A 115,343-nucleotide genomic window follows, 5' to 3' on the forward strand; every position below is an offset into this window, starting at 1 on the left:
ATTAAAGAAATTAAAGAACGGTACATTTAAGGGTACTGTAGATTTAGAGAGTGATAACTCTTATGAGTTTAGATACGTTGTTGACGGTAAATACGTTAATGATGAGCAAGCAGACGCATATGCATGGAATGACTATGCAGGTGCCGAAAATGGTGTGTTGAATTTGTAATATTCCTTTATAAATTAATGTATTAAAAAGGTGTTTCTTTCTACAAGAAACTCCTTTTTATGATATTAATCAGGTACAGCAAAAACTATTGGAATTGAAAAGGGTACCACTACAGGCTCACCTCTTTGATAACCTGGTTTTGTTAATTTTGGTATTTTCCCAATAACTCTTATGGCTTCTTTTTCTATACCAGGATGTGGACCTCTGGCTTGTATATCTTTTACTCGTCCTTTTTTATCGATTTTAAAGACGACATAGATGCGTTGAATACCAGGATCTAACCTATACTTTTTTGCTAGTTTAACTTTAAAGTTTTTTGATATAACGGCTCTTACTTTATCGCTCATACATTTTTTTAAATCCTCATTGCTCAAGCTTTCATCACATCCCTTATAAATCGGAACTTTCTCTATGATATCAAAAGGCACCTCGTCTGGTGTGTAACCTAAAATAGGAACAATAGTGTCTTTAGCTTTGTCTAGATAAAAACCAAATAAATTTCTTGCGCTTTGGGCTACACCATTGTTATATCTGTCTAATACAGGTTTAACAACAGGGATACTGTCTAATAAATACCTTAAACCTTCAACTCTGTTGCTTGCTGGGTTCGAAATCCTAGAATAATGTTTAACAACCTTCCCTTGTTCGTCATATAGTATATTGGCGCTAACGGTTACGGTGTCCTTTTTAGCTTCTAGGAAGATGGAATCCTTTAATAATTTTCTGTTAATGTGTTTCGCTAAAAACTCATGAAAAGAAATCTCATAGCAATGCTCTAAATCTTTAGAGTCTTCACAGCCCTTGTAAGCAACAAATGATCTTTTAAAAAGATTTGGTTGAGGCTTTTGAGCGCTACAAAAATTTATTGAGATAAACAGAAAAATAAATAGCTTAATATACTTCATGTTAATATTTATACAGCAACAACACCTTTAATATGTGGGTGTGGGTTATAATCGACAAGCGTGAAATCTTCAAATTTAAAATCGAAAATATCATTTACCTCTGGATTGAGAATCATTTTCGGTAGAGGTCTTATGTCTCTAGAGAGCTGTAATTCTAATTGTTCTAAATGGTTGTTGTATATGTGTGCATCTCCAAAAGTATGGATAAATTCACCTGGCTGGTAACCACAAGCTTGTGCCATCATCAGAGTAAATAATGCATAAGAAGCAATGTTGAAAGGAACACCTAAAAAGATATCTGCGCTGCGTTGATAGAGCTGACATGATAATTTACCATCCGCAACATAAAATTGAAAAAATGCATGGCAAGGAGGTAAAGCGGCTTTACCATTAGCTACATTCTCTGAGAAAGACTTAGAAGTGTCTGGTAATACAGAAGGGTTCCAAGCAGAAACCAACATTCTTCTACTGTTAGGATTGTTCTTAAGCGTTTCTATGACTTCCTTAATTTGATCTATTTCTTCACTCGCCCAATTACGCCATTGGTGACCATAAACAGGGCCTAAATCTCCATTTTCGTCTGCCCATTCGTTCCAGATTCTAACACCATTTTCGGTTAAGTAGTTAATGTTAGTATCTCCTTTAAGAAACCAAAGTAACTCGTATATAATAGACTTAAGGTGTAGTTTTTTGGTAGTTACCATAGGAAAGCCTTCGTTCAGGTCAAAACGCATTTGGTAGCCAAATACACTTTTGGTACCTGTGCCTGTTCTATCTCCTTTTTCGTTTCCGTTTTCTAATACGTGCTTTACTAAGTCGTGATATTGTTTCATGCATACTTCCTGCGAAAGCAGGAATCTCATTTAATTAAACTTTATTTTTAAGCGAAATGCAAATAGCATAATGCAAAAACGAAAATAAAAAAAAGCTTCAAAACCATTGATTTGAAGCCTTGTATAATATAAAAAGTTATTAACTGTAAATAATCGATATTCCAGCTTTCACTTCGACAAGCTCAATGTAACACGCAAGAATTGGTTTTTTACCCTATAATCATTCCTGCAATAGTCGCAGAAATTAGTGAAGCAATTGTACCACCAATCAATGCTTTCATCCCGAATTTAGATAATTGTTTTCTTTGTCCTGGCGCAAGTGAACCAATTCCTCCGATTTGTATACCTATTGATGCGAAATTGGCAAATCCACAAAGCATATAAGTGGCCATTATAATAGACTTTTCGTAATTAAGATGTGTGGTGTTGGCGACATTTTTTAAATCAGCTAACTGTATATAGCCAACAAATTCGCTTGCGGCAAGTTTGATGCCTAAAAGTTGCCCCATCATCATCATATCCTCCTTTGCTACGCCTATCAACCACATGAGAGGTGCGAAGATGGTTCCTAAAATAAATTCTAATGATAAGCCATCGTAAGCAGTATTGGCAGCAATAACTTCATTTAATGAAGTAAAATGCCAATTTATATTTAAAGATTCAATTCTAATACCATCAAAACTTGCAACACCACCTAAAACACCATTTATCATAGCAATAAAGGCAACAAATACTAATAACATAGCGCCAACATTTACTGCCAACCGCAATCCTTCTGTAGTTCCGTTGGCAATGGCATCTAATAAATTTGCACCGATCTTTTCTTCTGATACTGAAACATCAGTGTTGATTGATTCTGTTTGAGGAAATAGTATTTTTGAAATAACAATAGCGCCAGGTGCGGCCATAACTGAGGCTGCTAATAGGTGCTTAGCATAAAAACGCTGCAATTCAATATCGTCACCACCTAAAAAACCAATATATGCTGCAAGTACAGCACCTGCAACAGTTGCCATACCACCAATCATTACCAATAAGATTTCAGACTTATTCATTTTTTCTAGGTAGGCTTTAATTAAAAGCGGAGCTTCAGTTTGTCCCAAAAAAATATTACCAGCAACACTCAGGCTCTCGGCGCCAGAAATATTTAGTAATTTAGTTAATAACCACCCAAAGGCTCTAACAATTTTTTGAATAACGCCCAAATAAAATAATACCGATGTTAGTGCTGAAAAGAAAAGGATGGTCGGTAATACTTGGAAAGCAAAAATGAACCCAAAAGAATTAACATCCATCATTCCGCCAAAAATAAACTCACTTCCTGCCTGGGTAAACGTTAACAGTTTAATAAAACCATCACCAACCCACTCAAAAGCAGTTTTTACAAACTCAACTTTAAGAACTCCTATAGCTATAACTAGCTGAAATGCTAAACCAATACCCACAGTTTTCCAGTTTATAGCTTTGCGGTTACTACTAAAGAGAAAAGCTATCGTAATAAGGGTAAACATACCCAAAATCCCTCTCCATAAACTATTAAAAGAAAAACCCAGACTTGGCTTTATAGTGTTTGTGGCACTTTTGTCTATTAAGGTAGAAGTAACAGCGATACCTTTAGTTTCTACGGATGTAAAACTATATATTGTTGATTTTTCTGAAAAAACAAGTGTTGAGTCTGTAAACTCACGAACTTTATACTTTCTAATGGTATCTTTAGGTGTGTTATAATAAAAAACTAAAAGATTATTCTGAAATGTATAATGACCAGAAGCTTTAAGACTGTCTCTACTTAGTAATTTATAATCAAAATCTCCTTCTTTAAGTTTTAATATATCAGCATCAGAAACGACCAAGGATTTTCCTGTTTTTAAATTTTCAATCGCTGTAAATTGCCATGTTTTTTCTAGCTCTTGTGCTGTAATTGCGGAAAATCCAATAAAAATAGCAAAAAGAGCTTTAAAAAAATGATTCATAAAAGAGGGTGTTAGTTAACGCTTAGAAATTTCGTCTCTTATTTTTGCTGCTTTTTCGTAGTCTTCGTTATTTACAGCTTCCTCTAAAAGACTATTTAATTCTTCTAAGGATTTATCCTTATAACCTTCTTGTTCGGCAACTGCACTTTCAATTTCTTCAGCAATGAGATCATCTACAAGTATACTATCCTGTTCTTCATCCTCTTTCTTAGGACTAACTTTAAGGTAGATGCCTGCTTTGTCTAAGATATTTTTGTATGTGAATATTGGCGCCTGAAATCGTAAAGCTAAGGCAATAGCATCGCTTGTTCTGGCATCTATGATTTCTTCAATTTTGTCGCGCTCACAAATAAGGCTAGAGTAAAAGACACCATCAACTAACTTGTGAATAATCACTTGCTTTACCACAATATCAAATCTGTCGGCAAAATTTTTGAATAAATCATGAGTTAATGGTCTTGGTGGACGAATCTCTTTTTCTAGTGCTATAGCAATAGATTGCGCTTCAAAAGCACCAATTACGATTGGAAGCTTTCGGTCTCCATCAACTTCATTAAGGATTAAGGCATATGCGCCATTTTGCGTTTGGCTGTAGGAAATACCTTTTATATTTAAACGAACTAAACTCATGAATTTTAAAACACAAAGAACTGTTTAAATTTGGACTTTACCAACTGCAAAATGCAGAATTGGATATTTTTCTCGATACTTTCGATAAAACGTAAAGCTATTAAGAAAATCGAAATTTAAACAGTCCTTTAATATTACAAGGTACTAAAATTATGCGTTTTGTGCTTTAAAAGCTTTTAGTTTTTCGATTAAAGCTGGTACAACTTCAAAAGCATCACCAACAACACCATAATCAGCAGCTTTAAAGAATGGAGCTTCAGGATCTGTGTTTACAACAACTTTAACTTTAGAAGCATTAATACCTGCTAAATGCTGAATTGCACCAGAGATCCCAATTGCGATGTATAAATTTGAAGCCACGGGTTTACCTGTTTGTCCTACGTGTTCACCGTGAGGCCTCCAACCAAGATCAGATACAGGTTTAGAGCATGCTGTAGCAGCACCTAAGACATCCGCTAACTCTTCTATCATTCCCCAATTTTCTGGGCCTTTTAATCCTCTACCACCAGACACAACAACCTCTGCATCAGCAATACTTACTTTATCTGTTGCTTTATCAACAGATTCTACTTTAACACCAGAGTCTGGTATAGATGGTGAGAAATCCTCAACAGAAGCGCTTCCGCTAGCTTCAACGATTCCAAAAGAATTGTTAGATAAACCAACAATTTTAACGTCTGTGTTTATTTCTGTATTAGCAAAAGCTTTATTAGTAAAAGCTGTGCGTTTCACTGTAAAAGGTGAAGTGCTCGATGGAGCCTCAACCACATTAGAAACATAGCCTGCATCTAAACCAACAGCTAGCAAAGGCGCTAAATATTTACTATCTGCACTAGAACTTAAAACAACAACTTTTGCACTTTCGTTTTTGGCAGCTTGCTCTATTACAGCAGCGTGTTTTTTTGCGTTAAAGTTATTTAAGCTATCGTCTTTTACAGATAATACTTTAGAAGCTCCGTAAGCTCCTAAACTCTCGTTATCATCTGCATTAATGGCAACAGCAGTCACTGTTGTGCCCATTTGGTCTGCAACAGCTTTTGCGTATGATACGACTTCTAAAGCTGCTTTTTTAAATTTTCCGTTTTCTGACTCTGTATATACTAAAACTGACATAATGTTTTAAATTTTAAAATTTCAAACAGCAAATTCCAATTTTAAGTTTTTCGGAATTTAGAGTTTGAGATTTGGATTTTGTTGTTAAATGACTTTAGCTTCGTTATGAAGTAAATTAACTAACTCATCAATATTATCTGCATCTACTAATTTAACTGCTCCCTTAGGTGCTGGTTTTTCAAAACTTGCTGTCGAAGTTTCTGAAGTAGCATCTACTGGTTCAACTACATTTAATGGCTTTTTACGAGCCATCATAATACCTCTCATATTAGGTATGCGAAGATCACTTTCTTCTACAATACCTTTCTGTCCTGCAACAACTAGCGGAAATGATGTACTCACAGTTTCTTTACCACCATCAATTTCTCTTACTGCCTTGGCGTTTGTGCCATCAATTTCTAATCCTATACAATTAGTAACAAAGTTAGCATCTGTCATTGCAGCAAGCATACCAGGAACCATTCCGCCATTATAATCAATAGATTCTCTTCCTGCTATTACTAAATCATAACCACCATCTTTAACAACTTTTGCTAATTGTTTTGCAACAGCAAATCCGTCTGTGGCTTCGGTGTTAACCCTAATAGCTGTATCTGCACCTATAGCTAAGGCCTTTCTTAATGTAGGCTCTGTTTCGGTACCACCTACATTAACAACGTCCACGCTAGCACCTTGTTTTTCTTTAAACCACATTGCTCTGGTTAAACCAAACTCATCATTAGGATTAATTACAAACTGAACACCATTAGTATCAAACTTTGTATCTCCATCTGTAAAATTAATTTTGGAAGTTGTATCAGGTACATGGCTAATACATACTAAAATCTTCATACTTATATATTATTTAAGATTACATTAATTTTTATAAAATTCTACTCAAACGATTTCGTTAACTGTTAATAAAACACCAAAAAAATCGTGGATACGAAGGTAAAAATTTTATTTCGAATATTTGCTATGCACGCATAATAAATTTTAAAGAAATTTGACTTATTTAGTTTTTCATTTATTCCTATTTTTGTTCTTCGTTAAAAACAGAAGAATGAAGACAATTCAATTTAGAGAAGCTATAGCTGAGGCCATGAGCGAAGAAATGCGCAGAGATGAGAGCATTTACCTTATGGGTGAAGAAGTTGCAGAATATAATGGTGCCTACAAAGCATCAAAAGGCATGTTAGATGAGTTTGGACCTAAGCGTGTTATAGATACACCAATTGCAGAGCTTGGTTTTGCAGGTATAGCCATAGGTTCTACAATGACTGGCAATCGTCCAATTGTAGAGTATATGACGTTTAACTTCTCTTTAGTTGGTATTGATCAAATTATAAATAACGCAGCAAAAATTAGACAAATGTCTGGTGGGCAGTTTAAATGTCCGATTGTGTTTAGAGGGCCAACGGCATCTGCAGGTCAGCTAGCAGCAACACACTCACAAGCCTTTGAAAGTTGGTTTGCTAACACACCAGGTCTTAAAGTAGTAGTGCCTTCGAACCCTTATGATGCTAAGGGACTTTTAAAATCTGCTATTAGAGATGACGATCCTGTAATCTTTATGGAAAGTGAGCAGATGTATGGCGATAAAGGAGAAGTACCAGAAGGTGAATACACTATTCCATTAGGAGTTGCGGATATTAAAAGAGAAGGTACGGATGTAACTATAGTATCTTTTGGTAAAATAATAAAAGAAGCCTATAAAGCCGCTGATGAGCTTGAGAAAGAAGGAATTTCTTGCGAGATTATCGACTTGCGTACAGTGCGTCCTATGGATAGAAAAGCTATTGTTGACTCGGTAAAGAAAACAAATCGTCTTGTAGTGTTAGAAGAAGCTTGGCCTTTTGGTAATGTAGCTACAGAAATTACATACTTAGTACAATCTGAAGCATTTGATTATCTAGATGCACCAGTTGTAAAAATTAATACCGCAGATACACCTGCACCATATTCACCAGTGCTTTTAGAGGAGTGGTTGCCTAATAGTGACGATGTAATAAAAGCCGTGAAAAAAGTAATGTATAAATAAATAAATCGTAGTTTTCTACGTTTTATAAACTTCATTAGCAACCAAAAAAGACAATTTTAGAACGGTTGTTGGTGAAGTTTGTTTTTTAAATATGAAGTTAAAACTATTTTTAGCCCTCTTTTCTTTTGCCTTAACCTCTGTTTTTTCACAAACAAAAGTAAGTGGTTATGTTTACGATATTAACAACGAGCCAATCCCTTTTGCAAATGTTGTTTTTAAAGGCTCTACAGAGGGAACAATAACAAACGAAGAAGGTAGGTTTTACCTAGAGTCAGACGAAACATGGGAAGCTTTACTGGTGTCGTTTGTTGGTTATGAAGTTTTAGAATTTCCACTTCCAAAAAAGATAAATTACAACCTGAAATTTGTGCTTAAGGAAGAGGCTGAGTCTTTAAAAGAAGTTGTTATAGTTAGTGGTAAGCAATCTAAGAAAGCTTCAGAAAATCCAGCGATACGTATTTTAAAAAAGATTTGGGAGCGTAAAAGGCAAAACGGACTCAGTCAATTTAAGCAATACGAATATAACCAATACGAGAAGGTTGAATTTGACCTAAATACCATAGATAGTGCACTTATAAAAAGTAAACTTTTTAAAGGTATGGAGTTTGTTTTTGAAGAGGTAGATACCTCCTCTGTAACTGGTAAAACGTATCTGCCCATATTTTTAAATGAATCAGTAAAGAAAGTATATGGAGATAACGTAATTAATGAAAAGCGAGAAGACTTAGTAGGAAACAAAAACTCTGGATTTAGTAACAATCAGGTGATTATAGATTTTATCGACGACTTATACTCAGATTATAATATCTACGATAATTATTTAAAATTCTTTGATAAGAGTTTTGTAAGTCCGTTGAGTCGCACAGGGATTCAAACTTATAATTACGTACTTTCAGATAGTGCTTACATAGACAACAAATGGTGTTACAACATAATTTATTACCCAAGACGAAAAAATGAATTGACTTTTAAAGGAGATTTTTGGGTTAATGATTCTACTTATGCCATAAAGGAAATTAATCTTCAAGCATCTAAAAGTGCAAACATTAACTGGGTAAAGGAAATTTATATAGAACAAGAATTTGAAGTTTTAAATGATTCGGTTTTTCTAATAAAACGCGATTATTTTCTTTCAGACTTTGCCCTAAATAAGAAAGAAAAATCACGAGGAGTTTACGGTAAACGTACTACGTTGTACGACAACTATAAGTTTAACCAACCTAAGGATGAAAAATTCTATGATAAGGTCGTTTATAATTATGACGAAGATGTCTATAACAGAGAAGATGATTTCTGGGAAAAGAATAGACTAGAAGCCTTAAACAAAGACGAAAAAGGTGTTTACAAAATGTTAGACACTTTAAAGACAGTGAAGAAGTTTAAAAGGCTCTATAATCTCGGAAGTATACTTGCCTCAGGCTATATAGAATTTCCAAGTATTAATTTCGATTATGGTCCAATTTTTTCAACATTCGGGTTTAATGAGGTTGAAGGTTTACGTCTCAGAACTGGTGGAAGAACTTATTTTGGTCCAAACGATTTGTGGAGGCTAGAAGGTTTTTTGGCTTATGGTTTTAGAGACGATAAATTTAAATACGGAATTTCAGGTAAATGGCTTTTAGATAAACGGAGTCGTCTCACTATTTTTGGAGGTAACAGAAGAGATGTTGAACAGATAGGAGCAAGTCTCACGAGTTCTACCGACGTTTTAGGTAGAAGTTTAGCTTCTAGTGCTGTTTTTACGGCTGGAGCTAATGACAAATTAACTAATATTAATTTAACCAATTTAGGATTTTCAATTGAGCCCTCGCGGAATTTTGAAGTTCGTTTAGATGGAAGCTTTAGAACCTTGAGTTCAGCATCGCCAACATTTAGTTTAGATTATAATGATCCTGGATCCTCAACAGGGATTTCATCAGAAATCAAACAGTTTGAAAGTAGATTAGCATTATCCTATTTCCCTAAGCGTGAAATGACAGGTTTTGGAGTAGAGCGAAAGGAGAAAAATGATGATTTCGCCAGACTTTTTGCACAAATTACACGTGGAGATCGAGATTGGTTTGACAGTGATTTTGATTATACCAAAGTGCAATTCTCTTACATACAGCCATGGCAAGTTGGCGGATTTGGTCGTTTGGTAACGTCAATTGAAGCTGGTAAAACTTTCGGAGAAGTGCCTTTAGGGTTGCTAAGTGTTGTGCCAGGTAATCAGACATATTTTTCAATTTATAATACATTCTCTCAACTCGACTTTTATGAGTTTGTAACAGATACGTATACTTCTGTTCATTTAGAACACAATTTTAATGGTCGTTTATTTTCACGTATACCATTCTTAAAAAAGTATAACCTTAGAGCTATTGTTGGGCTTCGAGGTGTTTGGGGAGAATTGTCTGATGAAAATATTGCATTAAGCACAACAGGGAATCCTGTGGAATTTCCACTTGTGGCACCAAATACGCGTATGTATTATGAATATAGTGTGGGTGTAGCCAACATTTTCAAAATTTTAAGGATAGACTTCAATTTTAGAGGTAATTATTTAGATAATCCAGATGCCAGACGCTTTGGTATTACCGGTAGTTTTGGTTTTTATTTTTAAATACAATTTAGTCATGTTGTTTTGTTAAACATAAGTCTTAGGCTATATTTGCCATCTTTAGTTTTGCATATGGATAAAAATAACCAATTAACCTTCGATGTTTTAATAGAGATTCCAAAAGGAAGCCGTAATAAATATGAATACGATTTCGAATTGAAGAAAATCCGTTTCGATAGAATGCTCTTTTCTTCTATGATGTATCCAGGCGACTACGGTTTTGTCCCAAAAACACTAGCTCTAGATGGCGACCCTTTAGATGTTCTGGTTTTAGGCCACGAGCCAACGTTTCCAATGTGTGTAATGGAGGTGAAGCCTATAGGTGTATTTCATATGGCAGACGAAAAAGGACCAGATGAAAAAGTAGTTTGTGTTCCTGTATCAGATCCTATATGGAGTTTAAAGGAAGATATAAGGGATCTTAACCCACACCGATTGGATGAAATTACTCACTTTTTTCAAGTTTATAAAGACTTAGAAAAGAAAAAAGTTGACGTAGGAGGTTGGGGAAATGCTGAAGAAGCTCGAGATATTGTAAAAAAAAGCATAGAGCGCTATAATGATAGCCATCACCAATCTAGTGGAGATTTTACGATATAGTTAAATCTTAGCTTTAAATGTGCAAGCCCTTTTACATTGACGCTAAAAGGGTTTTTCTATTAACATTAATTTACTACTTTTGCCCAGTTTAAAAGCAAATAACTAATCTCAATAAATATTTATGGAATCAAATATGATTTTTGTACCAATGGCATTAGCAATCTTAGGATTGCTATTTATGTTTATAAAAATGTCATGGGTAAAAAAGCAAAATGCAGGAAATGAAAAAATGCAAAACATATCTAAAGCAATTAAAGAAGGCGCTCTTGCCTTTTTAGGTGCTGAGTATCGTTTGTTGCTGGTGTTTGTAATCATAGCATCAGCTGCGCTATTTGGAATATCTCAAGTTGTAGATACAACAAGCGTAATGATTATTCCTGCTTTTATTATAGGTGCTGTTTTTTCTGCACTGGCTGGTAACGTAGGTATGCGTATTGCTACAGAAGCAAATGCACGTACAGCAGAGGCAGCAAAAACAAGTTTGCCACATGCTTTAAAAGTATCTTTTGGTGGTGGTACAGTAATGGGACTTGGTGTAGCTGGCCTAGCAGTTTTAGGTTTAAGTTTATTATTCTTTATCTTCTTAGGTCAATTTATGACTGAAGGTGGAAATTTCTATAACGAAATGACAGTTGTTTTAGAAACCTTAGCTGGTTTCTCATTAGGAGCTGAATCTATTGCATTATTTGCTAGAGTTGGTGGAGGTATTTATACCAAAGCCGCAGATGTTGGTGCTGACTTAGTAGGTAAAGTAGAGGCTGGTATCCCAGAAGATGATCCTCGTAACCCAGCTACTATTGCAGATAACGTTGGTGATAATGTTGGTGATGTTGCTGGTATGGGAGCTGATTTATTTGGTTCTTACGTTGCTACAGTATTAGCAGCTATGGTACTTGGTAATTATGTAATCAAAGACATGTCTGCTACAACACAGTTTACAGATGCATTCAACAATATGGGACCAATCTTACTACCATTGGTAATAGCTGGTGTTGGTGTGTTGGCGTCTATCATAGGAACTTTCTTAGTAAGAATTTCTTCTAACGATGCTAAAGAAGCTCAAGTGCAAAAAGCACTAGATATGGGTAACTGGGTGTCTATAATAATAACACTTGTGGCAAGTTGGTTCCTAATCCGTTGGATGTTACCAGAAACTATGACCATGAATTTCTTTGGTGAAGGAGCTAAAGCTATTCCATCGCGTCATGTATTTTATGCAGCCATGATTGGTTTAGCGGTTGGAGCTTTAATCTCTATGGTTACGGCATACTACACGTCATTAGGTAAAAAACCAGTTTTAGATATCGTAAAAAACAGTTCTACTGGTGCTGCAACAAATATCATTGCAGGTTTAGCCGTAGGTATGAAATCTACATTTTTATCAGTAATATTATTTGCTGCTGCAATTTATGGGTCTTATGCATTAGCAGGTTTTTATGGTGTTGCTCTAGCAGCTTCAGCAATGATGGCAACAACGGCAATGCAATTAGCTATTGATGCTTTCGGGCCTATTGCAGATAATGCAGGAGGTGTAGCAGAGATGAGCGAATTAGAACCTCACGTTCGTGAGCGTACAGATATTTTAGACTCTGTTGGTAATACAACTGCTGCTGTAGGTAAAGGTTTTGCTATCGCTTCTGCAGCGTTAACAGCTTTAGCATTGTTTGCTGCTTATGTTACGTTTACAGGTATTGATGGTATTAATATTTTCAAGGCTGATGTGTTGGCAATGTTATTTGTTGGTGGGATGATTCCGGTAATTTTCTCCGCTTTAGCAATGCAATCTGTAGGTAAAGCTGCAATGGAAATGGTGCAAGAGGTACGTCGTCAGTTTAAAGAAATTCCTGGTATTATGGAAGGAACTGGTACACCAGAATATGCGAAGTGTGTAGATATTTCTACAAAAGCTGCATTAAAAGAAATGTTATTACCAGGTCTTATCACTATAATAACTCCAGTAATCATTGGTTTAGTTTTCGGTGCAGAACCATTAGGCGGTTATATGGCAGGTGTTTGTGTAAGTGGTGTAATGTGGGCAATCTTTCAAAACAATGCAGGTGGTGCTTGGGATAATGCTAAAAAATCTTTTGAAGCAGGTGTAGAAATAAATGGTCAGATGACATACAAAGGATCTGATGCTCATAAGGCTGCTGTAACTGGTGATACTGTTGGTGATCCTTTTAAGGACACTTCCGGACCTTCAATGAACATTTTAATTAAATTAACGTGTTTAGTAGGTTTAGTAATTGCTCCAATTTTAGGAGGTCATACTTCTGAAGAAGGTTTAGCTAATAATGAAGATGAAGTCTCAATAGAAATGACGGTTGCGTCTAAAGACATGGCTAAAGCTACAGTAAACTATTCTACGATTAAAAATGGTGAAAAGGTTTCTGAAGTTATCACTTTTGAAGGCTCAGAAGCCGAAGTAAAAAAAGAACTAGATGCTTTTGAAGCAACAGTTAAAAATGAAGCTGGTGACATAGAAAAAGTAATTGAAAACATTAACATAACCAAAGAGTAAACTTTAGTTAAAATTAATTTTAAAAAGCACCTATTCAGGTGCTTTTTGTTTTACAATATAGTAACCTCTATCTAACAAGCTGAGATTAATTGAATAGTAATTTTACTTAAATTAAATTAATCCAGCTTTATGAAAAAAAATACCCTCTCAAAAATCAAGGGTTTCACCCTTATTTTGTTGCTAGTTTCTAGTGCAGTTTCGGTTGCACAGAATTTCGAATTACAGCTATTACATTATTCAGATGTTGACGGTAATGAGGAAAGTGCCCTTGATGCCGTAGATGAGTTCTCGGCACTTATCAACTACTTTCAAAACGATCCGAACTATGGCAGTAATACACTAACTGTTACCTCTGGAGACCTCATTATACCAGGACCGCGTTTTTATGCTGCAGAAAACACAGCTGTTCGCTCACTATCTGGTAGCAATGAGCCTGGTCATTTAGACATTGCTTTTGCCAATGCTTTTGGTGTAGATGCATCTGCCTTCGGAAATCACGAATTCGATCAAGGCCCTGGCGAACTTTTTGATGCTGCGTTTAGTAGCGAGTCCTCCAATGGAGTAACCTTTCCAGGATCTACTTTTCCTTGGTTGGCATCCAATATTGATTTTTTTGCAGATGGAGATTTTTCTGGTGTTATAGGTACCGATGGTGAAAATATTTCCAATCTTAGTAGTCAAGTGGCCAAATATGCCCTAGCAACTGTAAATGGAGAGACTATCGGTATTGTAGGTGCAGTCGCGCCTAGCTTTCCAGATATTACCTCGCTTGGTAGTTTAACTATATCACCCATGACAGGCTCAAGTGTAGCACAATTAGCTGCGGAGATTCAAATTAGTGTGGATGCCCTTGAAGCTCTCGGAGTAAACAAAATTATTCTTTTAGCACATATGCAGTCCATAAGTATTGAAAAGCAATTAGCTACACTTTTAGATGGAGTAGATGTTATTGTGGCTGGTGGCTCTAACACACGTATGGGTGATAGCAACGATACTTTATTTAGTAATACTTTAGTTACAGACAACGCATTTAGCGAGCCTTATCCGTTTCAAACCAGTGATGCATCAGGTAATCCTGTTTTGGTTGTCAATGTTGACGGAGATTATAAATATTTAGGACGACTCGTTGTTGAATTTGATATTAATGGAGTAATAGATATCACCGCACTAGATAACACACTAAATGGTGCTTACCCAGCTAACGAGTCTTTCATAAATGCAATAGGTGCAACCCCAAATCCTACGGTTGTTGCACTGAGAGATGCGGTACAAGGCGTCATCAGTGCGCAGTACAACAATATTGTTGGATATTCTAGCGTATATCTCGATGGCAGACGATCTCAAGTAAGAACGCAAGAAACTAATTTAGGTAATCTTACTGCAGATGCTAATTTGTGGTATGCCAACCTACTTAATCCCTTAACAGATGCTCCGGTAGATGTTTCACTCAAAAATGGTGGTGGCTTAAGAACCGAAATCGGTTCTGCTCTGCTTCCTGCAGGTTCTAATGATCCTAATGATATTGTTTTTTCACCTCCAGCTAACAATGGCGTTTCCGAAGGCCACCTGAGAGCGACACTTCGTTTTGATAATGGACTTGTAAGACTAACTTTAACAGCAGATGAACTTGTTGATATAATTGAGCATGGTCTAGCTCAAGTGGCTCCAGGTGCTACGCCAGGACGTTTTCCGCAAGTTGGTGGTATGAGCTTAGTTTACAATCCTAACCAGCCCGCTGGTAACAGGCTAGTGAGTTTGATGGTTGATAGAGGAGATACTAACCCAATGAACGATGTTGTTGTCGTCGAAAACGGAATAAACGTTGCACCAACAGGAACAACTTTTAATATGGTGACCTTAAACTTTTTGGCTAATGGCGGCGACAGCTATCCATTTGCTGCGTTGAGTGCGCCAAACAGAATCAACTACTACAGCGGTACGGGTTTTGGTGAAACGGTAGATTTTCCAGATGCAGACTTAGCCAACGATCCAGGTTTCAACGGTACGTTTAGTTATACGGGTGGCGAGCAAGATGCTGTCGCAGAGTTTATGTCCACCTTTCACCCAGATAATACTTCTGCATACGACCTCGCGGAGACAAGTGCGGATCTTGATACTAGGATTGTCATTGCACAGCCAAATTTAGAGGTTACAGAAATTTTTTCAGGACAATCAGGAACCGATTTAACCGAAGACTGGTTTGAGATTCACAACACAGGCAGTGCGGCTTGGGTATCTGGTACTGATCCTGATTTATTCTATGACGATGAGTCTGCCGATGTAACAACAGCTGATTTAATACAAGGCATTACGGATATCCAACCAGGCGAACGCGTTATTGTTTTAATAACCGATAACGCTACTGGCCAGGTAGCTAACTTTTCAACCGTTTGGTCAGAAGTTGTCGATCTTACAGGTATTGAAATAGGTTTCACTGATGGTTCTGGCCTAGGTGGTGGTGGAGATGCTGTTACACTTTGGCTTGGTGATCCGTTAACAACATCACCTGTTGCTATCGCGTCTTACCCAGATACTTCTGCAAACGATGGGCAATCATATGACTTAGAGCTGGCTGCTTTTAGTATAGTAGGAAATGCGAGCAACGCAACTGTTACACAGGCTTTAGGCGGAAGCGCTAATGATGTTCCAAATATTGCTTCTCCAGGAAATGTACTACCTGCCGATCCTGTCTTTACAATCACTGAAATATTTCCAGGTCAAGAAGGTGATGACCTCACAGCAGACTGGTTCGAAATTAGAAATGATGGTGCAGTAGCATGGACATCAGGCGTCAATGATGATTTATTTTATGATGACGAGTCGGCAGATGCTACGACAGCAGACCTTATTCAAGGGATTTCTAGTATTCCTGCTGGTGGTTACGCTATTGTATTAGTTACAGACAATGCAGGAGCTGAAGTCAGTACGTTTATAAACATTTGGAGTGAAGTCTTGGATTTATCTGGTGTTGCTATTGGTTTTACTGATGGTGCTGGCCTTGGCGGAGGAGGTGATGCTGTAAATATTTGGTCTGGTGATCCCACGCTTTCGGTACCGTTGGCTACAGCGTCTTATCCAGATACTGCTGCCAATGACGGACAATCTTATGATGTAGAATTGGCTGCTTTTAGTACCATTGGTAATGCCAATAACGCTGTAGCAACTAATGCGCTTGGCGGTGATTTAATGGATACACCTAATATTGGCTCTCCAGGTAATGCTTTAGCTACTGGCACACCAGTAGAATTAGAGTTTTCTGAAGTGTTTGCCTCAGTGGCAGAAAATGCTGGTAACATCGTTATTACCGTTTCTATTTCTGAAGCACCTACAACTGATGTTACTGTTGAAGTAGCTCTTATGGCTGGTGGGACTGCTACAGAAGGTACAGACTTTAATTTATCTGCACCACAAACCCTAACATTTCCGATGGGAATTACAGACGACCAAACCGTTACCATTCCTATAATAGATAATACAGATGATGGTAGCGATCTGTATTTTGTGCTTGGTCTTCAGAACCCTACAGATGCCTCTTTAGGAAGTGAATCGCTATTTTCGGTCTATATTCTAGACGATGATACTGCGGTACCTTTAGAAGATACAACCGCTTTGGATGCTAATTACTTAGCTAGTTATACTGTAGATCCGAGTGGAACAGCTGAAATTACAGCTTATGATCCTGCTTCTCAGCGTCTATTTGTTACTAACGACTCTAGTATAGAAATCTTGGATTTTTCAGACCCAAGCAATATAACGGCAATTAATTCAATTAGTCTTCCACCAAATACAGATGGGGTTCAGAGTGTTGCAGTAAGTAGTGGTATATTGGCTGCTGCTGTGGCTGCCGATCCTGCTACTGATCCTGGATTTGTAATATTTTCAGATATTGATGGTAACAACTCGGTTACTGTGACTGTTGGAAGTTTGCCTGATATGATCACCTTTACACCAGATGGTACTAAATTGCTATCAGCAAACGAAGGTGAGCCAAATGATGATTATTCGATAGATCCAGAAGGCAGTATTTCTGTTATAGACGTTACTGGTGGTTTGGCAGGTATTAATCAAATTGCAGTGACAAATATAAATTTCAATGCTTTCGATTCGCAATTAGCAACATTATTGGCAGATGGTGTTAGAATATTTGGACCTGGCGCCACTGTATCTCAGGATTTGGAACCAGAATACATCACAGTTTCAGATGATAACATGATGGCTTATGTAGCGCTACAAGAAAATAACGCGATGGCAACTGTAGATTTAACTACAAATACGGTAGTTAGCTTATCTTCTTTTGGTTTGAAAGACCATAGTCTATCAAGAAACTCCTTAGATACCAGTGATGAAACCGATTTTATTTTTGATGCCTCTTGGCCAATCTTCGGAATGTATATGCCAGATGCGATAGATTATTTCAATGTTGGAGGTACAGGCTATATCATAACGGCTAATGAAGGTGACGCTAGGGAGTATGCTACCTTTGAAGAAGAACGCAAACTTGACGATAGTGATTATATTTTAGATCCTGCGGTGTTTAGTGATGCAGCTATTTTGGCTTTGGAAACTAATCTTGGTGATATTAATATTTCAAATGCATCAGGTAATACAGATGGCGATGCTGAGTTTGAGGAAATTCATGTTTATGGTGGCCGTTCTTTCAGTATATTCAATGCAGCTACTGGTGATATTGTATCTGATAGTGGCAATGATTTTGAAGTTATAACAGCAGCACACCCAACTTATGGTGCTATTTTTAATGCTAGTAATAGTAATAATGGCTTTAAAAACCGAAGTGATAACAAAGGTCCTGAGCCTGAAGGTGTAATTGTTGAGGAAATCGATGGGAGTTTTTACGCTTTTGTGTTGTTAGAGCGTATAGGTGGTGTTATGATTTACGATGTCACAGTACCATCTGTACCTGTTTTTCTTCAGTATTTAAATAACAGAGATGCTGTAGCTGGTGGATCAGAAAGTGGTGATTTAGGCCCTGAAGGCATTGTGTTTATAAACGAAAATGATAGCCCAACAGAAACTGCACTTCTTGTAGTATCTAATGAGGTAAGTGCTACCTTATCAATTTACTCTTTGGATAACGTAACCTTAGGTTTAGAAACATATAATTATAACAATAACTTTAGTATGTTTCCTAATCCTGCAAGTACAATCGTAAATCTAAGTAAAGAGGATGATTACAAGCTTTATGATCTTTCAGGTCGTCTAGTGAGACAGGTAAAAAACACAAATATTATAAGTGTTGAGGGTTTAGCACCAGGAATGTATATGATGAATAACTCTAAAGGTTTATCTAAAAAGATTTTGGTAAAATAGATTGATAATTTATAAGCTTAAGCCTCATCAATTGATGAGGCTTTTTTATTTTTACATATTAAGATTATTTGATGTTTAAAAAAGATCCGCTTCAGATTATTGCTTTTCAAGGCTATGGTACAGACACCCATTTTTATGCTCGTGGAAGAGCATTAGAAGATGAGTCTATAGATCTTGAAAATCAGAATACTTGGCACCTTATTGTAAATACTTGGAAACGTTTTGAAACAGACGAAATTAAAAATGTGGGCATAAATATAAAATTGCCGAATGGAGATATTTTAAAAGCACAAACAGATAGGGATGGTTATTATAAAGTTGAAGCCAATTTAGCAGAACTATCAAAACTCACCAATGACGAAGGTTGGTTGCCTTTTGAATTATCTTATGATGATGCCAGGATTAACCGAACCATACAGAACGACAACAGGTTTCCTGGTGAAATATTAATCCCTTCAACCAAAGCTCAATTTGGTGTAGCTAGCGATATAGATGATACTATTTTACATACTGGTGTAGTTAGTGCTTTAAAATGGAAAGTTATTTATAACTCAGTATTTAAACACGCAAAAAATCGAATTCCCTTAGAAGGTGCTGCAGATTTTTATCATAGATTACATAGAGGTGCATCTGGTAAAAACACCAATCCAATATTTTATGTTAGCCATAGTCCATGGAATTTATATCGCTATTTAGACTTGTTTTTGAGACAGCACAACTTTCCAAAAGGGCCAATCCTATTAAGGAATTTTAGCAATCTACTACGAAAGCAACCTCAGAATCAAAAACCACAAAAGCAAAGAGAAATTCTGAATTTATTAAATACTTATCCTAGTTTACCTTTTATTTTAATAGGTGATAGTGGTGAACACGATCCTGATATTTATATGGAAATAGCAGAAGAATTTCCTGAAAGAATTTTGGCGATATATCTGCGAAGTGTAAAGCATAAAAAGAGAATGCTTAGAGTAAAAGCACTTTTTGAGAATTATAAAACCACAAAAGTTTTATTGGTAGAAAGTAGTGCTCAAGCCATTGAGCATGCCAAAGCATATGGCTTTATAGCTTAAAATAAACCGTTAATTTCTGCGTCTATTTTATTGATAATGCCACCTAAATCTTCAGGATTGGCAACAAAATCTAGATTGTCTACATCTATAATTAACAAGTTACCCTTATCGTATTTGGTAATCCAAGCTTCGTAGCGTTCATTTAAACGGCTCAAATAATCAATACTAATAGTGTTTTCATAATCACGACCACGTTTATGGATTTGTGCCACCAGATTAGGAATAGAACTTCTTAAATAGATCAATAAGTCTGGTCCTTTCACAAAAGATTCCATCAATTCAAATAGAGAAGAATAATTTTCAAAATCGCGATTGGTCATTAGGCCCATAGCGTGCAAGTTTGGTGCAAAAATATGAGCATCTTCATAGATAGTTCTATCTTGGATAATGTCCTTACCGCTATTGTGAATTTGGTTAATTTGACGAAATCTACTGTTTAGAAAATATACCTGTAGATTGAAGCTCCAACGTTCCATTTGATTGTAAAAATCGTCTAAGTATGGATTGTCTACAACATCTTCTAGTTGAGCCTCCCACTTGTAATGTTTAGCTAACAATTTAGTCAACGTCGTCTTCCCTGCTCCTATATTTCCAGCAATAGCAAAATGCATAATTTATTGTAATTTTAGTTGGTATTGACGTAGAGTTTCGTCGTGGTAAATATACAAGGTTTCGTTGGTTACCAAAAACTGACTTATTAACAAATTTGGATGCTTAATTGGCTTTATTTCATCACTATTTTTAGACAGTAAAAAGAGCTTATTTTCTTTTTTTAAAACTAAATGTGCCTTACTAAATGCCATACTCTTATAGCCAATATTTGGATATTTGGCAATGAGGCTTCCAAAATAATTGTAGATATAAAGATATTTTTCGGTGAGCATGTAACAGTTGTTATAGTCACTCTTTAAATCCAAAACTTCAGATTGTACAGGAACCGTTTTTTGTTTGATTTTGTCGGCTTTGTAATCGTACAATTCTAATTGTTGTAGATCTTGATTAAAAATCCAAAGTGTATTATCGTAGCCTGTAGAAACAAAGCTAACATTCTTGTAATTTTGAAGTGTATTAAAATCTATTTTAAAAACTTCTGCCAACCGATTATCTAAAATAACAACAGTATTAAAGTCTTTATAAAAAAGATTGATTTTTAGTGGATTAAAAGAATTTGCTGTTGTGATTTCACCTAGTTGAAAATTAGCATACGTTATGGTAGTATCCTTTGTTTTTTTGTTAAAGGTGTTGTCGTTAGAAGCGTAATATAAAGTACTGAAAGTGTCTATTCCAAAAATAGATTTCGCCTTGATTTTGGTTGAATCTTTAATCTGCATTTGTACATTATCTTGAGCGCAGAGCGGAAGACTGAGTAGAAATAGAAAATAAATTAAATGCTTCATATAAAATAGAAAAATACAAAAATTGCTCCAATGATTGTATTATTCTGAACTACTTTCAGAATCTTTTTAAAATATAAGCTTAAGAATTAGTCGAGATGCTGAAATCTATATAACAAAACTAAAAAGAGAAAAGACTTTAATCCGTAAGTTTATAACCAAATCCGCGAACATTTATAATTTGCAAGTTTTCGTCTTTTTTGAGTTTTTTTCGGAGCTTGGTGATGAAAACATCCATACTTCTGGCTGAGAAAAAATCATCTGTTCCCCAAAGCTTATTTAAAATAAGTGAACGGTCTAAAACTTTGTTTTTGTTTTTTATAAGATGAAACAATAAATGCGCTTCTCTGTGTGTAAGTTGTATAGCTTCATCGTTTTCAAAATAAAGTTGTTGTTTTGGGAAATCAAAGTTGTACTTACCAATGATTAAATTTTCGGAAGTTTTTTGGACTTTAGTGCGATTAAGAAGATTATGAATTCTTACTATGAGCTCTTCCATGCTAAAAGGTTTCTTTAGATAGTCATTTCCTCCAATAGAAAATCCTTCTACAACATCTGCTGTTTGCGATTTTGCAGTTAGGAAAATAATAGGAATGGCATCGTCAATGGCTCTGATGTCTTTAGCTAAAGTAAAACCGTCCTTTTTTGGCATCATAACATCGAGAATTAAAATTTCTGGATGCTCAGACTGGTATTTTTCAAAGGCTTTTTCACCATTATCGCAAAGCAGCACTTCAAAATCTCTGGTTTCTAGACTTTCCTTTATAATTTGCCCTAACGCGGCTTCATCTTCAGCAAGAAGTAGTTTTATTTTTTCAGCCATTTGGTACAGTAATTTTAAAGGTTGTTAAATCTTTACCTAAGTTTGTATCAATACTTCCACCATGTTTTTCAATGATAGATTTGGTGTAGTATAACCCAATGCCAAACCCCTTAACATCGTGCGTATTACCTTTAGGTACACGATAGAATTTTTCAAAAATACGTTCTTTATTAGCTTTAGATAAGGTGTTGCCATTATCTGAGATTAAAATTTCGAAACTTTTTTCCTTCGGAATTAAATCCACAGAAATAATATTACCTCCATATTTAACAGCATTATCTAGAATATTATTTAGAGCATTTTCAAAATGAAACACATCAATAGTTGCTTCTAGGTGTTCAACCTTAAGACTTGTGTTAAATTCTTTATCAGGAAACTGAATTTTATAACGTCTGGTTAAGTCGTTGAGAAGCGTTACAATATCTATCGATTCTTTGTTGAGTTCTAATTTGTCACTGTCTAATGTGGCAGTTTCTAATAATTTTTCAACCATAAGATTCAGCTTTTCTAGTTGCTGAGAAGACATGTTTACATAGTTTTTAGTTTTTTCTTTGTCTTCAATAGCATTAAAGTTGCTAATACTCTCCAAGGCTACACCTATAGTAGCAATAGGTGTTTTAAACTCGTGAGTAATATTGCTTATTAGGTCGTTCTTTACTTCAGCTAATTGTTTTTGGTGTTTTATAATTTTTAGAAGATAAAAAAGACTACTTATTACAACAGCAATTAATAATGCCGAAATAAGAATACCTACCAAACTTCTTTTTAAGACTAGTTTAGTTTCATTAGTAAAACTAATATCTAGTTGACTTCCTTTTGGTAAAAAAGTAGATTTTGATGAGGTGTGTAATTTGTTTTTTGAGTAGTGTAATGAGTCTTTGTTTTTCTCTTTTTTAAAATGTAAATCATAATCTATGTATAGCTTTTTTCTCAGAAATTCTCGGTTTACCAAGCTGTCTAACTCAAGAAGATCCAAGCTATCATTGTTTATAGATATAACGATTTTTTTGGTCAGAATTTCAAATTCTGAAATATCTTTAATGTTTTTATCCTTCTTAATACTGTCTAACTTCTTTTTAAAAACTTCTGCTTTAGATGGTTTTATCTGCTCATCTATAACTTTAGACATAGAGTCTGCCTTGGTGCCTGTTAGTACAGTTACGCCCTCAATCTCATTAATATCAATCTGGTCTAGTTGTTTAAATCCAAAAGAGTCTTTATCGATATTTTTTAAAAATGTTTCAATATCTCCTCCCTCTTTTAAAGGGTTTTTTTGTTTTTCGCCCTCTAGGAAAATTCCAACTGTAGAGCGTTCTGCAATAGCAGCATAATAATCGTCCACAGCCTTGTCTAAACTTATCTGAACTTCATTAATAAGTTGTTGTTTATTAGATTGGTAGTTTTTGTAATTCCAAAAAATCTGTATCCCAATTGTAACTGTTATTACCGCCACAATGGTGTACAAAATCAATTTATATCTTTTATCGTTCATATTTCAAAAGTAAATGTAAAAAACGAGTTAGTATTAATCGCTTAACACACGTTAACACTAGTTAACTCAATTAACAAGACTAAGTCTAGATATTTGTGGTGTATTAATCAATTAAAAACAACAGTTATGTTTAAAAATGTATTAACGTGCTTAGCATTAGTATTAGTAACATTGGGATTTAGTCAGAATCCACAAAACGAAAAGATTGCCAATTTATCACAAACAAAAATTACTAATCTAGAAGTAGTTGTTACTGTAGATTCTGCAAAAGACATTGAAAAAACTTTTAAAGTAGAAGACATAAAAGAAATTTTGAAGGAGTCTGATCCTAATGAAGAAATTTCATTTAGCCTGGTTTGTAATAGAACTAAAATATCCAACGGAAAAAAATCTACAATGACCTATAAAATTGAAGGTAATTCTAACGAACCGGAAGAATTTTTATCTTTAGTTTCAAAACTAAGATCATCAGCTATAAAATATTACAATAATTAAAATCAATTAAAAATGACCACAATTATTAGAGTTATAGTTTTGGCGTTAACAGCTGTTTTTACGGCTGTTAACGCACAAGACTTTCAAGGTGTTGCAACATACAAGACGCAGCGACAAGTAGATATTAAGCTAGACAGTACAAAGATGAATGATGACATGCATCAGAAAATGATAGCAATGATGAAGAAGCAATTTCAAAAAACGTTTACACTTAGCTTTAATAAAGAAGAATCGGTCTACAAGCAAGAAGAAGTGTTAGACAAACCAAATGTTGGTTCTGGGTTTAATATTCAAATCATGGGATCAGGAGGCTCAGATATTTTGTATAAGAATATTAAAACTCAGCGTTTTGTTGAGCAAAAAGACACTTTTGGAAAAATATTCTTAGTTAAAGACAGTATAAAGGGTGTTGAATGGAAGCTAGGTTCTGAAGCCAAATATATAGGTGAATACCAATGCTTCAAGGCAACATACACTAAGATGGTAGAAAAACCAAGAGTAGTTTTTAATAGTGAAAATGAAGAAGAGACAGAGAAAGAACCTGAAATGGAAGAACGAACAGTTACAGCGTGGTATACACCACAAATTCCTGTAAACCACGGCCCAGATAATTACCAAGGGTTGCCTGGTTTAATTTTAGAAGTACATGATGGTAAACTAATCATTGCATGCAGTAAAATTGTACTAAACCCTAAAGAAAAATTAACAATTATTGAGCCTGATAAAGGTAAAGAAGTTAGCCAAAAAAAGTATGACGAAATTATGGAGAAAAAAGCTAAGGAAATGATGGAACGTTTTAGGCCAAAAAAGGGGAGAGATAACGGAGAGCATATAGAAATTAGAATTGGTGGCTAAGCAGGTGTTGATGTTAATTTTATGGTAAAGAAATTCGTTTTGTTTTATTAAATTTTATATTCGTTAAACAAAAAACCAATTAAATCCTTTATCATGAGATCAATATTCTTTAAAACTAGTTTTCTTCTTTTGCTGTTTTTAACCGTATTAAAATTTACAGGAAATGAGCGTAAAATTGCATCAGATGTTTTGAATGATGATTTTCAAGGACAGGCATTTTATATCTCTAAATCTAAAATGGAACTTGGAAGATGGGGAGACCGACTTAGCGAAGCACAAAAAAAGCAGGTAGAGGCAAGGTTAAAAAACAGATTGGAAAAAGAATACATTTTAATTTTTAACAAAGAAGAAGCTTTGTTTTACGAAGATGAAAAGCTAGATGCAATGTCTGGTGCCACAGATTCTTGGGGTAAAAACTTTTCGCCAGGTAGACAATACAAAAATGTTAAAACCAACACTCAAATTCAGAGCCAAGAGTTTTACGGAAAAAAGTTTTTGGTAAACGATAAATTACAAAATATTAGCTGGAAATTAGGTAAGGAAACCAAACAAATAGGAAATTATGTATGTTTTAAGGCTACGGCATCTATCCCTACAAGCCAATTGGCTTGGTACGATTTTTCCTGGAGCAGACTGCGTAATGAAAATAGTCGTGCAGAAAAACAGAACGATTCTATACCTAAAGCAAATGATGAGCCTAACGCAGAAATGACTGATATAGAAGCATGGTACACACCTAAAATTCCAGTAAGTCATGGTCCATTAGAATATTGGGGTTTGCCAGGTTTAATATTAGAAGTAAGTGCTGGTAATACCACAATGTTGTGTACCAAAATAGTTTTAAATCCAAAAGAGAAATTAGAAATTATTGCACCAGATAAAGGTAAGGAAACCACAAAAGCAGAGTATCAAAAAATCATCGTTGATAAGATGAAAGAATTTCGTAACAATCGTATGGGCAGAAGACGAGGTTAGTTTATTAACATAAGTTTAACGCAATTAAATTCAACAAATGGCGTCTAAACAGGTCTAAGTATATATTTAGAACAATACATTTACAATTGTTAATCAAGATTAAATTATAATATGAAAAAATTACTTCAAAACCTTACATTCTTAGTCATAATAGGTATTTCAGCTATTTCATTTTCTCAACAAGATTTTCAAGGTAAAGCTTATTATATGTCCAAGACCACAATGGATTTAGACCAATGGGGTGGACGAGAAATGTCACCAGAACAGAAGAAACGTATAGAAGAGCGTATGAAAAGTTTTCTCGAAAAAGAATATATATTAACCTTTAATAAGGAAGAATCCATCTATAAAGAAGATGAAAAACTTGAGGCACCAGGCTCAGGTAGAGGATGGGGAGGTTTTGCTAGCAGTTTTACAGGCGGCCCAAAATATAAAAATGTAAAGTCTAAAGAGTTATTGCAAGACCAAGAGTTTTTTGGTAAGCAATTTTTAATTAAAGACGAATTAAAATCCCTAGAATGGAAAATGGGCACCGAAACTAAACAAATTGGTCAGTATACCTGTTTTAAGGCAACCGCAACTAAAACTGTAGATGAATTTGACTGGAGAAGTATGAGGCGCAGAAGCGACAATAACAGAAAAGAAGGTGAAAAGAAGAACGACTCTATTAAAAAAGACGATGACCCAATGAACGAGATTGAGGTGCCAAAAACCATTGAAGTGGTAGCATGGTACACACCACAAGTGCCAATTAACCAAGGCCCAGACGATTATTGGGGCTTACCAGGTCTAATCTTAGAAATCAATGCAGACAGAACTACAATACTATGCACTAAAATAATTATGAATCCTGAAGAAAAGGAAGCCATAGAAAAACCTGAAAAAGGTGATGAGGTGACCAAAGCTCAATACAACGATATCATCACCAAAAAAATGCAAGAAATGCGCGAAATGTATGGTGGACGACGAGGCGATAGAGGCAGAAGAAATTAAAAAAACTAATACAATCAATAAATGAAAAAAGTTATAATGCTACTATGTTTAGTAGCAATTAGCAGCACTTATGCTCAAATTAAAATGCAGGGTGTTGTAAAAGATAGTATTGGCGCACCATTAGAATTGGCTAATGTCATCGCAATCAATCAAGAAACTAATGGTTTAGAATCCTATGCTGTTACCAATGATAAAGGTAAGTATATCTTGTCATTAGGCAAAAACGGAAAATACAAATTACAAGTAAGTTATATAGGGTTGGCATCTTATGAAGAAATCATTACTACTACAGAAAGTGATATTACCAAAGATTTTATCTTAATGCCAGATAATGCACTAGATGCAGTAGAGCTAACCTATGAAATGCCCGTAACTGTAAAAGGAGATACGCTCATCTATAACGCAGATTCTTTTAAAAACGGAACGGAACGAAAATTAGAAGACGTATTGGCAAAGTTACCTGGTGTAGAGATAAATGATGACGGACAGATTGAAGTAGAGGGTAAAACGGTGTCTAAAATTATGGTTGAAGGCAAGGATTTTTTTGACGGCGACACAAAGTTAGCAACAAAAAATATACCGTCTAATGCAGTAGATAAAGTACAAGTATTGAGAAATTATGCCGAGGTTGGTCAATTAAGAAGCGTCACTAACAATCAAGATAACGTAGCTATAAATATTAAATTAAAAGAAGGCAAAAAGAACTTCTGGTTTGGTGATGTTACCGCTGGCGCTGGTGCAGCTCCTTCTCCAAATGATGAGTTATACCTCGTACAACCAAAACTATTTTATTACAGCCCAAAATATAGTGTTAATATTATTGGTGATATGAATAATATTGGCGAGGTGGCACTAACCAATAGAGATATTAGGGGTTTTGGTGGCGGTTTTAGGTTGCCGAGTAGAACTAGTGGTACAAACATTAACCTAGGTGACAATGGCCTAGCAGGCCTCACTAATATTGCAAACGCCCAAGAAGTAGTAACCAAATTGGCGTCAGCAAATTTTAGCTACTCACCAAATAAAGCATTAGATCTAAGCGGTTTTTTAATTTATAATAGTAGCCGTTTAAGAACACGAGAAGAAAACTTTGTTGAATATATTGAAGTAGAAGACGACCCTAACACACCGATAGATGAATCTCTTACACCACCTAATGAAGAAACTATATCTACTGGTAGAGAGGCAACCAACCAATTTGTTACCAAATTGAGCGCTTCATATAAGCCCAATGTAAACAATCAGTTAGATTATGATGTCTTAGCGCGGACATCAGACGATCAAGAACGTCAAAATTTATTTTCATCTGTGGTTGGTAATACTAATCAATTAGATCAAGTAAAGCCTTTCAGTATTAACCAGAATTTAAATTACTATTACACACTAAACGAAAATAACATCTTTGCGTTTGAAGCACAGCACCTAATAAAAGATGAAGACCCATTTTATAATGCTGTTTTAGATGATGACAATGATGCTTTTGATAATACCGCAACAGATTTAGGTTTAAATTTAAATCAGATAAATTATGATTTAAATCAAGAAAGACGCGTAAAGAGTAACCAATTAGACGCTAAATTAGACTATTATAACATACTAAATTCTAAGAGTAACATTAACCTTACCTTAGGAACTATCTTTAGCCAGCAAAACTTTAATTCTAATATTTTTCAGTTCTTAGATGATGGTACACGTTTAGAACCAACACCAACTGCCACAGATTTAGAAAATAATACCTTATCTGCTTTTAATGATGATGTTGAGTACCGTTTTAGCGATGTATATTTAGGTGTGCATTACAGATTTAAAACAGGAAAGTTTACCTTTACGCCAGGCGTATCTTTCCATGCGTATAGCAATCAAAACACACAAAACGGTAATACATTTAAAGATAACTTCTTTGATGTGTTGCCAGATTTTGAAGCGCGTATTCAGTTTAAAAAAAGCGAGGCACTACAGTTTAATTACAATATGACTAATACCTTTACGGATGTTACCAATATTGCTAAAGGATTAGTGCTCAATAACTTTAACAGTATACAATTTGGTAATCCCGAGCTGCAAAACGCACTATCTCATAATTTCACTTTGTTTTACAGTAGCTTTAATTTGTTTAATTATACCAATGTGTTTGCAAGAGCTTCATATAGTATTAACGAAGATCAAATAAGATCATTGACAAATTTTGAAAATGTAATCACCACAAATACGTTTTTTAACTCTCAGTTTGCAGATGAAAACGCCTCATTGTTTGGACGCGTAGAACGTACTTTTGGTAAAATTAGAGCACGCCTTGGAGCTAATTTTAATTATAGCAAGCTCAATCAATTTATTCAAGGAAGGCAATCCCTTAATCAAAGGTTTACACAAACTTATACTCCAGAACTACGAACTAATTTTAGAGAGGCACCAAACTTACGATTACGTTATAGATATACTGTAACCGATAATGATCAAGGTAATAATACTACCAAGTTCATAACTAGAGCACCTTCAATAGAGTTTGATGCGTACATTTGGGATGCACTTACATTTGTAACCGAGTTCACTTACAACGAGCAGGAAAATGCTGGACAAACAGAAGTATTTAAAACTTGGGACGCATCTTTACGTTACAGAAAAGACAGAGATGCAAAGTGGGAATATTCGCTTAGAGCTTCTAACATTTTAGATATCGATTCTAATATTAATAATGGAGCAGGTAATATCTCAGTTTTTAGTTCTGAAACGTTTATACAACCTCGATTTATTACCTTTAGGTTAACTTATACTTTGTAGAATATTGTAATATAAAAATTAAAAAAAGCCTTCTCTCCAGTCACTGAGCTTGTCGAAGTGGAGAAGGCTTTTATTTTAATAAATGCTAATGCATAGTACTCGTTATGTACTAAAGTAGAATTGTTAAAAAAAGACTTCTGATTTAAAATCAATAAAGGGTTGCGTAGAAACTTAGTTTATTTTGCTAATTCGAGGAGGTAGATAGATTGTGGTTATGCTCGCAAAACCAAAAGAGACAAGAGGTACCTTCTTTTTTAAGAGTTATATCTATATGCTTGTCTTTGCTTTTTGGATCTAGGTTTAGAATAACATTTTTATAGCCTTTTCGTTGCGCTGCTATTGGCAAAAAATTATCGTGAGCAGATGCATTTTTTATTTCAAAATGACCTTTAGCATCCGTTTGTACTGTTTGATTTCCAATAGTTACGGTGACACTGTCTAGAGGCTCATTATTGTCATTGACTACTGAGCCTTTAAAGTTTGCTTCAACTGGTTTTCCTAAATATTCAGTTAATGTATTTGTATTATTGGTTTGGTCTTTTAAATTACCGTCAGTGTTGTAAGATGAAATAAAAAAGATACAAATAAGAAATACAAATACTTTTAGAGTAGTTGATTTCATATGATGATTGATGATAAATTATGAGTGTAAAATTACAGAAACAGCCTGACTATAACGTTAAATTTCTCATAAAGAAAAATGCTCAAATCTTAAAGTTTAGATTTGAGCATTTTTATTCTAACCCTAAGTGGTTTGCAGTAATTAATTATCTCTTAAAACGTGAACTACGCCAGTTATGGTATGTGGGTTCCCATTCCAATCTTCATAGCTACCACTAAAGTTGATGTCGATGTATTCTCCAACATTGCCTAAAGCGGTTAAATTATAGGTAATATTATTGTTTTCATCAGAGACGCTTAAACATTCTCCGATGAAAAAGCCTGTATCGTCTTGTTCATTATAGTTTAAATAGTCGTATGTACCAAGATATTCTGGTTCATTTAATTTTCCATTTAAATAAAAACAATTTCCCTGACCATTGCTTTGCCCAACAATATCTATAACAGGACCACTTGGGCTATCAAGATTTTCATTAAATGCAACTGAGAAGTTTTCAAAAAATAAAAAGGATTCATCATTATCAATGGTATATTGAACGAATTCAGTTACGTCATTACAAGCACTTATGGTTCCTATATTGGTTAAAGGCGTTGTAAAGGTGTAACTTATACTATCAGTAACTTGTAAGTTAACGTAGTCACTAGCTTCAACAGCAAAAGTGTTATTGTCATCACATCGTAAAAGATTAATTATAAATTCTCCATTACTCACAGCATCTATAAAGGTTTGGTTTCCGTAACTTAATTGTACATAACCATCTGTTACAGCATTACCATCACAGGTATTGAAAGTTCCAACGACAGTTTCTTGAACAACATCTGGATTATCTGGAACTATGATTACGATATTAGCGTCTTCCGTAAAAGGTCCAACCGCTTCTGTGTGTAATGCAGTATCACCACAAACATCATAGCTGTACACGTTTAGTATTAAGCTTTCATTGCTAGGTACATAACCACAAACCTCACCGTTTTCATTAGTATAACCATAGGTAGTCCCAAATGTTGCACTTGTAATAGATACTTGCATGTTGGCTAAAGGAACATTGTCGTCATCTATTGTCGTAACACAGAGTGTAATAGCTTCCGCAGGAATATCACAATTCCAAAAGCTAAAATGAGAAACTGTACCAACATACATATTGCCCTGCAAAGTTGCTTGTCCTTCTTCTTTCCAGTACCCATTGACTTCATCAAAATACCAAAGCGGAATGGTGTTAGGCGCTATACTCATTAAACTGGCATCAACAGGAACTTTGATTTCAGAAGTTGAGCCTTCAGCTAAATTTAAATCTTCTCCACCAGAACCTCTGAGTTCCACAGCTAGCATACCCAAAGTTTGAAGCATACGCTCGGCACCATTTTCATTTTCAGCATAGAGCATACCTGGCATTTGTAAAGGCATATCGTCATCGGCAGGATCTAAATGATGTAAAATTACATCCACAGATCCATCATAAGTTGAGCCGTCTTCTTTGATAAAGTTTCCATCAAAACTTACAGAGCTTCCATCGGTTGCGGTAACAGTTCCAGAAGTACCACTTGTTACAGAGCCAGCAACTGTAGCTTCTAGCATCATAATAGTAACTTTATTTGTTCCGTTGGAAGGTACAACGCTACGTGAGGCGTGAATATATCCAGCTTTTTCGGCTTTTATATAACCAAAACGTTGCTTAACTGTAGCTCCGTTAATCATAAAAACACCATTGCTGTCGGTTGTTGCGGTTTCGCTACCGATAGTAATGGTTGCTCCTTCAATAGGATTATGGTTTTTGTCGATGACTGATCCTAGGAAGTCTCGAGAAATGTCATTTCCAAAATATTCTGAAAAGGTGTCTGGAATATTTTCTTGTGGATCGTTGTTGCCTATGCCATCATCATCGTTTTGACAGGATGTTATTGCAAGTAATGAGAATAAAAGGATTAAAATAAGATTTGGGAAGTTTTTAATACTTTTCATAATGAATTGATTTAGTTATAAGTAAGTCTCGGTGAGACGTTGTGTAAATATAACAATTATGATCCTAAAACTCCTACCTTTTCTCATAAACAAAAAACTCTGACTAAGTTAATAATCAGAGTTTTTTTAATATTATGAGTGACAATAATTACAAGCCAAAAGCTTCTTTTACTTTGTCTACATAGTCTAATTTTTCCCATGTAAATAGCTCTACTTCCAATGTTTTTGGTTCGCCATTTGGCTGTTGAAAGGTTTTAGTAACTACTTCGTTATGTCTTCCCATATGGCCATAAGCTGCGGTTTCGCTGTACATTGGTTGACGTAGTTTTAAACGCTTTTCAATAGCTGCTGGTCGCATATCAAAAATTTCAGAAACCTTTTGAGCGATTTCCCCATCTGTAAGATTAAATGGGCAAGTACCGTAAGTATCAATAAAAATCCCCATTGGTTCTACAACACCAATGGCATAAGACACTTGTACTAAAACCTCGTCGCAAACACCTGCGGCAACTAAATTTTTTGCAATATGTCTTGTTGCGTAAGCAGCACTACGATCTACTTTACTAGGGTCTTTTCCAGAAAATGCTCCACCACCATGTGCGCCTTTTCCACCGTAGGTATCTACGATTATTTTTCTGCCAGTTAAACCTGTATCTCCATGAGGTCCACCAATTACAAATTTTCCGGTTGGATTGATGTGATATTTAATATCATCAGTAAATAGTGGTTTAATATGGTCTGGTACTTTTGCTATAACACGTGGCATTAAAATCTCAACAATATCTTTTCTGATTTTTGCCAACATAGCTTCATCGGTATCAAAGTTATCGTGCTGTGTAGAGATAACAATGGCATCGATACGCTGTGGTGTATTATCGTCATTATATTCTATAGTAACCTGGCTTTTAGAATCTGGTCTTAAATAGGTGATGTCTTTATTTTCACGACGTAAAGCCGCTAATTCTTTTAAAATAAGGTGCGATACATCTAATGCCAAAGGCATATAATTTTCTGTTTCGTTTGTGGCATAGCCAAACATCATACCTTGGTCGCCAGCGCCTTGTTCTTCTTTACTTGCTCTATCTACACCTCTGTTAATGTCTTCAGATTGCTCGTGTATTGCAGAAATTACTCCACAAGAGTTACCGTCAAACATATATTCACCTTTGGTGTATCCGATTTTGTTTATGGTGTCTCTTGCTATTTGTTGTACATCGAGATAGGTGTTAGATTTTACTTCACCAGCAAGAACAACTTGTCCTGTTGTTACTAAAGTTTCACAAGCTACTTTAGACTCTGGGTCAAAAGCTAAAAAGTTATCAATTAATGCATCACTAATTTGATCTGCAATTTTATCTGGATGGCCTTCTGAGACACTTTCAGAAGTAAATAAATATGGCATAAATCCTATATTTTTTGGTTTGTTGTTTTAAAATTGTGAGATTGCTTGGTCGCTAGAGAAGTCTAAAACTAACTGCTTTAGCATTTTTTAATGAGGTTGCAATCAGACAAATTTTTCCTCTTAATAAATCTTGGCAAAAATAAAGATTTTAATTAAGATAGAAAGACTCCAAATGATAATGAATTCATAAATTCTTAACGGTTTAATTTTTTATTTACTGATTAGTGGTGTTTGTAAGTGTTTGTTTTTAAGATACTTATGCTGGGTGTTTGTGTTTTGGGTTTTGTTAAATATTTAAAAAATATCAGAAATAATTTTGAATTTAAATTTTTCTATCGCAATATTTGTGCTCACAAAGTTCAAAACACTTACTGAAATGTTATCAAGAAAGGTGGAGGGAATAGACCCTGTGAAGCCTTAGCAACCCTTAGACTTACTAAGAAGGTGCTAAATTCTACCTGAACGTGCAAATCATTTCTTGCCAATTCGGATAGATAACTCAAGACCAATTACCCATTTGTAATTGGCATTTTCTTTATAACATTTTTCTATTAAGTACGCTTCTAAAAAGAGGCTTATTTGGCTTTTGGTTTAATCGTGCTATTTGTTGAATGAGATTAATGATAGAGAAACAGATAGATTTTTTGATTAGACGAGAAATAAAAATTTAGCATAGCCTTGGCTACGGTCAATTTTTATTTTGAAGTATTAGCGAAAAAGATGCTTTTTACTCCATTAATCTTGTTCTGCAAATAGCACTCATTATTAACTCAAAAACTTAGAAAAATGAGTACACAAAAATTTGCAACACAAGCGTTGCACGTAGGACACGATGTAACAAACAATGGAGGAACCAGAGCAGTTCCTATTTATCAATCTACAGCTTATGTCTTTAATGACTCGGACCATGCTGCTAATTTATTCGCATTGGCAGAAACAGGCAACATTTATACCCGAATCAACAACCCTACGAACGACATTTTAGAACAGCGCTTAGCGGCTTTAGAAGGTGGTATTGCGGCTGTGGTAACAGCATCTGGCACATCAGCTATAGCAACATCATTACTGACATTACTTAAAGCAGGAGATCATATTGTAGCATCGAGCAGTCTGTATGGAGGAACCTATAATTTGCTGAGTGTAACCTTGCCAAGACATGGTATTACTACAACCTTTGTAGATCCATCAAATCCAGAAAACTTTAAAAATGCAGCTCAAGAAAATACGAGAACATTTTTTATAGAATCTCTCGGAAATCCTAAGTTAGATGTTTTAGACATTGAAGCAATTTCAAAAGAAGCAAAAGCATTTAAAGTACCATTAATTGTAGATAATACGGTAGCAACACCTTATTTGTTAAACCCAATAGAATATGGTGCTAATATCGTTATTCATTCGTTGACAAAGTACATAAATGGCAATGGTACGGCACTTGGAGGTGTCATTATAGATGCTGGTACTTTTGATTGGACAAATGGAAAATTCCCAGAATTTACAGAGCCTTCACCCGGTTACCATGGTTTGGTGTATAGCGAAGCTTTAGAAGCAGCGTCATTTATTGCAAAAGTTAGAATTGAAGGTTTAAGAGATTATGGTGGAGCATTAAGTCCGTTTAATGCATTTCAAATCATTCAAGGTTTAGAGACCTTAGAATTACGAATAAAAAAGCATAGCGAGAATGCACTTCAACTTGCCAAATGGCTAGAAGAGCAACCAGAAGTTTCATGGGTAAATTATCCTGGTTTAGAGGCTAGTAAATACAAAGTTCTAGCAGAAAAATACTTGCCAAAAGGACAAAGTGGAATTGTAACTTTTGGAGTTGATGGTGGCTATGACGCTGCAAAAATTATAGCCGATAAGACAAAATTATTTTCGCTATTAGCCAATATTGGCGATACAAAATCTTTAATCATTCATCCTGCAAGCACAACGCATCAGCAATTAAGTGATGAGGCGCAAGAAAGCACAGGAGTGACAAAAGACCTTATAAGATTGTCTGTTGGCATTGAGAATGTTGATGATCTAAAAGCTGATTTAAAAGAAGCATTTCAATTAATAAAAAAGCCTCAATTGGCTTAATCTCTTTTTGTATTAGTGTTGTTTAATTAAGCTGAGCGACGAGACTTTCGTTCAGCTTAATTTAAAAATTTTCAGAGAAGAAATAAAAAAATCCAATTATGAGTGTACTTAAATTTATTGAGATAGATCATTTTGAGTTGTGTAGTGGTAGAAACATTAGCCTTAGATTGTCGTATCAAGTATTCGGAAAGCCATTAGGAAACAACCCAATAGTATTAGTAAATCACGCCCTAACAGGAAATTCTCAGGTAACAGGAAAAAATGGCTGGTGGAACGATATTGTTGGTAAAGACAAAATTATAGATACAGATATTTATACGGTTTTAGCGTTCAATGTACCAGGTAATGGGTTTGGTGGATTAGAAGAATCTTTTTTAGAATATTATAAAGAATTTACAGCAAGAGATGTAGCTCGTATTTTTTCTGAAGGACTAAACCGTTTAAATATTAATGCTTTATACGCTATCGTTGGTGCATCTGTTGGTGGTGGTATTACTTGGGAGTTGGCAGCATTACGACCAAATTTGGCAGCATATGTAATTCCAATAGCTACAGACTGGAAATCTACAGACTGGGTAATTGGTAATTGCTTCATTCAAGATGAAATATTAAACCATTCGTCTCAACCACTTTTTGATGCCAGATTGCATGCCATGACGTTTTACAGAACGCCAGAATCTTTTGCTTCAAAATTTAAAAGAGAAAAACAACGAAAAGATGCTTTTAAAATTGAAACTTGGTTAGCGCACCATGGAGAAAAACTAGAAGGAAGATTTGATTTGTCAGCTTACAAAATGATGAATCAAATTTTAAAAACTATCGATATTATACAAGGCAGAGGCACGTTTACCGAAGTGGCAAAACACATTGCTTCTCACATTCATATTATAACAATTAATTCGGATTTACTATTTAAATCAGACGAAAACTGGAACACATTTGTAGAACTAAAGTCAGTAAAAGAAAATGTTACTATTGGCGAGCTAAAATCTAATGATGGCCACGATGCTTTTTTAATTGAGTATCAGCAACTCATTAAGCTATTAAAACCGGTTTTTAATTTAAAATTACAAGAACATGACAACTATACATCTAGCTATATTCGGAATTGGTAATGTAGGCTCTGCATTAATCAATCAGATTCAACAACAAAAAAGAAAGTTTCAAGAGCGGCAACAATTAGATATTCGGATTTCTGTAATTGCAAATTCAACATTGGCATTTTTTGCTAATGACACCAGGGACGAATGGGAGGTGGATTTTGAAAAATTTTCAGAACCTTATAACATTCAAGATATAATCCATCATTTTAAGACTTTAGGAGTAGAACATGCTATCGCAATTGATGCTACAGCAAGTACTGCATTTGTTGAAAACTACACCTTACTAATAGAGAACGGTTTTCATATCATTGCTGCAAACAAGGTTGCCAATACTTTAGATTATAATTTTTATAAAGAATTAAGGACGGTTTTAAAGCAGAACAACAAGAAGTTTTTATATGAGACTAATGTTGGTGCTGGATTGCCAATTGTAGAGACTATTAGAAATCTGCATCAATCAGGAGAAGAAATCCACAAAATAAAAGGTGTGTTTTCAGGATCACTAAGTTATATATTTAATACGTATTCAGAAGAAGAATTGCCTTTTCATAAGGTGTTAAACAATGCTGTTGTACTTGGTTTAACAGAGCCAGATCCAAGAGACGATTTGTCTGGTAAAGACGTGGCAAGAAAGCTCTTGATTTTAGCAAGAGAATTGGGCTTAAAAGCTGAGCTCAGTAGTGTAAATATAACCTCTTTGGTGCCCAAGCAGCTCAATGGATCTACAACAATATGTGAGTTTAAACAACGTGCTTTTGAGTTAGATGACAGTATTAAATTAAGCACGGCAAAACAAAATAAAGACACTGTTTTACGTTACATTGGCGAACTAGATGTGCTAAAAAACACCTTAGAAGTGAAGCTTGTTTCTGTGCCAAGGTCTTCAACTTTAGGACAGTTAAAAGGGACTGATAATCTTATTGAAATTTATACAGAATCGTATAATGAGCAACCATTAGTAATTCAAGGCGCAGGTGCAGGTAAGGCGGTAACCGCAAGAGGTGTGCTTTCGGATATTCTTAAACTTTGTGCGCATTTACAAAAGGTTAATGTACACAGTTTTAATTAATGTTTTAATAACCATTTATTGCGCTATTGCTAAGATTTAAAATATAGATATTACAGAAATTTGCAGCAAAACCAAATCGCATGAAAAAGTATAAATTAGAATTCGGTTTTGCACTAAAGTTAATGGTAATAACAGTATTATCTTTAGTAGCAACGCTATTTTTAAATTAAATATTCTGTTACTTTTGCCAGTAATCATTGATTTATGAAATACTGGCTAACAGCTATAGTTATAATGTTTAAATTCTTATTGTTTGCTCAAAATAATGAGAATTCAAATTCTTACCTAGATATAAACTATTTTGCTGGGAATATAGCTCTTCACAATAACGATATCCTTCATTTAATTCAAGGGCATCCAGAAGGTGTAATTCTCAGTTGGAACAAGAAAACTTTCGGTGAAGAAGCTTGGCAACAACGTTTTAACTATCCAGACTATGGTGCTTCCTTCATTTATCAAGATTTAAAGAATGATGTGCTTGGTGAAAATTATGGACTGTATGCGCACTATAATTTCTACTTTTTTAAGCGTAACCTAATGTTTAGAATTGGGCAAGGTATTGCCTATACCACTAATCCTTATGATAAGGTAGAAAATCATAAAAACATTGCTTTCGGGTCGCATTTACTGAGTTCTACTTACGTAATGCTCAATTATAAAAAAGAACGTTTGTTTAATAGGTTTGGTTTACAAACAGGCTTGTCTTTAATTCACTATTCTAATGCCAACGTAAAAGCGCCTAACACCAGCGTTAATTCTATGACTTTTAATTTAGGATTAACCTACAACTTAGATGAAGAAGATTCAGAATATATAGATAATTTAACGGATGAGAAGTTTACAGAACGCATAAAATACAATATAGCTTTTAGAAGTGGTATAAATCAGAGCGACGTTATAGGAAGTGGGCAATTTCCATTTTATATAGTTTCGGCTTATGCAGATAAACGTTTGAATCATGTTAGTGCTGTTCAGTTTGGTGCAGATGTGTTCTTTTCTAACTTTTTAAAAGAGTTGATTTATTATCAATCCGTTTCTTTTCCTGAGTTAGATGTTACTGGTGATGAAGATTATAAACGTGTAGGACTATTTGTAGGTCATGAGTTGTTTATCAATAAAATGTCCATAGAATCGCAGATAGGCTATTATGTCTATTATCCGTTTGATTTTGAAGGCAGAACCTATTTAAGAGTTGGACTAAAACGCTATTTTGGTAAGAAATTCTTTGGAGCTATAACCTTAAAATCTCATGGTGCTAAAGCAGAAGCCGTTGAATTTGGAATTGGAGTAAGATTATAAATTTGTCATTCCTGAGTTGGGCACTGAGCGATGGTCACTGAGCGAAGTCGAAGTGAGTCGAAGTGAGGCAAGGAATCTATTTTAGATATGAAGAAAATAATTTATTTATTGGTTTTTCTTGTTTTTGCTTGCAATAGCGAAGATGCTAACGATTGCTTTCAAACATCAGGAACTATAGTGCAACAAGAAATTGATGTTGTTGGCTTCGAAAGAATTTTAGTGAATAGAGATATAGAATTAATCATTACTGAAGCACCAGAATATAAAGTTACTATTGAAACAGGTGAGAACTTAATCAATGATGTAAAGGCAGAAGTTATTGGAGATAGATTAGTGCTCACAGATGATAATACCTGTAATTATGTGAGAGACTATGGTATTACAAAAATTTATGTTGAAGCACCAAATCTTAAAGAAATAAGAACGTCGTCGCAGTATGAGATTTCATCAAATGGAGTCTTAAGCTATCCTAGTTTAAAATTATTGTCTGAAGATTTTAATGAAGCTACAGATTTTACGGTTGGTGATTTTAGATTGTCTATAAATTCAGAGAGTTTACGTATTACTTCAAATAATATTTCATCATTTTATATCAATGGTGAAGTGGAAAACTTGTTCGTTGGTTTTTTCTCAGGCTCTGGGCGTTTTGAAGGTGAAAACTTAATCGCTCAAAATGTGGAAGTAAACCATAGAGGGAGTAATGACATGATTGTAAATCCTCAAGCATCACTAACAGGGATTTTAAGAGGAACAGGACATCTTATTTCTGTAAATGAACCACCACTAGTTGCTGTAGAACGTATTTACAGTGGTCAGTTGTTTTTTGATTAGTTAAGGTTTACGATTATTACTATTATTAAAACAATTACAAATAACCCAAGCCTTCTATTCCATTCTTCTTGTAAAATAGTTGTAAAAGGTTTCTTGCCTAAGTAAAAAAGCCATTTAAAAGAAGCTCCAAAGTATTTTAAAATATCCGGAATCGCTTCTTGAATTATACCTGCTAAAAATTCTAACAAACCCTCTAGCATACTAATCACTTTCTCAACCAGCCTAAAATTCTTGAATTGTCAATTTGCCACTTTTCATTTTTAAATAACAAATCATACCTTTCTCTAGAATTGCCATAAGGTCCTGAATTCTGTTGTGTAATTTCAATTTCATCTTCGTTTACTTCAGAAATTATTGAGACATGTCCATGTTTGTTTGAAAATGTTCCAGAATAAATCAATAAATCGTTCACCTTAGGTTTTGATTTACTAGGATTTGTATACTGAATTAAACCTCGCTGTTTATTTAGTTGTCCATCTTTTAAATTGTCAATAAAAAAATCTTTGGCGTGTCCATAACTTTCAGGCATTTTGTGATGTAACTGTTCATAGTAGTAGCGTTTAACAAACTCTACGCACTGAAATTTTAATCCTAAATTATAGCCGTCTTCTGATATTGCTCTGCCGTTTACATTATCAATTTTTCCATTGTAGTAAACAGATGTACCATTAAGGTTGTCTATTTCTTCTCCAATACTATACTTAGGGTTTGGGTTTGTACTCTCAATTAAAATATATCCACCTATAGCAAAAACAACAAAGACTAATAATAGTGTCTGTTTTTTTAATTTATTCATTAATAGTTTCTAATTTAAAGTATTAAATTCCTTCCCTCAGGGAAGGCTAGGATGGGCTTTTATCAACTCGTCAATTCCCTAAACAAACTCTCTAAACTTGCGTTTTTTTGATTGAGTTGAAGAATCTTCAATTCATTGTCATGGGCAAAATCAAAAACATGAGAGCGCATATCTTCTTTGGTTGAAAATGTGATTTCGTAAACAAAACCATAAGTATTCTTAACAGAAGCAACTTTAGGTAAGCGTAACAGAAATGTATCCTCAACACGGTAATCAAACTCTACAATAATTACTTGTTCTTGGCCTTCTCTGAGGTCTTTGAGGTATTTGTCAGCAACCACTTCTCCTTTGTTAATAATTATAACACGATCGCACATGGCTTCAACCTCTTGCATAATGTGCGTAGATAAAAACACGGTTTTTTCTTTACCAATATCCTTAATAAGGTTTCTTATGTCTACTAATTGATTTGGATCTAAGCCTGTAGTTGGTTCATCTAAAATTAAGACATCGGGATTGTGCAGTAGCGCGTTAGCCAGACCAACACGTTGTCTGTAACCTTTGGAGAGTTGGCCTATCTTTTTATGCGCTTCTGGTGTTAATCCAGTAAGTTCAATGACTTCATTAATTCTAGATTTTGGAGTGCCATACGCATTGGCATTAAAGTTTAAATATTCTTTTACATAAAGATCTGTGTAAAGCGGATTATGTTCTGGTAAGTAGCCTACACTTTTTTGAACGTTCTTCTTGTCCTTAGTAACATCAAATCCGTTGACGCTTGCATCGCCTTCTGAAGCTTCAATATAGGTTGTTAGAATCTTCATCATTGTGGATTTTCCGGCGCCATTTGGTCCTAAAAAACCAACAACTTCTGCGTCCTTTACTTTAAAAGAAACGTTATTTAATGCTTTTTGATCTTTATATAGTTTTGAAATATTATGGACTTCAATAGACATAATTCAGAATATTTGAATTTATTTTTTTCTGCTACAACAAACGTTGATAGGTACATTTTTTAGTAACAAACTAATCGATCTATCTATGGTGTATAGTCAACTTTTATGGGATTAAAGTTAATGATTTTCGGTTAGTCACAAATAATAAAAATTAAGGTGGATTCGAATACATCCAAATCCACCTTAATTGTAATTGTTTAATGCTAGCAAACGTTAATTTGTTTATGCTTTTATAAATTTTGATGTTTTACCGTTATCGAACATTAAAAAGTATATTCCGTTGTTTAAATTTTGAATATCTATGCTATGGTCACTAGATATAGTTGCACTCATAATTTTAACACCCAGATTATTATATATACTATAACTTTTAATATCTAATGCTTCTTGAATATAAATAAAGTCAGAAGATGGTATAGGATAAATGGTTGTATTTTCATCATTGAAATCATTAATACTTAATGTGGGTGTTGTAAAGACAATGTCATCTAGACCAAATGAATCGTCACCTATGCTACTGGTTATAGTAAAAGAACTAACATTGGTCCAATTTAGAGTTACGGTAGATCCCATGCCATATGTGAGGTCTTGGTTAACACTAGAGTTGCTGCCGCCTGATGGAGTAAAAGTATAGGTGCGAGTTCCAGAAAATGTATATGGAGCCAGTGCGTACACCGAAGTTATATCAACTGGAGAGCTAAAAGAAACTGTGGCTGATTCACCAGAATCGGTTTGGTAGGTATACACCACATTTCCAGATGAGCCTGCAAAGCCATTACCATTAATAAGTTTTGAGTCATCAGAAGAGTAGGATGAGGTAAATGTTGCAGTGATACCTGAGACAGTTTGGCTTATTCCGTTACCAGTATCAGTAGCGCTTTCCCAATCGAAAGTTTGAGAAAAAGATATAATGCTAAATAGTAAAAAATAATAAGTAGGGTAGATTTTTTTCATTTTTTAAATAATTTAATTGATAGTATTTGGGGCTTGCTAACATGCCTTTAAATTTTAAAAGGCAGGCAAAAATAATCAATATCTAATTCCACACATAGATTATTACAAAATCTTTAAAATTTTATTAATGGCTCAAAAAAGAGTTCTCAACAATTTTGATTTGTAAAAATATTATTTACTTTAGCCTTATCGAATTATGACAAATACATCTAGAGCATATTATAACTGGTTTTATTTCTTTTTTAACGAAAGAAACGAGGCTTAGTATGTTTTAATGAATAAAATATAAGTTTAAAAAGTCTCGAATTATTCGAGACTTTTTCTTTTTCAATCCTTTTGATTGAAAAAGTCCTGAACTGTTACACTGAGCGCTGGTCATTGAGCGAAGTCGAAGTGAGTCGAAGTGTGGTTTCAGGATCTCATTAAATAATTGTTAGATTGACAAAACCAATAGCCATACAAGGAATAAGAGGGTCGTTTCATCACGAGGTAGCTCAAAAGTACTTTAGCTCTACAGCAGAAGTCATTGAGTGCATGTCTTTTGATAGGGCTGTAGACAATTTATTACAACATGAGACAGATAGTATGGTTATGGCTTTAGAGAATTCTATAGTAGGTTCAATAATTCCAAATTATGCACTAATAGACAATCATAGTCTGAGTATTGTTGGTGAGTATTATTTGGATATTCAGCATAATTTATTAGCCTTGAAAGGTGAAACTTTAGCAGCTATAAAAGAAGTGCACTCGCATCCCATGGCATTGTTACAATGTAAAGTTTTCTTTAAAGACTATCCAAATATTAAGTTGGTAGAGGCTAAAGATACAGCAGAAGTTGCTAAGCAAATTTCAGAAAATAATAGTAAAGGAATCGCAGCTATAGCAAGCAAAAATGCAGCAAGTTTATATGATTTAGATATTTTGGCAGAGAGCATTCAAACTATTAAGCATAACGAAACACGCTTTGCTATTGTTAGGCGAGAAAATAGCCACCTTGAACGAAAAGGAATTAATAAGGCATCTCTAAAATTTGAATTAGACCATAAACGTGGTAGTTTAGCTACAATACTCAATGTAATGAGTGATTGTAACCTAAACCTAACTAAAATTCAATCTTTGCCAAAAATTGAGACACCTTGGAAGTATGCCTTCTTTGTAGATGTTACTTTTGATGCACTCGAAGATTACGAAAAAGCATATGCCATCATACAGATTATGGCTGAGAATTTTAAAGTGTTGGGTGAATATAAAAATGCAAAAACATGATTGAAGTAGCCAACCGTTTAAAACATGTCGAAGAATATTACTTTTCTAAAAAGTTAAGAGAAGTGGCCTTTTTACAGTCTCAAGGAAAGCCAATTATAAATTTGGGTATTGGTAGTCCGGATTTAGAGCCGCCTTTTAAAGCTACTATGCTTTTAAAAGATAGCTTGGATGAGGAAGGAGCTAACAAATATCAAAGTTACCAAGGTTTACCAGAGTTGAGAGAGGAGATTGCCAATTTTTACAAAAAACAATACAAAGTAAATCTAAGTGGGCAAACTGAGGTATTACCACTATTGGGAAGTAAAGAAGGTATTATGCATATCTCTATGGCTTTTTTAAATCCAGGCGATGAGGTGTTGATTCCAAATCCAGGATATCCAACGTATGCTGCCGTTACTAAATTATTAGAGGCAAAACCCGTTTTTTACGACTTAAAGGAAGCTAATTATTGGTTGCCAGATTTTATTGCTCTAGAACGCTTAGACTTAAGCAAGGTAAAAATCATGTGGATCAGTTATCCGCATATGCCAACAGGAGCTAATGCGCCAAATAAGTTTTATGACGAAGTTATAGCCTTTGGAAGGCGACACAATATTTTAATAGTAAACGATAATCCCTATAGTTTTATACTAAACAAAAAGCCAATTAGTATTATGCGCTATAACCATGCAAAAGAGGTTTGTTTGGAGTTAAATTCATTTAGCAAAACCTTTAATATGGCAGGTTGGCGCGTTGGTATGTTAGTGGGTAGTTACGAGCATCTTAGTGCAGTACTCAAAGTAAAAAGTAATATGGATTCAGGAATGTTTTATGCCATTCAAAAAGGAGCGATAGAAGCCTTAAAATGTTCAGATATGTGGTTTGTAAGTTTAAATAGTGTGTACGAACAAAGAAGAGTGCTGATTTGGAAACTGGCAGAAGCTTTAAACTGCACCTATGATGAGTATGCAACAGGTATGTTTGTTTGGGCTAAGCTACCACCACATTTAAAGTCTGAAGAATTTACCGATTTAGTATTAAAAGAACATTCCATATTTATAACACCAGGAACGGTTTTTGGAAGTAATGGCGAAGGTTATGTGCGTTTTTCATTATGCTCTCCAGAAGAACAAATAAAAGAAGCGATAGCGCGAGTTTAGAGAGATGAAACATGTATTTGTAATAGGAGTAGGATTGATAGGCGGAAGTTTTGCCTTAGATATAAAAAAGCAAAATCCGGAATGCATTGTTTATGGTGTAGACAAGAACGAAGCGCATTTAGATAAAGCAAAAACTCTAGGTATTATTGATAAAAAATCAAGCTTAGATGATATAGGTCAAGCCGACCTTGTTATTGTAGCCATTCCTGTAGATGCCACTTTAGAAGTATTGCCAAAAGTACTAGATCTCGTTTCGGACGAGGCTGTAGTGTTTGATGCTGGTTCAACAAAAGAAGGTATTTGTCTCAAGGTGAAAAATCATCCAAAGCGTAGAAATTTTTTAGCAGCACATCCTATTGCTGGTACAGAATTTTCAGGACCTGATGCAGCAATTCATGGTCTATATAACAATAAGACAAATATCATTTGCGAAGTAGAAGAAACGGCCTTCAAACTTCAAGAGAAAGCATTAAAACTGTTTACGGATTTAGGGATGCGTATAAGATATATGAATCCTAAAGCACACGATAAACACATAGCCTATGTATCGCATCTATCGCATATAAGCTCTTTTATGCTGGGCAAAACTGTGATAGAAAAAGAAAAAAACGAACGCGATATTTTTGATATGGCAGGTAGCGGTTTTGCAAGTACTGTGCGTTTAGCTAAAAGTTCGCCAGCCATGTGGACACCAATTTTTAAACAAAACAAAACTAATGTTATTGAAACGTTGGATGAATACATAAGTAATCTAGAGCATTTCAAAAGAATGATGTTAGAGGACGATTTTGAATCGGTTTTCAAAGAAATGGAAACTACCAACCATATAAAAGATATTTTAAACGGAATAGAATAAAAACTAAGAAAAAGAAGATTAATAGTAAGATGGAAAACAAGAAAGAATTGAGAAATTGGTTAGATGCTTTTAACTTAGAGCATCCGCTAGTGATTGCGGGACCTTGCAGTGCTGAAACAGAAGAGCAGGTTCTTAAAATTGCACATCAACTAAAAAATAGTGATGCTACTGTTCTAAGAGCCGGAATTTGGAAACCTAGAACACGTCCTGGCAATTTTGAAGGCGTAGGAGCCTTAGGTTTAAAATGGCTTCAAAAGGCCAAGCAAGAAACAGGTATGCAAATAACTACGGAGGTTGCAAATGCGCACCATGTAGAATTAGCCTTAAAACACGATGTGGATATCCTTTGGATTGGAGCACGTACCACAGTGAGTCCATTTATAGTGCAAGATATTGCAGATGCTTTAAAAGGAACGGACAAACCTGTGTTAATTAAGAATCCTGTAAATCCAGATTTATCATTATGGTTGGGTGCTGTAGAACGTTTCTACACTGCTGATGTTAAGAATTTAGGTGTCATCCACAGAGGATTTTCGACCTACGAAAAAACGCGCTACAGAAACAATCCAGAGTGGCAAATTGCGATAGACTTACAAAGCCGTTTTCCAGATTTACCTTTAATTTTAGATCCATCTCATATTGCTGGTCGTAGAGATATAATTTTCGATTTAAGTCAAACAGCATTAGATCTCAATTACGATGGTTTAATGATAGAAACACATCACGATCCAGACAATGCTTGGAGCGATGCAGCACAACAAATTACGCCAGAAACACTAATTAAGTACACAGAAGATTTACGTATTAGGAAGGAAATTGGTGAAGCTGCAGAGTTTAAAAATAAGATTAACACCTTAAGAACTAAAATAGATGTCATTGACCATCAATTAATTGAAATCTTAGGAAAGCGTATGCAAGTGGCTGATGAGATAGGAGCCTTAAAAAAGAAACACAATGTTGCGGTACTACAAAATAAGCGTTGGAACGAAATTTTAGGCAAAATGATATTAGAAGGTGAGGAGAAAAACTTAAGCGAGGAATTTATACTGCGACTATTTAAAGCGATTCACCAAGAGTCTATAAACCATCAAGAAGAGATTATTAATCATTAAAAGTCAAAAACAAAAAAGGCTCGCAATTGCGAGCCTTTTTTTAGATTGTATTTTATAAGTTTCTTTTAAAAGTGTATCTAGTAATAAAAATACCTTGTCCATCTCCTTTACCACCTTCACTTTCAACACCTGTATTAATAAATACCAGTTCCCAACCTTGAGCAACCATATCGTTAATTTTAGAAGTCATAACCGCATCATTCGCAGCAATATTCTGAAAACGAATACCTCCCAAATTATAGAAGTTTAATAATTTAGTTTCATCATATTCTTTTACCCTAATTTCGTTTCTCTTAGACTTGTTTTTTTCATCTTTGTCTTTATCATCAGAACGTGTTGATGTAAATTCTTTATAGTCTTTGGTTTCGTTCGCAGAAATCATTCGAGAACGTCCTAAACCATTAGGAACAATAGACTCAACACAAGTTACAACTTTGTACTCTACCTGTGCTTGTGGTTTTTCTTCACTGGTTTTTTCTTTGTTAATAAAAGAAAAAGAAACAAGTCCTACAGCAACTACTGCAGTAAAAAATAAATTTTTTTTCATGATTGTTAATTTTGTTTTATACCCTAAAGTAAAGACTTTTTTAACTAAAAGTTGTTACTTTGTTATTATTTTATTGTTGAATGATAGGAACAGTTTATAAATCTACCGGAAGTTGGTATACCGTTAAAACACTGAACGGTAAATTTTATGAATGTAGGATAAAAGGAAGGTTTAGACTTCAAGGTATAAAGAGCACCAACCCTGTTGCAGTAGGTGATAAAATAGCGTTTGAACTAGAAACTAAAAACAACACCGAAACAGGAGTTATTCATCGAATTGAAGAACGCCGCAACTACATTGTTAGAAAATCGGTGAACCTTTCTAAGCAAACCCACATTATTGCGGCCAATATAGATCAGGTATTTCTTTTGGTTACTCTAGATAATCCACCAACCTTTACAAGTTTTATAGATCGGTTTTTGGTCACTGCAGAGGCCTATTCAGTTAAGACAGTTCTATTATTTAACAAAATCGATACTTACGAAGAAGAACAACTGCAAGAGGTAAAATATTTGCAAAGTATTTATAAGAATATAGGGTACAAATGCATTGAGGTTTCTGCCACAACAGGTTACAATATAGCTAAAGTAAAGTCCTTAATGACAGGTAAGGTGAGTATGTTTTCTGGTCACTCAGGTGTAGGAAAATCTACTCTAGTTAACGCTATAGAACCAACTTTAAATCTTAAAACCAAAGCCATTTCAGAACAACACATGCAAGGACAACATACTACAACCTTTGCCGAAATGTTCGATTTAAGTTTTGATGCTAAAATCATAGATACACCAGGTATCAAAGGTTTTGGAGTGGTAGATATGGAAAAGGAAGAGATCGGCGATTATTTTCCTGAGTTTTTTGCTCTAAAACAAGACTGTAAGTTCAATAACTGTTTGCATCTAAAAGAACCAAAATGCGCCGTAAAAACGGCACTAGAAAATGATGAGGTGTCTTATTCTAGATATCGAAGTTATATTCAGATTTTAGAAGGGGATGAAGAGCACTATAGAACAGATAATTGGGATAAAGAATGAAAATTGTAATACAACGTGTCTCTGAAGCATCAGTTACCATAGATCATAAAAAAGTAGCATCGATTGGTAAGGGACTTTTGGTCTTACTGGGTGTAGTAAACCAAGATACCCAAGAGGATATAGATTGGTTGTGCAATAAGGTTGTAAATCTTCGCATTTTTTCTGATGATAAAGGAGTTATGAATACATCGTTGTTAGGTACAGGTGGCGATATAATAGTGATAAGTCAATTTACACTGCATGCAAGTACCAAAAAAGGAAACAGACCAAGTTATATGAAGGCAGCCAAACCAGATGTTGCCATTCCGATTTATCAAAACTTTGTTTCAACCCTAGAGCGTTTTTTAGGAAAGGAAATAAAAACGGGAGAATTTGGTGCAGATATGAAAGTACAACTAATTAATGATGGTCCCGTAACTATAATTATAGACTCAAAAAACAGAGAATAATTTAAGTGACTTGTGCTTATAAGTATGTATAACAAAATATCATTGTAAGGAATTTGAGACAAAAATATTTGATATGCATAATTAAATTTTTATATTGAATCGCTAATCAATCTTATAGATATTCTGCATGAAATATGTTTTTGCAGCTATACATGTACTCATTGTTATCGCTTGCTACTCCCAACCCAAAGATTTATATAAATCTAACACTATACCCACAGATCTAAAAACTAAAGCAAACGCCGTAATTCGCTATGAGAATAAAACTGTAGAGGTTATAAATACTAGTGAAATAAAAGTAATTTCTAAACGCATTGTTACCGTTTTAAACAAGTATGGTAATAGGCATGTTGATGCTGTACAGTTTTATGATGATAATACCGAAATTGTAAGTATATCAGCCTCAATATATGATGCATATGGTGACCTAATAAAAAATATTAAAGAGCGAGACTTTAAGGATAACAGTGCGGTAAGCGACTTTTCAATCTACGAAGATGATAGAGTTAAGCATCTAGACTACAATCCTATAGACTATCCTTACAGTGTAGAATATCAGTCAGAAGTTATTTACAGAAATACAGCCTTCTTTCCAGACTGGAGACCTATAAACGACTTCTTTCTAAGTATTGAGCATTCCGAATATAAGATTATAAATACTGGTAATGTAGAGTTAAAGACCAAGCAGGAGAATTTTGAATCATTTCCAATTACAGAAGAAAAACAACATCATTATATATTAAAAAACTTTAATGGTATAGAATACGAGTCTTATACGCCAGCGTTATTCCGTATTACACCAAGATATAAAGTCACTTTGAGATCATTTAATATGATTGGTGTTGAAGGTGTAAATAATAACTGGCAAGAATTTGGAAAATGGATGTATGATAAACTGTTAACAGGTACAGGTGATATACCTCAAAGTACGCTAGATGAGGTAAGAGCCTTAACAAATGGTGTAACAAATAAAATAGAACGTGCAAAACTTGTATACCAGTATATGCAAGATAAGACAAGATATATCAGTATACAGGTTGGTATAGGAGGTTGGAAACCTATGAAAGCCTTAGATGTAGATAATCTTGGATACTCAGACTGTAAAGGTTTAACAAATTACACAAAATCTCTATTAGATGCAGTAGATGTACCTTCGTATTACACCGTAGTATATGGAGGAAAGGATATAAGAAGTATTGATAAAGAGTTTTCATCAATACAAGGTAATCATGTTATTTTGTGCGTACCCAACGAGCAAGAACCTATTTTTTTAGAATGTACAAGCCAGACTAACCCATTTGGTTTTATAGCGGGCTTTACTGATGATAGAGACGTACTACTTGTAAAGCCCAATGGTGGCGAAATAATTCACACGAAAATATACAGTCAGGATGAGAGTGTTCAATTTACTAAAGCAGATATCATTTTAGATGGTAATGGTAATATAGAAGCAGATGTAAGTATAAAAACTACAGGATATCAATATAGTATACACCAAGGCTTAGAGCGCGAAGAACCTAGAGAGCAACAATTATACTATAAAAATTATTGGGATTATATAAATAATCTTAGTGTCTCAGATATTCAATTGGTTAATGATAAAAGTAGTGTGGTCTATAATGAAAATATAAAACTTACTGCCAAAAACTACGCTTCTGTAACTGGTGAGAGGTTAATAGTTCAGCCAAATATTTTTAATCGCCTTAATAGTATACCCGTAAGATATACTAACAGAAAATTAGATTTTACAATAAATCGTGCGTTCAAAGATGTTGATGAGTACATTATAAAATTACCGAGTGGTTACAAAATAGAGGCCATGTCAGAGGGTAGTATAATCGAAAACAAATTTGGTAACTATCAAATTAGTTTAACCGAAATAGAGGGTAATAAAATAAAATATACAAGAGTTTATACTCAATTCAAAGGAACTTATGATAAAGAAGAATACAAAGCGTTTAGAGATTTTAGAAAACAGATAGTAAAAAACGACAAGTCTAAAATTGCTTTAATTAAATTGTAAACCAACATATTACACCAAGCCATATTATCAACTACATTTTATGAAAAAATTACTAACATTATTTCTTGCAGTGCAACTATTTCAATTAAATAGTTACAGCCAAAATTTTGAATTTGGAAAAGTTACTAAGCCCGAATTACAAGAAAAGTATCACCCAACAGATTCATCCGCTAGCGCGGCCATTTTATATAAAAGCGAAAACATTTATTTTAACTACAGCCAAGCGAATGGTTTTAGACAAATCAAAGAGGTAGTAGCAAAGATTAAAATTTATAATAAGGACGGATTAAACTGGGCAAATAAAAAAATTCCATTATATAAAAGTGCCTCAGGAAATATAGAAAAGATAAAAGGGATTAAAGGCTACACTTATAATTTAGAAAACGGAAAAATAGAAAAATCAAAATTAAAAAATAGTGGTATCTTTTCTGAGAACGCCACAGATATGTTCGATATAAGCTCATTTACCCTGCCAAATGTAAAAGAGGGTTCAATTATTGAATATGAGTACTCAATAAGCTCACCGTTTTTACAAATAGATGAGATTAATTTGCAGTATACCATACCTGTAAATAAAATTGATGTTACCGCTGCCACACCGCAATTTTATAGATATAAGACAAGGCTAAATCCAAGAGCATTTTTTAGACCAACATTTACAGAATCAAAAAAAAATAGACAAGTATCCATTTCAAGAAGAGGTGAAAGCACTACCAGAAATACAAGAGTTGGTTCTGGGTCTTCGCTATATAATAATCAGTTTGAGTATTATGATAATGTTATAGCACTAACAGAGGTTAATGTGCCTGCTCTAAAGGCCGAGTCATTTGGTGGAAATATAAACAATTACAAGGCAAAATTAAGTTTAGAGTTAGAGGCAAGCTTAGCAAAAGAAGGATATGTCGAAAAATCATATGCCGTAACTTGGGAAGGTGTCTCAAAAAGTGTATACGAGAGCGAAAACTTTGGAGGACAACTCAATAAATCCCCTTTTTATAAAGAAGAATTAAGCGCCTACTTACAAAATGCCGAAGACGACTTTCATAAAGCTGTAATGGTAGAAAATTTTGTAAAATCAAAGGTAAAATGGAATGGTAATTATGGTATATATGCTCAAAAAGGCATTAGAGGCGCATACAAGGACGGTACAGGGAATGTTGCAGATATAAACCTCATGGTAGTTGCAATGTTAAAGTCCCTAGGTGTAGAAGCAAATCCAGTTTTAATAAGTACTCGTAATAATGGTTTTCCGTTATTTCCAACTCGCCAAGGATTTAACTATGTTATTTGTATGGTAGAGAGCCAGGATGGCTACATGTTAATTGATGCTACAGAGCCATTTAGCACCAACAATATTTTGCCAGAGCGCGTATTAAATTGGCAAGGACGCTTAATAAAAGATGGCGGAGTATCGCGTTGGGTAGATGTAAAAACAGGTAAAACATCTAAGAAAACAATAATGCTAAATGTACAAATAGATAATGATTTACTAATATCTGGTAAAGTGAGAGAAATTAACACAGCAAGTTTAGCACTACAATACAGAAAAAGATATACAGGGTTAAGTGAAGAAGATCACTTAAAGTCTATAGAGTCTGGAAAAGGTGATATTGAAATTGATAACCTTCAATACCAAAATGATACAGACATTAGTCAGCCCGTAAAGATAACTTATACCTACGAACTCTCAGACGGAATAGATGAGATTGGTGATAAACTCTATTTTTCACCTTTACTATTTTTAGCTTCAGATGAAAACCCATTTAAATTAGAAGATAGGATTTACCCAATAGACTTTGTATATCCTGTAAATCAAAATACCATCGTAAACATTTTGTTGCCAGATGGATACGATATTGAGTTTTTGCCAGAAAGTGAAGCGCTTGAGTTTGGCTCAGGCGATGTTAAGTTTGCTTATATCATGCAGGAAAACGGAAAATATTTAAGTTTAAAATTAGATTTTGAAATAAATAACCCGTTCATTGCACCAAAAGATTATAAAAACTTTAAGGCTTTTTATTCAAAAATCATAGATAAAAACAAAGAGCAAATTGTCTTAACAAAAGAAAAATAATGAACATAAAAAACGCACAAATAGAAGTAGATAAATGGATTAAAGAACATGGTGTAAGATATTTTAATGAGCTTACAAATATGGCGCAACTTACAGAAGAAGTTGGTGAAGTAGCGCGTATTATAGCAAGACGTTATGGTGAGCAAAGCGAAAAAGAAAGTGATAAGGATAAAGATTTGGGTGAAGAGTTGGCAGATGTTGTTTTTGTGGTGTTATGTTTAGCCAACCAAACAGGTATAGATCTACAAGCTTCATTCGATAAAAAAATGGATAAAAAAACACAACGCGATCGCAATAGGCACCATAATAATGAAAAATTAAAGTAGTTTTGTTTCTGTTAGAGAAAGAAAATTACATGAATCTTAAAATTCTAAAATCGTCAATTCAAAATCGTCAATCGTCAATAACAATTACCGGATCCAAAAGTGAGTCTAATAGGTTGCTTCTTTTAAAGGCATTATTTCCTCAGTTAGAAATTAATAATATCTCTAATTCTGATGACTCCGTTTTAATGACAAAAGCATTAGCGTCCGATAGGGCACATATTGACATACATCACGCAGGTACTGCTATGCGATTTTTAACAGCATATTTTTCTATACAAGAGGGTAAAGAGGTTATTTTAACAGGCTCATCTAGAATGCAAGAGCGTCCTATAGGTATACTAGTAGAAGCACTGAGACAACTTGGTGCAGATATTTTATATGAAAAAACTGCAGGTTTTCCACCACTAAAAATCAAAGGAAAAAAACTAAAAAATTCAAAAGTATCTTTAAAGGCTAATGTCAGCAGTCAGTACATATCAGCCTTGTTGCTCATTGCCTCAAAATTAGAAAACGGTTTAGAACTTACCCTAGAGGGAAAAATCACCTCGGTACCATACATAAACATGACCTTACAATTATTGAATGAAATAGGTGTAGAAACCACATTTTTAGACAATGTTATAACAGTTAAACCACACAATTCAGATGTAAAAACAAAAATCTTAACAGTAGAGTCAGACTGGTCCTCTGCTTCATATTATTTTAGTATTGCAGCATTGAGCAATGTTGATACTACGTTAAGGTTGTCATCATATAAAAAAGATTCACTGCAAGGGGATTCTATATTATCAGAGTTATATAAAGAGTTTGGTATAGAAACTAGTTTTAAGAATAATTCTGTAACCATAAAAAAAGTTAGGAAAGTTGATGGTAACAAAACCATAGAGATCGATTTGAGAAATGCGCCAGACATAGCTCAGACAATTGCAGTGACTGCATTTGGTTTAGGATTAGAATGCCATTTAACAGGCTTACATACCTTAAAAATAAAAGAAACCGACAGATTAGTAGCCTTAAAAGCAGAGTTAGAAAAGTTTGGTGCAGAAGTAGAAATTACGGATGAATCTTTGTATTTAAAACCCTCTAAAAGTATTAAAAGTGATGTGTCTGTAGAGACTTATAACGACCATAGAATGGCAATGGCATTTGCTCCATTAGGGTTAAAAACAACACTTCAAATTAACAATGCGGAAGTGGTGAGTAAATCGTATCCTCAATTTTGGGATGATCTTAAAACTTTAGGATTTCAGTTGACCCAAGCATAGCTAAATATTTTTTAAGCGCAATAACCTTACAGTAAAAGCATAAAAGCTTAACTGTTATTTAAATCTTAGCTGTTAAGTAAAATAAACGGCTAATTACTTGACAAGGCCTGTTTTGAGATTGTATATTTGCATCTTCAAAAAAATAAACATTCGTACATGAAATTATCAAACTTTAATTTTGACCTTCCAGAAGAATTATTAGCTGAGCATCCTGCAGAACACAGAGACGAATCTAGGTTAATGGTTCTAGACAGAGCTAATCAAACGATCGAACACAAACTTTTTAAAGATATTATCGATTATTTTGATGAAGGTGATGTAATGATAATGAACAACACTAAAGTTTTTCCTGCCAGATTATACGGTAATAAGGAAAAAACAGGTGCGCGTATCGAAGTGTTTTTGTTAAGAGAATTAAATCAAGATCAACGTCTTTGGGATGTATTGGTAGATCCTGCACGCAAAATTAGAATTGGTAACAAACTATACTTTGGTGATGACGAAACTTTAGTAGCTGAGGTTATTGATAATACAACGTCTAGAGGACGTACCTTACGTTTCTTATACGATGGATCTTACAATGATTTTAGAAGAAAATTAACTGAGTTAGGGCAAACACCACTACCAAAGTATATTAAGAGAGACGTAGAGCCAGAAGATGAGGAGCGTTACCAAACCATATACGCAAAAAATGAAGGTGCAGTGGCAGCACCAACAGCTGGTTTACACTTTTCTAAGCACCTATTAAAGCGTTTAGAGATTAAAGGTATAGATATGGCAGAAGTTACATTACATGTTGGTTTAGGAACATTCAATCCAGTAGAGGTAGAAGACCTTTCTAAACACAAAATGGATAGCGAAGAGATTATAATTAGCCAGAAAGCTGCTGATGTAGTAAATAAAGGTATAGAGAATAAAAAGCGCGTTTGTGCTGTTGGTACCACATCTATGCGTACTATAGAAAGTTCCGTGTCATCAAGTGGTAGGTTAAATCCATATGAGGGATGGACAAATAAGTTTATATTTCCACCTTACGATTTTAGCATTGCCAATAGTATGATCACTAATTTTCATACACCAAAATCAACATTATTAATGATGATTTCTGCATTTGCAGGTCATGATTTTGTTAAACACGCCTATGAAGAAGCGGTGAAAGAAAAATACAGATTCTATTCTTATGGTGATGCTATGTTAATCATCTAAAATAAACTTAGAATATTATAAGGCCTCTACTCATACAGCTAAAAAGAGTAGAGGCTTTTTATTTTGGAAAAGAAACACGTACAAATGCCTATTTTTGTAAAATATGGAAGTTAAGAAGAAAGATATAAGAGCATTAACCAAAGAGCAGCTTCGAGATTTTTTTGTAAAACAAGGAGATAAAGCGTTTAGGGGAAATCAAGTTTATGAGTGGCTATGGCAAAAGTCTGCCCATAGTTTTGATGATATGACCAATATATCCTTGCAAACGCGTCAGATGTTAGAAGACAACTTTGTAATAAATCATATTAAGGTAGACCAAATGCAGCGTAGTTCTGATGGAACTATAAAAAATGCCGTACGCTTGCATGACGATTTAATTGTAGAATCTGTGCTAATACCAACACCAACGCGCACAACAGCATGTGTGTCTTCTCAGGTTGGATGTAGTTTGGATTGTAAGTTTTGTGCAACAGCAAGATTAAAACGTATGCGTAATCTTAATCCAGATGAAATTTATGACCAAGTTGTAGCTATTGATAATGAAAGTAGATTATATCATGGCAGACCATTAAGTAATATTGTGTTTATGGGAATGGGAGAGCCACTGATGAACTACAACAATGTGCTAAAAGCCATTGATAAAATCACATCGCCAGAAGGTTTAGGGATGTCACCAAAACGAATTGTAGTGTCCACATCTGGAGTGCCAAAAATGATAAAGAAAATGGCTGATGATGAGGTTAAATTTAAACTGGCAGTATCCTTACATTCAGCTATAGATGAGGTCAGGACTTCAATTATGCCTTTTAACGCTACATTCCCTTTAAAAGATTTGAGAGAAGCTTTAGAATATTGGTATGCTAAAACAAAAAACAGAATTACTTACGAATATGTCGTTTGGAAAGGTATAAACGATAAACGCAAAGATGTAGATGCATTAGTTGAATTTTGCAAGTTTGCACCAAGCAAGGTTAATCTTATAGAATATAATCCTATAGATGATGGTGAGTTTCAACAAGCAGATTCTAAAGCGTTAGATATGTATGTTTCTGTTTTAGAAGCTAATAATATTACAGTAACCGTAAGACGAAGCAGAGGTAAAGATATTGATGCTGCTTGTGGTCAGTTGGCTAATAAAAATAAAGCATAAAAAAAAGCGGCTAGTGCCGCTTTTTTATGAGTATTTAAAATGCTTCTTTAGTTCTTCACAAACTTAATAGTCTTAGAACCTCCATCAGCAAATACTTTTGCTAGGTAAACACCATCATTTAATGATGCAATATCGATGACCTCTCTAGTACTAGATAATGGCTTAGAAATCACATTCTGACCTAAGATTGAATAGATTTCAATATTAGTCATTTCTAAATTAGAAGACTCTAAAGTTAATGTTTCTAAGTCTTTACTATAATTATGAGTAAATGTGTTTTGGTTAAACTCATCAATACTTAGTGATTCTTGAATGTTTGAGTCAAACATTAGAATAAATCCAGATCCACCAGCACCAAATGAACGATAAGCAATGTAATAATCGCCAGAAGTTCCAACAGAAAAAGTGTTTATTTCTTCATAAGCCATTGTTTCTAGTGTTTCAAACTCTCCTTGAGTAACTATGCCAGTATTAGAAAATAATGTAGCTACCTGAGTTGCGCTAGAGTTGGCTGCATCTAAAATAAAAGCTTCTAAACTCGCATTTGGTGTCCCACCAAATACATTAAATCTAGTTGTAACTTCATAGTTAGTACCTGCGGTTAAAGAAATTGCAGGACCTATTAACCAATCGTTTTTCATAGGTGTGGTCGCTCCATCACCATTGGCATTAGTAGCAAATGTTTCAGGCACCATGTCACCATCAAGATCTAAATCTTGTTGTGAAATCCAAGAAAGAGTATCACCGTCAAGATCTTCTGTTGAATAACAACTAACAAATGCATTATTATTATCAAAAACTTCTGTAAGAGGTAGCGCATAAGTGCTACAATCAAAAGCCGTTAAAAACGTAATAGGGCCTACTTGATTACTATCTCCATTACCACCAGTACAATTTGCGGTGATGTAAAATTCGTATTCTGTATCAGGCATTAAACCGGTAAAATCGTAGTTGGTAGCGGCAAGGTCGTTTACCATGGTTCCTGTCCCTACCAAAAAGCCTGTAGTACCCCATTCTATATCAAAAACAGTACCACCGCCATTAGGATCGGTCCATTCTATATCAAAAGTAGTGGTACTAACGCCGTTAGGACCAACAACAAAGCCCGTTGGGTCGATACAGCTAGGGGCGTTAACTTCGATATTATCAACAGCCCATCCCCAAGACCAGTCTCCAACCCATCTAAAACGTACTTGTGCATTTGCAACACCAGCAAGCTCTGTAGAGACGTTTATTTCCTCAAGGCCAAAGGATGAATCGTCTTGGTCAGCACCAGAGTATGTCGCAACCTGCACCCACGTGGTACCATCAAAAACTTCAACAAAGCCTTGTCCACCGTAACCAGCAGTAAAAAAGTGATTGAAAGATAAAATAACATTTGTAGCACCAGAAACATCAAAAGCAGGGCTCTCTAATGCTGTGTTTTCTGCATTCATGTCATTACCTAAGCCATCACTATCAAACAAAGCATAGTTACCAAATAAACCATTGTCGTAATAAAGAGTATTTGGTGGGTTATAACCTACAGCTTCGCCACCAGAGGCAAAACCCCAAGTTCCCCCTAAGGGTGTAATTTCGTTGTTGCTCCACCCGGCAGGTAACACTAAACCTCCTTCAAAATCTTCTGATAAGACTTGTGCAAACATTAGACTAGAAGTAAAGACCAATGCCATTATTAAAGTAATTTTTTTCATAAAGTTTGATTTTAGATTAATTGCCTAAAGTTACAAATATTTGTTTATCAAATATGTTAATTTTAGAATATTCAATTTTTAACGATAAAAACAGGCATTATTTGTAATTTTGCAAAGTTTTATAAGCCTTTATGAAAATAACCGAACAAATTAAACAACCTATAGCCTACGAGATGGAGCTTTTTGAGCAAAAATTTCGGTTATCCATGGCTAGTAAGGTGGCTTTGTTAAACAGAATAACACATTATATTGTTAACAGAAAAGGTAAGCAAATGCGGCCTATGTTTGTGTTTTTGGTAGCAAAAATGCTGAACAATGGTGAAGTTAGTGAGCGTACGTACAGAGGTGCTTCGGTTATAGAATTAATTCATACAGCAACTTTAGTGCATGACGATGTTGTAGATGATAGTAATAGACGGAGAGGCTTCTTCTCAATCAATGCCCTTTGGAAAAATAAAATAGCGGTTTTAATTGGTGATTACCTACTTTCTAAAGGCTTATTGCTTTCTATCGATAATAATGACTTCGATCTTTTAAAAATTATATCTGTAGCGGTACGCGAAATGAGCGAGGGAGAATTATTACAGATAGAAAAAGCCAGACAGCTAGATATTACAGAAGATGTCTATTATGATATTATACGCCAAAAAACAGCAACCTTAATTGCAGCCTGCTGTAGTTTGGGTGCAGCATCGGTAAAACCAAATTCTACCGAGGTAGAAACTATGCGTAAGTTTGGGGAACTTATTGGCATGGCATTTCAAATAAAAGATGATTTATTTGATTATGGAGAAGAAAAAATTGGCAAACCAACAGGAATAGATATAAAGGAGCAGAAGATGACACTACCTTTAATTTATGTACTTAATAATTGTTCAAAGAAGGAAAAATCTTGGTTAATCAACTCTGTTAAAAATCATAATAAAGATAAAAAGCGCGTCAAGGAAGTTATTGCTTTTGTAAAATCTAATGGTGGTTTAGATTATGCCATTTCAAAAATGAAAGACTTTCAACAAGAGGCTTTAAACTTACTGAGCAAATATCCACAATCTCCATATAAAGCTTCACTAGAGCTTATGGTAAATTACGTGATAGAAAGAAAGAAATAAACTTTAGAAAATATCTAGATTCATAACGGCTTCATCATCTGGTAAATAGCCGTAGCATCGCCAAAAGCGTGTGCCTTCCCCATAATATTTCCATACAACATCATTATTAGGTGTTACCTCCCAGAAACCGTAGTCACCTTCAGCTATAAGCGTATTGCCATTTTGTAGACGGACGGCACCAGAGATTCTACCAAAATATAAATCAGGATCTGTAAAACTCCATACAACACTTGGTTCGTTATTAGCATTTGGTGTAAGGGTAAAGTTTTCTGGTAAGTCTAATTCAAAAACTGTAGATTGATCTACACCATTACTGTAAACAAGTATATTACCAGCTCCAGGCTCATTGCCTTCTAATAAGTTAGGGAAATGATTGTTAAAAAACATGCGCTCTCCTTCAGTATTTTTATAGGCAGTCGGATTACCAAATCTATAGATTAAATCGCCACCTTTGTTGTAGTTGCCACCTGAGTTTGTTGCTGCCTCTGCAGTAGTTGTACTATGATCTATAACCCAAACTTCACTGTAGAAATTAACACTTAAATAGATGACATCTTTTTCTTCATCATAATCAATACCATTGGCATGCATTATATCTCCGTTATCTACAACGTCATAGTTAATGTCAATTAGATGAGGATTCGCTGCTACATCACCAAAATTTGGCAGATCGCTAAACTGGTCTTGGATAATATGGTCAAAACTATGCCATTCCCAAACGACTTGGTTTGTACTAGGGTTTACTTCAACTAAAACCTCCGGAAAAATATCGGTTGTGGTTGTATTAACCCCTTGTTGAGCAGCTATTGCACTGTCAATGCGCTCCCAAACAATAAAAAGAACGTTGCCGTTAGGTAACATTTCTACATCGTGGTGAGAAATCATATCTGTAGATGCATAGGGTAATTCCCAATCAGTGCTACCATCAGAATTCAGAATTTTTATTATACCACCAGAACCGCCAAAAGCAATTTCAGGATTATCAACTTTAAATATGCCAACCAATTGACCATTAGGTAAAATTTCAATATCATTACCTAGATTATCCTCAAAGGACCATTCATAAACTCTAAACCCTTCCTTGTTAAGTAGATAAGAGCTAGTGCCGCCATTTTCAATAGCCAATACATAACCATTTTCAATGGCATCACCTCCGTACACTTCAACATTTTCGGATAATACTACAGGTTCGTTAATTTGGTCATCATCGTTTTTGCAGCTAAGGGTAGATACGGTAATAAATAAAATAAAGAAGAAATTTTTCACAGCGCTTTTCTTGTAAAATTAGAGATATAAATTATAGGAACAAAATTTAGACCTTTAAGTTATATATTCTTTGTTGAAAATTTTGGCTATAAATCTCTAAAAAAACAATTAATTAACAATATATTCGATTTTTTTTATTTTCCAGACAACCATTAGCCAGATGTTTGCGTCTATATAAATAGAAGCATAATCGTAACCAACAAGATGAAAGTTGTTCAACTTCATAAAAACGAAACTAAACTCATACAAAGAGCCACGAAAAATAATCGTGAGGCACAACATGTGTTGTATGAGTTGCACGCTCCAAAGATGCTAAGTGTATGTAGATACTACATTAAGGATGTGCATAAAGCCGAAGAAGTAATGTTAAACGGTTTCTTTAAGGTTTTTAAACACATCAAGACATTTAAATTTGAAGGTAGTTTTGAAGGTTGGGTAAGACGTATTATGGTAAGAGAGGCCATATCGTTTTTAAGACAGCAAAAAAACATAGAGTTTGCTTTAGAAGACGATTATTTAGAACAAGACTATACCAATAATATTAAGACTAATATTGAGGTTGCAGAAATTCAACGGTTAATAGATAGTCTACCAGAGGGATACAAAATGGTATTTATAATGTATGCGGTAGAAGGTTATAAGCACCATGAAATCGCAGAACTTTTAAAAATATCAGAAGGAACCTCAAAGTCGCAATTGTTTAAAGCAAGGCAAATGTTGCAAACAAAAATAAAAGAATTAAACAACAGCAGTTATGGCACCAATTAAATTTGAAGAACAACTAAAAGACAAGCTAGAAGAACGCAGCTTGCAACCGTCGACAGAGAGTTGGGCAAAACTGTCTGAACGTCTAGATGCAGAAGAGAAGAAAACTAAATTTCCTTGGTTTTGGTGGATGGGCATTGCAGCAGCAGTACTAATTACATTAACTATCGTTATGCAAACATTAGGTTCTAAAAACACAGAGCAAACCTTGCCACAGGTTGTTGAACAGGATTTGAAAGAAGATACAAACAAAGTTGAAGAATCTGCAACAAAAGACACTAAAGAGATGCAGTTAGTAATAGAAAATAGTGAAGCTCAAACTAGTTCTGAACAAAAAAGTAATAAAAACCAAAAGGAGATTATTAACTACAAATCCGTTGCAAAAAGTCAAACAAAATCACAATTAGCAGTTGATGAAAAAATAGACGAAGTTAATACCAATAATATCATCAATTCTAAAAACGAGCAGAAAGTAATCATAGAAGAAACTTTAATTGATAAAGCTGTGGTTGCTCAAACTTTAAAAGATTTAAATACAGAAAAAACAACGGTTACTGATAGAGAAGTAGATTCACTTCTTAAAGCAGCAAGTAAGGTGCTTTTTAAAGATAAACTACAAAAAGAAGCAAGTAGAACAGTAGATGCAAAATCGTTGTTAGAAGATGTAGAAGACGACATGGGACAATCCTTTAGAACTAAAGTTTACGAAGTGCTAAAAGACGGTTACAAAACTGTTAAAACTGCAGTAGCACAGCGTAACGATTAACATTAAGAATCAATTAAACCAATATAAATCATCAAAAAACGAACAGTTATGAGCACAATTACAAGATTATTAGTATACGCCATTATATCGGTAACATTTGGCACAATACAAGCCCAAGAAAAGGTAAAAGATAGTTTAGAGAAAACTTCAGTAGATTATAAAATTGAAGCTTTGGAAGAACTAAAAGTTAAAATTGAAAAGGAAGAACGGGAGTACTTAAAGGCAGAAATAGAATCCATTAACGAGCGGCAAGACGCTAAACAAATCACTGCAGCTGAAGCCGAAGATTTAAAGAAAGTAGCCGCTGAAAAAAGAGCAGCCAACATAGAAAATAGATTAGCGATTGTAGATAACAAAATTGAACTCTTAAAACGAAACGATTCGGCATACTCTGTAGACGATGATGAGTCTTTTATTTTTAGAATTGGTGGTAGAGGTGAAGACTCTGAAGACGAATTTATTTATTTGGGGAAGAAAAATAGAAAGCATAAGCCCTACAAATTCGATAGACGCACTACAAGCGATATTGTTTTTGCAATCGGGTTTAACAATGCCATTATTGAGGGTCAGGATTTAGACGATTCGCCCTATAAGTTAGGAGGATCAGGATTTATGGAGTTAGGTTACGCCTGGAAAACAAGAATTTTTGACAATACCAACTTTTGGAGATTAAAGTACGGTTTCTCATTTCAGTGGAACAAGTTTGATATTAAAGACAACCAATACTTTGTTAATACCGATGGTGATGTAATCTTACAAGAGTTTCCAGTGGAATTGAATAAGGCAAAGTTTAGAACGACCAATTTGGTATTCCCGGTACATTTAGAATTTGGCCCATCTAAAAAGATTGAAAAAGAGGATTATTTTAGATACTCTACACGCAATAAGTTTAAAGTTGGTCTTGGAGGTTATGCAGGCCTTAACATTGGTAGCATGCAGAAATTAAAGTACAAAGAAGATGGTAACCGTATAAAAAACAAACAACGTGGTGGTTTTGAAGTCAATGAGTTTGTATACGGATTAAGTGGTTATTTGGCTTGGGGAGACACTGCATTATATGTAAAGTATGATCTTAATCCATTATTTAAAGACCAGGCTTTTGACCAAAATAATATATCAGTTGGTCTAAGATTTGATATGGATTAAAGCTAATTTTTCATCAATCAATTTTTGAGTGTTTAAAAGCCTTGATCTAGAAATGGATTAGGGCTTTTTTCTTATTATTTAATTTAATCAAATAACTTTTCAACACAAATTTCTAAAACAAATAGATTATCTTAATTTTACACACTCGTCATTCCTGCGTCTCACACATAGCTGTCAGGCTGAGCCTGTCGAAGCCTTGTCGAAGTGTTTTTGTAGTTTGGCATTTATAATTTAAAAATTAAAAAGATTCCTGCTAAAGTTTATCTTGAGCAGTGTCGAAAGACAGGAAGTTGTATGATCTCACAAAACACCATATCACAAGTTTTTGAAACTGCTCGCGTAGAGGAGGTTATTGGTGATTTCGTACAGTTAAAAAAAGCAGGTAGCAACTTTAAAGGGCTCAGTCCATTTAGCGAAGAGCGCACACCAAGTTTTATGGTCTCTCCAGTAAAACAAATCTGGAAAGATTTCTCAACTGGCAAAGGTGGTAATGCCATTACCTTTTTAATGGAGCACGAGCATTTTACCTATCCAGAAGCCATACGCTACTTAGCTAAAAAGTACAATATAGAGATTGAAGAAACCGAGCGTACAGACGAGGAAAAGGAACAAGCTAATGCCAAAGAAAGTTTATATTTAGTAAGTGAGTACGCCAATGAGTATTTTCAAAAAGTATTACAAAAAACAGACCAAGGGCAAGCCATAGGTAAGAGCTATTTTAAAGAGCGTGGTTTTACAGAAGAAACAATTAAAAAGTTTCAACTTGGTTATTCCTTAGATGAGTGGCAAGCTTTTACAGATGACGCTTTGGGTAAAGGTTACAAATTAGAATTTTTAGAAAAAACGGGTCTTACCATTGTTAAGGACGACAGACGTTTCGATAGATTTAAAGGACGCGTCATGTTTCCTATTCATAGTATGAGCGGGAGAGTGCTTGGTTTTGGTGGTCGTATTTTAACTAACGATAAAAAAGCTGCAAAGTATCTCAACTCACCAGAGAGCGATATTTACCATAAGAGTAACGTGCTTTACGGTTTGTTTTTTGCTAAACAGACCATTGCAAAAGAAGACAATTGTTTCTTGGTAGAAGGTTACACAGACGTTATTCAGTTTTATCAAACTGGGGTAAAAAACGTAGTGTCATCTTCTGGTACCGCATTAACCTCTCAGCAAATACGACTTATTAATAGGCTAACCAATAACATCACAGTACTTTTTGATGGTGATGCGGCTGGCATAAGAGCCTCTATTCGTGGTATAGATTTAATTTTGGAACAAGGTATGAATGTGAAGGTCTGCACCTTTCCAGATGGTGAAGATCCAGATAGTTTTGCAAAGTCTAATACCCTAGAAGAGCTTACCGAATATCTCAATACCAATGCTAAGGATTTTATTCAGTTTAAAGCATCCCTTTTAGTGAAGGAAGCCAATAACGATCCTATAAAAAAAGCTGAAACCATTAGAGATATTGTAAATAGCATTGCTAAAATTCCTGATGCCATTAAGCGCGAAATTTATGTAAGAGAGTGTGCCTCTATAATGGATATTAGCGAAAATGTACTGTTTAGTACATTGGCGCAAATCAATAAAAAAGAGTTTCAGGAGGCCAACAAACAATACAAAAAAGAGCAAAAAGCATTTGATATTGTAAAGAATGAACAGCCAAAGCAACCTAAAATAGATGTTCAGTATGAGTTGGAACGTAAGATTATAGAGATTTTGATGTTGTATGGTGACAGAACAGAACAGTTTGAAGATTTAATCTTAAAGGAAGATGAAGTGTCTGGAGACCTAATCTTAGAGCCAGCCATACATGAAGCACGTGTGTTTGAAAAAATTTACTTAGACCTTCAAGAAGATGAAATGATGTTTTCTAATGAAAAGTTCAGGGAATTATATTATTCTATCATCGACAAACTAAACCAAGACGAAAATTTTTCGACCAAGGATTTTATTAATCAATTAGACCAAGATTCAGCAACCGAAGTTACCAGTATTTTAATGGAAGATGAAAAATATAATCTTCATGATTGGCAACGTAATCAAATTATACCTAAAGAAAAAGAGCATTCCATATCTCAATTGGTAAGCCAGACAATCTTGAGTTTACGCTGTTATCTTATAGACCAAAAGGTAGCAGAGTATAAAAACGAAACTTTAAGAGAAAATGTAGATACAAGATCCTTAATGGAAGATGTTAAAGATTACTTAGGTCTTAAAATGCTTTTATCGCGCAAACTAGGCAAAGTTATAGGCGGATAATTATGATGTTAAATTATGATGTTTTGCTTGGTGAATTAAATCTACAAGATTATTTACATTAAGTTTCTTAAAAAGCCTAGCCTTGTATGTACTAACTGTTTTTTCATTAATATCTAACTCTTCGGCAATTTCCTTGTTTTTTCTCCCAATAGATAAAAGTTTTAAAACTTCGACCTCTCGGGTAGACAGTTTTTTAAACATTCGGCTTCTGCTTTTTCGTGTATCTTCATAACGAAAATGTTTATCCATTTTTTCGCTCAGCCATACTTCGCCGCTATGTATTTTTCTAACGGCAGTTTCAATGGTTTCTACATTGGCAGTTTTATTTAGGTAGCCAGAGGCTCCCGCTTTTAGCGTACTAATAGCATAAATTTCCTCGGGCTGATGGCTAAACATCAATACATTAACCGATTTATTTTCTTTTTTTATGGCTCTTAGGGCAGTAATTCCATTTAGCTCTGGTAAGTCTATTTCTGATATAATAACATCAACTTCATGACGTCTTACAAATTCAAAAATTTCTATACCACTGCTTAGTTTACCAACAACTTTTAAATCTGGTTTGCTGCTTAGAAACAATTCTAGCCCAATTCTTACAATAGGGTGATTGTCAACAATCAAAATACGTATCATGACAATTGATTTTGGTTTGGTTAGGGTTAATAAGTGTAATAACAAATATTACTAAGTCAAGTGTCCTTGTGTGATTTGTTACTCATAAAGATAATTAAAAAATAAGCAGAATGAGTAATTAATTCGATAAACTGCAACAACTACCTTAAATTTTTAGGAATTTCGCAAATAGGAATCGGAATCATTTTATGCTGATTTCTAGTGTTGTAACCCATAAAAATGTCGTAAACTTCTTTTTGTCTTCCTGAGAAATCATTGGCGCCTTTACCTTCATCCTTCATTTTCATAGCCCATTCTAACTCTGGGTACGATGCACCAATTTGGTCCTCGTCGCTTCTGGCATCTCCAAATAAGCCATCACTTGGTGCAGCTTTCATTATAGATTCTGGTACATCTAAATAATCACCTATCTTGTAAACTTCAGATTTAAGTAAATCGGCGATTGGACTTAAATCAACACCTCCATCGCCATACTTTGTGTAAAAGCCAACACCAAAATCTTCAACCTTATTTCCAGTACCTGCTACAAGACGTCCTTGTAAGCCTGCATAATAGTAAAGTGTAGTCATGCGTAATCTAGCTCTAGTATTAGCCAAGGCCATATCTACGGTTGCTTGTTTGCCATTAAGACTTACTTCGGTTTTAAATTCTTCAAACACAGGCGTTAAATCAACACGAGCATCGTTAACATTAGAAAAACGTTCTTTTAATTGGTTAATGTGTTCTTGTGCTCTGGTAACGTGGCTAGCAGCTTGGTGAATAGGCATTTCTATGCATAAGAGGTCTAAACCAGTTTTGGCACATAGTGTTGAGGTTACCGCAGAGTCTATTCCGCCAGAAATACCAACAACAAAACCATTAACATTAGCGTTAGTTGCATAATCTTTCAACCATTTTACAATATGATTTACTATCTTTTCTGTTTGCATAATGTTTACAATTTAAAACAAAGAAATGTACCTTTGCACAACAAAAATAACGGAAACGTGTTAGGATTAAAAATGTTTCGTAGTATGTCATTGAGAATTTTCATTTTATTGATGCTGGGCCTTGTGTTAGTGTCTTGTAATGAGGACTCTAAATTAGAAGAACAAATTTCTAAAGTTAAGGTAGATTTTGTGGTTGAAAGATTTGATAGAGCCTACCATGAAGCAAAGCCTTCAGACCTTGCAAAATTAAAACAAGCTTTCCCATTTTTGTTTTCTAAACATATACCAGATTCTATTTGGGTAGAGCGAATTAATGATACATTACAAGATCAATTATTGAAAGAAGTAAAAAAGGCATATCCAGATTTTGGTGATATAAAAAAACAGATTAAAGGATTGTTTCAGCACTTACAATTTTATGACAAAACCTTTAGTGTGCCAAGAGTGATTACGCTGACAAACGACGTAGATTATAGAAATAAAACTATTGTTACAGATTCCTTGTTGCTCGTTGCTCTTGATAATTTTTTGGGTGAAGATCATGAGTTTTATCAAAATATACCTAGATATTTGGTAAAGAATATGCAGAAGAATCAAATCGTACCAGAAGTCGCAGAAGCATATGCCAAGAAATATACTTTCCAAGCCAATAGAAAACGATTTATAGACGAAATGATTTACCACGGAAAGTTACTCTACTTTAAAGATGTCATGATTCCTTTTAAAACCGATGCAGAAAAGATTGGTTACACAGAACAAGAGCTAAAATGGGCAGAGGCTAATGAGAGTGCAATATGGAGTTACTTTGTTGAAAAAGAATTGCTCTTTAGTACAGATAGCAAATTGGCTAGTCGATTTATCGCAGATGCACCGTATTCTAAATTTTATCTAGAATTAGACAATGCGTCGCCAGGACGATTAGGGCAGTATATTGGTTGGCAAATTGTTAGAGCTTATGCCGATAGTACCGAAGAAAATGTGTTGAGCATTTTAGAAAAAGAACCAGAAGAAATTTTTAACAAAGCAAAATTTAAACCAAAGAAATAATGGCTAAAACCATAACATCTAAAATAGAACTAAACGTAGAACTCGATGAAAACAGAGTACCAGAAAAACTGAATTGGTCTGCTGAAGATGGTGGAGTAAAAAATGAAGAGGCAAAAGCGATTATGTTGTCTGTTTGGGATAGTAAAGCACAAGAGACTTTAAAAATAGATTTGTGGACAAAAGATATGCCTGTTGATGAAATGAAACTGTTTTTTCACCAGACTTTAGTAACAATGAGCGATACGTTTCTACGTGCTACACAAGACGAGAAAATGACAGCAACAATGAAAGATTTCTGCGACTATTTTGCTGAGAAGTTAGAGTTAAAGAAGTAGTCCTTTGTGTTTATCTACCTTCAGATAGGTAGAAAGGATTGGTGTTAAAACAGTCAGCTTCTTTAACAGATGCATAGTCGGGATGTTGCCTTTTAAAGCGCATAAACTTTGACGTATCATAAACCTCCCATATCGTTAACTTATTATGCCTACCAGCTTTAGATTTTAAATCAATAAGATGTTGAGCAATCATTTGGTCAACAACTTCTTTGTCTCCTAAACGCATTTTTTTGCTAGAGCTATGGCCTTTATTAATATGTTTAACTATCCAGTAAAATCGCACCGGCTTTGTAGAATTTGTGTTTAATGACGTTATGCTTTCAGACTCAGAGGCGGTTTTTCCATGGGCTTTATTCTGGTATGTGGACTGATTGTAAATGCTGTTTTGTTCTTGAGACGCAGTATCCATCATTTCTTGGGTTTCCTCAAGGTTGTTATGTCGTAAAAGGGTTATAATTATTAGCTTATCGCTAACTTTTACTTCTGTAACAAATCTACCATTTGGAATATCAGCTAAAGATATTTTTGTGACTAAGTTATCAATTACGTATGCTTTTTGAAAATTGTTGTTAAATATCTCAACCTTTTCAATAGTGCGTTCACCCTTTAAAATTAATGTGTCGCCAGTTTTATCTAAACTATGGTGCAATTCATTAGCTCTGAAATTAATATTTTTCAAAAGTGTAGAGTTTTGACCATTTGCGCATACAGTCAATACCAAGAAGAATAGGGCTAGTAGTCTTGTCATAATAAGTAGGTTTTGCTTTTTTGGGAAACAAATTTTGTCTATCTAAATAGACGTTACAAAGGTAAGTTATAACTTTCAGCTTCAATAATTTTTAAGGCGTTAGGTATTTTTTTAAGTTAAAAAGCTTGATTCTTCGATGTAAGTTTCTAAAAATCGTTAAACTAAACAACATAACCTATACTTAATAAATAGGTAAGGATTAGATAATCTAAAATAATAAGAAGTCGTTTATTTTTGTATTGCTATTAATTATTACTTAAACATTAGTTGGGCTTTCACAAGAGAAAGAGACTAATGTTTTTTTAGTTTTTAGCATTATATACGATGTTACCATTAAAAATGGTTATCTTAACTTGAGTATCTAAAATTTTAGACTCATCAATAGTCATAATGTCCTGATCAAAAATGGTGAAATCAGCTAACTTTCCGGCTGTTATAGAACCTTTTATATCTTCTTCAAAGGCACCATAAGCGGCATCTAAAGTGTAAGATTTTAGAGCCTGTGCTCTCGTCATTTTCTGATCTGGTTCGTAACCGCCTTCGGGTGTTCCTTTCAATGTTTTTCTGCTAACACTAGCATAAAAACTAGCAATTGGGTTTATGGGTTCTACTGGTACATCTGTGCCGTTAACTATAGGAACGCCACTTTGTAGAAGCGTTTGCCACATGTATGCCCCTTCTTTTATACGTTTTTCGCCTAAGCGATCTATGGCCCAAGGTCTGTCAGAAGACATATGTACAGCTTGCATTGCTGGAATAACATTTAGCGCAGCAAATCGTGGAATATCTTCTGGGTGAAGGTGCTGTGCATGTTCTATCCTAAATCTATGGTCTAGGGTTAGCTCAGGGTTTTCATTAAAAGCTATTTCATAACGGTCTAAAATTTCTCTATTAGCTCTGTCACCTATAGCATGAGCACATACCTGAAATCCGTTTTTAAGACCGCGTATAGCGGTTTCTTTTACAAATTCCATGGGTAAGGTTTCATGGCCAAAGTGATTTGGTCTGTCCGTATAAGGCTCCAATAGCCATGCACCTCTAGAGCCTAATGCACCATCACAATTAAGTTTTATGGATCTAATGGTAAAAAGATGATCATCATCTATCATAATCCCTTTTTTATACCAATCATTCAGTAACGCTTTATCCCAACCTGTAAGCATAGCATAAATTCTTACATTCATCTTTGAGTTAGATTTCATGTGCTCATACAAAGCAATCGTTTCTTTTGGTATGCCAGCATCATGAAAACTAGTTATGCCATTTTTATGGCATGCCATAACGGCAAGTTCAAACGCCTTTTTATCAGACTCAGGTGTTCTTTTAGGAATATGTTGGGTAATTAGAGATTGTGCTCGTTCGTTAAAAATTCCTGTTGGTCTGCCCAAAGCATCAACAAGAACTTCACCACCTTCAACTTCATATGTTTTTATACCATCTAATGCTAAATTTGTGAGTCCAGCTATTTCCATTGCCTTCTCATTTGCAAAACCTGCATGTCCACTAGCATGTTTAAGAAATACAGGGTTATTTGGTGATACTTCACTTAGTAAGTGATGGGTTTGAAACCCATGAACAACATCTGTAGGCATGCTATCCCATTTGCTCTGGTGCCAACCTCTACCTGTAATCCATTCGCCTGGTTTTGCAGTTTTTACACGCTCGGCAACAGCCTCTACAATAGCTTGATAACTAGTTGTATTCATAAGGTCTAGATTAAGCTCATTATATCCTAAACCCATAAAATGACCATGACCTTCAATAAAACCGGGTGTCATTGTTTTTCCTTTTAAATCTAAAACTTTAGTTTGCTCGGTTTTATAAGTTTGCGCTTTTTCTAATGGTCCTGCAAAAAGAATTTTATTATCTTTTATCGCAACAGCTTCTACTGTTGTTGAGGCAGAGTCAACCGTATATATTGTTCCGCCATAAATAAGCATTGTTGCAGATTCTTGCTGTGTTTTAGAACAGGCTGTTATAAGAAGAAATGCTAAGAATAAGACTATGTTAAGGGTATAACGTTTTGTAAATTTCATCTCAACTAATTTAGTTACCCAATTTACAATTATTTTAAAGAGTATTTATTACGATTACATTTAATTAAATGCATAATTGATTAACTTAGCATATGCGAAAAATCTTATTTGGAGTAATATTGACTTTTGTCATCTTGTTTGCATTTAAATATTGTGGAGACAGGAATGAAGAAAAAACCACTATAAAGGAAAATTCTGCTCTCATACAAAAACAGCTTAAAAATGTTAGTAAACTTGTTGTTACAGAAGGTCATTTTTCTGAAGTCTTTAGTTATAAAAGCTCTAAAGCTATTTTTGGTGACTACCTAACTGCAGACAAAAAAGCCTTGGTGGTGGTAAATGCAGAAGTATCTATAGCTTATGATTTATCTAAAATTGAATACAATATTGATGAGGCTACAAAAACACTTCAAATATTAAGTATACCAGAGGAAGAAATAACTATAAATCCAGACTTTGAATATTACGATATTCAAGCTGATTACCTAAATCCCTTTATGGCCAAGGATTACAACGACATTAAGAAAACAGTAAGGCAACAATTAATGAAAAAAATTGAAGTTTCTGACTTAAAATCTAACGCTAAAAACAGATTACTAAGCGAGCTATCCAAATTTTATATTCTAACCAATTCATTGGGTTGGTCATTAGAGTACAATCAAACACCTGTTAAGAGTTTAGAAGGCTTAAATAATTTGAAGCTATAGCTTTTTCTTTAAAGAAACCCAGCCACCACCATTAGTAGCCTCAATATTATTCATATTTAAAAATTTAGCAGCTTTTGCAGATCGTACACCACTAGCGCAACAAGTTATCACTGGTTTGTTGAGTTTCTTTACTTCGCCAACCCTATTATTCAATTCGTTTAGCGGAATGTGTAAGGCATTCTCAATGTGTCCCGCATCCCATTCGCTTTTATTACGAACGTCTAAAATAATAGCGTCATTTTCTAAAAATTTCGCAACTTGTCGCTTCTTTGTGCCAAAAATAAAATCTAAAAATCCCATAGTTTTTCTTTTTCATAAATTTACGTTGAATAAATCACTTCCTAAAATTGAAAACAGAAACGCGCAAAGACGAAATCATAAAAACGGCAACAAGACTCTTCAAAGAAAAAGGTTACAGCGCAGTAACAATGCGCGATTTAGCGTCTGCTATGGGTATGAAAGCGGCTAGTCTTTACAATCACATTAACTCTAAGCAAGAAATCCTAAAAGAAATAATCATTTCATTGGCAGAAGAGTTTACCGAAGGTTTGGCTCTAATTCAAAAATCAAATATTTCTAGTATTAAAAAAATAGAAGAGGTTGTGAAACTACATGTTAATATTACTTCTCAAAATACTTACGGAATGGCATCCCTAAATAATGACTGGATGCATTTAGAAGAAAAACTAGATTATTATCTTGAACTGCGCTCTAACTACGAAGAAAATTTAAGGCAAATAGTGGTAGAAGGAGTTGAACAAGGAGAAATAATAGACGAAAATATTGAGATTATGTTATTTTCAATCTTATCAACCTTAAGATCGTTGTATCTATGGATTCCAAAAAAAGACTATCTCAATCCAGAAAAATTGTCACAACAACTTAGTACAGTTCTTGTTAAAGGTATTAACAAAAAAATCGATTAATTTTTTGTAAATTTGTAAAGCAAACTAACAACTGTTAGTTTTTTTAATAAGTAATTCGAAATCGTTTTCGCGTTTAGCTTAATAATTTTAAAGTATAGATTATAACTGTTAATGGCAGATTTTTATAAATTAAGGATAAAAGATATTTATAAGGAAACAAAAGATACCTCAGTTGTAGCTTTTGATATTCCTGATGCTTTGCAAGACGAATTTAAATTTTCGCAAGGACAACATTTAACGCTTAAGGCATTAATTAATGGCGAAGATGTACGTCGCTCATATTCGTTATGTTCTAGTCCATTCGATAACGAATGGCAAGTTGCTGTCAAAGAAATTCCTGGAGGGAAATTTTCGACTCATGTAAATTCCACTTTAAAGGTCGGAGACGAGCTAGATGTTATGCCACCAAGTGGAACATTTGGAGTAGATTGTAATGCAGATAATGCTAAAAACTACCTATTTTTTGCAGCAGGAAGTGGTATTACGCCAATTCTTTCAATGATTAAAGCGCATTTGGCAGCAGAGCCAAAGGCAACTTGTAAGTTGTTCTATGTCAATAAAACTGCAAAATCTATTATCTTTAAGGAAGTCTTAGAGCAATTAAGAAATACTTATTTTGGTCGTTTAGAAATCTATTATTTCCTAACCAAAGAAAAACGAGATATAGAGTTGTTCAATGGTCGTTTTGATGATGAAAAAATGAAAGTGCTCACCAAAACATTCATTGATATTCCAGATACAAGCGAAGTGTTTTTGTGCGGACCAGAAGATATGGTCAATTATGTGAGTAATTATCTTGCTGAAGCAGGTTTGCCAAAAGATTTAATTCATTTCGAATTATTTGTAAAAGGCCTCACCGAAGAAGATAAAAAACGTGTTGAGCGTTTGTCAGAGCAAAAAGTGGATGGTGTTGAAGTTGTTATTATCGATGGCGGAAAAGAATTCCGCTTCACAATGCAAAAAGACGATGATAATATTTTAGATGGAGCGCTCATAGCAGGAGCAGATTTGCCATTTGCATGCAAAGGCGGTGTTTGCAGTACCTGTAAATGCCAAGTAATGGAAGGTGAAGTTGAAATGAAAATCAACTACGCACTAGAAGAAGACGAAGTCGCACAAAACTATGTGCTAAGCTGTCAAGCAGTACCAACTACAAAAAGAGTTGTGGTAGATTTCGACGTTTAAATAAAGATTTGTCATTTCTACCTAGGTAGAAATGACAAAATAAATTGAAAAAGAAAAATTAAGTTTCACCAGCTAAAAGCAATAAGCTAATAGCCAAAAGCTAAAAAGAAATGAGTGAAGATCAAATCAAAAATTCGATGGCTGAGCGCAGTCGAAGCCTAGAAGCAGAATTTGAAGCGCGTATAGCGCGCGATGAGAAAATTGAACCTAAAGACTGGATGCCAGAAAAATATCGCCAAACGCATATTAGGCAAATCAGTCAGCATGCACATTCCGAAATTGTAGGAATGTTACCAGAAGGTAACTGGATTACGCGTGCGCCATCCTTACGTCGTAAAGTAGCCTTGTTGGCAAAAGTGCAAGACGAAGCTGGTCATGGATTATACTTATACAGTGCTTGCGAAACATTAGGGATTACTCGAGATGAGTTATATGAGCAATTACATTCTGGTAAGGCAAAATACTCTTCCATTTTTAATTATCCAACAGTAACTTGGGCAGATATGGGAGCCATTGGTTGGTTGGTAGATGGCGCAGCCATTATCAATCAAGTGCCACTTTGTAACACCTCTTTTGGGCCTTATGCAAGAGCCATGGTGCGCGTGTGTAAGGAAGAAAGTTTTCACCAACGCCAAGGCTTCGAAATTATGCTAAAGCTTTGCAATGGTACACCAGAACAAAAAGAAATGGCGCAAGATGCACTTAACCGTTGGTGGTGGCCAAGTTTAATGATGTTAGGACCAACTGATGATATGTCAGTGCATACCGAACAATCAATGAAATGGAAATTGAAACGAAAAACCAATGACGAGTTACGTCAGCAGTTTATTGACCAAACTGTGCCTCAAGCTGATATTTTAGGATTAACAATTCCAGACCCAGATTTAAAATGGAACGAAGAGCGTCAGAGTTATGATTTCGGAGAAATTAATTGGGACGAATTTTGGCAAGTTGTAAAAGGTCACGGACCAATGAACAAAGAGCGAATGAAAGCTAGAGTTGGCGCATGGGAACGTGGAGAATGGGTCAGAGACGCAGCTATGGCTCACGCTGAAAAACAACAAGAAAGAAAAGAAAAAGAAGCAGTTTAATTAAAATAGTAGTGAGTTATAAGTAATGAAATTTTAGTCAGATAAAACTGTTGTTCTCAACACGAAATACTCACTTCTTAATACTATAAAAAATGTCTAATAAAAAGAACTGGCCACTTTGGGAGGTTTTCGTAAGAAGTAAAAACGGATTAGAACACCGTCATTTTGGAAGTCTTCATGCAGCAGATGCAGAAATGGCTTTAGAAAATGCACGAGACGTTTACACAAGACGTAACGAAGGCGTAAGCATTTGGGTTGTAGAAAGTAAGCATATTACAGCATCAAACCCAGAGCATAATGGCGAATTATTTGAGCCAGCACAAGACAAGGTTTATCGTCATCCTACATTTTACGATTTACCAGACGACGTAAAACACATGTAACAAAGCGAGGCTTTGTCATCCTGAATTGTCACACTGAGCGCAATCGAAGTGTTGTTTCAGGATTTCTTTATTGGAGTTAAATGTCACCTTGAGCGCAGTCGAAAGGTCTCAATTTGAGTAAAAATGAAAAACAAAAACCTATACAACTATATCCTAGGCATCGCAGATAATAGTCTCATTCTCGGTCAGAGATTAGGAGAGCTTTGCGGTCACGGACCAAGTTTAGAAACCGATATCGCGTGCACCAATATGTCATTAGATTTGTTAGGGCAAGTACGTAGTTATTATCAATATGCAGCGAAGTTAGCTGGAGACGGCAGAACTGAAGATGATATCGCAATGCTTCGTAAAGAACGCGAATACTTCAATGTGTTATTGGTAGAGCAACCAAATACTGATTTTGGATACACAATGGCAAGACAATTTTTGTTCGATGTATATCATTTTTTAATGCTAACCGAATTAGAAAAAAGTACCGATTTAAACTTATCGGCTATTGCAAAAAAATCCATCAAGGAAGTAAGTTACCACAAGCGTTTCTCATCCGATTGGATTAAGCGATTAGGTGATGGAACAGAAGAAAGCCATAGCCGTATTCAAACCGCAATAAACGATTTATGGACGTATACAGATGAATTGTTTCATCAAACCGAAGCTGATAAAGCTATGGTTGCAGAAGGCGTTGGAGTAGACGTCACTAAATTAAAAGGCGCTTATTACGAAGAAGTAAATGCGGTTTTAGAAGAAGCAACGTTAAGCGTTCCAGAAAGCAAATATTTTCAAAAAGGAGGAAAGCAAGGCATTCATACCGAACATATGGGTTACTTGCTGGCCGATTTACAATATATGCAACGCACCTATCCAAATATGGAATGGTAATCAATTCCTGCACAAGCAGGAATCTTAAATTGAAATCGAAACTGAAGACGAAGTCGAAGAAGATATTTACAATATTGTAATTTTAATTGTCCCCTTGAGGCGATGTGCTGAGCTTGTCGAAGTGGGACTTTAGGGGTGTTTTAAAATTTAATTTTGACAAAAGACAAATTACAAATAGACCAAAAATTATATAAAATACTGGAAAATGTAAGCGACCCAGAAATCCCAGTATTATCCATCATGGATATGGGAGTGGTGCGTTCTGCGGTTATCGAAAATGATGTAGTAAAAATAGAAATTACACCAACTTACAGTGGTTGTCCTGCAATGGATGTTATCGGAGACGATATCAAACGTGCCATGCAAAAAGCCGGTTATAAAGCTGAAGTAGATTTGATTTTACATCCAGCTTGGACAACCGATTGGATTACGCCAAGAGGCAGAAAAGCACTCGAAGATTATGGTATTGCTGCACCACTAGATGCCGAAGCCGATAAGTCGGTGTTGCTTAAAGGAAAACAATTAGTAAAATGTCCGCAATGCGGAAGCACAAATACAAAAATGATAAGTCAATTTGGTTCAACAGCTTGTAAAGCACAATTTCAGTGCAACGATTGCCAAGAACCATTTGATTATTTTAAATGTTTAAAGTAGAAATTAGAATAGAGAAGTTAGACCGCTTCGCTGTTAGAAAATTAGATAACAAGTAAGTAATGTTGAAATGCAGAATAACAAAATGAAATCGTTAAAAATTTCTGAAGCCTTGGAAGAAATTTAGATTTTATTTTGAGATTTTCAATCAGTGTAACAAGATTGAAAAATTCCTCATTTCAACTTGACTTTTTTGGTTCGTTTTTGTGTCAAGACAAAAATGAATAAAAGAAAATAAAAGACTATTATGAGTAATTCAATTGAATTAAAAATAGAAAAAAATATAGCCTACATCACACTAAACCGACCAGAAGTCTTTAACAGCTTCAATCGTGAAATGGCATTAAACCTGCAGCAAGTTTTTGACGATTGCGAAAGTAATGCAGAAGTAAGAGCTATAGTTTTAACAGGAAACGGAAAAGCATTTTGCGCAGGTCAAGACTTAAAAGAAGTGACAAGTCCTGAACTAAATCCAGGATTCAAGAAAATTCTAGAAGAACATTACAATCCAATCATCACAAGGATTAGAACTATTAAAAAACCAATTATTGGTGCGATAAATGGTGTGGCAGCAGGAGCAGGAGCAAACATTGCATTAGCTTGTGATATTGTTGTTGCTCACGAAAAAGTAAGTTTCATTCAGGCGTTTAGTTTAATAGGTTTGATACCAGACAGTGCAGGAACATTCTTTTTACCACGATTAATAGGTTTTCAAAAAGCATCAGCATTGGCGATGTTAGGAGATAAAGTGTCTGCCGATGAAGCCGAAAAAATGGGTATGATTTACAAAGTATTGCCATTAGAAAGTTTTGAAGAGGAAGTAAATAAATTAGCTTTAAAACTGGCTAATATGCCAACATTAGCTTTAGGGAAAATCAAGGAAGCGTTGAATCAATCCTTGACGAATAATTTAGAGGAGCAATTAGCATTAGAGTCAAAATTACAAATAGAAGCAGCTCAAACTGAAGATTACGAAGAAGGCGTTTCAGCTTTTGTTGAAAAACGTAAACCAACTTTTAAAGGCAATTAATTCTTGTGTCACCTTGAGCGCAGTCGAAAGGTCTCTAATATGAATAAAAAAACTCTCATAGAAGCTCACAACCGAATAAAACCATTTATTCACAAAACACCTGTGTTAACATCACAGTTACTTGATGAAATAGCAGGTTGTAATGTGTTTTTTAAATGTGAAAACTTTCAGAAAATGGGTGCTTTTAAAATGAGAGGTGCATCAAACGCAATTTTATCCCTTTCTGATGAAGAAAGACAAAACGGAGTGGTGACACATTCTTCAGGTAATTTTGCTCAAGCTGTTTCACTAGCAGCTAAGAAAATTGGTGTTAAGGCATATATCGTTATGCCAGAAAATGCGCCACAAGCTAAAAAGAATGGTGTTAAAACCTATGGTGGTGAAATTATAGAATGTGAGTCAACAGCCGAAGCCAGAGAATTTACAGCGAATAAAATTCAAAAAGAAACTAAAGCGTCATTTTTACATCCATCTAATCAAGATGAAGTGATTTACGGTAATGCGACAGCAGCAAAGGAGTTGTTAGAGGAGCAGCCTAAACTCGATATAGTTATAGCACCAGTTGGAGGTGGTGGATTATTGGCAGGTACAGCTTTAGCTATTGGTCAGTTTGCACCAAATTGCAAAATAATAGGAGCAGAACCAATGGAAGTCGATGATGCTTATCGTTCTTTAAAATCAGGTAAGATTGAAAAAAACAAAAGCACAAATACCATTGCAGATGGATTGAAAACCTATTTAGGAGACCGTAATTTTCCAATTATAAAAACTTTAGTTGATAAAATTATCAGAGTAGAAGAAGAAGAAATTAAAGAGGCTATGCAACTCATTTGGGAACGCATGAAAATAGTTGTAGAGCCATCAAGCGCAGTAGCTTTTGCTGCTGTTTTAAAGAATAAAGAAGAATTTAAAAATAAGAACGTAGGAATTATCATTTCTGGCGGAAATGTAGATCTGACAAATCTTCCCTTTGGATGATTTGTCATTCTGAACTGTCACACTGAGCTTGTCGAAGTGTTGTTTCAGGATCTCATTCTAATTAAGAAAATATGAACGTAGGAATAATAGGTTCAGGAACAATGGGAAGCGGTATCGCTCAAGTAGCGGCAACTGCAGGTTGTTCTGTGAAATTATATGATACCAGCCAAGCGGCTTTAGACAAAGCTAAAGCAAGCCTTGAAAAAATATTAAATAGACTCATTGAAAAAGGTCGAATAGATACTGAAGAAAAAAACAGAATTCAGTCAAATATCACGTATGTCGATAGTCTAAAAGCACTAGCAGATTCAAATCTTACGATTGAAGCTATCGTAGAAAATATTGATATAAAGAAGAAAGTGTTTTCAAAATTGGAGACATATGTTTCAGAAGAATGCATCATAGCTTCGAACACATCGAGTTTATCCATAGCATCCATAGCATCATCTTTACAAAAATCAGAGCGTTGCATTGGAATTCACTTTTTCAACCCAGCACCATTGATGAAATTGGTTGAAGTCATTCCAGCAGTACAAACCTCAAAAGCAGTTTTAGACAAATCGGTTGAAACCATAAAAAGTTGGAAAAAAACAGTAGCTGTTGCAAAGGATACACCTGGTTTTATCGTAAACCGCGTAGCGCGACCATTTTACGGAGAAGCCTTAAGAATTTACGAAGAAGGCATTGCTGATTTTGAAACTATTGATCATAGCTTGAAAACATTGGGAGGTTTCAGAATGGGACCATTCGAATTAATGGATTTTATTGGTAACGATGTTAACTACATAGTAACAGAAACTGTGTTTACAGCCTTTTATTTCGACCCAAGATACAAACCGAGTTTCACACAAAAACGTTTAAGTGAAGCAGGCTATTTAGGAAGAAAAACCGGAAAAGGTTATTACGATTACGACCAAAACGGAAAGCGTGTCATTCAGAGCGATATCGAAGAATCTCAAACTGTCACCTCGAGCGCAGTCGAGAGGTCTCTCTCTCAACAAATATTCAACCGTGTTTTAGTAATGTTAATCAATGAAGCAGCAGACGCTTTGTTTCTAAATATCGCATCAGCTGAAGATATAGACAACGCAATGACTAAAGGAGTTAACTACCCAAAAGGCTTATTAGCCTGGGCAGATGAAAAAGGCATTGATTGGTGTGTAACCAAACTAGATGAATTGTACAACGAGTACCACGAAGACCGTTACCGTTGCAGTCCGTTGTTACGTAAAATGAATGAAGAAAACAGAACATTTTTTAACTAGCGTCAGTTCGAGTGCGAAGCGTATCGAGAACAAGCGAAACTTCTCGATACAATCTTCTGTCGAAGATCACTCGAGGTAACGAATTGAACTATGAAAGGAGCAGATATCCCACATAAAATGTTAAGTCAAGATGCATTTAGCACTTGGTTAGGCATCGAAATCCTAGAATGCGAAATCGGTCGTTGTCGCGTGGCAATGACGGTTCGCAAGGAAATGTTGAATAGTATGGGAAAAGCACACGGTGGAATCAGTTATGCATTGGCAGATACCGCTTTTGGTTTCGCAGCAAATACACACGGAAAATTTGCTGTATCCATAGAAACCAGCATCAATCATATAGAAGCATTAAATGAAGGAGATTATTTAGTCGCTGAATCTGTGATAGAAAATGTAAAAAATAGACTCGGATTTAATATCGTAGAAGTAAAACGAGGAAATGAACTGGTAGCACTTTTTAAAGGTGTTGTTTATCGCACTCAAAAGGATTGGGAATAAAATTCCTGCGAAGGCAGGAATCTCATAATAAAGAATAAATGAAATATTGGTACGTCTATATTATGGCAAACAAGCCAAATGGAGTAATTTATATAGGAGTAACTGATAATTTAGAAGAAAGAGTTAAAGAACATAAATTAAAAGTTTATCCAAAATCTTTTACAGCTAGATACAGTTGTGAGATTCTAGTTTATTTTGAAGAATTTGAAAATGGTGAAAAGGCGTCAATTAGAGAAGTTCAATTCAAGAAATGGAAGAGAGATTGGAAAATTAAATTAATAGAAGAAATGAATCCGAGTTGGGCTGATTTAAGTTTGAACTGGAATTTAGGAAATAAAATATTTAGGAATAACAAATAATAAGATACCTGCTTTCGCAGGCATTAGTTATGAAACAAGCATACATAATAGACGGCATAAGAACACCAATAGGAAATTATAAAGGCACATTATCGGCTGTGCGTACAGACGATTTAGCAGCTTTAGTAATCAAAGAAATCGTAAAACGAAACCCAAACATCCCAAAAGAAGCATACGACGATGTTATTTTAGGTTGTGCCAATCAAGCAGGCGAAGATAATCGTAACGTAGCACGTATGGCATCACTTTTAGCTGGATTGCCATTTACAGTTCCAGGAGAAACCGTGAATAGACTATGTAGTTCTGGTTTGTCAGCAATTATTCACGCTAACAGAGCGATAAAAGCTGGAGATGGCGATGTATTTATCTCTGGAGGTGTTGAGAATATGACACGCGGTCCGTACGTTATGGCAAAACCATCAAGCGCTTTTGGAGGCGATTCAAAACTTTACGATTCCACATTCGGATGGCGTTTCGTAAACCCAAAAATGCACGAAATGTATGGCACAGACGGAATGGGAATGACTGCCGAAAATCTAGTAGAGAAATATAATATCTCGCGAGAAGATCAAGATGCATTCGCCTATTGGAGTCAGATGAAAGCATCACAAGCGCAAGAAAACGGACGATTAGAAAAAGAAATTGTACCTGTCGAAATTCCACAGCGCAAAAAAGACCCAATCGTTTTTGCAAAAGACGAATTTGTAAAACCAACAACATCAAAAAAGATTTTAGCCAAATTACGACCAGCCTTTAAAAAAGAAGGAGGTAGCGTAACCGCAGGAAACGCATCAGGATTAAATGATGGAGCAGCCGCAACCATTATCGCTAGTGAAGAAGCTGTAAAAAAATATAATCTAAAGCCTTTAGCGCGCATCGTGAGTTCGGCTGTCGTAGGTGTAGAACCTCGAATTATGGGCATCGGTCCAGTCGAGGCGTCCAATAAAGCTTTGGCAAAAGCCGGATTAACAATGGACGATATTGACATCATAGAGCTCAACGAAGCCTTTGCAGCACAAGCATTGGCGTGTATCAGAGCCTGGGGATTGGCGGACGATGATCCAAGAATTAACCCAAATGGAGGCTCGATTGCTATAGGTCACCCACTTGGTGTTACAGGCACCAGAATCGCCTATTCAGCGGCTTTAGAGCTCAAAGAGCAAAACAAGCGCTACGCATTGGTAACGATGTGTATTGGTGTGGGTCAAGGCTATGCAGCGATCATAGAGAATGCAAATAATTAACAATTGAAGATTGTCGATTGAAGATTTAAGAAGTAGTGAGAACTTCAAAAATCAAAAATCGTTAATCCACAATCTCAAATAATGAATGTGTCACCTCGAGCGCAGTCGAGAGGTCAATTATGAAAACGTATTATGTATATATATTACAATGTTCAGATAATCTAACATACACAGGTATAACAAACAATTTGTCGAGAAGATTAGATGAACATCAAAAGGGTATAAACAAAAGTTGTTTTACATTTAAAAGAAGACCACTAAAATTAATTTTTGAACAAGTCTTTAATGATATAGAACAAGCTATTCGATTTGAGAAGAAAATTAAAAAATGGAGTTCAAAAAAGAAATATGCATTAGCAAATGGAAAGTATGATTTGTTGCAGATTTTATCAGAATGTAGAAATGCAACACATTCAAATTATAAACCCTTAAGATATCGTGAATTCAATTAGTGATAGAACTGTCACCTCGAGCGCAGTCGAGAGGTATTTGAGTTTTAATTTTAATAGGTCTCGACTGCGCTCGACCTGACAACCTCAAAAAATAAATGATTGTGAAAAAAATAGAACATTATATCTGCGGAAACTGGACTACAGGAAAAGAAGAAGGAGCACCAATTTACGATGCTATAACAGGCGAACATTTTACAAATTGGGCTGTTGAAGGATTAGATATTCCTGAAGTTCTTAACTACGCACGCACAAAAGGAGGCGAAGTACTTCGTAAAATGACCTTTCAAGAGCGCGGTAATATGCTCAAAAAATTGGCACTTTACCTTACAAAGCGCAAAGAACAATTTTACGATTTAAGTTACAGAACTGGCGCAACGCGTGTAGATAGTTGGATAGATATAGAAGGTGGTTTTGGTAATCTGTTTGCCAATGCATCATTACGAAAATTATTTCCAAACAAACCATTCCACGTAGAAGGCGACCCAATCGATTTGTCTCGTGGCGGACGTTTTATGGCACATCATATAATGGTGCCAAAAAAAGGTGTTGCAGTGCACATCAACGCGTTTAATTTCCCGGTTTGGGGAATGTTAGAAAAGTGTGCTGTAAACTGGATGGCAGGTGTGCCAGCAGTAGTTTTGCCTGCGCCATCATCAGCTTATTTAGCAGAGGCAGTAGCGAGAGAAATTATTAATTCTAGTATTTTACCAGAAGGCGCACTTCAAATCATAAACGGGACAGTTAAAACCATTTTAGATACCGTCGAGTCTCAAGATGTCGTCACCTTTACAGGTTCAGCCGCAACTGGTCGCTTATTAAAAGCGCATCCAAGATTAATTGAAGAATCGGTGCCTTTTACTATGGAAGCTGATTCGCTTAACGCCTCTATTTTAGGCGAAGATGCAGTTCCTGGAACACCAGAATTCAATTTGTTCGTTAAGGAAGTTCGAAAGGAAATGACCGTAAAAGCTGGACAAAAATGTACAGCCATCCGACGCATTATTGTTCCTGAAAATTTAGTTGAGGATGTTCAAATCGCATTAGCAAAAGAGCTCGATAAAGTCACCATTGGCGACCCAAGACTTAAGGAAGTGAGAATGGGTTCATTGGTGAGTAAGCAACAAGTTGAAGCAGTGAAAAGTTCTATTGCAGATATCAGCAAAGAAGCTGAAATAGTTTATGGCAATTTGGATAATATTGAGACTATTGGAGCGGATGCCAACAAAGGTGCATTTATTAGTCCGGTGGTGTTTAGAACTGATAATCCTTTCCAGAATAGTGTTGTTCACGAGCGCGAAGCATTCGGACCAGTAAGTACCATTATGCCTTACAAGTCAATGGACGAAGCTGTGCAATTAGCGCAAATGGGTAAAGGGTCGTTAGTGTCTTCTATTGCAACATTCGATGATAACATCGCGACGGATTATGTAGTTAATGCAGCGAGTCATCACGGAAGAATTTTGGTGATTAATCGCGAAATGGCAAAACAAAGTACAGGTCACGGTTCGCCACTACCTTACTTAGTTCACGGAGGTCCAGGACGTGCTGGTGGTGGAGAAGAAATGGGTGGAATGCGTGGCATTAAACACTATTTACAACGTACAGCCATTCAAGGAACACCATCAACCATCACTGAAATTACTGGCATTTATCAGCAAAATGCAAAATATAAAGAAGCTGAAGACCATCCGTTTAAGTACCATTGGGAAGATATCCAACCAGGAATGTCTTTAAAAACACACAAGCGTACGCTTACGGATTCCGATATTCAGAATTTTGCCAATCTAACTTGGGACCATTTCTATGCACATACAGATATAACCTCACTAGATGGCAGTATTTTTGAAAAACGAACAGTACACGGTTATTTTATAATTTCTGCAGCAGCTGGTTTATTCGTGTATCCAAATAAAGGTCCAGTAGCGGCAAATTACGGTTTGGATTCTATCCGATTTTTAAGACCGTTATATCACAACGATACCATTTATGTGCGTTTAACCTGTAAGGAAAAAGTAGATAGAGATGTGTCATCAACAGAGCATCCAAGTGGCATTGTAAAATGGCACGTTGAGGTGTTTGATGCTAATTTTGAAAATCGACCAGAAAGTCAAAAAACAGACAAAGACAGTCCGTTGGTTGCCGTGGCTACCATTTTAACAATGGTTCAGAAAAAACAAGAAACATTTGTTGAAATGACCGAAGAAAAAATCAACGAATGCTTATCAAAATTAAAAGCAGACGCCAAACCAAAATGGGGCATTATGACGCCTCAACATATGATTGAGCATTTAGAATACACTTATAAAATTGCGTCTGGCGAAATTCAAGACTTTGAAATTTCTACACCACAGAAGATTTTAGACAAGGTACACGCAAGCTTGTATAACTATAGAAAGTTTCCGCAGAACTCTCAATTTCCGCAGTTAGAAAAAGATACGCTAGATGATTTAAAACATCAAGATTTAGAAACAGCGATTGAGAAGTTTAAAGAACAACGTAAAAAATACATCGAGTTCTTCAAGGAAAATCCAGATGCTAAATTGAAGAATATAGTATTTGGCGAGTTGAATCGTTACGAATCTTACTTACTCGAAAGAAAACATTTAAACCATCATTTCGAGCAGTTCGATTTGTTATAAAATAGAAATTAATGTCACCTCGAGCGCAGTCGAGAGGTTTCACAAATAAAACAAAATAATATGAGTAACCCTTATGTTAAATTAGAAATAGAAAACCAAGTAGGATACATCGAATTCTTTCATCCTGCGCATAACTCATTACCAGGAAATATTCTAGCTGAATTAGCACAAACTATTACCGATGCTGGTTATAATGACGACATTAAAGTTATCGTCTTAAAAAGTGGAGGCGATAGAACATTTTGTGCTGGAGCAAGTTTTAACGAGTTGATAAATATCAATGATGAAGCGACAGGAAAAGTCTTCTTTTCAGGATTTGCCAACGTGATTAATGCAATGCGCAAATGTCCGAAATTTATTATTGGACGAGTGCAAGGAAAAACCGTTGGTGGAGGAGTAGGTGTTGCTTCGGCAACCGATTATTGTATGGCAACAAAATTTGCAGCTATAAAGTTAAGCGAGCTAAACGTTGGTATCGGTCCGTTTGTTGTTGGTCCGGCTGTAGAGCGCAAGTTAGGATTAAGCGGAATGTCACAAATCGCCATTGATGCCAATACGTTTTATCCAGCAGAATGGGCAAAACAAAAAGGCTTATTTACACAAGTATTTGATACTACAGATGAATTAGATGAAGCCGTAAAAACTTTTGCCGAAAATCTTTGTAATTACAATCCAGAAGCAATGAAAGAAATGAAGAAAATCTTTTGGCAAGGTACCGAAGATTGGGACACGCTTCTAGCCGAAAGAGCAGCCGTTAGTGGTCGCTTGGTATTAAGTGATTTTACAAAAGAAACATTAAAACGATTTAAATAAAAAAGCCCATCCTAACCTTCCCAAAGGGAAGGAACTAAGAAAGAGAAAATGAAACAGTACACAACAGTAAGCACAACGGAGTGTTTTTCCCCTTTGGGGAAATTAAAAGGGGCTGCATTATGATATACAAATTCCAAGGATACACACCAGTTGTACACGAAAGCAGTTTCGTGCACCCATTGGCTGCAGTCACTGGCAATGTCATCATTGGCAAAAACTGTTACATCGGTCCAGGTGCTGCCATTCGTGGAGATTGGGGACAAATCATTTTAGATGATGGTGTTAACGTGCAAGAAAACTGTACAGTGCATATGTTTCCAGGTAAATCTATTACCCTAAAAGAAAGTGCACACGTTGGTCACGGAGCCATCATTCACGGAGCCAATTTGGGCCGTAATTGCCTCATTGGTATGAATACCGTAATTATGGATGATGCCGAAATTGGAGATGAAAGTATCGTTGGCGCTATGGCATTTGTTAAGGCCGAAACTAAAATTCCACCACGTAGTTTGGTGGTTGGTAATCCAGCAAAAGTCATCAAGCAGGTAAGCGACGAGATGATTGCTTGGAAAACTAAAGGAACACAATTGTATCAGCAATTGCCAAAAGATTGTCACGAGACTTTGAGAGAAGTAGAACCACTTCGAGAAGTACCAAAAGATAGATTAGTACAAGAAAACACGTATGCTACATTACGTGATTTTATGAAAAAATAGAAAAGATGAACGTCACTTCGAGTGATTTTTCAGGGACGAGAAAATTGTATCGAGAAGTTTATGAGTAATTACTATCAAAATAAGTTTACTCGATTTAAAAATAAAGGCACAAACTAACAAACGCTAGTTAATACGTTTTGTCATTCCGCATTAGATGCGGAATCTAAATTGAAGATAAAGACTATGTCTAAATTTGAACTAAAAATGCCCAAAATGGGTGAGAGCATCACAGAAGGAACCATCATTAATTGGTTAATCAATGAAGGCGATTCTTTTGATGAAGGCGATATTATATTAGAAGTAGCTACAGATAAGGTAGATAACGAAGTGCCAGCACCAGCAGCAGGAACGTTGTTAGAAACCAAATACCAAGCAAAAGATGTGGTAAAAGTTGGTGAAGTTATCGCCATTTTAGAAGTTGAAGCGACCAATTCTAAGCAAAAACCTAAAGAAGAAGCTGCCACGTCGAGCGCAGTCGAGACGTCTCAAAAGAAAACTAAAAAGAAACGTTCCATCACATCGAGCGCAGTTGAGGCGTCAACTTCAAATTCATTTTCAGTCAATAATACAAATACATTCTTCTCACCACTAATTATTTCCATTGCAAAGGAGCATCACATTAGTTTTGAAGAACTAGCAAGAATTCCAGCAACCGGAAACGAAGGACGATTAAGAAAGAGCGATGTATTCAATTATATCGAAGATGGCAGACCATACAAGTTTGCACAGCCAGTGGTACAAGATCCAACGGCTTATCGCATTCCGCAATTAACGTTCGATAAAGGCAAAGGAAAGATTGTAGAAATGGATCGTATGCGCCAAATGATTGCAGATCATATGGTGTATTCCAAACATACGTCACCGCATGTAACGGCTTATGTTGAAGCCGACTTAACCAATATGGTAAATTGGCGTAATGAAAATAAAGTTGCTTTTCAAGAAAAATATAGTGAAAAACTAACCTTTACACCATTGTTTGTAGAAGCTGTAGCTAAAGCAGTCAAGGATTTTCCAAATATCAATGCTTCTGTCGATGGTAACAATATCATCGTAAAAGAAGACATTAATATTGGTATGGCAACAGCACTACCAAGTGGAAATTTAATTGTGCCAGTAGTTAAAAATGCTGATACTAAAGACTTAAAAACATTAGCCGAAAACGTAAACGAGCTCGCTGGAAAAGCAAGAGAAAATAAGTTGAGTGGCGACGATATCAAAGGCAGCACGTTCACTATTTCTAACGTTGGGACGTTTGGTAGCGTAATGGGAACGCCAATTATCAACCAACCAGAAGTTGCCATTTTAGCATTAGGAATTATAAAAAAACGTGCCGAAGTCATCGAAACTGAAAAAGGCGACGAAATCGCTATTAGAAGTATGATGTACTTATCCTTGTCCTTCGACCATCGTGTTGTTGATGGGTATTTAGGCGGAAGCTTTGTGCGAAGAGTTGCTGATTATTTAGAACAATTTGATACGAATAGAAAAATATAAAAACGACGTCACTTCGAGTGATTTGTGAGGAACGAGCAAATTGTATCGAGAAGTAGTTAAATAGTTCTCGATACAAAATTGCTAAAGACAATTTCACTCGAACTGACGAAAAAAAATAAACATGAATATTTCAATCAAAAAAATAGAAACATCAAAAGTCGATACTATCGACTTCAACAACATACCATTAGGAACATCTTTTACAGATCATATGTTTATCTGCGATTATAAAGATGGCCAATGGCAAAACCCAAGAATAGAACCTTTAGCTTTAATTCCAACGCATCCAGCAGCAATGGCATTGCATTACGGACAAGCCATTTTCGAAGGCATGAAAGCTAATGTAGATGCAGATGGAACACCAATGCTATTCCGTGCCGATAAAAATGCGGTACGTTTAAACTTTAGTGCAGACCGAATGGGAATGCCAAATGTTCCAGAAGAATTGTTTGTAGAAGGCTTAAAACAATTAGTGGCTATGGATAAAGCTTGGATTCCACCACAAGATGGTAGTGCTTTATACTTACGTCCATTTATGTATGCCGATGAAGCCTTTATCGGTATGCGCGCAGCCACAAGTTACAAGTTTATCATTATGGCATCACCAGCAGGGCCGTTTTTTAGCAAGCGTATAAAATTGTGGGCCGAGAAGAAATATGTTCGTGCTGTAGATGGTGGTACAGGCGAAGCAAAAGCGGCTGGAAATTACGCAGCAGCAATTCGTCCTACAGAATTAGCAAAAGCAAAAGGCTACGACCAAGTATTGTGGTTAGATGCTGTTGAGCACGAGTACATTCAAGAGGTGGGAACAATGAATATTTTCTTCAAAATTGATGGGAAATTCATCACACCACGTCGCGATGGCGCTATTCTCGATGGCATTACCAGAATGAGCGTTATCGATATTTTAAAGGATAAAGATTTTGAAGTTATTGAGCGTCCAATCACGCTTACCGAAATACGAGAAGCATCAGAAAAAGGCCTTTTAGAGGAAGCTTTCGGAACAGGAACAGCCGTTGGTATTGCTTACATTCAGAGTATTGGTACAGAAAATGGCGACATTCACGTCTCTGATGAAAGTCCGGTAGGATTAGATGTTAACAACACGCTAAATGCCATAAAAACAGGAAAAATTGAAGATAAATTCAACTGGATGATAAAGGTTGAAAAGGAATTAGTGTAAAGATAACGTCACTTTGAGTGATTTGTGAGGAACGAGCAAATTGTATCGAGAAGTAATTATAAAGTTCCCGATACAAAATTGCTTAAGACAATTTCACTCGAACTGACGAATAGATATAATGATGAATAAAGAGATATTAAAAAAAGGATTTACCAATTTAGTAACCGCCAAAACAATGGCAGAATTGTATGAGGCTAACTTCAAAGTAGTTTCAAAATACGTGCACGCTACATCGCGTGGTCACGAAGCCATTCAGACCGCTTTAGGAATGCAATTGTTACCTCAAGATTATGCATTTCCGTATTATAGAGACGATGCAATGTTGTTAGCTTTTGGTATGACACCTTACGATTTAATGCTACAGGTATTGGCTAAAAAAGACGATCCATTTTCTGGTGGAAGAACATATTATTCGCATCCAAGTTTAAAAGATGCCGATAAGCCTAAAATTCCGCATCAATCATCAGCAACAGGTATGCAAGCTATTCCTGCAACTGGTGTCGCTATGGGAATGCAATATTTGGAAAAGCAAAATTTAAGGAATCCTAATGTCATTCAGAGCGATAGCGAAGAATCTAAATTAAAACCAATCACGGTTTGTAGTTTAGGGGACGCATCAGTTACCGAAGGCGAAATTGCAGAAGCCTTTCAAATGGCGGCTTTAAAGCAAATGCCAATTCTATATTTGGTGCAAGACAACGGTTGGGATATTTCAGCCAATGAAGCCGAAACCAGAGCTCAAAATGCTGCAGAATATGCTAAAGGTTTTCACGGATTAGAAGCCATTTCTATAGATGGTGCTAAATTTATTGAAAGCTACGAAGCTCTAGAAAAAGTTATAAAAACCATACGAGACGAGCGTCGACCATTTTTGGTGCACGCTAAAGTGCCGTTATTGAATCATCATACATCTGGTGTGCGTATGGAATGGTATCGTGATGACTTGGAAGAAGCAAAATCTCGTGATCCATATTCTGTTTTAAAACAGCAAATGTTAGATAGTGGTTTCACTCAAAAGGATATAGATGTTATTGAAGCGGAAATAAAAACGCTGGTTGAAAATGATTTTCAAAAAGCTTTAAAAGCTGAAGATCCAACACCAGAAGATTTATTTACCCACGATTTTGCGCCAACGCCAATTACCGAAGAAAAAGGTGAGCGTTCACCAGAAGGTGCGGAAAAAGTAGTGATGGTAGATTGTGCCTTATTCGCTGTAGAAGAATTAATGCGTAAGCATCCAGAGTGTTTGCTTTATGGACAAGATGTTGGTGGCCGACTAGGTGGTGTGTTCAGGGAAGCAGCAACATTAGCACAGAAATTTGGTGATGACAGAGTTTTCAATACACCAATTCAAGAAGCTTTTATTGTGGGTTCTACGGTTGGTATGAGTGCGGTGGGTTTAAAGCCAATTGTTGAGGTTCAGTTTGCCGATTATATTTGGCCAGGACTCAATCAATTATTTACCGAAGTGAGCCGAAGCTGTTATTTAAGTAACGGAAAATGGCCTGTAAGTATGATTTTGCGTGTGCCAATTGGCGCTTATGGTAGTGGTGGACCTTACCACTCATCTTCTGTGGAAAGTATAGTCACTAATATAAGAGGTATTAAAATTGCTTACCCAAGTAATGGTGCCGATTTAAAAGGTTTGATGAAGTCTGCTTATTACGACCCGAATCCAGTAGTTATTTTTGAGCATAAAGGTTTGTATTGGTCTAAAGTTCCTGGAACAAAAACAGCAACTTCTGTAGAGCCTGCTGAGGATTATATTTTACCTTTTGGAAAAGCATGGTTGCCACAGGAAATCTGGAAGCAAGACGATGTAGAAACGTGTACCATTGTAACTTATGGAATGGGTGTGCATTGGGCTTACAATGCTTCAGGTGAATTAGATATGCGTGATCAAATTGAAATTGTAGATCTTAGAACGCTTTACCCTTTGGATGAAGATACTGTAATGAAGTCGGTTAAGAAAACAGGCAAATGTTTGGTGGTAACAGAAGAGCCGAGTGATAATAGTTTTGCGAGAGCATTAGCTGGAAAAATTCAGGAAGAATGTTTTAAGTATTTAGATGCGCCAGTGATGACGATTGGTAGCGAGAATATGCCTGCCATTCCACTGAATTCAACATTAGAACAAGCAATGATTCCTTCAACTGAAAAGGTGAAGACTAAGGTTAAAATGTTATTAGATTATTAAAATAAAAAAAGCCTATCATTTTTGATAGGCTTTTTCATAAAAAGATTTTAAGTATACTTATATAACTTTTACATTAATTGCATTTAATCCCTTTTTTCCTTCTGTTAAATCGAATTCTACATTGTCACCTTCTCTAACCTCATCAACTAAACCAGAAATGTGTACAAAATGCTCTTTGCTGTTTCCTTCTTCTGTTATGAATCCAAAACCTTTAGAGTCATTAAAAAATTTTACTGTACCAGTATTCATATTAAAATATATTAAATTAAGTAACGAAGGTAGTCTAAATAATTGATTATCAATTATTTTTATTAATTTAATTTTGTTTTTAATTTTAATGGTCTAAGGCTTAGGTCTTAGCGCTTATCTTTTATAAATCGTATTCCGAAAGTGGTTTTGTAAATTCTTCAGGATTAGCTGCTAAATAATAGCGAGGATCATTGATGTCTTCTACAATAACCTCTTTAAACTTAGGGCTTGCTTTATACATTAAAGTTTTGCAGTCTTCGCTAAGGTGTTTTAGTTTTAAACTCTTACCTGCAGCTTCATATTTGTTTACCAAATTAAAAATAGCTTCCATGGCAGAATGATCGCTAACACGCGACTCTACAAAATCTATTTCAACTTTTTCAGGGTCATTTTTTACGTCGAATTTTGAATTAAAACTTTGAATAGATCCAAAGAACAATGGTCCCCAAATTTCGTAAGTTTTAGTCCCATCTGGTTGAAGACGTTTTCTTGCTCTAATCATTGTGGCGTTTTTCCAAGCAAATACCAATGCCGAAATGATAACACCAACAATTACGGCAACGGCCAAATCTTTCCAAACTGTAATAGCAGAAACAGTAATAAGTACAATAGCATCAGAAATAGGAATCTTACGAATGATTCTAAAGCTAGACCAGGCGAATGTTCCGATAACTACCATAAACATTACACCTACTAATGCAGCAATAGGAATTTGCTCAATTAATGGTGCGGCAAATAGAATAAATCCTAACAAAGCGACAGCTGCAAAAGCGCCAGATAAACGACCACGACCGCCAGAATCTACGTTGATGATCGATTGACCAATCATAGCACAGCCACCCATTCCACCAAATAAACCATTTAGCATATTGGCACTTCCCTGAGCAATACATTCGCGATTACCATTTCCTCTGGTTTCTGTGATTTCATCTACAAGGTTTAAGGTCATTAATGATTCAATTAAACCTACTGCAGCTAGAATGAATGCTGTCGAAATAATGATATCCCAATGTCCTGCAAGTGTTCCGAATAATCCAAAAATCTGTTCTTGAAATGTTGGTAACCCACCTTTTAAGCCTTTACCACCACCTTCTGCAATAAAAGAACCAACGGTACTCATTTCAATTCCACCAAAAATTGTAATACAAGCGACAACGACTATAGCTACTAAAGCAGCAGGAATTTTTTTGGTAAGTTTAGGTAGTCCATACATAATTCCCATAGTCAGACCAATAAAGCCCATCATTTTCCAAAAAGCTGCATTTGATAATAATGCTGAAAACCATTCAGAAGGATTACCAAAAAATGAAATATCCTGTGGAACAGCATTAGGAAATAATTTTAATTGTGATAAGAAGATAACGATGGCTAAACCGTTTACAAAGCCCATCATTACAGGATGAGGAATAAGTCTTACAAATTTTCCAAGCTTAAAAATACCTGCTAAAATTTGAATACCACCAACAAATAATAAGGTAATAAATAGCCATTGAAGCCCGAGGTTTTCAATAGGTGTATCTAAATTAATACCAACTTCATTTCCTTTTTGAATAAGATGCACCATAACCACTGCCATTGCACCTGTAGCACCAGAAATCATTCCTGGTCGTCCACCAAATAAAGCAGTAACGATACCCATCATAAAAGCACCATATAATCCAACTAGTGGATCTACACCAGCAACAAAAGCAAATGCTACAGCTTCAGGGACTAATGCCAATGCAACTGTAAGACCAGATAAAATATCGTCTTTAGGGTTTTGTGTAAAATTCTTTCTTGTGGTTTGACCTAAAATCATAACGTTTTCTTTCTGAAGTCGGCAAAGATAGAATATTTAAAATAATAGCTACTTCTAAAATATTTAAACAAAAAAGCACTGCGTAATCAGTGCTTTAATTTTTTATGTTTTAAAATCCTATTTTGATGGAGGAAACTGCTCTAAAGTTTTGGCTACAAACTCTCTGATACGTTCTTCCTTCTTTTCGACATTTCGTGTCACTAGATATCCAGTTCCAGAACCTTGCCAGAATAATTCTTTTTTGTCAGTATCTATAAAGTCAATAAAGAGCATGCCTTCAGTCTGTGTTGAGACACTACTTCCGCCCCAGCCAGGTCCCCAACCAAATCCAGGTCCCCAGCCCCAACCCCAGCCACCGAAGCCTCCCCAGCCCCAGCCGCCAAAGCCCCAGGCATTGTTGTATACGTCCACACGTTGGTTTGATTTTGTGAAGATACTCACTAGCATATCTGGATTTTCGGACTTAGTCATTCCTTTTGCTAAAAGTTCAGCTTCAATAGCTCTAAGGATTCTTCTTTTATCGATATCACTTATTTCTGCTTTGTCAATTCCAGGCTTGAAAAACGCAAAGGTTTTGTATTGGTCAAAATTGGCTTCTCTGTCGTAATCTGCAGCTACTCTCACAGAGCTACATGACGATAGAAGAATAACCATAACTAAAACTGGTGTAAATTTGAGTAGTCTCTTCATATCACTTTTTTTTAAATGTTTTTTAAAAGATCATCATCAACAGTGTTTGGCAATGTAACTTTTAAATTTGGTTCGGTTTCCATAGCGCGTTTTATAGCGAAAATAGCTCCCTCATTTCTTGCCCAACTTCTTCTGGAAATACCATTATTTACATCCCAAAATAGCATTTGTTTGAGACGCGTTGATGCTTCTTTGGTACCATCAAGAACCATGCCGAATCCACCATTAATCACTTCTCCCCAGCCAACACCACCACCATTGTGGATGCTTACCCAAGTGGCTCCTCTAAAACTATCTCCTATAACATTGTGAATGGCCATATCTGAAGTGAAACGAGAGCCATCATAAATATTACTTGTTTCCCTGTATGGGGAATCTGTCCCAGAGACATCGTGATGATCACGCCCTAGAATTACGTAGCCAATATCACCATTTTCTATGGCTTTATTGAAGGCTTCGGCAATTTTCATTCGACCTTCTGCGTCTGCATATAATATTCTGGCTTGTGAGCCAACGACTAATTTATTTTCTTGCGCACCTTTAATCCACTGAATGTTATCAGCCATTTGTTGTTGGATGTCTTCAGGTGAATTTTTCATGATTTCCTCTAAAACTTCGCAAGCAATTGCATCTGTTTTAGCAAGATCTTCTGGTTTGCCCGAAGCGCAAACCCAACGAAAGGGACCAAAACCATAGTCAAAACACATTGGTCCCATAATATCTTGAACGTAGCTTGGATATTTAAACTCTCGGCTAATTGAAAGTTTTTTGGACATTACATCAGCACCAGCGCGTGAGGCTTCTAGCAAGAAGGCATTTCCGTAGTCAAAGAAATAAGTCCCTTTTTCGGTATGCTTGTTAATTGCATCTGCATGGCGACGTAAGCTTTCTTGTACTTTGATTTTAAAAAGCTCGGGATTTTTTGCCATCATCTCATTTGAATCTTCAAAAGATAAGCCAACCGGATAATAGCCACCTGCCCAAGGATTGTGTAGTGAGGTTTGGTCACTTCCTAAATCGATATGAATATTTGATTCGTCAAACTTTTCCCAGACTTCAACAATATTACCTAAGTATGCTATTGATATTGTTTCTTTATTTATTTGCGCTTTTTGAACTCGAGCAACTAATTCATCTAAATCAGTGATTTTTTCATCAATCCAGCCTTGGTCTAATCTAATTTGAGTGATTTTAGGATTTACTTCTGCGCAAACCGTAATACAACCAGCAATGTTACCTGCTTTTGGTTGTGCTCCAGACATTCCGCCCAAACCAGAGGTAACAAAAATGTGTCCTTTAGGTGATTTATTTATTTTTCTAAAGCCGTTTAAAACTGTAATTGTAGTGCCATGAACAATACCTTGTGGGCCAATGTACATGTAGCTTCCGGCTGTCATTTGTCCATATTGTGTAACACCTAATGCATTGAATTTTTCCCAGTCATCTGGTTTAGAATAGTTAGGAATCATCATACCGTTAGTAACCACAACTCTGGGCGCTTCTTTATGTGAAGGGAACAATCCCATAGGATGACCAGAATACATCACAAGTGTTTGCTCGTCATTCATTTCAGCCAAATATTTCATTGTAAGCCTGTACTGTGCCCAGTTAGAAAACACAGCACCATTGCCACCATAAGTAATTAATTCATGTGGGTGTTGAGCAACAGCATAATCTAAATTGTTTTGAATCATTAGCATTATAGCTGCCGCTTGTTTCGATTTTGCTGGATATTCATCAATTGGTCGTGCGTACATTTTGTAGTCTGGACGAAAACGGTACATATAAATGCGACCGTATTTGTCTAGTTCTTGCTTAAACTCTGGGAGTAAAGTGCTGTGGTGTTTTTTGTTGAAATAACGCAATGCATTTCTAAGTGCTAATTTTTCTTCTTGGGGAGATAAGATAGCTTTTCGTTTAGGTGCATGATTTATGTTGTGATCGTATGGTTTTGGTTGAGGTAAAATATCTGGTATGCCTTCTAAAATCTGATCTTTAAATGATAGTTCTGTTACTTGCATTATTTCTTTTTTATTTTTTTATTAAAACCATAAGGGCAATGTCTACAGCCGCTTTCGCAACAGTAACCACGCTTTAGGTGGTATTGCTCCGTAAAACAGCGATACCCTTCTGGTGTTAGGTAGTAATCTCCTTCTTCTATTGGGACATATTTTTTCATGTCTTACAAAGATAATGTAATTTGGATTGATTTTTGAATAGACACTGTTGTGATATTGATTTCAAAATACTTGATACCTAGAGGTTATATTGGTATGACTGTTTTTCCTTTCATGTTTTTAAAAAGTAAAGCATTGAAAGGAAATGATGTGTTGATTAATCATGAGAAAATCCACTTAAAACAACAGTTAGAATTGTTGATTATTCTTTTTTTTGTACTCTACACTCTAGAGTTTTTATTTCGATTATTACAATATAAGAAATGGCATTTGGCATACCGAAATATTTCTTTTGAACGTGAGGCTTATTTAAATGAAAAAGACCTCAATTATTTAAAAAAGAGGCCTTTTTTGGGTTTTATAAAGTATTTTAAAAAATAACCTTAGCTATTTTTTGTTTGCCATCTGTTAGTTTAATTTTTAGGATTAAGGTGGCATTGTTGGGTGAAATTGATTTAAGAGAGAGCCTATTAACGTTAACCGTTTTATTAGAGTATAATGTTCTTCCGAGCACATCATATACATCAATTGAGGTAATGGTTCCATAATTTGATTTTACGGTTATTTTTTCGTTATCTTCAAAAATCACTACACCACTTAAGGTATCGAGGTCTTCTAGCCCAAGCGTTGTATTGGTAAATCTTAAAACAAATCGATCATTTATAATTCCTGATTGGCTTGTAAACGAATAAGGGGATTCCTTAATATTATGAATTGTATCATTTAGTAAATCTTCAATAAAAATATCTTGATTATTATCATTAAATAATCCTTGTAATGTATTAATTGCTATTGTGTGAATACCAGATTCTGTGATGTTAAGGCCTATAGGTACTTGGTCGTTGTTATCAAATGGCATTTCGCGTCCTTGTATGAGGAATGTTTTGTCATCAATTAAAGAATAAAGGTTTAATCCGTTTCCTGCAGTTGTATGTGCATCAAACATTCGGTCTTCGCCATAAGTAGCGCCATCAATATAAGCCACCAAAGTTGTACTAGTTTGACCAGAAGCATTCACATAATCTAACCATATTCTGTTGGCAGCCGAACCATCCATGTTAGACGGATTACTGGTTCTATAAAACTGATTATTAGCATAAGTGCTACTTCTCATAGTATTATCGAAGGTTACTGTTTCGGTTGTTGATGCCGCATCTGTCATTAATACAAAGAATCCCTGGCCAGCACCAATGTTTCCGTTAAAACCTAGTGGTGTGGATGCGCCACTTGAGTTGTAGGCGACATAATCGGCTACGTTATAGTTATAGACATAATCATCATAAAATGGGTCAGTGTTTCCTGCACCAATATCTGTTCCGTGTGTCCATAAATAAACACTTCCTGAGATGTTACCATTATTGGTGTGAGTTAAAAAGTCTATAGCATTGATGGCTGAGGGATATGGGTTACCAATGAGATTCCAATTGTCATCATCGCTAGTTACTAATAAATTATCACCACCAGGAATAGGTTGATAAGTGTAATTAATACCAGTGTAAGTTCCTCGCTCTATAGGTTGTACTATAGTGCCATTATTTGGATTTCCAGAGAAGGTAGCCGTATAGTTTGAAGGAGTTGCCGTGTGTCCTGTAGGGCCTTTTACTATGTAGCCCTTACCAACATTCATTGCGCCAGAGTCGTACCCTTGCCATTCTCCAAAAACCATATTGCCAGGTGGTCCAATTCCTTGAGATGCAGTAGGAAGCCACTCAAATTTGTATCCATTCGGTGTTGCAGGTGATATATCTTGGATGTTAAAACTGGTAACGGGAGAAGACCAATACACATAGTCATTAACTCTAATGTTTGTGTTTCTGTTCATAGTAAAAGTACCATTGACAGTGTTAGCTACATCATCAACTTGAATGAGACTAGAGCTATCTTCCATAGCATATGTGCCACCAGTTTCTACCTCTATTGAGTTTACAATTGTTAATGTAGAATTAGGTTGTTGTGTAAGCGCTGCGCCATTTTCAATAGTTAGATTATAGCCGCCACCATTAGTGGCACCATCAATTATAGGGTCGTTACCTCCTGTGTTTGGTATTACTATACAGTTGCTGTTTGTGGGTACTCCAATAGGAAACCAATTAGCATCAGTGCTCCAATCTATATTTCCCGCAGTACCATTCCATATTTTTTTATTAAATGTTACAGTTACCATATCTGAGCAACTATTTTGGTCGGTTGCGGTATATGTTTGTGTTCCGTTGGGTGCGGCATAAACAGTTCCTGCATAATTCCCGGCAACATAAGGAGTTGTTAGGGTGCTATCTGTATATAGATTGCTGTCGGGTGACCAGGTTATTTGAGGCGGTAAAGGTGCAGCGTCTGCAGTAACTGAAATATCGTCTATAGCCCAGCTTAATAAATATGTGGTATTACCAGATAACCTAAATCTAATATAAAGGTTATTATTACCGTCTAGCGCTGAAATATCAATGTTTTCAGTAGTAGTAACATCAGTCGTAGGGTTTAAATTTGAATATTGAGTGGTCCAGTTGATATTATCTGTAGAAGTTTGAACATAGATGCCAATCAATGTGCTAGTTCCAGCGATATCAAAGTCTTGGCTAAAGTTTAGCTGTAGATTTGTATAGCCTGTTATGTCTATTAATGGGGAGTTTAATCTCCAAGTACTATTATGGCTTCCGCCAGTCCAATCTAACATGGCTTCACTAGCTGTTCCACCAGCATTGGTAGAATTAGAAATAATCCAATCTGCACTTGTGGCACCGTTTACCTCAGTCCATCCGGCAGGGAAAGATGTTCCATCAAAACTTTCTGAAAAAACTGTCGCTATTGGTGGAGGAGGTAAAGCATTAGTTGTAAGTTCTATATAATCTAAATCACAATTGGTTGAGCCAATGGGATAGTTTGTATCTGTAATTAAAAGATTACAAGTGTTTACACAAGTTATATCAATAGCGTATCCGCTAGAAGTAATTGAAGAGTCGCTATCAAATACAAAAGTTAAGGATCCACTAGGGTGCGAAGATGTAAATGGGCCAGGTATTCCTGTGCCAGTAAAGTTACCAAGGCTAGGAAAGGTGTTATTTGGTCCATCAAAAACTTCTAGATAATCATATCCATTTTCAAGATTAAAAGCTGTAAAAGTTGCTACAATAGCAGTTCCGGCAATATCTGGTATAAGTGTTGTTGTAATTAGTTCATTATTTTCATAATTACCACCTGCACCACCACTGTCGTAAATCGTAGATCCACAAATTGTAGGTGGTGTATAAGGTGCGCAAGATAAACTAGCTTCCCATCCAGAATAAGTTATTGAGTTATCACTATCAAAAACAAAGGTCAGTGCACCTGTTGGATCCGATGAAGTAAAAGGCCCTGGGATTGTACTACCAGAAAAGACACCTAATAAGGGAGATGCAGCATTTGGGCCGTCATAAACGTATAGTTCATCAAAATTAGATTCTGTATTAAAAGAAGTAAAAGTTGCAGTTACAGCATCGCCTGGTGTAGTCGGAAAAATGGTTGTAGTTTCAAATTCATTATTAGAATAGTTTCCACTTACACCACCAGTGTCATAAAATGTATCACCGCACGTAAGTGGCGGTGGTGGTACGAATTCAGACGCACAAATGTTAAATGTGCCTTGGTCGAAACCTCCCCATTCCCAAACTCTAACATAAACTCTTGTATTTGGTGTAAGAGCGTTTACACTAAAATAGGGCTCAAGAAATCCAACACCTGAATCATCATCACATTCTACAATAGATAGGTTTCCACCACAAGTGCCAGTATATAATGCGATAACTCCATCATCAAAGTTAGAAGTAGCTATATGGGTAAGGTCTATTTCAATGCTCGTTGTAGAGGGACCCAAATCAATGTAAAACCAAACGTCGGCACCATTGTAGTTGGCGCTAACTGGTTCGCAACCAGAAGGAGCGTCAATATTAGGATTGACTAAATCTGAATCCGTTGCACCTGTATTGTCGCCAATGATGTAGTTACAAGAACCGACAGGGCTTAAAGGTAGTTCAATTGCACTGCAAGGATCGTCTTGCGAAAAGCTAATGTTGAGAATAGCAAAAAAGAGTATTGATAAGAGTAAAAATTTCTTCATCAGCAAAAAACATTATAATTAGAATTACTAGTTTTACGGTTTTCTAGAAAACACATATTCCATTGGTAGTTGTCTCACTAACAACTACATAAATTTGGCTGGTTAACATAAAGAAAGGTTAACATATGATTATCCCGTAAAAAGGGGATAATATATTGTAAATGGCAGATTATGTAGGGATTATGGGTAAATGTAAAAAAAATAAAATTAATTTAACATTTTAATAACCAAAATGTTAAAAAACATAATAAAAATTGATAAATCTAGATATTTGTAATATTTGTATTAATAATCAGTTGTCTGTAAAACCAGAATATCTTATTCATCGTTTTATATCAGGAAATAAGTACAGAAAACTCAAATACAATCTTCAAAAAGCTAAAGCACTACATAAAGACCTGCTGCTTACTTTTGGTGGTGCATATTCTAACCATATTGCTGCAACTGCTTATGCAGGCAAATTATATGGATTTAAAACTATAGGTGTTATAAGAGGTGAGGAGTTGGTGAATAGATTGGATTCTAATCCTACTTTAAAATTTGCAGAAGATTGTGGAATGCAATTTAAATTCATTGATAGAGAAACATACAGGAACAAGTCAGAAAACGACTTTGTTGAAAATCTTAAAACAGAGTTTGGTGATTTTTATTTAATTCCTGAAGGCGGCACTAATCAACTAGCAGTGAAAGGTTGTGAAGAAATTTTGAATAAAGATGATTTTGATTTTGATTTTATTTGTTGTTGTGTGGGAACAGGTGGCACGATTTCTGGATTAATTAATTCTGCAAAACCACAACAGAAAATATTAGGTTTTCCGGCATTGAAAGGTGATTTTATCCGAGAGGATATTCGTAAATTTGCAAAAAAGGATAATTGGGATTTAATAACGCATTACCATTTTGGTGGTTATGGGAAAATAAAGCCTGAATTAATCGCGTTTATTAATGACTTTAAGCATAAATATCAGATCCCTCTAGATCCTATTTATACTGGTAAAATGATGTTTGGTGTTTTTGATTTGATGGAAAAACAGTTTTTCCCAGAAGACGCAAAAATACTAGCCATACACACAGGTGGTTTGCAAGGAATAGAAGGGATGAATATAAAATTGAAACAAAAAGGATGGCCTCAAATAGATTAAAAATTGATTTTAAATATATAATCTTAGTTTTTGCTATAATTGCGTTTTCATGTGGACCAAAAAAGGGTATTGTGACTAAGAAAAAACAACAGAAAGAAAAGACTGAAACAGTAGAGGTGGCAAAAACTGAAAAAACTGATGAAATTAAAACCCCAGAGATAGAAGCAGAGGTTAAGCCACCAACATCTACTGCTGTGTATATAGCAACATACGCTGATATTGCCAAAGAAGAAATGCGTAAATACAAGATTCCTGCGAGTATTACATTAGCACAAGGAATCCTTGAATCTGCATCAGGTAAAGGAAGACTTGCCGTAAAGGCAAATAATCATTTTGGTATAAAATGCCATGGTTGGACAGGAGCCAAAATTTATCATGATGATGACCGTTCTCAGGAATGTTTTAGAAAATACGGAGAAGCAAAATCTTCTTACGAAGACCATTCAAAATTTTTGACCGGTCGAGGTCGTTATGCTGATTTGTTCAAATTAAAACAAGATGATTATAAAGGTTGGGCCAGAGGTTTAAAAAAAGCGGGTTATGCTACGGATAGAAAATATCCAGATAAACTTATTAGTCTCATTGAGCGCTATAAGCTCTATGAGTACGACCAAGAGGTTTTAGGCGCAAAAGCAGGCAATTTTAAAATCGTTAGAGTCAATAGCGGCACAACAATACATATTGTAGCAAAGGGTGATACTTTGTATTCCTTGTCTAAGCGGTATAACACTACTGTAGATGCTATAAAAAGTATGAATAGCTTAAGTTCTAATACATTGGCTATTGGTCAAGAATTAAAGATTCCAAATTAAATATGTTATATCAAAGAAGTAGTGCTTTGTTTAAAGAAGCACAGAACGTTATACCTGGAGGTGTTAACTCTCCAGTAAGAGCATTTAAAGCTGTAGGAGGTACGCCAATTTTTGCTAAATCGGCAAAAGGAGCGTACATCTATGACGAAGATGGTAACCGTTTTATAGATTACATTAATTCTTGGGGACCAATGTTGTTGGGTCATGCATTTCCGCCAGTTGTAGACGCTGTAATTGAAAAAACAAAAGAAGGAACCTCTTTTGGGATGCCAACCGCTTTAGAAACTGAGATTGCAGAATTAGCAGTCTCTATGGTGCCTAATATTGATAAAATCCGTTTTGTGAATTCTGGTACAGAGGCATGTATGAGCGCTATTCGATTAGCACGAGGTTTTACTAAAAAAGATAAAATTATAAAATTTGCTGGCTGCTATCATGGTCATAGCGATTCGTTCTTAATTGCAGCAGGCAGTGGTGCGGTTACTTTTGGTACACCAAATAGTCCTGGAGTAACTCAAGGTACTGCTAAGGATACTCTTTTGGCAAGGTATAATGATATTGAAAATGTAAAATCATTAGTTGAAGCAAATAAAGATGAAATTGCTGCTATCATTGTAGAACCGGTGGCTGGTAATATGGGGTGTATTCCTCCAGTTGAAGGCTTTTTAGAAGGCTTAAAAGCAGTTTGTGATGCTAATAATATGCTGTTGATTTTTGATGAAGTGATGACAGGTTTTAGACTTGCTAAAGGAGGGGTTCAGGAGTTAAAAGGGGTAGATGCAGATATCGTGTGTTTTGGTAAAGTAGTAGGTGGTGGTTTGCCTGTTGGAGCCTTTGCTGCAAGAAACGAGATAATGAATCATTTGGCGCCTTTAGGGCCTGTTTATCAAGCAGGAACATTAAGTGGAAATCCTTTAGCTATGGCAGCAGGATTAGCTATGCTAAAAGCTATAAATAGAGATAAGGGTTTAATGAATAGGCTAGAGGAAAAAACAAAATATCTCCATAATGGAATAGCTGATGCTTTAAATAAGAATAATGTTACCCATACCATTAATCGTATCGGATCAATGATTTCAGTTCACTTTTCTGATGAGCCAGTTGTGGATTTTGAAAGTGCAGCAAAAGGGAATAATGAAACCTTTAAGAAATTTTTTCATGGCATGTTAAATAGAGCTATATATATAGCTCCAAGCGCCTTTGAAAGTTGGTTTATTACGGACGCCTTGTCCTATCAAGACTTAAATGAAACCATTGCAGCCGTTGAGGAGGTGGCAAAAGCATTGTAATAAAAAAAGCTCCGCAATTGCGAAGCTTTTTTTATAATTTAATCAATATAAGTTATTCTTCTGATAAGGCTTTGTATTTTGAGAACTGCTCATCGTTTAAAATGTCTTTCATTGTTGTCTCTAACCTTTTCTTATTTTTTTCTGTTTCGGCTGGCAGCGTATTTTCATTTCTAGATAAGCTAAGCTCAGTGTTTAAGAAAAGTTTTAATGCTTCATATACTTGCTCTTTTTGATTTTTATCAAATTTTAGAGCTCTTTCAAGGGTTTCTGTTTTTTCAGAAGCTTTAGCGTTAATCTCTAATTTGTCTTCTAGTTTAGTATTTTGCGCAGTAAGCGTTTGGTTGCCAATAAATATGGCAAACACAAATACACAAAGAGTAATTACCTTTTTCATTATGGATTATTTAGTTAAATATAGATTACTAAAATAACAATTTTATTCAAACATTTGGCATTTATTCTTTCTAGAACAAATTAATTCTTTATACTCAGTTTTTTTTGTCTGTTTTTTTCTTCGACTTTACGCTTGTTTTGGTAGTTCTTAAATTGCTCTGAGGTTAGAACTTCTTTAAGTTTGGTGTTTATCGTTTCTTTGTTTCCGTTTTTTTGTTTGGCAATCTTTTGTTTAATTTCGTTTTTATTGTTGCTGTTTTTAGATGCAATAAGCTTCTTTATTTTTTCTTTATTTTTAAGCTCTTCTTCAAAATGTATTAAAAAAATATCAAAAACTCTCTGCTGTTGCTCTGCAGAAAGATTTAATTCTTTGGATAGTTTACGGGTTTCGGTTTTGGCCAATACTTTTGGGTTGTCATCTTGAACCAACTTTTGTTGGCTTTTCTTGGTAGTCTCTCTTTTAACTTCAATTTTTTCTTGGGCGCCAAGATTGAATGCTACAAACGATAGAAGGATTAAAATTAATTTTTTCATCTTTAATTGATATAAGATTTAGAAGTTTAAAAATAGTGATTTTTAAGATGCTATCCGCACAGTACTAAGAATTTATGAGATTTAATGTTGTATTGTAGAGTGTGCTGTCTTCTGTTTTGTTCTTTAGCCAGGCATAAAAACTTATGACGAAAATATCTTCCTTATCAATGGTGTTTGACTCAAAAGTCGATTTTAATTTTAATGAAAAATCAGTATCCATTATAGTTTCAGGTTTTTGATACAAACGTTCGGCATAGTTGACGAAGCTTAATATTCTGGATTGATTAATTTGCTTTAGGTAAGATGTGTATTTGCGTTTAAAACTTTTTAATCTTGAATAGAATAAGTCGTCTTCATTCAACTCTATATAAAGTAAAATTTCAGCAAGATTTTTTTTAATTACCCAATCTATACCTGCTTTTTCAATATAATATTGGTCTGTGTGATAAAATTTTGCAAGTACAGATTTTGCTTTTGAAAAATCTTCTTTCTGAAAGTGAAACATTAAAAGAGAAAGATGTAAATCTAAAAGCGCCTCTATGTCGCTATGTTTTTTCTTAATGACCTGTTCAGCAATGTCTATGGCTTTATTCTGATTATTTAGGTAATTGTAGTTTAGGGCTTCTACTAAGGTTTTCTTAAGTATAAACTCTTTTTGGTAGGTTCCTTTTTTTAGCTTCATCAGTTCTTCCATCTCTGTAATATAGCTTAATGAAGCTTCAAATTTTTTATTTCTAAAGAGCGTATTTGCAATAATATAAACGATTTGTATTTGGTAAAACAACTGCTTCTCTGTATCCTTTTTGTCTTTTAGGATGTTATAGCTTTTTAAAACAAAATTTTCAATTTCATAATACCGATTTGTGGCCAATGCAGAGATATTGACAATCGCCAAAATCTGGTATAAGGATTTAAAGGAAAGTGACTCACTAAGTTCAATGCTGTAATCTTTAAGAATAGATTCTAGTTCTGCTTCAAAATTAATGGCTTTTCCTTGGTAGCTCATAGAATTTAATACAGACTTTAGTTGAGCGTAAACAATATTCAACTGATCTTCCAGAATATGCTTTTTTCTATTTTCTCTTTGCTTAAAGATGAGGTTGTCTAGGTTTATTTTTTGATAATTTGGTGCGTACTGAATTTTGGTATGGTAGATTTCATTAAGAATTGGAAAGAGTAAATGTTCGTCTGCCAAACGTTCTGCCTTATCCAGAATTTTGTAGGCAATCTCATAGTTTTTTTGAAGCAGATAAGTGCGAGATGCAAGAATGTATTTAATAATCTGCATGTCTATTGAATTCTCGTCCTCCAGATTTTTATTGGCAGTGAAATCGATTAAAGATTGAAAGAGACGTTTCCTTAAAGCGTGATATGCATTGCAATTATCAACTTTATATAGCTGATAACAAATGGATTTAGAATCTAATTCAGGCTTTGTCATTAACCTGAATAATTCAATATTCTTTGTGTCCTTACGCTTGTTTTTTTGCTGAAGGTAAGCGGTGAATTTTTGTTGATCTTCTACGCTAAAGGCATCTATGATTGATTTTAATGCTGTCATTTAATCGTCATAAAAATATGTATTATTATCAATAAATATAATATATAATTGTATTAAAGGTAAAATTATATCGTCAGTAATTACGTAATTTTAGTTTTTATGTGAGTTAGATTTATTCAAAATTTGTCTCGTAATCATTAAAACAAAGTATTATGAAATCTAAATCTAATTTTACTAAAGCAGAGCGTATCTGGGCAGGTCTTTTTTTTAGCGTTCTAGGTTTAATAGCTGTGTATTCGCAGACCATATCTGGTTATTTAATTGATGCCTATAACCAGAATGTAGAGTTTTTAGCTAACAACACTGTAAACAGTTCAAATATTTTGAGATACTAAAATGAGGGAAAAGCGCTTAAATATGGCTTTCTTCATTACTGTAGGAATATCAGTAGTAGTTTTTATTTATCTGGTCTTTTTGGGATATGATGAAATAAAAACCTTTAAAGATGTCGTAAAGATTATAGGATCTATTTTGTTTCCAATACCAATACTGTTCTTTACAAGATTTATCGTTATTCAACATTTTATGCCTGTAAACTCTGATGAGTACAAAGCGAAAAACCAAAAACCAGCAACAATTTTATTAGCAGTTTCTGTTGTAGTTGTGCTATTGCTAATGCAAGCTTTAGAATTTCTAACCCATAAGAAACTCGAAGATGCATTGATTCTTGCTCATCTTATAAACTCTACATCAATAAGTTCTTACGTATTTAATTTTTTATTGTATAACAATCTAAAAGCCAATGGTATATTAAGCGGAGTGCTTATGGCTTTAGCAATTCATATGTTCTTTTTATCTGCTTAAAACTAAATGTACAATCATCAAATTTTAATATTATGAATATCATTAAAACACCAAAAAAACAGACTAATGTAAGTAAGAGAGAGTTGCTTTTTACATTTCAGACTATTATTGTCACCGGATTACTTGCTTTTACAGCTATAGCATTTTTCTTCTATAATAACTTAAGCGTTGTAAAAGGCATTAAAGTCATCTTTGCGCCTTTTTTATCAGTTGTTCCTTTACTGTTTGTGCTTTCCGTCTTAAGGGATTTAAGAAAAGGTTTTATAGAGGATAATTACACTAAAAAAGAGATTATCAAGTTCGGGTTAATAACCTTAGGGATAACAGCATCCTTTACAGCAATAACCTTGTTGTTATCTAGGATTGATGCTTTAGAAATTCTGTTGGCAGGTATAATTGCGATACTGAGTACTGTATTTTTTCTTCGAAGCAAAATAAAGGACATTTTAGGCATGTCTATCGTTACAGGTATTGCTGAAGGTATCATCGTATATATGATTTTTTTGTTTTGATGATTGGTTAGTTAGTAACCCAAAACCTCGCAGATTGGTTTAGAGCTGCGAGGTTTTAAATTAAAAAAGAAATGAAATCAGATTATATAAAAAGTATAATACTAATCCTATTAGGATTTTTAACTATTCCACTTTTAGAAATTCTTCCAGTTCAAGGTGGTGGAGCTTCTTTAATAATAGTAATTACAATTCCCTTTCTTGTTTTAGTTAGTGTGATAATGACAATAGTTTATTCATTATATTACAAAAAGAAGAAAAGTGAAAACATGAAAAAGAAAGCTTTTATAATTATGGCTTTAATACTAATTGCTCTAAATCTGCTAATATTTCCTCATGGATAAATTTAAATATCATGAAATCAAAACTATTAAACGATATATCAGAACTTTTAGAGAACAATATAATTTCTCAAGAAGTTGCCTTAAATATCACAGCGTATTATAAATCGAAGGAAGATAACCAGCCCAATAGACTATTTACCGTTTTCGGAGTCTTGGGAGCTACATTGGTAGGTTTGGGAATTATCCTAATACTGGCACACAATTGGGATAATTTCTCAAGAAGCATAAAAACATGTTTTGCATTTTTACCACTGGTTATTGGTCAAATTATTTCAGGATTTACAATTCTTAAAAAGAAAAGTCAGGCTTGGAAAGAATCCTCAGGAACGTTTCTCTTTTTTGCTATTGGAGCTTCCATCGCACTAGTTAGTCAGATTTATAATATACCAGGTGATTTAGGTAGTTTTTTATTTACATGGATAGTGCTGGCATTACCCATAATTTATCTGCTCAATTCTAAAGCGGTATCAATTCTCATTACTGTGTTTGCAAGTTATTACGCGTGCGAACTAGGATACGATTTTGGTTATAAAGACAGCACTCCTTGGATGTATTTGGTTTTTATTTTGGCAACACTACCATTTTATTTAAAGCTGTTAAAAACATCGCCTCTAGCAAATTCAACATCCATTTTCAATTGGCTTTATGTTTTAAGTTTAACTATTGTATTAGGTACTTTTATTAACAGCAATTGGCCAGTAGGCTTTTTAATGTATGCCATGCTGTTCGGTGTTTTTTATAATCTCGGAAAAACACCGATTTACAAAGATCAACAATTAAGACGAAATAGTTTTACCATCATAGGCTCCTTGGGTTCTGTGGTTTTGTTGACGATTCTATCTTTCAATATTATTTGGGAAGACCTTGTAAAAAGAGCCTCAATAGCAATGAACACTCAAGAAATGTTAATCGCGACTGTTTTGCTGATAGTAGCATTTGTGGTGTTACTCTATTCCAAAAAGAATGAAAAAAACGAAAGTTTCAACCTGTTTCAGTATGTTTTTTTAGTAGTTGCAATAATCTTCTTTATAGGTATGGCAAATGCTATTGCAGCAACTGTTTTAACCAATATTCTGCTTTTGGTTATGGGACTTTCAGCAATAAAAATAGGAGCAGATACATTTCGTTTTAGTGTGCTTAATTATGGACTGTTGATTGTAACCGCAGTTATAGTCTGTCGTTTTTTTGATATAGATATACGTTTTGAGGTTAAAGGGCTTCTTTTCGTTGCTGTCGGATTTGGATTCTTCTTAACCAACTATATAATGCTTAAAAAGAAGAAAGAATTAAATCGTTAAACCTTAAATTTAAAACACATGAAAACGATACACATTTTTATACTATTCGTAGTGGTTGCGGTTATACAATTATATGTACCAGCAAAAATGATTTTAGATAGGGAAGATGTTTTAAAAACAGGAATAACCTACAAGTTTAAAACACGACCTGTTGATCCTAATGATCCATTTAGAGGAAAATACATTACTTTAAACTATGAAATGAATTCTGCCAAAACCAACGATTCAATTTGGAAACGAGGCGAAACGATTTTTGTTTATCTAGAAAATGATAGTCTTGGTTATGCTAAGGTTCATAGTGTAAGTAAAGAAAAGAAAGATATAGATAGAGATTATGTTGAGACTAAAGTCCGTTGGAATTATGGTAATTCAAATACTGTTAATTTTGAGTTACCTTTTGATAGGTTTTATATGGAAGAAACTAAAGCAAAACCAGCAGAAGATATTTACAGAAAATATAACAGACGTCGAGATACTCTAAATCAAACATACGCTTTGGTTGCGATTAAAAACGGGAAGGCTGTTTTAAAAGACGTCTACATAAATGATAAGCCAATTGCTTATTACTTAGAAATAGAGGATGAAAACTGATAGAAGAAAATTTTAGAAATTTATTTTATACAATAATGAATAAAAAAGGCTTCAAATTCAATTGAAGCCTTTTAAAAAATATTTATTTCAGATTATTTAGGATCTAAAATATTATTGATACGCTCTATCGCATCAGCAATATGAATTCTGCTCATTGCATCTCCACCACGAGCATTTCTTAATTGCGAACGTAAAGTCTTTAATTCTGCTCTTACAACAGCTCTAATATCTGACTGGCTAGTGTTTACAGCTGTCATTTTTAAGTAAGGGCTTGGTGATCTTCCACTTTGGTTTTCAGCAGTCATTAAATACGCTAAACGATCGATGTGTGCACGTTGTAAGTTACGACGATAAGTGTCTATTTTTTTACCTGTACGTAATTCGCTCCACACACCTTTGCGTAAATCACTCATCATATCTGTTAAAGCATAAGCATTACTGTCATAAGTATGTGCTTCAGTTAAACGTTGCATTTTGCCCAAGCTTAAAATGTTATTTAATGTTCTGGCTTGCATAGCACGCAAGCGTTCTACAGAACCAGAATACTCTATACGGTCAAAGATGTTTTTATCAATTAACCACTCTGGTGTAGTAAATAAATTATCTTGAATAAATTCCATTGCTTCTTTTTGGTGAGCTTTAGGTACAGGTGTGTAAACTACACCGTCTTGGTCTGCTGTTTTGTAGTGCTCATAAACACCTCCAATGTTATTAGAAACGTGTCCCATGTATCTATTAAATTGCGATACTACATGACCATACATTTCCTGTAAATCATCATAATCTTCACCAGCTTCCGTAGTCCATTCTATTAAGTTAGGCACTATACGTTTAAGGTTTTTAATACCATACTCACTTGCAAGCATTGCGTTATCACCTAAATCTTCAGTTTGTGAACTCGGGTCATGAATATCGCCAACTTGTTGATGACCAAAACGATACATTGGGTCTCCTGCATGTTCAGTAATCCATTGGTTAAGGATTTCTTTTTCTTCTTCAGGTGATTTGTCTAAAATAGGTCTGTAACCCCATTCAATAGCGTATTTGTCATAAACACCAATATCAGGCATAAGTGCAACACCTTCATCGCCAGGTTGAGCCACATAGTTGAAACGTGCATAATCCATTATAGATGGTGCAGTTCCATATTTTTGAGTGAACTCAGCATCTCTAAGTTTTTCAACAGGATAAGCAACACTACTTCCCATGTTATGTGGAAGACCAAGTGTGTGTCCAACTTCGTGAGCAGATACAAAACGAATTAATCGTCCCATAACTTCATCTTTAAATTCAGGACTTTGAGCTTCAGGATTTATAGCAGCAGTTTGTACAAAGAACCAACCACGAAGAAGCGACATTACATTATGATACCAGTTAATATCACTTTCTAAAATCTCACCTGTTCTAGGATCACTTACGTGAGGCCCGTTTGCATTTGGAATAGGTGAGGCCAGATATCTAACTACAGAATAGCGAACATCTTCTGGTGTCCATTCTGGGTCTTCTTCTACTGAAGGCGGATCTTTAGCAATGATAGCCTCCTTAAAGCCCGCAGCCTCGAAAGCTACTTGCCAGTCTTCAATACCTTGTTTAATGTATTTTCTCCATTTTTCAGGTGTAGCTCTGTCTATGTAGTAAACAATTTGTTTTTTAGGAACTACAAGCTCACCACGTTTAAATTTCTCAATATCTTCATCTCTAACTTCTAACCTCCAACGATCTAAATAAGTTAGAGATTTACTTCTTTGATCTTCTAATCCATAATCTGTAGTACTGCTTGTAAACCAGCCAACACGCTCATCGAAATAACGACGTTTCATAGGGTTTTCTGGTAATAGAATCATGGAGTTGTTGATTTCTATTGAAATGCTACCTGTGCTAGAGTTAGAAGGTGGAGAACCAGCAGCATACGTTTTTACATGACGTGCTTCGATGTTTCTAGGGTAACTTTTTATAGTCTCAATAAATGATTTGTCACTTTCTAATCTGGTAACCTTATATGGTCGTCTTCTAAACGTCGGAAGCCCGAGCGATTTTACATCTTTTTCAAATAAAGGTGATGCATCAATAACTGTACTGGTAGAATCTTTACCGTAAGCTTTTATGGGAAATGTGAAGAGTACAGGTTCAAAATTAGAGTTTTTAACAGCTTCGTTTACCGGTAGTGAATCGGCAGCAGTAACATTGTAAGATACTACACGTAAAACTACTTTTTTGCCTTTCTTTTCCCAGCGTAAAACTTGTTCGTTTTGCTTTCCTCCACCAAAACCTAGGCCACTAGCAGTTTTAGCAATACGTGTTACCATTAGCATCTCTCTATCAAAAAGTGAATCTGGTATTTCGTAGTAGAACTTATCTTCTAAAGTATGAACGGTAAATAAACCTTCATCACTTATAGCATCTTTTGTGATGACTTTGTCATAAGGTTTTGGGTCATTTTTACCTAATTTCTTCCCTGCAGGTTTTGCCATTGCTGTGGCATCAGTTTTCTTAGATTTGCTGGCTTTTTTTGCAGTAGAGCACGAGAATGCCAAAAAAGCAGAAGCTACAAAAAGTAGCTTAATGGATAGTTGTTTCACTTTATGTCGGTTTTAAAAAATTTGCATGAAAATAAGGATTCTATTAAGAATCTTTCAGTTTTAAAACCTACTTTATAATTTTTTTAACGCAAGGTTACAGCGTATCTAGGTATGCTTGTAAAAGTTCTACACCTTCCGTATGTATTGTGGTTGTGCCAATAAACGGCATGCTAAACCCTTCGTTATACTCCGAAATTCTTAACGAAATACTGAATTTTCTCTGAGCTATTTTAGAGTCTTCTAGTGATGTGTCAAAAGCCAATCGCAATGTTGATTCCTCTTCACAGTCGCCACCTTCGATATGACAGTGTGCACAATTAATATCAAAGTACGATCTAGCTCTATCCTCAAGAGATTCAGAAGTATTTTTCCAATTAACTACTGATGACACTTCAGAACTGCTAGAAACACCAGTTAAGTGACCACTATTTACAAATTCATCTAATTGATTAAATCCATTAACTTCAAAATTCATATTTCTAAGTTTTGGTCCAATTGGTGTTGCATTATCATAAGTGTGATGACAGGTAAAGCAATCTGTGTTAGATGGTATTTCGTAATTTACTGAGTTGCTTTCGCCATCAGCATCAATCCAAGTTACAGGAACCGTGCTTCCGTTAAAATCTAATACGGCCTCTGTTTGCTCTTCATTCCATTTGTAATCACCCGTTTCCCATTCACCATTAATTTTTATAAGCACACGTGTTTCAATAATGGTCTTTCCTAAGGTTAAATCGCGTTCGTCATTATTATAGTAAAATGTTTTAGCAATTACTGTATTGTCGGGAAAAATTGGCAAACCGTCACCATCATACTGCATTGAAGTATTTTCTGGTAACGCAATTAATCGCTGTTTGTGCGCGTAATCTGTAAAAAGCTGTGAATTAAGTTCGTACTTAAAGGCGCGAGAAGAACTATTTAAATCTCCAAGATTTCCAGTAAATAGGTTTAATTCTGAAAGATTAGGCCTAAACTCTGCAATCACTAAAGGATCTTGTACAGGTGTTATATCATCATCGTTTTCACATGAAAATGCAACTAGTAGAATTGCGAAAAGAAGCGTGAGTTTTTTCATTTTTTGATAAGTGGCTGATTCATAGCGAATGTGAAAATAATAAAAAAGCTTTAATCCGCAAGTTGTAATATAATAATGTGTATTGATTTTAAATAAAAAAGGAATCATCTTTTGATAATTCCTTTTCAAACCCAATATTTTTTATTTATATCTAGATTACTTCAACAAACAACCCTTCATCAGTTTTTTCAACTTTGGTTAAGCCGTGTTTTCCTAAGCCTTTAATTCCTTTATCCCAACCCTTATTGCTTAAGCCAGATTGTGCCTTAAGTTCATTTAAATCCATGCGCTGTGCTTTCTTAAGAATTTCAAAAATGGTTTTTTCGTTATCGCTTAAATCCACTTTTTTCTTTTCTGGTCGCATTTGTGGGAAGAACAATACTTCTTGTATACTTTGGTTATTGGTTAAGAACATAATCAATCGGTCCATACCAATTCCCATACCGGAAGTTGGTGGCATACCATATTCTAAAGCACGTAAGAAGTCAAAGTCAATAAATTCTGTAGCTTCATCATCGCCTTTTTGTGCTAGTTTTAACTGGTGTTCAAAACGCTCGCGTTGGTCTATTGGGTCATTAAGCTCAGAATACGCATTGGCGATTTCCTTACCACAAACCATAAGCTCAAAACGCTCAGTTAATTCAGGATTTTCTCTATGCTCTTTACATAACGGACTCATCTCTTTAGGGTAGTCTGTAATGAATGTTGGTTGTATATAGTTGCCTTCACATTTCTCGCCAAAAATCTCATCAATCAGCTTGCCTTTACCCATGGTGTCGTCTACTTCAATACCCATGTCTTTGGCAGCAGATCTAATTTCAGATTCAGATTTACCATAGATGTCAAATCCGGTGAATTCTAAGATAGAATCGCGCATGGTAATACGTTTGTAAGGTGCTTTAAAG

General features: G+C 35.1%; 101 protein-coding genes and 1 riboswitch (2 of these 102 cut by a window edge). Of the genes, 65 read left to right on the forward strand and 36 right to left on the reverse strand.

Annotated features, from left to right (window positions below):
- Positions 1–169, forward strand: partial view of an isoamylase early set domain-containing protein gene (locus tag BWZ20_RS11125; protein WP_076620016.1) — the 3' portion only. The gene continues 128 nt to the left of window position 1, outside the view; 169 of the gene's 297 nt are visible here — the last part of the coding sequence; its start codon lies off the left edge, out of view; its stop codon occupies positions 167–169.
- Positions 170–234: 65 nt separating this feature from the next.
- Here the strand turns inward: BWZ20_RS11125 and BWZ20_RS11130 are convergent, their stop codons facing one another.
- From BWZ20_RS11130 to BWZ20_RS11155, 6 genes are all read right to left on the reverse strand, one after another.
- Positions 235–1,074, reverse strand: a complete 840-nt coding sequence (locus BWZ20_RS11130; protein ID WP_076620018.1) for an energy transducer TonB — start codon at positions 1,072–1,074, stop codon at positions 235–237.
- An 8-nt stretch (positions 1,075–1,082) separates the two neighbouring features.
- Positions 1,083–1,907, reverse strand: coding sequence for a thymidylate synthase (locus BWZ20_RS11135; protein ID WP_076620020.1), 825 nt, complete (start codon positions 1,905–1,907; stop codon positions 1,083–1,085).
- A gap of 209 nt (positions 1,908–2,116) precedes the next feature.
- Complete coding sequence (locus tag BWZ20_RS11140) at positions 2,117–3,880, reverse strand: NupC/NupG family nucleoside CNT transporter (protein WP_076620022.1); 1,764 nt, start codon at positions 3,878–3,880, stop codon at positions 2,117–2,119.
- Between the two features lie 15 nt (positions 3,881–3,895).
- Complete coding sequence (locus BWZ20_RS11145; protein ID WP_076620023.1) at positions 3,896–4,510, reverse strand: bifunctional nuclease family protein; 615 nt, start codon at positions 4,508–4,510, stop codon at positions 3,896–3,898.
- Between the two features lie 150 nt (positions 4,511–4,660).
- The gene (locus tag BWZ20_RS11150) at positions 4,661–5,623 is read right to left on the reverse strand and encodes an electron transfer flavoprotein subunit alpha/FixB family protein (protein ID WP_076620025.1); all 963 of its coding nucleotides are present in this window, start codon (positions 5,621–5,623) and stop codon (positions 4,661–4,663) included.
- 84 nt (positions 5,624–5,707) lie between these two features.
- Positions 5,708–6,454, reverse strand: a complete 747-nt coding sequence (locus BWZ20_RS11155; RefSeq protein WP_076620027.1) for an electron transfer flavoprotein subunit beta/FixA family protein — start codon at positions 6,452–6,454, stop codon at positions 5,708–5,710.
- 211 nt (positions 6,455–6,665) lie between these two features.
- Here BWZ20_RS11155 and BWZ20_RS11160 point away from each other — a divergent pair, with 211 nt between their 5' ends.
- The 6 genes from BWZ20_RS11160 (at position 6,666) to BWZ20_RS11185 (ending at position 19,761) form a co-directional block, all read left to right on the forward strand.
- Positions 6,666–7,643, forward strand: coding sequence for a pyruvate dehydrogenase complex E1 component subunit beta (locus tag BWZ20_RS11160; RefSeq protein ID WP_076620029.1), 978 nt, complete (start codon positions 6,666–6,668; stop codon positions 7,641–7,643).
- A gap of 91 nt (positions 7,644–7,734) precedes the next feature.
- Positions 7,735–10,245, forward strand: coding sequence for a DUF5686 and carboxypeptidase-like regulatory domain-containing protein (locus tag BWZ20_RS11165; protein WP_076620031.1), 2,511 nt, complete (start codon positions 7,735–7,737; stop codon positions 10,243–10,245).
- 69 nt (positions 10,246–10,314) lie between these two features.
- Positions 10,315–10,842, forward strand: a complete 528-nt coding sequence (locus BWZ20_RS11170) for an inorganic diphosphatase (RefSeq protein ID WP_076620034.1) — start codon at positions 10,315–10,317, stop codon at positions 10,840–10,842.
- A 121-nt stretch (positions 10,843–10,963) separates the two neighbouring features.
- Positions 10,964–13,363, forward strand: coding sequence for a sodium-translocating pyrophosphatase (locus BWZ20_RS11175; protein ID WP_076620036.1), 2,400 nt, complete (start codon positions 10,964–10,966; stop codon positions 13,361–13,363).
- A 129-nt stretch (positions 13,364–13,492) separates the two neighbouring features.
- The gene (locus BWZ20_RS11180) at positions 13,493–18,691 is read left to right on the forward strand and encodes a choice-of-anchor I family protein (RefSeq protein ID WP_076620038.1); all 5,199 of its coding nucleotides are present in this window, start codon (positions 13,493–13,495) and stop codon (positions 18,689–18,691) included.
- Positions 18,692–18,762: 71 nt separating this feature from the next.
- Positions 18,763–19,761 carry an App1 family protein gene (locus BWZ20_RS11185; protein ID WP_076620040.1) on the forward strand — a complete coding sequence of 333 codons (999 nt, stop codon included), beginning with the start codon at positions 18,763–18,765 and terminating at the stop codon, positions 19,759–19,761.
- Here BWZ20_RS11185 and BWZ20_RS11190 read toward each other — a convergent pair.
- From BWZ20_RS11190 to BWZ20_RS11205, 4 genes are all read right to left on the reverse strand, one after another.
- Positions 19,758–20,372, reverse strand: a complete 615-nt coding sequence (locus tag BWZ20_RS11190) for a deoxynucleoside kinase (protein WP_076620042.1) — start codon at positions 20,370–20,372, stop codon at positions 19,758–19,760. The two genes, BWZ20_RS11185 and BWZ20_RS11190, sit on opposite strands and share 4 nt — an antisense overlap.
- A gap of 3 nt (positions 20,373–20,375) precedes the next feature.
- Positions 20,376–21,092, reverse strand: a complete 717-nt coding sequence (locus BWZ20_RS11195; protein ID WP_232217101.1) for a hypothetical protein — start codon at positions 21,090–21,092, stop codon at positions 20,376–20,378.
- Between the two features lie 202 nt (positions 21,093–21,294).
- A complete protein-coding gene (locus BWZ20_RS11200; protein ID WP_076620046.1) occupies positions 21,295–21,978 on the reverse strand; it encodes a response regulator transcription factor in 684 nt (227 codons plus the stop codon).
- Positions 21,971–23,470, reverse strand: a complete 1,500-nt coding sequence (locus BWZ20_RS11205; protein ID WP_076620048.1) for a sensor histidine kinase — start codon at positions 23,468–23,470, stop codon at positions 21,971–21,973. Before BWZ20_RS11205 ends, BWZ20_RS11200 begins: the two co-directional genes overlap by 8 nt.
- Before the next feature lie 126 nt (positions 23,471–23,596).
- Between BWZ20_RS11205 and BWZ20_RS11210 the strand changes: the two genes are divergently transcribed.
- From BWZ20_RS11210 to BWZ20_RS11230, 5 genes are all read left to right on the forward strand, one after another.
- Positions 23,597–23,965, forward strand: a complete 369-nt coding sequence (locus BWZ20_RS11210) for a hypothetical protein (RefSeq protein WP_076620051.1) — start codon at positions 23,597–23,599, stop codon at positions 23,963–23,965.
- A gap of 12 nt (positions 23,966–23,977) precedes the next feature.
- Positions 23,978–24,820 carry a GLPGLI family protein gene (locus tag BWZ20_RS11215; protein ID WP_076620053.1) on the forward strand — a complete coding sequence of 281 codons (843 nt, stop codon included), beginning with the start codon at positions 23,978–23,980 and terminating at the stop codon, positions 24,818–24,820.
- 93 nt (positions 24,821–24,913) lie between these two features.
- A complete protein-coding gene (locus BWZ20_RS11220; protein ID WP_076620055.1) occupies positions 24,914–25,795 on the forward strand; it encodes a GLPGLI family protein in 882 nt (293 codons plus the stop codon).
- Positions 25,796–25,906: 111 nt separating this feature from the next.
- On the forward strand, positions 25,907–26,788 hold the full coding sequence (locus tag BWZ20_RS11225) for a GLPGLI family protein (protein WP_076620057.1): 882 nt from the start codon (positions 25,907–25,909) through the stop codon (positions 26,786–26,788).
- Positions 26,789–26,809: 21 nt separating this feature from the next.
- Entirely contained in the window at positions 26,810–29,566 is a 2,757-nt protein-coding gene (locus BWZ20_RS11230) for a TonB-dependent receptor (RefSeq protein ID WP_076620059.1), read from the forward strand.
- A gap of 184 nt (positions 29,567–29,750) precedes the next feature.
- Here the strand turns inward: BWZ20_RS11230 and BWZ20_RS11235 are convergent, their stop codons facing one another.
- From BWZ20_RS11235 to metK, 3 genes are all read right to left on the reverse strand, one after another.
- Positions 29,751–30,188, reverse strand: coding sequence for a carboxypeptidase-like regulatory domain-containing protein (locus BWZ20_RS11235; protein ID WP_076620061.1), 438 nt, complete (start codon positions 30,186–30,188; stop codon positions 29,751–29,753).
- Positions 30,189–30,329: 141 nt separating this feature from the next.
- A complete protein-coding gene (locus BWZ20_RS11240; protein ID WP_076620063.1) occupies positions 30,330–32,147 on the reverse strand; it encodes a carboxypeptidase-like regulatory domain-containing protein in 1,818 nt (605 codons plus the stop codon).
- A gap of 148 nt (positions 32,148–32,295) precedes the next feature.
- Entirely contained in the window at positions 32,296–33,549 is a 1,254-nt protein-coding gene (metK, locus tag BWZ20_RS11245; RefSeq protein WP_076620065.1) for a methionine adenosyltransferase, read from the reverse strand.
- 376 nt (positions 33,550–33,925) lie between these two features.
- A riboswitch (SAM riboswitch) is annotated at positions 33,926–34,050 on the forward strand.
- Positions 34,051–34,335: 285 nt separating this feature from the next.
- Here metK and BWZ20_RS11250 point away from each other — a divergent pair.
- The 5 genes from BWZ20_RS11250 (at position 34,336) to BWZ20_RS11270 (ending at position 39,930) form a co-directional block, all read left to right on the forward strand.
- Complete coding sequence (locus BWZ20_RS11250; RefSeq protein WP_076620068.1) at positions 34,336–35,628, forward strand: O-acetylhomoserine aminocarboxypropyltransferase/cysteine synthase family protein; 1,293 nt, start codon at positions 34,336–34,338, stop codon at positions 35,626–35,628.
- Positions 35,629–35,726: 98 nt separating this feature from the next.
- Positions 35,727–36,743 (forward strand): alpha/beta fold hydrolase, encoded by a 1,017-nt coding sequence (locus tag BWZ20_RS15315; protein ID WP_076620070.1) that lies wholly within the window; start codon positions 35,727–35,729, stop codon positions 36,741–36,743.
- Positions 36,706–37,800 carry an aspartate kinase gene (locus BWZ20_RS15320; protein ID WP_076620072.1) on the forward strand — a complete coding sequence of 365 codons (1,095 nt, stop codon included), beginning with the start codon at positions 36,706–36,708 and terminating at the stop codon, positions 37,798–37,800. The genes BWZ20_RS15315 and BWZ20_RS15320 overlap by 38 nt, the downstream gene beginning before the upstream one ends.
- Before the next feature lie 204 nt (positions 37,801–38,004).
- Positions 38,005–39,099, forward strand: coding sequence for an acyloxyacyl hydrolase (locus tag BWZ20_RS11265; RefSeq protein ID WP_076620074.1), 1,095 nt, complete (start codon positions 38,005–38,007; stop codon positions 39,097–39,099).
- A gap of 87 nt (positions 39,100–39,186) precedes the next feature.
- Positions 39,187–39,930: a head GIN domain-containing protein gene (locus tag BWZ20_RS11270; protein ID WP_076620076.1), complete on the forward strand. Its 744-nt coding sequence runs from the start codon at positions 39,187–39,189 to the stop codon at positions 39,928–39,930.
- A 205-nt stretch (positions 39,931–40,135) separates the two neighbouring features.
- Here the strand turns inward: BWZ20_RS11270 and BWZ20_RS11280 are convergent, their stop codons facing one another.
- From BWZ20_RS11280 to BWZ20_RS11290, 3 genes are all read right to left on the reverse strand, one after another.
- Positions 40,136–40,726 carry a CHAP domain-containing protein gene (locus BWZ20_RS11280; RefSeq protein ID WP_076620080.1) on the reverse strand — a complete coding sequence of 197 codons (591 nt, stop codon included), beginning with the start codon at positions 40,724–40,726 and terminating at the stop codon, positions 40,136–40,138.
- Positions 40,727–40,788: 62 nt separating this feature from the next.
- Positions 40,789–41,682, reverse strand: coding sequence for a gliding motility-associated ABC transporter ATP-binding subunit GldA (gldA, locus tag BWZ20_RS11285; protein WP_076620082.1), 894 nt, complete (start codon positions 41,680–41,682; stop codon positions 40,789–40,791).
- A 222-nt stretch (positions 41,683–41,904) separates the two neighbouring features.
- Positions 41,905–42,636, reverse strand: coding sequence for a T9SS type A sorting domain-containing protein (locus tag BWZ20_RS11290; protein WP_076620084.1), 732 nt, complete (start codon positions 42,634–42,636; stop codon positions 41,905–41,907).
- Between the two features lie 438 nt (positions 42,637–43,074).
- Here BWZ20_RS11290 and BWZ20_RS11295 point away from each other — a divergent pair, with 438 nt between their 5' ends.
- From BWZ20_RS11295 to BWZ20_RS11310, 4 genes are read left to right on the forward strand one after another with little or no spacing between them, the layout of a single operon-like run.
- Positions 43,075–43,902: a prephenate dehydratase gene (locus BWZ20_RS11295; RefSeq protein WP_076620086.1), complete on the forward strand. Its 828-nt coding sequence runs from the start codon at positions 43,075–43,077 to the stop codon at positions 43,900–43,902.
- Positions 43,899–45,041: a pyridoxal phosphate-dependent aminotransferase gene (locus BWZ20_RS11300; protein ID WP_076620088.1), complete on the forward strand. Its 1,143-nt coding sequence runs from the start codon at positions 43,899–43,901 to the stop codon at positions 45,039–45,041. Before BWZ20_RS11295 ends, BWZ20_RS11300 begins: the two co-directional genes overlap by 4 nt.
- A 4-nt stretch (positions 45,042–45,045) precedes the next feature.
- Positions 45,046–45,897, forward strand: a complete 852-nt coding sequence (locus tag BWZ20_RS11305; protein WP_076620090.1) for a prephenate dehydrogenase — start codon at positions 45,046–45,048, stop codon at positions 45,895–45,897.
- A gap of 29 nt (positions 45,898–45,926) precedes the next feature.
- Complete coding sequence (locus tag BWZ20_RS11310; RefSeq protein WP_076620092.1) at positions 45,927–47,009, forward strand: bifunctional 3-deoxy-7-phosphoheptulonate synthase/chorismate mutase type II; 1,083 nt, start codon at positions 45,927–45,929, stop codon at positions 47,007–47,009.
- 52 nt (positions 47,010–47,061) lie between these two features.
- Here BWZ20_RS11310 and BWZ20_RS11315 read toward each other — a convergent pair whose 3' ends face one another.
- A complete protein-coding gene (locus BWZ20_RS11315) occupies positions 47,062–47,556 on the reverse strand; it encodes a hypothetical protein (protein WP_076620094.1) in 495 nt (164 codons plus the stop codon).
- A gap of 80 nt (positions 47,557–47,636) precedes the next feature.
- Here BWZ20_RS11315 and rsgA point away from each other — a divergent pair, with 80 nt between their 5' ends.
- From rsgA to rlmN, 8 genes are all read left to right on the forward strand, one after another.
- Entirely contained in the window at positions 47,637–48,587 is a 951-nt protein-coding gene (rsgA, locus tag BWZ20_RS11320; protein WP_076620096.1) for a ribosome small subunit-dependent GTPase A, read from the forward strand.
- Positions 48,584–49,036 (forward strand): D-aminoacyl-tRNA deacylase, encoded by a 453-nt coding sequence (dtd, locus tag BWZ20_RS11325; protein ID WP_076620098.1) that lies wholly within the window; start codon positions 48,584–48,586, stop codon positions 49,034–49,036. Before rsgA ends, dtd begins: the two co-directional genes overlap by 4 nt.
- A 127-nt stretch (positions 49,037–49,163) precedes the next feature.
- Positions 49,164–51,059 carry a DUF3857 domain-containing protein gene (locus tag BWZ20_RS11330; RefSeq protein ID WP_076620101.1) on the forward strand — a complete coding sequence of 632 codons (1,896 nt, stop codon included), beginning with the start codon at positions 49,164–49,166 and terminating at the stop codon, positions 51,057–51,059.
- A 40-nt stretch (positions 51,060–51,099) separates the two neighbouring features.
- Positions 51,100–53,133 (forward strand): DUF3857 domain-containing protein, encoded by a 2,034-nt coding sequence (locus BWZ20_RS11335; RefSeq protein ID WP_076620103.1) that lies wholly within the window; start codon positions 51,100–51,102, stop codon positions 53,131–53,133.
- Positions 53,133–53,459, forward strand: a complete 327-nt coding sequence (locus BWZ20_RS11340) for a nucleotide pyrophosphohydrolase (protein WP_076620105.1) — start codon at positions 53,133–53,135, stop codon at positions 53,457–53,459. The genes BWZ20_RS11335 and BWZ20_RS11340 overlap by 1 nt, the downstream gene beginning before the upstream one ends.
- Before the next feature lie 29 nt (positions 53,460–53,488).
- A complete protein-coding gene (gene aroA / locus BWZ20_RS11345; protein WP_076620107.1) occupies positions 53,489–54,724 on the forward strand; it encodes a 3-phosphoshikimate 1-carboxyvinyltransferase in 1,236 nt (411 codons plus the stop codon).
- A gap of 156 nt (positions 54,725–54,880) precedes the next feature.
- Positions 54,881–55,930: a tRNA preQ1(34) S-adenosylmethionine ribosyltransferase-isomerase QueA gene (gene queA / locus BWZ20_RS11350; protein WP_076620109.1), complete on the forward strand. Its 1,050-nt coding sequence runs from the start codon at positions 54,881–54,883 to the stop codon at positions 55,928–55,930.
- Positions 55,931–56,033: 103 nt separating this feature from the next.
- Complete coding sequence (gene rlmN / locus BWZ20_RS11355) at positions 56,034–57,080, forward strand: 23S rRNA (adenine(2503)-C(2))-methyltransferase RlmN (RefSeq protein WP_076620110.1); 1,047 nt, start codon at positions 56,034–56,036, stop codon at positions 57,078–57,080.
- A gap of 47 nt (positions 57,081–57,127) precedes the next feature.
- Here rlmN and BWZ20_RS11360 read toward each other — a convergent pair whose 3' ends face one another.
- Complete coding sequence (locus tag BWZ20_RS11360; RefSeq protein ID WP_076620111.1) at positions 57,128–58,774, reverse strand: T9SS type A sorting domain-containing protein; 1,647 nt, start codon at positions 58,772–58,774, stop codon at positions 57,128–57,130.
- Positions 58,775–58,905: 131 nt separating this feature from the next.
- Between BWZ20_RS11360 and BWZ20_RS11365 the strand changes: the two genes are divergently transcribed.
- Entirely contained in the window at positions 58,906–59,883 is a 978-nt protein-coding gene (locus BWZ20_RS11365; RefSeq protein WP_076620112.1) for a polyprenyl synthetase family protein, read from the forward strand.
- A 3-nt stretch (positions 59,884–59,886) separates the two neighbouring features.
- Here BWZ20_RS11365 and BWZ20_RS11370 read toward each other — a convergent pair whose 3' ends face one another.
- The gene (locus BWZ20_RS11370; RefSeq protein ID WP_076620113.1) at positions 59,887–61,149 is read right to left on the reverse strand and encodes an aryl-sulfate sulfotransferase; all 1,263 of its coding nucleotides are present in this window, start codon (positions 61,147–61,149) and stop codon (positions 59,887–59,889) included.
- 204 nt (positions 61,150–61,353) lie between these two features.
- On the opposite strand from BWZ20_RS11370, the gene BWZ20_RS11375 reads away from it, so the two are divergent.
- From BWZ20_RS11375 to dnaG, 4 genes are all read left to right on the forward strand, one after another.
- Entirely contained in the window at positions 61,354–61,917 is a 564-nt protein-coding gene (locus tag BWZ20_RS11375) for an RNA polymerase sigma factor (RefSeq protein ID WP_076620114.1), read from the forward strand.
- Entirely contained in the window at positions 61,904–62,680 is a 777-nt protein-coding gene (locus tag BWZ20_RS11380; protein WP_076620115.1) for a hypothetical protein, read from the forward strand. Before BWZ20_RS11375 ends, BWZ20_RS11380 begins: the two co-directional genes overlap by 14 nt.
- A 48-nt stretch (positions 62,681–62,728) precedes the next feature.
- Positions 62,729–63,826 carry a hypothetical protein gene (locus BWZ20_RS11385; RefSeq protein ID WP_076620116.1) on the forward strand — a complete coding sequence of 366 codons (1,098 nt, stop codon included), beginning with the start codon at positions 62,729–62,731 and terminating at the stop codon, positions 63,824–63,826.
- Between the two features lie 294 nt (positions 63,827–64,120).
- Positions 64,121–66,088, forward strand: coding sequence for a DNA primase (dnaG, locus tag BWZ20_RS11390; protein ID WP_076620117.1), 1,968 nt, complete (start codon positions 64,121–64,123; stop codon positions 66,086–66,088).
- Here the strand turns inward: dnaG and BWZ20_RS11395 are convergent, their stop codons facing one another.
- The gene (locus tag BWZ20_RS11395; protein WP_076620118.1) at positions 66,089–66,721 is read right to left on the reverse strand and encodes a response regulator transcription factor; all 633 of its coding nucleotides are present in this window, start codon (positions 66,719–66,721) and stop codon (positions 66,089–66,091) included.
- A 140-nt stretch (positions 66,722–66,861) separates the two neighbouring features.
- Positions 66,862–67,650 (reverse strand): NAD(+) synthase, encoded by a 789-nt coding sequence (gene nadE, locus BWZ20_RS11400; protein WP_076620119.1) that lies wholly within the window; start codon positions 67,648–67,650, stop codon positions 66,862–66,864.
- Between the two features lie 84 nt (positions 67,651–67,734).
- Between nadE and gldB the strand changes: the two genes are divergently transcribed.
- Together gldB and gldC are read left to right on the forward strand one after the other, a co-directional pair.
- Entirely contained in the window at positions 67,735–68,697 is a 963-nt protein-coding gene (gene gldB / locus BWZ20_RS11405; protein WP_076621345.1) for a gliding motility lipoprotein GldB, read from the forward strand.
- A complete protein-coding gene (gene gldC, locus BWZ20_RS11410; RefSeq protein ID WP_076620120.1) occupies positions 68,697–69,032 on the forward strand; it encodes a gliding motility protein GldC in 336 nt (111 codons plus the stop codon). The genes gldB and gldC overlap by 1 nt, the downstream gene beginning before the upstream one ends.
- 10 nt (positions 69,033–69,042) lie before the next feature.
- On the opposite strand, the gene BWZ20_RS11415 is transcribed toward gldC, so the two are convergent.
- The gene (locus BWZ20_RS11415) at positions 69,043–69,780 is read right to left on the reverse strand and encodes a hypothetical protein (protein WP_076620121.1); all 738 of its coding nucleotides are present in this window, start codon (positions 69,778–69,780) and stop codon (positions 69,043–69,045) included.
- Between the two features lie 302 nt (positions 69,781–70,082).
- Positions 70,083–71,816: an amidohydrolase gene (locus BWZ20_RS11420; RefSeq protein WP_076620122.1), complete on the reverse strand. Its 1,734-nt coding sequence runs from the start codon at positions 71,814–71,816 to the stop codon at positions 70,083–70,085.
- A gap of 92 nt (positions 71,817–71,908) precedes the next feature.
- On the opposite strand from BWZ20_RS11420, the gene BWZ20_RS11425 reads away from it, so the two are divergent.
- Positions 71,909–72,523 (forward strand): DUF4230 domain-containing protein, encoded by a 615-nt coding sequence (locus BWZ20_RS11425; protein WP_076620123.1) that lies wholly within the window; start codon positions 71,909–71,911, stop codon positions 72,521–72,523.
- On the opposite strand, the gene BWZ20_RS11430 is transcribed toward BWZ20_RS11425, so the two are convergent.
- Positions 72,518–72,823 carry a rhodanese-like domain-containing protein gene (locus BWZ20_RS11430; RefSeq protein ID WP_076620124.1) on the reverse strand — a complete coding sequence of 102 codons (306 nt, stop codon included), beginning with the start codon at positions 72,821–72,823 and terminating at the stop codon, positions 72,518–72,520. The genes BWZ20_RS11425 and BWZ20_RS11430 overlap by 6 nt on opposite strands.
- A gap of 47 nt (positions 72,824–72,870) precedes the next feature.
- On the opposite strand from BWZ20_RS11430, the gene BWZ20_RS11435 reads away from it, so the two are divergent.
- The 19 genes from BWZ20_RS11435 to BWZ20_RS11525 all read left to right on the forward strand — a co-directional run bounded on the left by BWZ20_RS11435 (position 72,871) and on the right by BWZ20_RS11525 (position 92,503).
- Complete coding sequence (locus BWZ20_RS11435) at positions 72,871–73,449, forward strand: TetR/AcrR family transcriptional regulator (protein WP_076620125.1); 579 nt, start codon at positions 72,871–72,873, stop codon at positions 73,447–73,449.
- A gap of 111 nt (positions 73,450–73,560) precedes the next feature.
- On the forward strand, positions 73,561–74,634 hold the full coding sequence (locus BWZ20_RS11440) for a 2Fe-2S iron-sulfur cluster-binding protein (RefSeq protein WP_076620126.1): 1,074 nt from the start codon (positions 73,561–73,563) through the stop codon (positions 74,632–74,634).
- A gap of 110 nt (positions 74,635–74,744) precedes the next feature.
- A complete protein-coding gene (gene paaA, locus BWZ20_RS11445) occupies positions 74,745–75,725 on the forward strand; it encodes a 1,2-phenylacetyl-CoA epoxidase subunit PaaA (protein ID WP_076620127.1) in 981 nt (326 codons plus the stop codon).
- Between the two features lie 92 nt (positions 75,726–75,817).
- Positions 75,818–76,108, forward strand: a complete 291-nt coding sequence (gene paaB / locus BWZ20_RS11450; protein WP_076620128.1) for a 1,2-phenylacetyl-CoA epoxidase subunit PaaB — start codon at positions 75,818–75,820, stop codon at positions 76,106–76,108.
- Positions 76,109–76,231: 123 nt separating this feature from the next.
- The gene (paaC, locus tag BWZ20_RS11455) at positions 76,232–76,987 is read left to right on the forward strand and encodes a 1,2-phenylacetyl-CoA epoxidase subunit PaaC (protein ID WP_076620129.1); all 756 of its coding nucleotides are present in this window, start codon (positions 76,232–76,234) and stop codon (positions 76,985–76,987) included.
- A 150-nt stretch (positions 76,988–77,137) separates the two neighbouring features.
- Positions 77,138–77,641, forward strand: a complete 504-nt coding sequence (gene paaD, locus BWZ20_RS11460; protein WP_410529710.1) for a 1,2-phenylacetyl-CoA epoxidase subunit PaaD — start codon at positions 77,138–77,140, stop codon at positions 77,639–77,641.
- Between the two features lie 244 nt (positions 77,642–77,885).
- The gene (locus tag BWZ20_RS11465) at positions 77,886–78,668 is read left to right on the forward strand and encodes an enoyl-CoA hydratase-related protein (RefSeq protein WP_076620132.1); all 783 of its coding nucleotides are present in this window, start codon (positions 77,886–77,888) and stop codon (positions 78,666–78,668) included.
- Between the two features lie 39 nt (positions 78,669–78,707).
- Positions 78,708–79,646, forward strand: coding sequence for a pyridoxal-phosphate dependent enzyme (locus BWZ20_RS11470; protein WP_076620134.1), 939 nt, complete (start codon positions 78,708–78,710; stop codon positions 79,644–79,646).
- Between the two features lie 71 nt (positions 79,647–79,717).
- Positions 79,718–80,911 carry a 3-hydroxyacyl-CoA dehydrogenase NAD-binding domain-containing protein gene (locus BWZ20_RS11475; RefSeq protein ID WP_076620136.1) on the forward strand — a complete coding sequence of 398 codons (1,194 nt, stop codon included), beginning with the start codon at positions 79,718–79,720 and terminating at the stop codon, positions 80,909–80,911.
- Between the two features lie 90 nt (positions 80,912–81,001).
- Positions 81,002–81,406 carry a PaaI family thioesterase gene (locus BWZ20_RS11480; RefSeq protein WP_076620138.1) on the forward strand — a complete coding sequence of 135 codons (405 nt, stop codon included), beginning with the start codon at positions 81,002–81,004 and terminating at the stop codon, positions 81,404–81,406.
- A gap of 62 nt (positions 81,407–81,468) precedes the next feature.
- Positions 81,469–81,765 (forward strand): GIY-YIG nuclease family protein, encoded by a 297-nt coding sequence (locus BWZ20_RS11485; RefSeq protein ID WP_232217102.1) that lies wholly within the window; start codon positions 81,469–81,471, stop codon positions 81,763–81,765.
- A gap of 29 nt (positions 81,766–81,794) precedes the next feature.
- Positions 81,795–83,009 (forward strand): 3-oxoadipyl-CoA thiolase, encoded by a 1,215-nt coding sequence (gene pcaF / locus BWZ20_RS11490; protein ID WP_076620142.1) that lies wholly within the window; start codon positions 81,795–81,797, stop codon positions 83,007–83,009.
- A 119-nt stretch (positions 83,010–83,128) separates the two neighbouring features.
- Positions 83,129–83,461 carry a GIY-YIG nuclease family protein gene (locus BWZ20_RS11495; RefSeq protein ID WP_076620144.1) on the forward strand — a complete coding sequence of 111 codons (333 nt, stop codon included), beginning with the start codon at positions 83,129–83,131 and terminating at the stop codon, positions 83,459–83,461.
- Positions 83,462–83,556: 95 nt separating this feature from the next.
- Positions 83,557–86,100 carry a phenylacetic acid degradation bifunctional protein PaaZ gene (gene paaZ, locus BWZ20_RS11500; protein WP_410529700.1) on the forward strand — a complete coding sequence of 848 codons (2,544 nt, stop codon included), beginning with the start codon at positions 83,557–83,559 and terminating at the stop codon, positions 86,098–86,100.
- Positions 86,101–86,160: 60 nt separating this feature from the next.
- A complete protein-coding gene (locus BWZ20_RS11505) occupies positions 86,161–86,913 on the forward strand; it encodes an enoyl-CoA hydratase/isomerase family protein (RefSeq protein WP_076620146.1) in 753 nt (250 codons plus the stop codon).
- 119 nt (positions 86,914–87,032) lie between these two features.
- On the forward strand, positions 87,033–87,629 hold the full coding sequence (locus BWZ20_RS11510) for a transferase hexapeptide repeat family protein (RefSeq protein WP_076620148.1): 597 nt from the start codon (positions 87,033–87,035) through the stop codon (positions 87,627–87,629).
- A gap of 183 nt (positions 87,630–87,812) precedes the next feature.
- Positions 87,813–89,123 carry a dihydrolipoamide acetyltransferase family protein gene (locus BWZ20_RS11515; protein WP_076620150.1) on the forward strand — a complete coding sequence of 437 codons (1,311 nt, stop codon included), beginning with the start codon at positions 87,813–87,815 and terminating at the stop codon, positions 89,121–89,123.
- Between the two features lie 115 nt (positions 89,124–89,238).
- The gene (locus tag BWZ20_RS11520; protein ID WP_157358398.1) at positions 89,239–90,306 is read left to right on the forward strand and encodes a branched-chain amino acid aminotransferase; all 1,068 of its coding nucleotides are present in this window, start codon (positions 89,239–89,241) and stop codon (positions 90,304–90,306) included.
- Positions 90,307–90,427: 121 nt separating this feature from the next.
- Positions 90,428–92,503: a thiamine pyrophosphate-dependent enzyme gene (locus BWZ20_RS11525; protein WP_198034985.1), complete on the forward strand. Its 2,076-nt coding sequence runs from the start codon at positions 90,428–90,430 to the stop codon at positions 92,501–92,503.
- Between the two features lie 57 nt (positions 92,504–92,560).
- On the opposite strand, the gene BWZ20_RS11530 is transcribed toward BWZ20_RS11525, so the two are convergent.
- The 6 genes from BWZ20_RS11530 to BWZ20_RS11555 all read right to left on the reverse strand — a co-directional run bounded on the left by BWZ20_RS11530 (position 92,561) and on the right by BWZ20_RS11555 (position 101,507).
- A complete protein-coding gene (locus BWZ20_RS11530; protein WP_076620155.1) occupies positions 92,561–92,752 on the reverse strand; it encodes a cold-shock protein in 192 nt (63 codons plus the stop codon).
- A 121-nt stretch (positions 92,753–92,873) separates the two neighbouring features.
- Positions 92,874–94,550 carry a SulP family inorganic anion transporter gene (locus BWZ20_RS11535; protein WP_076620156.1) on the reverse strand — a complete coding sequence of 559 codons (1,677 nt, stop codon included), beginning with the start codon at positions 94,548–94,550 and terminating at the stop codon, positions 92,874–92,876.
- Between the two features lie 117 nt (positions 94,551–94,667).
- Positions 94,668–95,240, reverse strand: coding sequence for a DUF4136 domain-containing protein (locus BWZ20_RS11540; RefSeq protein WP_076620157.1), 573 nt, complete (start codon positions 95,238–95,240; stop codon positions 94,668–94,670).
- An 11-nt stretch (positions 95,241–95,251) separates the two neighbouring features.
- Positions 95,252–97,261: a urocanate hydratase gene (locus tag BWZ20_RS11545; protein ID WP_076620158.1), complete on the reverse strand. Its 2,010-nt coding sequence runs from the start codon at positions 97,259–97,261 to the stop codon at positions 95,252–95,254.
- Positions 97,261–97,419: a DUF5522 domain-containing protein gene (locus tag BWZ20_RS15410; protein ID WP_198034951.1), complete on the reverse strand. Its 159-nt coding sequence runs from the start codon at positions 97,417–97,419 to the stop codon at positions 97,261–97,263. The genes BWZ20_RS11545 and BWZ20_RS15410 overlap by 1 nt, the downstream gene beginning before the upstream one ends.
- Before the next feature lie 368 nt (positions 97,420–97,787).
- Positions 97,788–101,507 carry a CUB domain-containing protein gene (locus BWZ20_RS11555; RefSeq protein ID WP_076620160.1) on the reverse strand — a complete coding sequence of 1,240 codons (3,720 nt, stop codon included), beginning with the start codon at positions 101,505–101,507 and terminating at the stop codon, positions 97,788–97,790.
- A 254-nt stretch (positions 101,508–101,761) separates the two neighbouring features.
- Here BWZ20_RS11555 and BWZ20_RS11560 point away from each other — a divergent pair, with 254 nt between their 5' ends.
- The 3 genes from BWZ20_RS11560 to hemL are packed head-to-tail and all read left to right on the forward strand — an operon-like array spanning position 101,762 to position 104,750.
- Positions 101,762–102,649 (forward strand): 1-aminocyclopropane-1-carboxylate deaminase/D-cysteine desulfhydrase, encoded by an 888-nt coding sequence (locus BWZ20_RS11560; protein ID WP_157358405.1) that lies wholly within the window; start codon positions 101,762–101,764, stop codon positions 102,647–102,649.
- Positions 102,631–103,461, forward strand: coding sequence for a glucosaminidase domain-containing protein (locus tag BWZ20_RS11565; RefSeq protein WP_076620161.1), 831 nt, complete (start codon positions 102,631–102,633; stop codon positions 103,459–103,461). The genes BWZ20_RS11560 and BWZ20_RS11565 overlap by 19 nt, the downstream gene beginning before the upstream one ends.
- A 2-nt stretch (positions 103,462–103,463) precedes the next feature.
- Complete coding sequence (gene hemL / locus BWZ20_RS11570; protein ID WP_076620162.1) at positions 103,464–104,750, forward strand: glutamate-1-semialdehyde 2,1-aminomutase; 1,287 nt, start codon at positions 103,464–103,466, stop codon at positions 104,748–104,750.
- A gap of 52 nt (positions 104,751–104,802) precedes the next feature.
- Here hemL and BWZ20_RS11575 read toward each other — a convergent pair whose 3' ends face one another.
- From BWZ20_RS11575 to BWZ20_RS11585, 3 genes are all read right to left on the reverse strand, one after another.
- Positions 104,803–105,144, reverse strand: a complete 342-nt coding sequence (locus BWZ20_RS11575; RefSeq protein WP_076620163.1) for a hypothetical protein — start codon at positions 105,142–105,144, stop codon at positions 104,803–104,805.
- An 80-nt stretch (positions 105,145–105,224) separates the two neighbouring features.
- Positions 105,225–105,677, reverse strand: a complete 453-nt coding sequence (locus BWZ20_RS11580) for a hypothetical protein (protein WP_076620164.1) — start codon at positions 105,675–105,677, stop codon at positions 105,225–105,227.
- Positions 105,678–105,741: 64 nt separating this feature from the next.
- Positions 105,742–107,238: a hypothetical protein gene (locus tag BWZ20_RS11585; RefSeq protein ID WP_076620165.1), complete on the reverse strand. Its 1,497-nt coding sequence runs from the start codon at positions 107,236–107,238 to the stop codon at positions 105,742–105,744.
- A gap of 152 nt (positions 107,239–107,390) precedes the next feature.
- Between BWZ20_RS11585 and BWZ20_RS11590 the strand changes: the two genes are divergently transcribed.
- From BWZ20_RS11590 to BWZ20_RS11615, 6 genes are all read left to right on the forward strand, one after another.
- Positions 107,391–107,573 carry a hypothetical protein gene (locus BWZ20_RS11590; RefSeq protein WP_076620167.1) on the forward strand — a complete coding sequence of 61 codons (183 nt, stop codon included), beginning with the start codon at positions 107,391–107,393 and terminating at the stop codon, positions 107,571–107,573.
- A gap of 22 nt (positions 107,574–107,595) precedes the next feature.
- The gene (locus tag BWZ20_RS11595; protein WP_157358407.1) at positions 107,596–108,042 is read left to right on the forward strand and encodes a hypothetical protein; all 447 of its coding nucleotides are present in this window, start codon (positions 107,596–107,598) and stop codon (positions 108,040–108,042) included.
- 32 nt (positions 108,043–108,074) lie between these two features.
- Positions 108,075–108,554 (forward strand): hypothetical protein, encoded by a 480-nt coding sequence (locus tag BWZ20_RS11600; RefSeq protein WP_076620171.1) that lies wholly within the window; start codon positions 108,075–108,077, stop codon positions 108,552–108,554.
- A gap of 71 nt (positions 108,555–108,625) precedes the next feature.
- Positions 108,626–108,895, forward strand: a complete 270-nt coding sequence (locus tag BWZ20_RS11605; protein ID WP_076620173.1) for a hypothetical protein — start codon at positions 108,626–108,628, stop codon at positions 108,893–108,895.
- Positions 108,896–108,906: 11 nt separating this feature from the next.
- Entirely contained in the window at positions 108,907–110,193 is a 1,287-nt protein-coding gene (locus tag BWZ20_RS11610; protein ID WP_076620175.1) for a DUF2157 domain-containing protein, read from the forward strand.
- Between the two features lie 18 nt (positions 110,194–110,211).
- Positions 110,212–110,784, forward strand: a complete 573-nt coding sequence (locus BWZ20_RS11615) for a GDYXXLXY domain-containing protein (RefSeq protein WP_083677213.1) — start codon at positions 110,212–110,214, stop codon at positions 110,782–110,784.
- Between the two features lie 92 nt (positions 110,785–110,876).
- Here BWZ20_RS11615 and BWZ20_RS11620 read toward each other — a convergent pair whose 3' ends face one another.
- From BWZ20_RS11620 to lysS, 3 genes are all read right to left on the reverse strand, one after another.
- The gene (locus BWZ20_RS11620; protein ID WP_232217103.1) at positions 110,877–113,363 is read right to left on the reverse strand and encodes a zinc-dependent metalloprotease; all 2,487 of its coding nucleotides are present in this window, start codon (positions 113,361–113,363) and stop codon (positions 110,877–110,879) included.
- Positions 113,364–113,457: 94 nt separating this feature from the next.
- A complete protein-coding gene (locus BWZ20_RS11625; RefSeq protein WP_232217104.1) occupies positions 113,458–114,438 on the reverse strand; it encodes a hypothetical protein in 981 nt (326 codons plus the stop codon).
- Between the two features lie 151 nt (positions 114,439–114,589).
- On the reverse strand, positions 114,590–115,343 hold the final stretch of the coding sequence (lysS, locus tag BWZ20_RS11630; RefSeq protein ID WP_076620177.1) for a lysine--tRNA ligase. It continues 935 nt past the right edge of the window; 754 of the gene's 1,689 nt are visible here — the last part of the coding sequence; the start codon falls outside the window, past its right edge — the gene reads right to left on this strand; it ends in the stop codon at positions 114,590–114,592.

Source organism: Winogradskyella sp. J14-2 (genome assembly GCF_001971725.1).
Lineage (GTDB): Bacteria > Bacteroidota > Bacteroidia > Flavobacteriales > Flavobacteriaceae > Winogradskyella.

What these genes read in the sequence shown, in the direction of transcription:
- BWZ20_RS11575 (WP_076620163.1), bottom strand. Translation starts at nt 105,144, where the DNA reads ATGAAAAAGGTAATTACTCTTTGTGTATTTGTGTTTGCCATATTTATT.
- aroA (WP_076620107.1), top strand. Translation starts at nt 53,489, where the DNA reads ATGAATCTTAAAATTCTAAAATCGTCAATTCAAAATCGTCAATCGTCA.
- BWZ20_RS11265 (WP_076620074.1), top strand. Translation starts at nt 38,005, where the DNA reads ATGAAATACTGGCTAACAGCTATAGTTATAATGTTTAAATTCTTATTG.
- BWZ20_RS15410 (WP_198034951.1), bottom strand. Translation starts at nt 97,419, where the DNA reads ATGAAAAAATATGTCCCAATAGAAGAAGGAGATTACTACCTAACACCA.
- BWZ20_RS11170 (WP_076620034.1), top strand. Translation starts at nt 10,315, where the DNA reads ATGGATAAAAATAACCAATTAACCTTCGATGTTTTAATAGAGATTCCA.
- rsgA (WP_076620096.1), top strand. Translation starts at nt 47,637, where the DNA reads ATGATAGGAACAGTTTATAAATCTACCGGAAGTTGGTATACCGTTAAA.
- paaC (WP_076620129.1), top strand. Translation starts at nt 76,232, where the DNA reads ATGAAAAACAAAAACCTATACAACTATATCCTAGGCATCGCAGATAAT.
- BWZ20_RS11315 (WP_076620094.1), bottom strand. Translation starts at nt 47,556, where the DNA reads ATGAAAAAAAATTTATTTTTTACTGCAGTAGTTGCTGTAGGACTTGTT.
- BWZ20_RS11270 (WP_076620076.1), top strand. Translation starts at nt 39,187, where the DNA reads ATGAAGAAAATAATTTATTTATTGGTTTTTCTTGTTTTTGCTTGCAAT.
- BWZ20_RS11425 (WP_076620123.1), top strand. Translation starts at nt 71,909, where the DNA reads ATGCGAAAAATCTTATTTGGAGTAATATTGACTTTTGTCATCTTGTTT.
- gldB (WP_076621345.1), top strand. Translation starts at nt 67,735, where the DNA reads ATGTCATTGAGAATTTTCATTTTATTGATGCTGGGCCTTGTGTTAGTG.
- BWZ20_RS11300 (WP_076620088.1), top strand. Translation starts at nt 43,899, where the DNA reads ATGATTGAAGTAGCCAACCGTTTAAAACATGTCGAAGAATATTACTTT.
- BWZ20_RS11470 (WP_076620134.1), top strand. Translation starts at nt 78,708, where the DNA reads ATGAATAAAAAAACTCTCATAGAAGCTCACAACCGAATAAAACCATTT.
- BWZ20_RS11610 (WP_076620175.1), top strand. Translation starts at nt 108,907, where the DNA reads ATGAAATCAAAACTATTAAACGATATATCAGAACTTTTAGAGAACAAT.
- BWZ20_RS11415 (WP_076620121.1), bottom strand. Translation starts at nt 69,780, where the DNA reads ATGACAAGACTACTAGCCCTATTCTTCTTGGTATTGACTGTATGCGCA.
- BWZ20_RS11595 (WP_157358407.1), top strand. Translation starts at nt 107,596, where the DNA reads ATGGCTTTCTTCATTACTGTAGGAATATCAGTAGTAGTTTTTATTTAT.
- BWZ20_RS11195 (WP_232217101.1), bottom strand. Translation starts at nt 21,092, where the DNA reads ATGCAGATTAAAGATTCAACCAAAATCAAGGCGAAATCTATTTTTGGA.
- BWZ20_RS11215 (WP_076620053.1), top strand. Translation starts at nt 23,978, where the DNA reads ATGACCACAATTATTAGAGTTATAGTTTTGGCGTTAACAGCTGTTTTT.
- dtd (WP_076620098.1), top strand. Translation starts at nt 48,584, where the DNA reads ATGAAAATTGTAATACAACGTGTCTCTGAAGCATCAGTTACCATAGAT.
- BWZ20_RS11190 (WP_076620042.1), bottom strand. Translation starts at nt 20,372, where the DNA reads ATGCATTTTGCTATTGCTGGAAATATAGGAGCAGGGAAGACGACGTTG.
- paaA (WP_076620127.1), top strand. Translation starts at nt 74,745, where the DNA reads ATGAGTGAAGATCAAATCAAAAATTCGATGGCTGAGCGCAGTCGAAGC.
- BWZ20_RS11525 (WP_198034985.1), top strand. Translation starts at nt 90,428, where the DNA reads ATGAATAAAGAGATATTAAAAAAAGGATTTACCAATTTAGTAACCGCC.
- BWZ20_RS11510 (WP_076620148.1), top strand. Translation starts at nt 87,033, where the DNA reads ATGATATACAAATTCCAAGGATACACACCAGTTGTACACGAAAGCAGT.
- metK (WP_076620065.1), bottom strand. Translation starts at nt 33,549, where the DNA reads ATGCCATATTTATTTACTTCTGAAAGTGTCTCAGAAGGCCATCCAGAT.
- BWZ20_RS11535 (WP_076620156.1), bottom strand. Translation starts at nt 94,550, where the DNA reads ATGATTTTAGGTCAAACCACAAGAAAGAATTTTACACAAAACCCTAAA.
- BWZ20_RS11310 (WP_076620092.1), top strand. Translation starts at nt 45,927, where the DNA reads ATGGAAAACAAGAAAGAATTGAGAAATTGGTTAGATGCTTTTAACTTA.
- BWZ20_RS11545 (WP_076620158.1), bottom strand. Translation starts at nt 97,261, where the DNA reads ATGCAAGTAACAGAACTATCATTTAAAGATCAGATTTTAGAAGGCATA.
- BWZ20_RS11240 (WP_076620063.1), bottom strand. Translation starts at nt 32,147, where the DNA reads ATGAAAAGTATTAAAAACTTCCCAAATCTTATTTTAATCCTTTTATTC.
- paaZ (WP_410529700.1), top strand. Translation starts at nt 83,557, where the DNA reads ATGATTGTGAAAAAAATAGAACATTATATCTGCGGAAACTGGACTACA.
- BWZ20_RS11590 (WP_076620167.1), top strand. Translation starts at nt 107,391, where the DNA reads ATGAAATCTAAATCTAATTTTACTAAAGCAGAGCGTATCTGGGCAGGT.
- BWZ20_RS11180 (WP_076620038.1), top strand. Translation starts at nt 13,493, where the DNA reads ATGAAAAAAAATACCCTCTCAAAAATCAAGGGTTTCACCCTTATTTTG.
- BWZ20_RS11280 (WP_076620080.1), bottom strand. Translation starts at nt 40,726, where the DNA reads ATGAATAAATTAAAAAAACAGACACTATTATTAGTCTTTGTTGTTTTT.
- BWZ20_RS11250 (WP_076620068.1), top strand. Translation starts at nt 34,336, where the DNA reads ATGAGTACACAAAAATTTGCAACACAAGCGTTGCACGTAGGACACGAT.
- BWZ20_RS11600 (WP_076620171.1), top strand. Translation starts at nt 108,075, where the DNA reads ATGAATATCATTAAAACACCAAAAAAACAGACTAATGTAAGTAAGAGA.
- BWZ20_RS11515 (WP_076620150.1), top strand. Translation starts at nt 87,813, where the DNA reads ATGTCTAAATTTGAACTAAAAATGCCCAAAATGGGTGAGAGCATCACA.
- BWZ20_RS11150 (WP_076620025.1), bottom strand. Translation starts at nt 5,623, where the DNA reads ATGTCAGTTTTAGTATATACAGAGTCAGAAAACGGAAAATTTAAAAAA.
- BWZ20_RS11385 (WP_076620116.1), top strand. Translation starts at nt 62,729, where the DNA reads ATGAGCACAATTACAAGATTATTAGTATACGCCATTATATCGGTAACA.
- pcaF (WP_076620142.1), top strand. Translation starts at nt 81,795, where the DNA reads ATGAAACAAGCATACATAATAGACGGCATAAGAACACCAATAGGAAAT.
- BWZ20_RS11505 (WP_076620146.1), top strand. Translation starts at nt 86,161, where the DNA reads ATGAGTAACCCTTATGTTAAATTAGAAATAGAAAACCAAGTAGGATAC.
- BWZ20_RS11565 (WP_076620161.1), top strand. Translation starts at nt 102,631, where the DNA reads ATGGCCTCAAATAGATTAAAAATTGATTTTAAATATATAATCTTAGTT.
- BWZ20_RS11615 (WP_083677213.1), top strand. Translation starts at nt 110,212, where the DNA reads ATGAAAACGATACACATTTTTATACTATTCGTAGTGGTTGCGGTTATA.
- BWZ20_RS11330 (WP_076620101.1), top strand. Translation starts at nt 49,164, where the DNA reads ATGAAATATGTTTTTGCAGCTATACATGTACTCATTGTTATCGCTTGC.
- BWZ20_RS11475 (WP_076620136.1), top strand. Translation starts at nt 79,718, where the DNA reads ATGAACGTAGGAATAATAGGTTCAGGAACAATGGGAAGCGGTATCGCT.
- BWZ20_RS11360 (WP_076620111.1), bottom strand. Translation starts at nt 58,774, where the DNA reads ATGAAAAAAATTACTTTAATAATGGCATTGGTCTTTACTTCTAGTCTA.
- BWZ20_RS11225 (WP_076620057.1), top strand. Translation starts at nt 25,907, where the DNA reads ATGAAAAAATTACTTCAAAACCTTACATTCTTAGTCATAATAGGTATT.
- BWZ20_RS11625 (WP_232217104.1), bottom strand. Translation starts at nt 114,438, where the DNA reads ATGAAAAAACTCACGCTTCTTTTCGCAATTCTACTAGTTGCATTTTCA.
- queA (WP_076620109.1), top strand. Translation starts at nt 54,881, where the DNA reads ATGAAATTATCAAACTTTAATTTTGACCTTCCAGAAGAATTATTAGCT.
- paaB (WP_076620128.1), top strand. Translation starts at nt 75,818, where the DNA reads ATGTCTAATAAAAAGAACTGGCCACTTTGGGAGGTTTTCGTAAGAAGT.
- BWZ20_RS11420 (WP_076620122.1), bottom strand. Translation starts at nt 71,816, where the DNA reads ATGAAATTTACAAAACGTTATACCCTTAACATAGTCTTATTCTTAGCA.
- BWZ20_RS11165 (WP_076620031.1), top strand. Translation starts at nt 7,735, where the DNA reads ATGAAGTTAAAACTATTTTTAGCCCTCTTTTCTTTTGCCTTAACCTCT.
- BWZ20_RS11290 (WP_076620084.1), bottom strand. Translation starts at nt 42,636, where the DNA reads ATGAAAAAAATCTACCCTACTTATTATTTTTTACTATTTAGCATTATA.
- hemL (WP_076620162.1), top strand. Translation starts at nt 103,464, where the DNA reads ATGTTATATCAAAGAAGTAGTGCTTTGTTTAAAGAAGCACAGAACGTT.
- BWZ20_RS11440 (WP_076620126.1), top strand. Translation starts at nt 73,561, where the DNA reads ATGGCAGATTTTTATAAATTAAGGATAAAAGATATTTATAAGGAAACA.
- BWZ20_RS11135 (WP_076620020.1), bottom strand. Translation starts at nt 1,907, where the DNA reads ATGAAACAATATCACGACTTAGTAAAGCACGTATTAGAAAACGGAAAC.
- dnaG (WP_076620117.1), top strand. Translation starts at nt 64,121, where the DNA reads ATGATCTCACAAAACACCATATCACAAGTTTTTGAAACTGCTCGCGTA.
- gldC (WP_076620120.1), top strand. Translation starts at nt 68,697, where the DNA reads ATGGCTAAAACCATAACATCTAAAATAGAACTAAACGTAGAACTCGAT.
- BWZ20_RS11140 (WP_076620022.1), bottom strand. Translation starts at nt 3,880, where the DNA reads ATGAATCATTTTTTTAAAGCTCTTTTTGCTATTTTTATTGGATTTTCC.
- BWZ20_RS11375 (WP_076620114.1), top strand. Translation starts at nt 61,354, where the DNA reads ATGAAAGTTGTTCAACTTCATAAAAACGAAACTAAACTCATACAAAGA.
- BWZ20_RS11365 (WP_076620112.1), top strand. Translation starts at nt 58,906, where the DNA reads ATGAAAATAACCGAACAAATTAAACAACCTATAGCCTACGAGATGGAG.
- BWZ20_RS11380 (WP_076620115.1), top strand. Translation starts at nt 61,904, where the DNA reads ATGGCACCAATTAAATTTGAAGAACAACTAAAAGACAAGCTAGAAGAA.
- BWZ20_RS11530 (WP_076620155.1), bottom strand. Translation starts at nt 92,752, where the DNA reads ATGAATACTGGTACAGTAAAATTTTTTAATGACTCTAAAGGTTTTGGA.
- BWZ20_RS11205 (WP_076620048.1), bottom strand. Translation starts at nt 23,470, where the DNA reads ATGAACGATAAAAGATATAAATTGATTTTGTACACCATTGTGGCGGTA.
- BWZ20_RS11485 (WP_232217102.1), top strand. Translation starts at nt 81,469, where the DNA reads ATGGCAAACAAGCCAAATGGAGTAATTTATATAGGAGTAACTGATAAT.
- BWZ20_RS11130 (WP_076620018.1), bottom strand. Translation starts at nt 1,074, where the DNA reads ATGAAGTATATTAAGCTATTTATTTTTCTGTTTATCTCAATAAATTTT.
- BWZ20_RS15315 (WP_076620070.1), top strand. Translation starts at nt 35,727, where the DNA reads ATGAGTGTACTTAAATTTATTGAGATAGATCATTTTGAGTTGTGTAGT.
- nadE (WP_076620119.1), bottom strand. Translation starts at nt 67,650, where the DNA reads ATGCAAACAGAAAAGATAGTAAATCATATTGTAAAATGGTTGAAAGAT.
- BWZ20_RS11340 (WP_076620105.1), top strand. Translation starts at nt 53,133, where the DNA reads ATGAACATAAAAAACGCACAAATAGAAGTAGATAAATGGATTAAAGAA.
- BWZ20_RS15320 (WP_076620072.1), top strand. Translation starts at nt 36,706, where the DNA reads ATGACAACTATACATCTAGCTATATTCGGAATTGGTAATGTAGGCTCT.
- rlmN (WP_076620110.1), top strand. Translation starts at nt 56,034, where the DNA reads ATGGAAGTTAAGAAGAAAGATATAAGAGCATTAACCAAAGAGCAGCTT.
- BWZ20_RS11480 (WP_076620138.1), top strand. Translation starts at nt 81,002, where the DNA reads ATGAAAGGAGCAGATATCCCACATAAAATGTTAAGTCAAGATGCATTT.
- BWZ20_RS11495 (WP_076620144.1), top strand. Translation starts at nt 83,129, where the DNA reads ATGAAAACGTATTATGTATATATATTACAATGTTCAGATAATCTAACA.
- BWZ20_RS11585 (WP_076620165.1), bottom strand. Translation starts at nt 107,238, where the DNA reads ATGACAGCATTAAAATCAATCATAGATGCCTTTAGCGTAGAAGATCAA.
- BWZ20_RS11145 (WP_076620023.1), bottom strand. Translation starts at nt 4,510, where the DNA reads ATGAGTTTAGTTCGTTTAAATATAAAAGGTATTTCCTACAGCCAAACG.
- BWZ20_RS11200 (WP_076620046.1), bottom strand. Translation starts at nt 21,978, where the DNA reads ATGGCTGAAAAAATAAAACTACTTCTTGCTGAAGATGAAGCCGCGTTA.
- BWZ20_RS11230 (WP_076620059.1), top strand. Translation starts at nt 26,810, where the DNA reads ATGAAAAAAGTTATAATGCTACTATGTTTAGTAGCAATTAGCAGCACT.
- BWZ20_RS11395 (WP_076620118.1), bottom strand. Translation starts at nt 66,721, where the DNA reads ATGATACGTATTTTGATTGTTGACAATCACCCTATTGTAAGAATTGGG.
- BWZ20_RS11155 (WP_076620027.1), bottom strand. Translation starts at nt 6,454, where the DNA reads ATGAAGATTTTAGTATGTATTAGCCATGTACCTGATACAACTTCCAAA.
- BWZ20_RS11185 (WP_076620040.1), top strand. Translation starts at nt 18,763, where the DNA reads ATGTTTAAAAAAGATCCGCTTCAGATTATTGCTTTTCAAGGCTATGGT.
- BWZ20_RS11175 (WP_076620036.1), top strand. Translation starts at nt 10,964, where the DNA reads ATGGAATCAAATATGATTTTTGTACCAATGGCATTAGCAATCTTAGGA.
- BWZ20_RS11235 (WP_076620061.1), bottom strand. Translation starts at nt 30,188, where the DNA reads ATGAAATCAACTACTCTAAAAGTATTTGTATTTCTTATTTGTATCTTT.
- BWZ20_RS11220 (WP_076620055.1), top strand. Translation starts at nt 24,914, where the DNA reads ATGAGATCAATATTCTTTAAAACTAGTTTTCTTCTTTTGCTGTTTTTA.
- BWZ20_RS11335 (WP_076620103.1), top strand. Translation starts at nt 51,100, where the DNA reads ATGAAAAAATTACTAACATTATTTCTTGCAGTGCAACTATTTCAATTA.
- BWZ20_RS11430 (WP_076620124.1), bottom strand. Translation starts at nt 72,823, where the DNA reads ATGGGATTTTTAGATTTTATTTTTGGCACAAAGAAGCGACAAGTTGCG.
- gldA (WP_076620082.1), bottom strand. Translation starts at nt 41,682, where the DNA reads ATGTCTATTGAAGTCCATAATATTTCAAAACTATATAAAGATCAAAAA.
- BWZ20_RS11305 (WP_076620090.1), top strand. Translation starts at nt 45,046, where the DNA reads ATGAAACATGTATTTGTAATAGGAGTAGGATTGATAGGCGGAAGTTTT.
- BWZ20_RS11605 (WP_076620173.1), top strand. Translation starts at nt 108,626, where the DNA reads ATGAAATCAGATTATATAAAAAGTATAATACTAATCCTATTAGGATTT.
- BWZ20_RS11160 (WP_076620029.1), top strand. Translation starts at nt 6,666, where the DNA reads ATGAAGACAATTCAATTTAGAGAAGCTATAGCTGAGGCCATGAGCGAA.
- BWZ20_RS11580 (WP_076620164.1), bottom strand. Translation starts at nt 105,677, where the DNA reads ATGAAAAAATTAATTTTAATCCTTCTATCGTTTGTAGCATTCAATCTT.
- BWZ20_RS11555 (WP_076620160.1), bottom strand. Translation starts at nt 101,507, where the DNA reads ATGAAGAAATTTTTACTCTTATCAATACTCTTTTTTGCTATTCTCAAC.
- BWZ20_RS11210 (WP_076620051.1), top strand. Translation starts at nt 23,597, where the DNA reads ATGTTTAAAAATGTATTAACGTGCTTAGCATTAGTATTAGTAACATTG.
- BWZ20_RS11540 (WP_076620157.1), bottom strand. Translation starts at nt 95,240, where the DNA reads ATGAAGAGACTACTCAAATTTACACCAGTTTTAGTTATGGTTATTCTT.
- BWZ20_RS11465 (WP_076620132.1), top strand. Translation starts at nt 77,886, where the DNA reads ATGAGTAATTCAATTGAATTAAAAATAGAAAAAAATATAGCCTACATC.